Source organism: Bradyrhizobium sp. DOA1 (assembly GCF_001593325.1).
Lineage (GTDB): Bacteria > Pseudomonadota > Alphaproteobacteria > Rhizobiales > Xanthobacteraceae > Bradyrhizobium.
The window spans coordinates 6,815,417-6,910,823 of record NZ_JXJM01000001.1; the positions used below are offsets into that span (position 1 = coordinate 6,815,417).

90 protein-coding genes, 1 tRNA gene and 1 riboswitch are annotated in these 95,407 nt (G+C 64.5%); of the genes, 47 read left to right on the forward strand and 44 right to left on the reverse strand.

Annotated features, from left to right (window positions below; all coding sequences use genetic code 11):
* Positions 1-759 (forward strand): heparinase II/III family protein (locus tag SE91_RS31570; protein WP_197489547.1); only part of this gene is annotated, 759 nt, incomplete at its 5' end.
* 58 nt (positions 760-817) lie between these two features.
* Positions 818-899, forward strand: a riboswitch (ZMP/ZTP riboswitch).
* Between the two features lie 24 nt (positions 900-923).
* Entirely contained in the window at positions 924-2,516 is a 1,593-nt protein-coding gene (gene purH / locus SE91_RS31575) for a bifunctional phosphoribosylaminoimidazolecarboxamide formyltransferase/IMP cyclohydrolase (protein WP_061850435.1), read from the forward strand.
* Between the two features lie 98 nt (positions 2,517-2,614).
* Here purH and SE91_RS31580 read toward each other — a convergent pair whose 3' ends face one another.
* Positions 2,615-4,003, reverse strand: coding sequence for an MFS transporter (locus tag SE91_RS31580; protein ID WP_061850436.1), 1,389 nt, complete (start codon positions 4,001-4,003; stop codon positions 2,615-2,617).
* A gap of 116 nt (positions 4,004-4,119) precedes the next feature.
* Between SE91_RS31580 and ggt the strand changes: the two genes are divergently transcribed.
* Both ggt and SE91_RS31590 read left to right on the forward strand, forming a co-directional pair.
* Complete coding sequence (gene ggt, locus SE91_RS31585) at positions 4,120-5,868, forward strand: gamma-glutamyltransferase (protein WP_061850437.1); 1,749 nt, start codon at positions 4,120-4,122, stop codon at positions 5,866-5,868.
* 95 nt (positions 5,869-5,963) lie between these two features.
* On the forward strand, positions 5,964-7,259 hold the full coding sequence (locus SE91_RS31590; RefSeq protein WP_060734424.1) for an MFS transporter: 1,296 nt from the start codon (positions 5,964-5,966) through the stop codon (positions 7,257-7,259).
* A 1-nt stretch (position 7,260) separates the two neighbouring features.
* On the opposite strand, the gene SE91_RS31595 is transcribed toward SE91_RS31590, so the two are convergent.
* Complete coding sequence (locus SE91_RS31595; protein ID WP_008539478.1) at positions 7,261-7,926, reverse strand: glutathione S-transferase family protein; 666 nt, start codon at positions 7,924-7,926, stop codon at positions 7,261-7,263.
* Positions 7,927-8,070: 144 nt separating this feature from the next.
* On the opposite strand from SE91_RS31595, the gene SE91_RS31600 reads away from it, so the two are divergent.
* The 4 genes from SE91_RS31600 to panE all read left to right on the forward strand — a co-directional run bounded on the left by SE91_RS31600 (position 8,071) and on the right by panE (position 11,822).
* Entirely contained in the window at positions 8,071-8,667 is a 597-nt protein-coding gene (locus SE91_RS31600; RefSeq protein WP_156489876.1) for a DUF2239 family protein, read from the forward strand.
* An 84-nt stretch (positions 8,668-8,751) separates the two neighbouring features.
* Positions 8,752-10,101 (forward strand): MATE family efflux transporter, encoded by a 1,350-nt coding sequence (locus SE91_RS31605; RefSeq protein ID WP_061850439.1) that lies wholly within the window; start codon positions 8,752-8,754, stop codon positions 10,099-10,101.
* A gap of 90 nt (positions 10,102-10,191) precedes the next feature.
* A complete protein-coding gene (locus SE91_RS31610; protein ID WP_061850440.1) occupies positions 10,192-10,800 on the forward strand; it encodes a 2-hydroxychromene-2-carboxylate isomerase in 609 nt (202 codons plus the stop codon).
* Between the two features lie 98 nt (positions 10,801-10,898).
* Positions 10,899-11,822 carry a 2-dehydropantoate 2-reductase gene (gene panE / locus SE91_RS31615; RefSeq protein ID WP_061850441.1) on the forward strand — a complete coding sequence of 308 codons (924 nt, stop codon included), beginning with the start codon at positions 10,899-10,901 and terminating at the stop codon, positions 11,820-11,822.
* A 52-nt stretch (positions 11,823-11,874) separates the two neighbouring features.
* Here panE and SE91_RS31620 read toward each other — a convergent pair whose 3' ends face one another.
* The 4 genes from SE91_RS31620 to SE91_RS31635 form a co-directional block, all read right to left on the reverse strand.
* A complete protein-coding gene (locus SE91_RS31620) occupies positions 11,875-12,456 on the reverse strand; it encodes a c-type cytochrome (protein WP_008539487.1) in 582 nt (193 codons plus the stop codon).
* A gap of 223 nt (positions 12,457-12,679) precedes the next feature.
* Positions 12,680-13,960 carry a PQQ-dependent sugar dehydrogenase gene (locus SE91_RS31625; protein ID WP_061850442.1) on the reverse strand — a complete coding sequence of 427 codons (1,281 nt, stop codon included), beginning with the start codon at positions 13,958-13,960 and terminating at the stop codon, positions 12,680-12,682.
* A 374-nt stretch (positions 13,961-14,334) separates the two neighbouring features.
* The gene (locus tag SE91_RS31630; RefSeq protein WP_061850443.1) at positions 14,335-15,321 is read right to left on the reverse strand and encodes an NAD-dependent epimerase/dehydratase family protein; all 987 of its coding nucleotides are present in this window, start codon (positions 15,319-15,321) and stop codon (positions 14,335-14,337) included.
* Positions 15,322-15,411: 90 nt separating this feature from the next.
* Positions 15,412-15,486, reverse strand: a tRNA-Gly gene (locus SE91_RS31635).
* Positions 15,487-15,758: 272 nt separating this feature from the next.
* Here SE91_RS31635 and trxA point away from each other — a divergent pair.
* Together trxA and SE91_RS31645 are read left to right on the forward strand one after the other, a co-directional pair.
* Positions 15,759-16,682, forward strand: a complete 924-nt coding sequence (gene trxA, locus SE91_RS31640; protein WP_061850444.1) for a thioredoxin — start codon at positions 15,759-15,761, stop codon at positions 16,680-16,682.
* A gap of 85 nt (positions 16,683-16,767) precedes the next feature.
* A complete protein-coding gene (locus SE91_RS31645) occupies positions 16,768-17,445 on the forward strand; it encodes an LON peptidase substrate-binding domain-containing protein (RefSeq protein ID WP_008539506.1) in 678 nt (225 codons plus the stop codon).
* A 4-nt stretch (positions 17,446-17,449) separates the two neighbouring features.
* Here SE91_RS31645 and SE91_RS31650 read toward each other — a convergent pair whose 3' ends face one another.
* The 3 genes from SE91_RS31650 to SE91_RS31660 form a co-directional block, all read right to left on the reverse strand.
* Positions 17,450-19,951 carry an EAL domain-containing protein gene (locus SE91_RS31650; protein WP_061851426.1) on the reverse strand — a complete coding sequence of 834 codons (2,502 nt, stop codon included), beginning with the start codon at positions 19,949-19,951 and terminating at the stop codon, positions 17,450-17,452.
* A gap of 187 nt (positions 19,952-20,138) precedes the next feature.
* Positions 20,139-20,708 (reverse strand): cytochrome b/b6 domain-containing protein, encoded by a 570-nt coding sequence (locus SE91_RS31655; protein ID WP_061850445.1) that lies wholly within the window; start codon positions 20,706-20,708, stop codon positions 20,139-20,141.
* An 84-nt stretch (positions 20,709-20,792) separates the two neighbouring features.
* The gene (locus SE91_RS31660) at positions 20,793-21,071 is read right to left on the reverse strand and encodes a PepSY domain-containing protein (RefSeq protein ID WP_061851427.1); all 279 of its coding nucleotides are present in this window, start codon (positions 21,069-21,071) and stop codon (positions 20,793-20,795) included.
* A gap of 274 nt (positions 21,072-21,345) precedes the next feature.
* Between SE91_RS31660 and SE91_RS31665 the strand changes: the two genes are divergently transcribed.
* On the forward strand, positions 21,346-21,543 hold the full coding sequence (locus SE91_RS31665; RefSeq protein ID WP_007598651.1) for a Trm112 family protein: 198 nt from the start codon (positions 21,346-21,348) through the stop codon (positions 21,541-21,543).
* A gap of 68 nt (positions 21,544-21,611) precedes the next feature.
* Here the strand turns inward: SE91_RS31665 and SE91_RS31670 are convergent, their stop codons facing one another.
* Entirely contained in the window at positions 21,612-22,832 is a 1,221-nt protein-coding gene (locus SE91_RS31670) for a ubiquinone biosynthesis hydroxylase (RefSeq protein WP_061850446.1), read from the reverse strand.
* A gap of 120 nt (positions 22,833-22,952) precedes the next feature.
* Here SE91_RS31670 and tesB point away from each other — a divergent pair, with 120 nt between their 5' ends.
* On the forward strand, positions 22,953-23,816 hold the full coding sequence (gene tesB / locus SE91_RS31675; protein WP_008539513.1) for an acyl-CoA thioesterase II: 864 nt from the start codon (positions 22,953-22,955) through the stop codon (positions 23,814-23,816).
* Here tesB and SE91_RS31680 read toward each other — a convergent pair.
* Complete coding sequence (locus tag SE91_RS31680; RefSeq protein ID WP_061850448.1) at positions 23,813-24,676, reverse strand: DUF4339 domain-containing protein; 864 nt, start codon at positions 24,674-24,676, stop codon at positions 23,813-23,815. The genes tesB and SE91_RS31680 overlap by 4 nt on opposite strands.
* Positions 24,677-24,709: 33 nt before the next feature.
* Complete coding sequence (locus SE91_RS31685; protein ID WP_061850450.1) at positions 24,710-25,618, reverse strand: DUF4339 domain-containing protein; 909 nt, start codon at positions 25,616-25,618, stop codon at positions 24,710-24,712.
* Positions 25,619-25,865: 247 nt separating this feature from the next.
* Here SE91_RS31685 and SE91_RS31690 point away from each other — a divergent pair, with 247 nt between their 5' ends.
* From SE91_RS31690 to xth, 9 genes are all read left to right on the forward strand, one after another.
* Complete coding sequence (locus SE91_RS31690; protein WP_060734419.1) at positions 25,866-26,204, forward strand: P-II family nitrogen regulator; 339 nt, start codon at positions 25,866-25,868, stop codon at positions 26,202-26,204.
* A 73-nt stretch (positions 26,205-26,277) separates the two neighbouring features.
* A complete protein-coding gene (locus SE91_RS31695; RefSeq protein WP_061850452.1) occupies positions 26,278-27,579 on the forward strand; it encodes an ammonium transporter in 1,302 nt (433 codons plus the stop codon).
* A 308-nt stretch (positions 27,580-27,887) separates the two neighbouring features.
* Positions 27,888-28,226, forward strand: a complete 339-nt coding sequence (locus SE91_RS31700) for a P-II family nitrogen regulator (RefSeq protein WP_008539518.1) — start codon at positions 27,888-27,890, stop codon at positions 28,224-28,226.
* Between the two features lie 38 nt (positions 28,227-28,264).
* The gene (locus tag SE91_RS31705) at positions 28,265-29,713 is read left to right on the forward strand and encodes an ammonium transporter (protein WP_061850453.1); all 1,449 of its coding nucleotides are present in this window, start codon (positions 28,265-28,267) and stop codon (positions 29,711-29,713) included.
* A gap of 217 nt (positions 29,714-29,930) precedes the next feature.
* Entirely contained in the window at positions 29,931-31,529 is a 1,599-nt protein-coding gene (locus SE91_RS31710; RefSeq protein WP_061850454.1) for a caspase family protein, read from the forward strand.
* A 253-nt stretch (positions 31,530-31,782) separates the two neighbouring features.
* Positions 31,783-32,997, forward strand: a complete 1,215-nt coding sequence (locus SE91_RS31715) for an aminotransferase class I/II-fold pyridoxal phosphate-dependent enzyme (RefSeq protein WP_061850456.1) — start codon at positions 31,783-31,785, stop codon at positions 32,995-32,997.
* A gap of 9 nt (positions 32,998-33,006) precedes the next feature.
* Positions 33,007-35,487: a DNA translocase FtsK gene (locus SE91_RS31720; protein ID WP_061850457.1), complete on the forward strand. Its 2,481-nt coding sequence runs from the start codon at positions 33,007-33,009 to the stop codon at positions 35,485-35,487.
* Positions 35,488-35,638: 151 nt separating this feature from the next.
* Complete coding sequence (locus tag SE91_RS31725; RefSeq protein WP_061850459.1) at positions 35,639-36,394, forward strand: outer membrane lipoprotein carrier protein LolA; 756 nt, start codon at positions 35,639-35,641, stop codon at positions 36,392-36,394.
* A gap of 217 nt (positions 36,395-36,611) precedes the next feature.
* Positions 36,612-37,427, forward strand: coding sequence for an exodeoxyribonuclease III (gene xth, locus SE91_RS31730; protein WP_061850461.1), 816 nt, complete (start codon positions 36,612-36,614; stop codon positions 37,425-37,427).
* Between the two features lie 111 nt (positions 37,428-37,538).
* Here xth and SE91_RS31735 read toward each other — a convergent pair whose 3' ends face one another.
* A complete protein-coding gene (locus SE91_RS31735; protein WP_060734414.1) occupies positions 37,539-37,982 on the reverse strand; it encodes a cyclic nucleotide-binding domain-containing protein in 444 nt (147 codons plus the stop codon).
* 58 nt (positions 37,983-38,040) lie between these two features.
* A complete protein-coding gene (locus tag SE91_RS31740; protein ID WP_007598630.1) occupies positions 38,041-38,727 on the reverse strand; it encodes a response regulator transcription factor in 687 nt (228 codons plus the stop codon).
* Between the two features lie 202 nt (positions 38,728-38,929).
* Here SE91_RS31740 and SE91_RS31745 point away from each other — a divergent pair, with 202 nt between their 5' ends.
* Together SE91_RS31745 and SE91_RS31750 are read left to right on the forward strand one after the other, a co-directional pair.
* Entirely contained in the window at positions 38,930-39,499 is a 570-nt protein-coding gene (locus SE91_RS31745; protein ID WP_061850462.1) for a L,D-transpeptidase family protein, read from the forward strand.
* Positions 39,500-39,505: 6 nt separating this feature from the next.
* Complete coding sequence (locus tag SE91_RS31750) at positions 39,506-40,291, forward strand: 2-keto-4-pentenoate hydratase (RefSeq protein WP_061850463.1); 786 nt, start codon at positions 39,506-39,508, stop codon at positions 40,289-40,291.
* A 145-nt stretch (positions 40,292-40,436) separates the two neighbouring features.
* Here the strand turns inward: SE91_RS31750 and SE91_RS31755 are convergent, their stop codons facing one another.
* The gene (locus SE91_RS31755) at positions 40,437-41,126 is read right to left on the reverse strand and encodes a YggS family pyridoxal phosphate-dependent enzyme (RefSeq protein WP_061850464.1); all 690 of its coding nucleotides are present in this window, start codon (positions 41,124-41,126) and stop codon (positions 40,437-40,439) included.
* 108 nt (positions 41,127-41,234) lie between these two features.
* On the opposite strand from SE91_RS31755, the gene SE91_RS31760 reads away from it, so the two are divergent.
* Complete coding sequence (locus tag SE91_RS31760) at positions 41,235-42,935, forward strand: diguanylate cyclase domain-containing protein (RefSeq protein ID WP_061850465.1); 1,701 nt, start codon at positions 41,235-41,237, stop codon at positions 42,933-42,935.
* Between the two features lie 36 nt (positions 42,936-42,971).
* Here SE91_RS31760 and SE91_RS31765 read toward each other — a convergent pair whose 3' ends face one another.
* The gene (locus SE91_RS31765) at positions 42,972-44,018 is read right to left on the reverse strand and encodes a GGDEF domain-containing protein (protein WP_008539579.1); all 1,047 of its coding nucleotides are present in this window, start codon (positions 44,016-44,018) and stop codon (positions 42,972-42,974) included.
* A gap of 192 nt (positions 44,019-44,210) precedes the next feature.
* On the opposite strand from SE91_RS31765, the gene leuS reads away from it, so the two are divergent.
* The 3 genes from leuS (at position 44,211) to holA (ending at position 48,535) form a co-directional block, all read left to right on the forward strand.
* Entirely contained in the window at positions 44,211-46,835 is a 2,625-nt protein-coding gene (gene leuS / locus SE91_RS31770; protein WP_061850466.1) for a leucine--tRNA ligase, read from the forward strand.
* Positions 46,822-47,373: an LPS assembly lipoprotein LptE gene (gene lptE, locus SE91_RS31775; protein WP_008539593.1), complete on the forward strand. Its 552-nt coding sequence runs from the start codon at positions 46,822-46,824 to the stop codon at positions 47,371-47,373. The genes leuS and lptE overlap by 14 nt, the downstream gene beginning before the upstream one ends.
* Before the next feature lie 133 nt (positions 47,374-47,506).
* Complete coding sequence (gene holA, locus SE91_RS31780; protein ID WP_061850467.1) at positions 47,507-48,535, forward strand: DNA polymerase III subunit delta; 1,029 nt, start codon at positions 47,507-47,509, stop codon at positions 48,533-48,535.
* Positions 48,536-48,760: 225 nt separating this feature from the next.
* Here the strand turns inward: holA and SE91_RS31785 are convergent, their stop codons facing one another.
* From SE91_RS31785 to hemJ, 7 genes are all read right to left on the reverse strand, one after another.
* A complete protein-coding gene (locus SE91_RS31785; RefSeq protein WP_060734410.1) occupies positions 48,761-49,648 on the reverse strand; it encodes a ParB/RepB/Spo0J family partition protein in 888 nt (295 codons plus the stop codon).
* 147 nt (positions 49,649-49,795) lie between these two features.
* Positions 49,796-50,662 carry a ParA family protein gene (locus tag SE91_RS31790; RefSeq protein WP_061850468.1) on the reverse strand — a complete coding sequence of 289 codons (867 nt, stop codon included), beginning with the start codon at positions 50,660-50,662 and terminating at the stop codon, positions 49,796-49,798.
* 29 nt (positions 50,663-50,691) lie between these two features.
* Positions 50,692-51,321, reverse strand: coding sequence for a 16S rRNA (guanine(527)-N(7))-methyltransferase RsmG (gene rsmG, locus SE91_RS31795; protein ID WP_502687184.1), 630 nt, complete (start codon positions 51,319-51,321; stop codon positions 50,692-50,694).
* A gap of 150 nt (positions 51,322-51,471) precedes the next feature.
* A complete protein-coding gene (gene mnmG / locus SE91_RS31800) occupies positions 51,472-53,352 on the reverse strand; it encodes a tRNA uridine-5-carboxymethylaminomethyl(34) synthesis enzyme MnmG (protein ID WP_061850470.1) in 1,881 nt (626 codons plus the stop codon).
* A 387-nt stretch (positions 53,353-53,739) separates the two neighbouring features.
* Positions 53,740-55,053: a tRNA uridine-5-carboxymethylaminomethyl(34) synthesis GTPase MnmE gene (gene mnmE, locus SE91_RS31805; RefSeq protein WP_061850471.1), complete on the reverse strand. Its 1,314-nt coding sequence runs from the start codon at positions 55,051-55,053 to the stop codon at positions 53,740-53,742.
* A gap of 308 nt (positions 55,054-55,361) precedes the next feature.
* A complete protein-coding gene (rho, locus tag SE91_RS31810) occupies positions 55,362-56,627 on the reverse strand; it encodes a transcription termination factor Rho (protein WP_011083462.1) in 1,266 nt (421 codons plus the stop codon).
* 255 nt (positions 56,628-56,882) lie between these two features.
* Positions 56,883-57,317: a protoporphyrinogen oxidase HemJ gene (gene hemJ / locus SE91_RS31815; RefSeq protein ID WP_061850472.1), complete on the reverse strand. Its 435-nt coding sequence runs from the start codon at positions 57,315-57,317 to the stop codon at positions 56,883-56,885.
* Between the two features lie 455 nt (positions 57,318-57,772).
* Here hemJ and SE91_RS31820 point away from each other — a divergent pair, with 455 nt between their 5' ends.
* The 4 genes from SE91_RS31820 to dnaQ are packed head-to-tail and all read left to right on the forward strand — an operon-like array spanning position 57,773 to position 60,627.
* Positions 57,773-58,612 carry a pyruvate, water dikinase regulatory protein gene (locus SE91_RS31820; protein ID WP_061850473.1) on the forward strand — a complete coding sequence of 280 codons (840 nt, stop codon included), beginning with the start codon at positions 57,773-57,775 and terminating at the stop codon, positions 58,610-58,612.
* 8 nt (positions 58,613-58,620) lie between these two features.
* On the forward strand, positions 58,621-59,229 hold the full coding sequence (locus SE91_RS31825; RefSeq protein ID WP_061850474.1) for a Maf family nucleotide pyrophosphatase: 609 nt from the start codon (positions 58,621-58,623) through the stop codon (positions 59,227-59,229).
* Positions 59,230-59,252: 23 nt separating this feature from the next.
* Complete coding sequence (gene coaE, locus SE91_RS31830) at positions 59,253-59,852, forward strand: dephospho-CoA kinase (protein WP_061851428.1); 600 nt, start codon at positions 59,253-59,255, stop codon at positions 59,850-59,852.
* A gap of 46 nt (positions 59,853-59,898) precedes the next feature.
* Positions 59,899-60,627: a DNA polymerase III subunit epsilon gene (gene dnaQ, locus SE91_RS31835; RefSeq protein ID WP_061850475.1), complete on the forward strand. Its 729-nt coding sequence runs from the start codon at positions 59,899-59,901 to the stop codon at positions 60,625-60,627.
* Here the strand turns inward: dnaQ and secB are convergent.
* Complete coding sequence (gene secB, locus SE91_RS31840) at positions 60,618-61,103, reverse strand: protein-export chaperone SecB (protein WP_008539662.1); 486 nt, start codon at positions 61,101-61,103, stop codon at positions 60,618-60,620. The genes dnaQ and secB overlap by 10 nt on opposite strands.
* A 407-nt stretch (positions 61,104-61,510) precedes the next feature.
* On the opposite strand from secB, the gene SE91_RS31845 reads away from it, so the two are divergent.
* From SE91_RS31845 to SE91_RS31855, 3 genes are read left to right on the forward strand one after another with little or no spacing between them, the layout of a single operon-like run.
* The gene (locus SE91_RS31845) at positions 61,511-62,206 is read left to right on the forward strand and encodes a Tim44/TimA family putative adaptor protein (RefSeq protein WP_008539665.1); all 696 of its coding nucleotides are present in this window, start codon (positions 61,511-61,513) and stop codon (positions 62,204-62,206) included.
* Positions 62,184-63,770, forward strand: a complete 1,587-nt coding sequence (gene mltA / locus SE91_RS31850) for a murein transglycosylase A (RefSeq protein WP_061850476.1) — start codon at positions 62,184-62,186, stop codon at positions 63,768-63,770. The genes SE91_RS31845 and mltA overlap by 23 nt, the downstream gene beginning before the upstream one ends.
* Entirely contained in the window at positions 63,767-64,357 is a 591-nt protein-coding gene (locus SE91_RS31855; protein WP_061850477.1) for a Smr/MutS family protein, read from the forward strand. The genes mltA and SE91_RS31855 overlap by 4 nt, the downstream gene beginning before the upstream one ends.
* A 158-nt stretch (positions 64,358-64,515) precedes the next feature.
* On the opposite strand, the gene SE91_RS31860 is transcribed toward SE91_RS31855, so the two are convergent.
* The 5 genes from SE91_RS31860 to hslV form a co-directional block, all read right to left on the reverse strand.
* Positions 64,516-65,640 carry a hypothetical protein gene (locus tag SE91_RS31860; protein WP_061850478.1) on the reverse strand — a complete coding sequence of 375 codons (1,125 nt, stop codon included), beginning with the start codon at positions 65,638-65,640 and terminating at the stop codon, positions 64,516-64,518.
* A 201-nt stretch (positions 65,641-65,841) separates the two neighbouring features.
* Positions 65,842-67,146 carry an ATP-dependent protease ATPase subunit HslU gene (hslU, locus tag SE91_RS31865; RefSeq protein ID WP_061850479.1) on the reverse strand — a complete coding sequence of 435 codons (1,305 nt, stop codon included), beginning with the start codon at positions 67,144-67,146 and terminating at the stop codon, positions 65,842-65,844.
* Positions 67,147-67,195: 49 nt separating this feature from the next.
* Positions 67,196-67,813: a DUF2585 domain-containing protein gene (locus tag SE91_RS31870; protein WP_008539682.1), complete on the reverse strand. Its 618-nt coding sequence runs from the start codon at positions 67,811-67,813 to the stop codon at positions 67,196-67,198.
* A complete protein-coding gene (locus tag SE91_RS31875; protein WP_061850480.1) occupies positions 67,810-68,292 on the reverse strand; it encodes a GNAT family N-acetyltransferase in 483 nt (160 codons plus the stop codon). Before SE91_RS31875 ends, SE91_RS31870 begins: the two co-directional genes overlap by 4 nt.
* A gap of 3 nt (positions 68,293-68,295) precedes the next feature.
* Positions 68,296-68,856: an ATP-dependent protease subunit HslV gene (gene hslV, locus SE91_RS31880; protein WP_008539686.1), complete on the reverse strand. Its 561-nt coding sequence runs from the start codon at positions 68,854-68,856 to the stop codon at positions 68,296-68,298.
* Between the two features lie 181 nt (positions 68,857-69,037).
* On the opposite strand from hslV, the gene hisB reads away from it, so the two are divergent.
* The 8 genes from hisB to SE91_RS31920 all read left to right on the forward strand — a co-directional run bounded on the left by hisB (position 69,038) and on the right by SE91_RS31920 (position 74,109).
* Positions 69,038-69,631 (forward strand): imidazoleglycerol-phosphate dehydratase HisB, encoded by a 594-nt coding sequence (gene hisB / locus SE91_RS31885; protein WP_008539687.1) that lies wholly within the window; start codon positions 69,038-69,040, stop codon positions 69,629-69,631.
* Between the two features lie 63 nt (positions 69,632-69,694).
* Entirely contained in the window at positions 69,695-70,225 is a 531-nt protein-coding gene (locus tag SE91_RS31890) for a DUF2628 domain-containing protein (RefSeq protein WP_008539689.1), read from the forward strand.
* The gene (hisH, locus tag SE91_RS31895) at positions 70,222-70,872 is read left to right on the forward strand and encodes an imidazole glycerol phosphate synthase subunit HisH (protein WP_061850481.1); all 651 of its coding nucleotides are present in this window, start codon (positions 70,222-70,224) and stop codon (positions 70,870-70,872) included. The genes SE91_RS31890 and hisH overlap by 4 nt, the downstream gene beginning before the upstream one ends.
* Entirely contained in the window at positions 70,860-71,603 is a 744-nt protein-coding gene (hisA, locus tag SE91_RS31900) for a 1-(5-phosphoribosyl)-5-[(5-phosphoribosylamino)methylideneamino]imidazole-4-carboxamide isomerase (protein ID WP_061850482.1), read from the forward strand. Before hisH ends, hisA begins: the two co-directional genes overlap by 13 nt.
* Positions 71,604-71,613: 10 nt before the next feature.
* Positions 71,614-72,387, forward strand: coding sequence for an imidazole glycerol phosphate synthase subunit HisF (gene hisF / locus SE91_RS31905; RefSeq protein WP_018646048.1), 774 nt, complete (start codon positions 71,614-71,616; stop codon positions 72,385-72,387).
* 80 nt (positions 72,388-72,467) lie between these two features.
* Complete coding sequence (locus SE91_RS31910) at positions 72,468-72,794, forward strand: phosphoribosyl-ATP diphosphatase (protein ID WP_061850483.1); 327 nt, start codon at positions 72,468-72,470, stop codon at positions 72,792-72,794.
* 21 nt (positions 72,795-72,815) lie between these two features.
* Positions 72,816-73,772: a type I pantothenate kinase gene (coaA, locus tag SE91_RS31915; RefSeq protein ID WP_061850484.1), complete on the forward strand. Its 957-nt coding sequence runs from the start codon at positions 72,816-72,818 to the stop codon at positions 73,770-73,772.
* A 97-nt stretch (positions 73,773-73,869) separates the two neighbouring features.
* Complete coding sequence (locus SE91_RS31920; protein WP_060734399.1) at positions 73,870-74,109, forward strand: hypothetical protein; 240 nt, start codon at positions 73,870-73,872, stop codon at positions 74,107-74,109.
* A gap of 4 nt (positions 74,110-74,113) precedes the next feature.
* Here the strand turns inward: SE91_RS31920 and SE91_RS31925 are convergent, their stop codons facing one another.
* The 5 genes from SE91_RS31925 to SE91_RS31945 form a co-directional block, all read right to left on the reverse strand.
* Positions 74,114-75,172: an AI-2E family transporter gene (locus SE91_RS31925; protein ID WP_061850485.1), complete on the reverse strand. Its 1,059-nt coding sequence runs from the start codon at positions 75,170-75,172 to the stop codon at positions 74,114-74,116.
* Between the two features lie 220 nt (positions 75,173-75,392).
* Complete coding sequence (locus tag SE91_RS31930) at positions 75,393-76,022, reverse strand: histidine phosphatase family protein (RefSeq protein WP_061850486.1); 630 nt, start codon at positions 76,020-76,022, stop codon at positions 75,393-75,395.
* 108 nt (positions 76,023-76,130) lie between these two features.
* Positions 76,131-78,359: an ATP-binding protein gene (locus tag SE91_RS31935; RefSeq protein WP_061850487.1), complete on the reverse strand. Its 2,229-nt coding sequence runs from the start codon at positions 78,357-78,359 to the stop codon at positions 76,131-76,133.
* Positions 78,360-78,483: 124 nt separating this feature from the next.
* Complete coding sequence (locus SE91_RS31940) at positions 78,484-78,948, reverse strand: hypothetical protein (RefSeq protein ID WP_061850488.1); 465 nt, start codon at positions 78,946-78,948, stop codon at positions 78,484-78,486.
* 99 nt (positions 78,949-79,047) lie between these two features.
* On the reverse strand, positions 79,048-80,586 hold the full coding sequence (locus tag SE91_RS31945; protein WP_061850489.1) for a YifB family Mg chelatase-like AAA ATPase: 1,539 nt from the start codon (positions 80,584-80,586) through the stop codon (positions 79,048-79,050).
* Between the two features lie 227 nt (positions 80,587-80,813).
* On the opposite strand from SE91_RS31945, the gene SE91_RS31950 reads away from it, so the two are divergent.
* Both SE91_RS31950 and SE91_RS31955 read left to right on the forward strand, forming a co-directional pair.
* The gene (locus SE91_RS31950; RefSeq protein WP_060734395.1) at positions 80,814-81,059 is read left to right on the forward strand and encodes a PilZ domain-containing protein; all 246 of its coding nucleotides are present in this window, start codon (positions 80,814-80,816) and stop codon (positions 81,057-81,059) included.
* 81 nt (positions 81,060-81,140) lie between these two features.
* Positions 81,141-81,920, forward strand: a complete 780-nt coding sequence (locus SE91_RS31955) for a tetratricopeptide repeat protein (protein ID WP_061850490.1) — start codon at positions 81,141-81,143, stop codon at positions 81,918-81,920.
* Positions 81,921-81,941: 21 nt separating this feature from the next.
* On the opposite strand, the gene SE91_RS31960 is transcribed toward SE91_RS31955, so the two are convergent.
* The 7 genes from SE91_RS31960 to rsmI all read right to left on the reverse strand — a co-directional run bounded on the left by SE91_RS31960 (position 81,942) and on the right by rsmI (position 89,058).
* Positions 81,942-83,231 carry a CpaE/TadZ family protein gene (locus SE91_RS31960; protein ID WP_061850491.1) on the reverse strand — a complete coding sequence of 430 codons (1,290 nt, stop codon included), beginning with the start codon at positions 83,229-83,231 and terminating at the stop codon, positions 81,942-81,944.
* Entirely contained in the window at positions 83,228-83,962 is a 735-nt protein-coding gene (locus SE91_RS31965; RefSeq protein ID WP_061850492.1) for a CpaD family pilus assembly protein, read from the reverse strand. The genes SE91_RS31960 and SE91_RS31965 overlap by 4 nt, the downstream gene beginning before the upstream one ends.
* Before the next feature lie 57 nt (positions 83,963-84,019).
* The gene (locus SE91_RS31970; RefSeq protein ID WP_061850493.1) at positions 84,020-85,537 is read right to left on the reverse strand and encodes a type II and III secretion system protein family protein; all 1,518 of its coding nucleotides are present in this window, start codon (positions 85,535-85,537) and stop codon (positions 84,020-84,022) included.
* Positions 85,538-85,550: 13 nt separating this feature from the next.
* Complete coding sequence (gene cpaB, locus SE91_RS31975) at positions 85,551-86,360, reverse strand: Flp pilus assembly protein CpaB (RefSeq protein WP_061850494.1); 810 nt, start codon at positions 86,358-86,360, stop codon at positions 85,551-85,553.
* A gap of 404 nt (positions 86,361-86,764) precedes the next feature.
* Positions 86,765-87,709 (reverse strand): glutathione synthase, encoded by a 945-nt coding sequence (gene gshB / locus SE91_RS31980; RefSeq protein ID WP_061850495.1) that lies wholly within the window; start codon positions 87,707-87,709, stop codon positions 86,765-86,767.
* Positions 87,710-87,719: 10 nt separating this feature from the next.
* Positions 87,720-88,121 carry a YraN family protein gene (locus SE91_RS31985; protein WP_061850496.1) on the reverse strand — a complete coding sequence of 134 codons (402 nt, stop codon included), beginning with the start codon at positions 88,119-88,121 and terminating at the stop codon, positions 87,720-87,722.
* Positions 88,108-89,058 carry a 16S rRNA (cytidine(1402)-2'-O)-methyltransferase gene (gene rsmI / locus SE91_RS31990; RefSeq protein ID WP_061850497.1) on the reverse strand — a complete coding sequence of 317 codons (951 nt, stop codon included), beginning with the start codon at positions 89,056-89,058 and terminating at the stop codon, positions 88,108-88,110. Before rsmI ends, SE91_RS31985 begins: the two co-directional genes overlap by 14 nt.
* Before the next feature lie 338 nt (positions 89,059-89,396).
* Here rsmI and SE91_RS31995 point away from each other — a divergent pair, with 338 nt between their 5' ends.
* Positions 89,397-90,629 (forward strand): penicillin-binding protein activator, encoded by a 1,233-nt coding sequence (locus SE91_RS31995; protein ID WP_197489548.1) that lies wholly within the window; start codon positions 89,397-89,399, stop codon positions 90,627-90,629.
* 115 nt (positions 90,630-90,744) lie between these two features.
* Here the strand turns inward: SE91_RS31995 and hemW are convergent, their stop codons facing one another.
* Genes hemW through rph form a run of 3 tightly spaced genes read right to left on the reverse strand, consistent with a single transcriptional unit; the run spans position 90,745 to position 93,305 of the window.
* A complete protein-coding gene (hemW, locus tag SE91_RS32000; protein WP_061850498.1) occupies positions 90,745-91,929 on the reverse strand; it encodes a radical SAM family heme chaperone HemW in 1,185 nt (394 codons plus the stop codon).
* A 16-nt stretch (positions 91,930-91,945) separates the two neighbouring features.
* Positions 91,946-92,581 carry an RdgB/HAM1 family non-canonical purine NTP pyrophosphatase gene (gene rdgB, locus SE91_RS32005; RefSeq protein ID WP_061850499.1) on the reverse strand — a complete coding sequence of 212 codons (636 nt, stop codon included), beginning with the start codon at positions 92,579-92,581 and terminating at the stop codon, positions 91,946-91,948.
* Positions 92,582-92,591: 10 nt separating this feature from the next.
* Positions 92,592-93,305, reverse strand: coding sequence for a ribonuclease PH (rph, locus tag SE91_RS32010; protein WP_008539796.1), 714 nt, complete (start codon positions 93,303-93,305; stop codon positions 92,592-92,594).
* A gap of 170 nt (positions 93,306-93,475) precedes the next feature.
* On the opposite strand from rph, the gene hrcA reads away from it, so the two are divergent.
* Entirely contained in the window at positions 93,476-94,564 is a 1,089-nt protein-coding gene (gene hrcA / locus SE91_RS32015; protein WP_060734390.1) for a heat-inducible transcriptional repressor HrcA, read from the forward strand.
* Between the two features lie 94 nt (positions 94,565-94,658).
* Positions 94,659-95,276: a nucleotide exchange factor GrpE gene (grpE, locus tag SE91_RS32020; protein WP_061850500.1), complete on the forward strand. Its 618-nt coding sequence runs from the start codon at positions 94,659-94,661 to the stop codon at positions 95,274-95,276.
* Positions 95,277-95,407 lie beyond the last annotated feature (131 nt).

A 95,407-nucleotide genomic window follows, 5' to 3' on the forward strand; every position in this document is an offset into this window, starting at 1 on the left:
ATCGACACCGGCCCGCCGCCGCCGGCCGGCATCAGCCACGACGCGCATGCCGGCTGCCTGTCGTTCGAGCTGTCCTCCGGCATCAGCCGCATCGTCACCAATTGCGGCATGCCGACCACGGGCCGCGACAATTGGCGACCGTTCGCGCGCGGCACCGCGGCGCATTCGACGCTGACCTATCACGAGACCTCCTCGTGCCAGTTCGTGGAGATGTCGGCGATGAAGCGCTTGTTGCACGGCGCGCCCGTCACCAGCGGTCCCGTCGAGGTCGAGAGCTATCGCGAAATCGTGCAGAACGGCACGCTGCTGACGACCTCCCATGACGGCTATCTCTCGAAGTTCGGCGCGATCCATCGCCGCGTGCTGATGATCGCCAACGACGGCGCGCGCATCGACGGGGAGGATACGCTGTCGCCGCCGCAGGGCGGGCGCTTCAAGGGCGCGGATGCCGATTTCGCGCTGCGCTTCCATCTGCATCCGGCGGTGAAGGCGAGCCGGCTGTCGGATGCCCGCGGTGTCATGTTGGTGCTGCCGAACCGCGACGTCTGGACCTTCGAAGCCTTGGACGACAAGGTCGACCTCGAGGACAGCGTATTCCTGGCCGGCAATGACGGGCCGCGCCGCACCGCTCAGATCGTGATCCGGCAGGACGCGCGGCAGGCGCCCTCGATCCGCTGGAGCTTCGTGCGGTCCACGGCCTCACCGGCCGTCACCAATGCCCGGCGAAATGCGCGGCGGGAGCCGGAACTGCCGCTGTAAACGCACGTCCGCCAGTCCTGTCCGGCGTTGTGAAACCGGCCGAAAGCTGCTATCGAGCACGCGCTCGCGCGACTGGCGACCTTGGATGGAGCACCATCGGGAAGCGCGACACATATCCGCCGCGCGCCTGGGCATAGACACTCCCTTACCAGAGGATCTTGCTCATGACTGACCATCCCCGCCGCGTCACCCGCGCCCTGCTTTCCGTTTCCGACAAGACCGGCCTGATCGAGTTCGCCAAGGCACTGGCCGCACATGATGTCGAGCTGGTCTCGACCGGCGGCACTGCGAAAGCGATCGCTGCGGTGGGCCTCAAGGTGAAGGACGTCTCCGACCTCACCGGCTTCCCCGAGATGATGGACGGCCGCGTCAAGACGCTGCATCCCAAGGTGCATGGCGGGCTGCTCGCGATCCGCGACAACAAGGAGCATGCCGAGGCGATGAAGGCGCACGGCATCGCACCGATCGACCTGCTCGTCGTCAACCTCTATCCGTTCGAGGCGACCGTCGACAAAGGCGCCGGCTTCGAGGACTGCATCGAGAACATCGACATCGGCGGCCCCGCGATGATCCGCGCCGCCGCCAAGAACCATGACGACGTCGCTGTTGTGGTCGAGGCAAAGGATTACAAGGCCGTGCTCGACGAGCTCGCCGCCAACCAGGGCGCGACCACGCTGAAGCTACGCCGGCGGCTTGCTGCGAAGGCCTATGCGCGCACCGCGGCCTATGACGCCGCGATCTCGAACTGGTTCAACCGCCAACTCGAGATCGACGCGCCGGACTTCCGCGCCTTCGGCGGCCGACTGATCCAGTCGCTGCGGTACGGTGAGAACCCGCACCAGACCGCGGCGTTCTATGCGACGCCGGACAAGCGCCCGGGCGTCTCCACCGCGCGGCAGCTGCAGGGCAAGGAGCTTTCCTACAACAACATCAACGACACCGACGCGGCCTATGAATGCATCGGCGAGTTCGATGCCACGCGCACCGCAGCCTGCGTCATCGTCAAGCACGCGAATCCCTGCGGCGTGGCAGAGGGCGCAAACCTCGTCGACGCCTATCGCAAGGCGCTCGCCTGCGATTCCACCTCCGCCTTCGGCGGGATCATCGCGATGAACCGCCCGCTCGACGCCGACACCGCGCGCGAGATCACGAAGATCTTCACCGAGGTGATCATCGCACCGGACGCCAGCGAAGAGGCCATCTCCATCATCGGCGGCAAGAAGAACCTGCGCCTGCTGCTCGCCGGCAGCCTGCCCGATCCGCGCGCGCCCGGTTTCACCGCCAAGACCGTCGCCGGCGGCCTGCTGGTGCAGAGCCGCGACAATGCCGTGGTCGACGACATGACCTTCAAGGTCGTGACCAAGCGCTCGCCCACGGATGCCGAGATGCGCGACCTGAAGTTTGCGTTCCGGGTGGCCAAGCACGTCAAGTCCAACACCATCATCTACGCCAAGGATCTCGCCACGGTCGGCATCGGCGCGGGCCAGATGAGCCGGGTCGACTCAGCGCGTATCGCGGCGCGCAAGGCACAGGATGCGGCGGGTGAGCTGAAGCTCGCCGAGCCGCTGACCAAGGGCTCTGTCGTGGCGTCAGATGCGTTCTTCCCCTTTGCCGACGGCATGCTCGCCTGCATCGAGGCCGGCGCGACCGCCGTGGTCCAGCCCGGCGGCTCGATGCGCGATGATGAGGTGATCAAGGCTGCCGACGAGCACGGCATCGCCATGGTGTTCACCGGAACGCGGCACTTCAGGCATTAGAGCATGGTGCACTGAACTTTCAACGAGTCGTCCCGTCCGTCGCGCGCAATTGCGCGCTAGGCCGGGACGACGGCGGAGTTTGGCGCAACAGCGGAGGTCTATTCTCCCCGCACCCGCATCAACAGCCCCAATCCTGCGACGAAGAACACCACCAGCACGGCCATGCCGGCTTTCTGGCTCGCCGTTGCCGCAGTGATCATGCCGATCAGCAGCGGGCCGATGAAGGACGTCACCTTCCCGGTTAAGGCGAACAGGCCAAAGTACTGCGCGATGCGGTCCTTCGGTGCCAGACGGATCAACAGCGTGCGAGAGGCGGCTTGCAATGGGCCGCCGGCCGCGCCGATCAGGCAGCCCAGCACCAGATAGGCGCGCTCCGCGGCGCTCGAGAACAGGCCTGCACCCGGCTGCGGCGGCGCGACCTTGACGAACAGCACGCTGTCCTTGTCGACCAGCAGGATCGCCGCCACCGACAGCAGCAGGATCAGCAGGCTACCGGCGATCACACGCCGCGGCCCGAGACGGTCGTCGATCTTGCCGCCGAGCCAGGCGCCGAACGCGCCGGCGATCGCGAGCATGATGCCGAACGTGCCGATCTGGATCGTGTGCCAGCCGAACGTGCCGGCAGCATAGATGCCGCCGAAGGCAAACAGCGACACCAGCCCGTCGGTGTAGATCATGTTGGCGAGCAGGAACGCCGCAAGCGACTTCTGCTTCGGCAGGCTCCTGATCGATTGCTTCAGCTCGGCCAGCCCTTCGCGCAGGGCCTTGCCCAGCGGACGCTTGGCCGGATAGTCGGGCGTGAACAGGAACATCGGTGTCACGAAGATGATGAACCAGAGCGCGGTCAACGGCCCCGCGGCACGATCGCCCTGACGCGTGATGGGATCGAGCCCGAACAGCGGCGTGAAGCCGAGCAGCGTGCGGCCGGTCTCGGGATTGGCGGCGAGCAGGCCGAGCACGATGATCAGGCTGACGATGCCGCCGATGTAACCCGTGGCCCAGCCGGTACCGGAGAGACGGCCGATCCGTTCCGGCGGGACCAGGGTCGGCATCATCGCGTTGTTGAAGAGCGTGGCGAACTCCGCACCGACGCTGGCGAGCGCAACTGCGGTGAGCACCAGCGGAATGACGGCGGCATCGCCGGGCTTGCCGATCCACAGCGTGCATGACGCCAGCACCAGCACGGCGCCGAAACCCGCGATCCACGGTTTCCTGCGACCCGAAGCGTCCGCGATGGCGCCGAGCACAGGCGACAACAGAGCGATTGCAAGGCCCGCGGCCGCCATCGCAAAGCCCCACAAGGATTGACCGGTCGCGGGATTTGGCGCGATGGCTGTCGCGAAATAGGGCGCGAACACGAAGGTCGTGATCAGCGTGAAATATGGCTGCGCGGCCCAATCGAAGAAGATCCAGCTGACGACGGCGGCGCGCGGCGGATAGGTCCGCGCCACGCCGGCCATGCGCGCATCCGGGGCGATCGTCGTCATCACGCAGTCCTCATCACGAACAGTTTTGCCTCTCTCGGAGCAAACCGTATAGCATTGCCGTGACGGGTGTGAACTGCCCCAAGGGACTGCCTGAAAGGCACGGCGGAAATTTTGAAATGTCGTCATATTCGACACGGCGGACATTGTTGGCCGTCATCGCTACGCTGGCGCTCGCCCTCGTGCCCGCGACGGCCCAGGATGCACGGCGGGGCTATGTCCCGCCCGCGCGCGACGCAGTGCGTGCCGTCGCCGCCGAGCACGGCATGGTGGTGGCGCAGGAGAAGATTTCCGCGCAGGTCGGCGCCGACATCCTGCGGCGCGGCGGCAATGCCGTCGATGCTGCGGTCGCCACCGGCCTTGCGATGGCCGTGACCTATCCGCGAGCCGGCAATATCGGCGGCGGCGGCTTCATGGTGATCCATTCCGCCGATCGCAATGAAGACATCACGATCGACTATCGCGAGACCGCGCCGGCTGCGACCACGCCGCAAATTTTCCTCGGACCCGACGGCAAGCCTGACATGACGAAGTCGCGGGATTCCGCGCTCGGCATCGGCGTGCCCGGCACCGTCGCAGGTCTCGCGCTCGCACTGGAGAAATACGGATCGGGCCAGTTCACGCTGGCACAGCTGGTCGAGCCTGCGATCGCGCTCGCGCGCGACGGCTTCATCGTCAGCGACGACATGGCCGACACGCTGCCGAGCTGGCACCGGCGGCTGGCGCGCTGGCCGTCCTCGGCCAAAATCTTCTCACGCCCCGACGGCACGCCGTTTGGCCAAGGTGACAGGCTGGTGCAAGCCGATCTCGCCGCAACGCTGTCGGCCGTCGCCGCACAGGGGCCGCGCGGCTTCTACGAGGGACCGGTTGCGGAAAAGCTCGCCAAGGCCGTGACTGACGCCGGCGGCATCATGACCCCGGCCGACCTGAAATCCTATCAGGCGGTGATCCGTGCACCGGTGCGCGGCACCTATCGCGGCTACGACATCGTGTCGATGCCGCTGCCCTCGTCCGGCGGCGTGGTGCTGGTGGAGACGCTCAACATCCTCGAAGGCTTTCAGCTCGCCGATCTCAAGCAGGGATCGGCGGCCTCGCTACATCTTTTGATCGAGGCCATGAAGCGCGCCTATGCGGACCGCGCGCGCTATCTCGGCGATCCCGCCTTCGTCAATGCACCAATCGAGACGCTGACCGCGAAGAACTATGCCGCCAAGCTGCGCGCAGGCATCTCCACCGATCGCGCCACGCCGTCGAAGGAGCTCGTATCTGCCGCCACCACGCCGCGCGAAGGCAGCAACACCACGCATTTCTCCGTCGTCGACGGCCGCGGCAATGCCGTCAGCAACACCTACACATTGAACTTCAGCTATGGCGTCGGCCTCGTCGCGGACGGCACCGGCGTTCTGCTCAACAACGAGCTCGACGATTTCACAGCGGCGGTCGGCGCGTCCAACGCCTACGGCCTCGTCGGCTTCGAGGCCAACCTGCCCGGACCCGGAAAACGCCCGCTGTCCTCGATGTCGCCGACCATCGTGCTGCGGGACGGCAAGCCGGTGCTGGTGACGGGCTCGCCCGGTGGGAGCCGCATCATCTCGACCGTGCTGCAGGTGATCGTGAACGTCCTCGACTACAGGATGGACGTCGCCGCCGCCGTTACGACGCCGCGGCTGCATCACCAATGGCTACCGGACGAGGTGCGGGTCGAGAACGGTTTTCCCAGCGACGTGCTGGGTGAGCTGAAGGCGATGGGTCACATCATCGTCGAGCCGATGGGGCAGACCTCGGCCAATTCGATCCTCGTGACGTCTAACGGGCCGCTCGGCGCGGCCGATCCCCGGACGCGCGGCGCGGAGGCCGCGGGGCAATAGCCTCCTTAGTTTGCATGGCACGGGAGCGCGGGCACGCTAGCTCTCGCCGCCACGCGTGCTACCAACGCCCGCATAAGAAACTGCCGGAAAAACACATGACCACAGCCGACCCGAACCAGCGCATCGAGCGCGCGGAGATCGAGGACACCAGTCTTCTCGCATTCTATCGCGACATGAACATGCCGGAGCGCCGGACGTTCTGGGCCTGCGCGGCGGGCTGGGCGCTCGACGGCATGGATTTCATGATCTACCCGCTGGTGATCGGCACGATCATCGCGCTGTGGAAGGTCGATGCCGCCTCAGCCGGCCTCGCCGGCACCGTGACGCTGCTGGCCTCGGCAATCGGCGGCTGGCTCGGCGGCTATCTCTCCGACCATATCGGGCGGGTCCGGACGCTGCAGATCACCATCATCTGGTTCTCGTTCTTCTCGCTGGTCTGCGCAGTCGTGCAGAATTTCGACCAGCTCCTGATTGCGCGCGCCCTGCTCGGCCTCGGCTTTGGCGGCGAATGGGCTGCCGGCGCGGTCTTGATGGGCGAGGCGATCCGCCCGCAATATCGTGGGCGCGCCGTCGGCTCGGTGCAGTCGGGCTGGGCGGTCGGCTGGGGTCTCGCGGTGCTGTCGCAGGCGATCCTGTTCTCGGCCCTGCCGGCGGAATCGGCGTGGCGCTGGATGTTCGTGATCGGCGCATTGCCGGCATTGCTCGTATTCTACATCCGCCGCTCGGTCACCGAGCCGGAGATCTCCGCCCAGGCCCGCGCCAGGCAGGCCGCGAGCGGCGATCGTCCGGCGCTTTGGGAGATCTTCTCCGGCCCGATCCTGAAGACAACGATCCTGGCATCGCTGATGGCGACGGGCTGCCAGGGCGGCTATTACGCGGTCACGTTTTGGGTGCCGCAGTTCCTGACCAAGGAGCGGCACCTGTCGATCGTCGGCTCGACCGGCTATCTCGCGACGCTGATCATCGGCTCCTTCATCGGCTATCTCGTCGGCGCCTGGCTCGCCGACCGGATCGGCCGCCGCAATCTGTTCCTGATCTTCTCGATCGGCGCCATGGCGGTGGTGCTGCTGTACACGCAGCTGCCGCTCACCAACGAAATCCTTTGGGTGCTGGGCTTCCCGCTCGGCTTCTTCGCTTCGGGCTATTTCTCGGGGATCGGCGCCTTCCTGACCGAGCTCTATCCGACGCGGCTGCGCGGCTCGGGCCAGGGCTTCTGCTACAATTTCGGCCGCGGCATCGGCGCGCTGTTTCCGTTCCTGGTCGGCGCGCTGTCGGCGACGACGTCGCTCGCAAACGCCATCGCGATCTTCGCCGTGGTGGCTTACGCCGTGTTCTTCATCGCAGCCTTCGCCCTGCCAGAGACACGCGGACGCGTGCTGCACGCGGACTGACTCACCGTCCCACCTGATACGGCCCGCCCTTTTCGAGCGCTCTGGCATAGGCCGGGCGCGCGTGGATGCGCTCAAGAAATGCCATTGCCTTGGGATGGCCCTGCTCCAGCCCGCCGCGGGCCTGGGCTGCTTCCAGCGGAAAGCTCATCTGGATGTCGGCGGCGGTAAACTCGTTGCCGGCGAACCACGCGCTCTTCGCAAGCTCGCCTTCCCAATAGTCCATGTGCTGCTTGAGCTGCGGATTGACCAACGCCGTGAGAGCTTGGTTGCAGACCTTGCGCACCAGCGGCCGGAGCAGTGCGGGCGCCCGCTTCGGCATCAGTGTGAACAGCAGCTTGAGGAGCAGCGGCTGCATCGCCGAACCTTCCGCATAGTGCAGCCAATAGGTGTAGCGCAGCCGCTCCGGCGTGTTTTGCGGCGGGATCAGCCGGCCGTTGCCGTAGGTTGCGATGAGATATTCGATGATCGCGCCCGACTCGGCGATGGTGTTGCCGTTGTCGGTGATCACGGGCGACTTGCCGAGCGGGTGGATCGCGCGCAGCTCCCTCGGCGCGCGCATGTCCGCCTGGCGCTGATAGCGCACGATCTCATAGGGCACGCCCAACTCTTCGAGCAGCCACAGCACGCGCTGCGAGCGGGAATTGTTGAGGTGATGAACGGTCAGCATCGGTAGATCCCCAGATAGGCTTGGTCAGCCGCGCGTTGGTGCCAGCCCGGGAACGCAATGTCGAGCCGTCGGTGCGGATATTTTCACCCGGGTATATTGACGGGCAGAATTCATCCGGGTATTAATGACTTCCAGCATCAAAATATGGCAATGATTTCAATGCATAGAACATTCACCGCCTTCCAGGGACAGCGTCGGCTCGTGTCCGGGGCAGCCGGCGAAGTCGCACTGATCGTCAAGCGGGTGGCGCCACGATCGGACGAGGCCATCATCATCTTCGAGGACGCCACGGGTCGATCGATCGACTTCGATCTGCGCGGCGGCGATCGCGAGGTGCTGGCGCGCGTGGCTGCGCTTGTCCCGCCCCCGGTTGAAGAGAGCACGCTGCCGAGTGAGCCGCGCGGCCGCGGCCGGCCGAAGCTCGGCGTGGTCGCGCGTGAGGTGACCTTGCTGCCGCGGCATTGGGAGTGGCTCAACGCCCAGGCCGGCGGCGCCTCGGTGGCGCTGCGCAAGCTGGTCGATGAAGCCAGGCGCGCGAGCGGCGACAAGGACCGCGAGCGGCAGGCGCGCGATGCGGCCTATCACTTCATGTCGACCATGGCCGGCAATCTGCCGCAGTTCGAGGAAGCCTCGCGGGCGCTGTTCGCAGACGACAGGCGGCGCTTCACCGGACTGATCGCGGACTGGCCGACCGACATCCGCGATCACATCGTCAAGCTCGCCTACAGCGACCGCGCCTAGGCGCGTCTTCCAAATCTCCATCGACGGCCCAAGCCGCGCATTGCGCGGCAACGGCTTCGCACGCTCCGATGAAAGGCGAATCCCATGTCCCCCACGCCGCCACTCTGGACGACATTCCTCCGTTTCCTCGCACCGTTGATGCTGGGCAACGCGCTGCAATCGCTGTTCGGCACAGTCAGCAACGTCTATCTCGGGCAGATGATCGGCGTCGAGGCGCTCGCCGCGGTCTCGGCCTTCTTCCCGGTAATGTTCTTCTTGTTTGCCTTCGTCATCGGCCTTAGCACCGGCGCCACGGTGCTGATCGGCCAGGCTTTCGGTGCAGGTGAGCATGACAGGATCAAGCTCGTCGTCGGCACGACGGTGGCGATCGGCCTGGTGCTCTCGATTGCGATTGCACTGATCGGCGGCATCTTCAGCCACCCATTGATGATGGCGCTCGCGACGCCCGCCGACATCCTCGACCAGGCCAGCGCCTATGCGCGCATCATGCTGCTGACTATGCCGCTCGGCTTCGTCTTCCTGCTGATGACGGCGATGATCCGGGGCGTCGGCGACACCGTGACGCCGCTGCTGGCACTGGCATTGTCGACCGCGATCGGCCTGATCCTGACGCCGCTGCTGATCCGCGGCTCTTTCGGATTGCCGGCGGCTGGCATCACCAGCCCTGCCTGGGCAGCTGCGATCGCCAACGCCGTGACGTTGATCGTGCTGGCCCTCTACTTGCTGCGGAAAAGGCATGCATTGGCGCCTGACGCAGCACTGCTGCGTCAGCTGCGGCTCAATGGGACCGTGCTCGGAAAGATTCTCGGCATCGGGTTGCCGAGCGCCATCGGCATGGTGGTGATGGCGATTGCCGAACTGGTGCTGCTGGGGCTCGTCAACGGCTTCGGCTCGAACGCCACGGCCGCTTACGGCGCCGTCAATCAGGTGATGGGCTACACGCAGTTCACGGCGATGTCGATTTCAATCGCGGTCTCGATCCTTGGTGCGCAGGCGATCGGCGGTGGCGACCGGGCGCGGCTCGACGGCATCGTTCGCGCCGGCATCGCGTTCAACCTGGTGCTGACCGGCGGGCTGGTGGCGCTGATCTATCTGGCCCCTCGCGCCGTGCTCGGCATCTTCATCACCGACGGCACCGTGCTCGATCTAGCGAAGGACCTGCTTTACATCGCCTTGTGGAGCTCGGTGCCGTTCGGCCTCGCCACCGTGTTCTCTGGCGCCATGCGCGCCGCAGGCGTCGCCTTGACGCCGATGCTGCTGTCGATCGTCGCCATCGTCGCGATCGAGCTGCCGGCGGCGATATTCCTGAGCCGCACGGTCGGCCTGGAAGGTGTATGGGCGGCCTATCCGATCGTGTTCTGCGCCATGTTCGTTTTGCAGATGGGCTATTACCTCCTGGTGTGGCGCAAGCAGACGATCCGGCGCTTGATCTGACCGTCAGAGTATTATGACCGTCATTAAACGGTGGACCTATGACGCGCGCTGCGCCACAATAAGTGAAAAGCGCCGCAAGGGAGATCCAACTTGACCCGCACCGCCCCGCAATTCCTGTTCGATTTCGGCAGCCCGAATGCCTATCTCAGCCATCTGGCGATCCCGGCAATCGAGCAGCGCATCGGCGTCAAGTTCGACTATGTGCCGATCCTGCTCGGCGGCATCTTCAAATCCACCAACAACAAGTCGCCGGCCGAGTCGCTCGCCGGCATCAAGAACAAGCGCGAATTCCAGCAGATCGAGACCGAGCGCTTCATCAAACGCTTCAAGGTTCAGCCCTATGTCTGGAACCCGCACTTCCCGGTCAACACGCTGAACCTGATGCGCACGGCAGTCGCTGCGCAGCTCGAGGGCGTGTTCGAGACATACGTCGAGGCCGCCTTCCATCACATGTGGCGCGAGCCGAAGAAGATGAACGATCCCGAGATCGCGGCAAAGGCGCTGGCCTCCTCCGGACTCGATGCACAAAAGCTGTTCGCCCGCGCGCAGGAACCAGAGGTGAAGGGCAAGCTGATCAAGAACACAGAGGAGGCGGTGGCCCGCGGCGCCTTCGGCTCGCCGACCTTCTTCGTTGGCGACGAGATATTCTTCGGCAAGGAGCAATTGCGCGACGTCGAGGAAATGGTGTCGGGAAAGTGAAGCGCGCGAATGGCGGGTAACGAATAGCGAGTGGAAATCGGGCTTACTATTCGCTACTCCCAATTCGCCATTCGCCAAGAATAGAACGGAGTTCTTTCATGCGTATCCTCGTGGTCGGCGCCGGTGCCATCGGCGGCTATTTTGGTGGCAGGCTGTTGCAGGCCGGCCGCGACGTCACCTTCCTGGTCCGGCCGCGACGCGCCGGCGAGCTCGCGAGCGCCGGCCTCGTCATCAAAAGCCCGAACGGCGATGTGACCTTGAAGAATCCGCCGACGGTTCAGGCCGACGCGATCAAGGACAAGTTCGACGTCGTGCTGCTCAGCTGCAAGGCGTTCGACCTCGACGACGCCATCAAATCGTTCGCAGCCGCGGTCGGGCCAAACACCGCGATCATCCCGATGCTGAACGGCATGAAGCATCTCGATACGCTAGACGCCAAATTCGGCAAGGAGCGCGTGCTCGGCGGGCTCTGCGCCATCGCCGCGACACTGAACGAGCAGCGCGAGGTGGTGCAGCTGCAACCGATGCAGTCGATCAATTACGGCGAGCGCGACGGCAAGCTGTCGGACCGCGTCAAGGCCATCGACGAGGCCTTTAAGAGCGGGATCAATGGCGCCACCGCCAGCCAGAACATCATGCAGGACATGTGGGAGAAATGGGTCTTCCTGTCCTCGCTCGCGGCCAGCACCAGCCTGATGCGTACCTCGGTCGGCAACATCCTCGCGGCGCCCGGCGGTCGGGATTTCCTGCTCGGCATGCTGGACGAGACCAGCGCGGTCGCGGCTGCGTCGGGATATCCGCCAGGCGGGCCGTTCTTCGAGCGGGTGAAGGGCAATCTGACCGCCGAGGGCTCGCCGATGACGGCGTCGATGTTCCGCGACATCAAAGCGGGCCTACCGGTCGAAGCCGATCACGTCATCGGCGATCTCATCGCACGTGCGGACGCGGCCAAGGTGCCGGTGCCGAAGCTGCGCATCGCCTATACGCATCTGAAGGCGTATGAGAAGCAGCGGATGGGGTAGAGGCCAGCTACACTCTCAGCTGTCGTCCCGGGGCGCGCACAGCACGGCGCGCCTACTTCAGATGCGCGAGATAGTGCGAGACGGCGGTGATTTCCTCCTCGCTCATGTGATAGGCGACATCGGCCATCGCGGCGACGCCGCCGCCGACGCGCTGGCCGGCCTTGTAGTCGCGCAGCGCCTTGACAAGGTATTCCTCGCGCTGGCCCGCGAGCCGTGCAACCGCCTTGGTGCCGGCATAATTGTCCAAATGGCATGACGCGCATCGGCGGCCGGCGGCAACCTGCGCGCCTTTCTTCGACAGATCAGGATCGTTGTCCTCTGAACTCTTCGGCGGCGCCAACGAGGCGAAGTAGGCCCCGAAGCTGCGGATGTCGTCGTTGGTGATCCCTTCGACGATCGGCTGCATCTGGTCGTTCTTGCGCGAGCCGGCGCGAAAGAACACGAGCTGCCATTGCAGGAATTGATCGGGCTGGCCGGCCAGCGATGGAATGTTCTCGGTCTGCGAGACGCCGTTCTCGCCGTGACAGCCGGAGCAGACGGAAGCCTTTTCCTTGATCGCGGCATTGTCGGCGGCCGTAGCAGCCGGCGCAAGCAGGAGCACCGCAGACAGAATTCCAAACCGAACGACCCGCATGGCTCAATCTCTCCGACCGTCATCGCCGGCTTGACCCGCCTGCGAGGCCGAAGCCTCTTCGGCGGGGCGTCGGCCCGGCAATCCATCCATTTTACAAAAGAGTTTCTCGTTTGATGGATGCCCGGATCAAGTCCGGGCATGACGAACGTGTTCCATCGCAAGCCTGTCACAAGCAAAAGAGGCTGCGGCCGTCGCCCGGTCGCAGCCTCTTCGTTACGTCGTGTTACTTCTTGCTGTAGCTGATGCGATAGATCGCGCCGGCCCAGTCGTCGGCAACGAGGATCGATCCGTCCTTGTCGAGCAGGATGTCGTTGGGACGACCGAGATAACCTTGGTCGCCTTCGAGCCAGCCGGAGGCGAAGACCTCCCGCTTGGGATTTTTGCCGTCGGGCCCGACGATCACGCGCACGATGCGCGCGCCCTGGTACTTGTGACGATTCCAGGAGCCGTGCTCGGCGATCAGGATGTTGTTCTTGTAATCGGCGGGGAATTGGTTGCCGGTGTAGAACTTCATGCCGAGCGGAGCGACGTGCGCGCCGAGATTCAGCACTGGCGGCGTGAACTCGGAGCATTTGTGACCCATCGCGAACTTGTCGTCTGGCAGGTTGCCCTGATGGCAATAGGGATAGCCGAAATGCTCGCCGATTCGGTTGATCATGTTCAGCTTGTCCGAGGGCAGGTCATCGCTGATCCAGTCGCGGGCATTCTCGGTGAACCAGAGCTTGCCGGTGCGTGGATCGACGTCGCCACCGACCGAGTTTCGAACGCCGAGCGCCCAGATCTCGGCGTTGCCGGTCTTGGGATCGACGCGCCTGATCTGCGACACGCTGGTCGGCGGAATGCCGATGTTGAAGGGCGGTCCGAACGGCAGGAAGAACCAGCCTTCCTTGTCGACCGCGATGTACTTCCAGCCATGCGCGGCGTAGGACGGCATGTCGTCATAGACGACCTTGCCATCGCCGAGCTTGTCGAGATTGGCTTCGGCGTTGTCGTAGCGGATCAGCTTGTCGACGGCGATGACGTAGAGCGCGCCGTCCCTGAAGGCGAGACCGGTGGGCATGTTGAGGCCCTTGAGGACGGTCTTGACCTCTTTCTTTCCGTTGTTGTCCTTGATGGCATAGACGTTGCCGAGGCCGAACGAGCCCACGAACAACGTGCCCTTATCACCCCAGGCCATCTGCCGCGCGGCCAGCACGCCGGAGGCATAGACCTCGATCTTGAAGCCCGCCGGCAGCTTGATCTTCTTGACGATGTTGGCGAGCTCGGCGTCGGAAGCGCCGGTCGGCGGGCCCGAGGGCGGCGCCAGGCCCTTCTGCGCCTCGGTCTCGTCGCCGAGGAACCAGTCGTCCGGCGGATGGGTCCAGAACTCCTTGGTGCTGGAGTCGTACTTCTTCAGCGGCTTGCTCTTGTCCTGCTGTTGCGCATGGCTGACGCTGGTGCCTGCGAAAAGGGCTACGGCTGCAAGCGCCAGGGCCGATTGAAAGACGGATCGATGGAATTTCATCGCGTCACTCCCCTAAGGCAGCCGTCAGGGCTGCGATTTCTTTTATTTTGGTAGTCGAGAGGCGAAGTTGGATATCCGTCGGGACGACGGACGCAGAAAGGTTAGCACATCCGCGCACCGTGAGAAGCGCGCCGCGTCCGCCGAAATTGGGCTCAGTAAAAATTGAGACGGAATGTCAACGGGCGAACGCCGTCACCACCAGGCTCTCGCTGCAGCGCGGAATCAAATTCGCGCGTGAATCGGTTTGGACGGCATGGGGCTCCAAACCAAAATGCGAAAACAACCCCATGCACAGTAGAACGGCTCTGACCGGGTCGCGCGCGGCAACGCCGGGCAGGCATTTGATGCATTGAGCAAAATGACCGGAGTGGCGCTTAACGAGCGACGGGGTAGGGCCCGTCGTCGAATGTCGTGTCGTGATAGCCTTTGGAGCCGACCTCGCGCGCCAGGGTGCTGCGGAAATCACGGCCGCCGCGAAGGCAAGTCAGCACATGCGCGAAGTCGAATTCGGGGCGCCAGCCCAGCTCGCGCCGCGCCCGTTCATTGACATAGACACGGTCGAGCGCGGGGAAGAGGCGCCAGCCGTGCGCCGCATAGAGCTGCGCGCAATCCGGATAGAGCTCGCGGACGACGCCGGCGGCATCGCGCGCGAGCGCCGCCAGATGGCGCTGCTCGAACGGGCTCGTGGCCGAGACGATGTACCGGGCGAACCCGATTCCGGGCGCGCGCTCGGCGGCGAGCAGATGGGCGCTCACCGCGTCTGCGATGTCCAGCCGGCGATAGAGCAGCTCGTTGGCCTGCGCATTGTCCAGCGTGTAAGCGGACCGCATCACGGGATCATCGTCATCCTCGGGAAAGAAGCGCGAGGTCCGCAGCACGATGACCGGCAAGGCGCGCTCGCGAAAGAACAGCTCGCAGAGCGTCTCGGCCATCAGCTTGGTCGTGCCGTAAATGTTCTTCGGCACCGGCGGCAGCTCTTCGGTGACCCACACCGCGGCCTGTCCCGCCTCGGGACGAAGCTGCGAGCCGAACGCACTCGTCGTGCTGGTGAAAACGAAGCTCCTCACGCCGGCGGAAGCCGCAGCCTCGAGCAGATTGAGCGTCCCCGAAACGTTGGTGTCGACGAAATCCTGCTTGGTATGGGTCGCCACATGCGGCTTGTGCAGCGTCGCGGTGTGGATCACGGCCGTGACGCCCTCCATCTGGCGCCGCACGAAACCGGGATCGACGATCGAGCCGACGGCGTCGGTGAAGGGCGAGGCCTTCAGATCGACCCCGCGGACCGGCGACCCGCGACCACGCAGGGTGCGGATGATGGCTTCACCGAGATGGCCGGCGCTGCCGGTGACCAGGATTGTCATTGCAGACCCAGTAGAGAAGACGCGACCCAGCCGCCAGCGGCGTGGAAAACCACAGACCGACCCGGTTTGGCTGGATGCTCTGGGAAAAATTGGAGCGGGCGAAGGGGCTCGAACCCTCGACCCCGACCTTGGCAAGGTCGTGCTCTACCACTGAGCTACACCCGCATCCTGTGTCGGTCGCGTGACGCGCCGGCACCGGCTGTCGTATGCCAAAAGCGGGAGGGGAATGCAACAGCTACCGGCAGCATCAATTCGCATTCGGAGGCTCCATATAGACCCTGAATGCGACCAAATCGCCCGAAACGGCCCCGGAACAGGCGAATCGACCCTGATGGATTGAAATTCGGCCCATTCGGCCCAATTTAGGAGCCGATACCAAGCATAGGCGGCGGCGACGTGCTAAAGAGCCGCCATTCCAGACATGACGAGGGGATCCCGTGACGATCATCGACCAGGGTAACGGAGCAGCGGGCCCGGCCGCCGCCGATCTGATCAAGGACACCACCACCCAGTCCTTCATGAAGGACGTCATCGAGGAATCGAAGCGCCAGCCGGTGCTGATCGACTTCTGGGCGGAATGGTGCGGACCCTGCAAGCAGCTCACCCCGATCCTTGAAAAGGCGGTCAAGGCCGCCAAGGGCAAGGTCAAGCTGGTCAAGATGAACATCGACCAGCACCCGGCGATCCCGGGCCAGATGGGCATCCAGTCGATTCCCGCCGTGATCGCCTTCGTCAACGGCCAGCCGGCCGACGGCTTCATGGGCGCGGTGCCGGAGAGCCAGCTCAATGCATTCATCGAAAAGCTCACCAAGGGCGTGACCGCGCCGGGCGAGCCCAACCTCGCCGAGATCCTGCAAGAGGCCGAGGCGGTGCTCGCCGAGGGCGATCCGGCTGCGGCCGCGCAGATCTATGCCGAGGTGCTCCAGCACGATTCGACCAACATCGCGGCGCTGGCGGGCCTTGCGAAGTGCTATGCCGTCTCCGGCGCGATGGAGCAGGCCAAGAAGACGCTGGCCATGGTGCCGGAATCCAAGCGCAACGATCCCGCGGTGAAAGCCGTGCAGACCGCGATCGACCTCTCCGAGCAAGCGGAGGCGCTGGGACCGGTGGCCGAACTGGAACAGAAAGTCGCCGCAAACCCGCTCGATCATCAGGCCCGATTCGACCTTGCCACCGCGCTCAACGCGCAAGGCAACCGCGCCGCAGCCACCGAGCAGCTGCTCGAGATCGTCAAGCGCGACCGCAAGTGGAACGACGATGGCGCCCGCAAGCAGCTGGTGCAGTTCTTCGAAGCCTGGGGCGGCACCGATGATGCAACCGTCGAGGGCCGCAAGCGTTTGTCGACGATCCTGTTTTCGTAAGGCCCTCTTTTGAGCATGATCTGTTCGGAAGATCGCTTCAGACCTTTCGGGATCTTGCGCTAGCAAAGCCAGGGGGACCGGGCTGATGCCGATCAACATCGAATATCGCGGGCCCGCCGACCTGCCGGAGATCATTCCGGTGTTTCCGCTGCCGGGCGCGCTGCTGCTGCCCCGCGGCCAGATGCCGCTCAACATCTTCGAGCCGCGCTATCTGTCGATGGTCGACGATTCCTTCCGCGATGGCCATCGCCTGATCGGCATGATCCAGCCGGATGTGGCGCACTCGCCGAAGAATTCCGACAAGCCGGCGCTGTTCCGCGTCGGCTGCGTCGGCCGCATCACCCAGCTCGCCGAATCCGGCGACGGCCGCTACATCCTCGAGCTCACCGGCGTCTCGCGCTTCAAGGTGGTCGAGGAGCTCGAGGTCCTCACCGCTTACCGGCAATGCAAGGTGGATTTCTTCGCCTTTGTCGACGATTTCACTGCGCGCATGGGCGAAGACCAGGTCGACCGCGAGGCGCTGCTGGCGGTGCTGGCGGACTTCTTGAAAGCCAACAATCTCAAGGTCGACTGGGAGGGCGTCGAGAGTGCCCCCAACGAGGCGCTGGTCAACGCGCTGGCGATGATGTCGCCCTATGGTCCCGCCGAGAAGCAGGCCATGCTGGAAGCGCCCGACTTAAAGACCCGCGCCGAGATCCTGATCGCGGTCACCGAGATGGATCTCGCCAAGAAACGCACCAGCGGCGATCCGCCGCTGCAGTAAATGTTCAAGCAGCACACACTTCGGCTTCAGCCTTCCGCTGCGCGCGTTGCGCGATACTGGAGGCCTGCATGGGCCGACTGAAATAGTAGCCCTGCGCCTCGACGCAGCCCTCTTCGCGCAAAATGGCCAGCTGCTCGGCGGTTTCCACGCCTTCGGCGGTCGTTATCTTGCCGAGGCTGACGGCGAAGGCCACCACGGCACGGGCGATCCGACGCGCCTCTTCCTTTTTGCTGGCGAGCTCACTGACGAAGCTGCGGTCGATCTTGACCTTGTCGAACGGAAATTTCTGCAAGAAGCTCAGCGACGAATAGCCCGTGCCGAAATCGTCGAGGGCAATCCGCACACCGAGCTCGCGCAGCTGTCCGAGCGCTGCGAACACCGCTTCGCTGTCATGCATGATGACCGTCTCGGTGACCTCGAGTTCGAGCCTGTGCGGCTCGATCCCTGACGTCGCCAGGGCGCCGACAATGATGGAGACGAGGTCCTTGCTCCTGAATTGAGCGGGAGACAGGTTGATCGCGATGGTCAGATCGGACGGCCACTTGGCGGCCTCGGCGCATGCTGCCCTCAAGACCCATTCGCCGATGGGCAGGATCAAGCCGGTTTCCTCCGCGAGCGGAATGAACTCGCCGGGCAGGACCAGTCCGCGCTCGGGGTGGTGCCACCGCAATAGCGCCTCATAGCCGCCGGTTCGTCCGCCTTCGACACGAACGATCGGCTGGAAGTGAAGTTCGAATTCCCCTCGCGCCAGCGCTGTGCGCATATCCTTTTCCAGGTTGCGGCGGACATGCATGAGCTGGTCCAGCTCCGGCTCGAAGAAGCGGAATGCGCCGCGTCCGCCGCCCTTTGCCGCATAGAGGGCGAGATCGGCGGCCTTGAGGATGACGTCGGAATCGGCGCCATCGCGGGGCGCAATGGCAATGCCGATGCTGGCTCCCACCGTGACCTGGTGATCGCCGAGGTCGAAGGGCTCGCAGAGCGCAGCCTTGATCGTCTCGGCGAGCGACGCCGCTTCCGCGATCGGATCCGTCACGTAATCCACGACGGCGAACTCGTCGCCGCCCAAACGGGCCATCAAAGTCATGTCCCTGCCGCATTCGCGCAAGCGCAACGCGACCGCGCGCAGCAGCGCGTCGCCTGCTGGATGCCCAAGCGTGTCGTTGACCTCCTTGAAGCGATCGAGATCGAGCATGAGGACCGCCAGATGGAGAGCTCCATTGCGCGTATTGGCAAGGGCCTGATCCAGACGCGCCCTCAACAGCACGCGATTCGGCAGCTCCGTCAGCGCGTCGTGCTGTGCCATATAGTTGATCTTGGCTTCGGACCGGCGCTGCTCCGTGACGTCAAGATGCGTTGCCACCCAGCCGCCGCCAGCCATCGGCTGTCTCGTCACGCAGATCAGCCGACCATCGGCGAACTCGTCGATCCGGCTCGAAACCGCATCGACTGACAGGCCGTCCAGCTTCGCGATCAGCTGTTCGGCGGCCATGTCGCTGGTGTCGCCCTTGAGCGTTCCGCTTGTGACACGATGCCTGATGATCTCGCAGTGCGACGTGCCTGCGCGCAGCAGTTGCGGCGGCAAACGATACAGATTGGCGTAGCGCTCGTTGCATATGACGAGCCGCTTCTCGGCATCGAACATGCAAAGGCCCTCGACCATGTGGTTGATCGCCGTATCCAGCCGCAGCGTCTGCTCCTGCAATTCCTGCTGCGAACCTTCGAGCTGCCGCCTTGCATCCGAAAGCTGGCTGATGATCTCCTCGAACTTGGCGGTTCTGCTGGCCAGGCGGCGATCGGCCAGCACGCCGATCAGGCTCATCCCCAACACGGACAGCGCGACACCTGCGATCGCAAGCGCGAGCACGGCCGGAGACAGCGACAGCGCGCCCGTTGCATGGGTTGGGTCGGGCGTGATCTGCACCGCACCCATCGCCGTGAAGTGGTGCGACACGATGGCAAGCGTCAGCAGCACAGCCGCCGTCAGCGTTCCGCGATAGGTCCGGTGCTTGATCGCGACGGACAGGGCGGCATAGCCGAAGCACATGCCGAGAAGGATCGAGACCAGCACGAGATCCAGCGACCAGGCGACGCGGCCCGGCACTTCCAGCGCCCACATTCCGAGATAGTGCATGCTGGCGATGCCGCCGCCGATGATGACGCCGCCTGCGCCCGCGCGCCACCGGCCGTAATCGCCGACCGCAATGGCGAAGCCGCCCGACGTCAGAAGCATAGCCGTCGTGAGCGAAAGCGCCGTCAGCACGATATCGTAGCCGGTTGTCACGCCGGGCTCGTAGGCGAGCATGGCGACGAAATGCGTCGCCCAGATTCCATATCCGATGGCAGCGCCGGCAATCGCGATCCAGATCGACCGCGTCCTTGCGCGCGCCGCGATGGCGCGATGGAAGATGCTGACCGCGACAATACTCGCGACGAAGCAGACCAGGCCAGCGAGCGGCACGAGCCGCCAATCGTGCTCGACAGTAAGGCAGGAAAAAACGCGGAACATGCAATAAAGCTCCATCGTCAATGTGGTCGATCGTGGACAGGCCAAGCGTTCTTCGCGTTAATTTCGCGCAACGCCTGATTGCATGCTTACCGGCGCCTTAACGCCGCCTGCGCAATTCAATTTTGGGAACATTTGCAGTCGAGGTCGCGACGGTGGCGCGAACAACGTCTGCCGTGATCAGCAACGTCTAGGACCGATTGCGAATGTGCTTGCGTCCAGTGAACATCGCGCGGATCAGATTCTCGCGCTGGAGAATCCCCATCAGCAGCACGCCGAGTATGTGCAGCACGACCAGGATGATGACCGCATCCGACGAATAATGGTGCGTGTCCTCGACCCACCAGACGCCGAAGAACGTGGTGGTGACCGACATCGCACCAGTGATGGTCGACACCGCGAGGGAGACCAGCAACGCCACCAGCATCAAGGTGCCGGCGGGGTTGAGCCCGATATAGCGGCCGGTGATGCCCCGGCGCAGGTTCCAGAGATAGTGTGGCGCAGCGCGCAGCCTGACGCCAACCATGCGGAAGCGCGCATATCGGCTTCCCATGAAGCCCCAGACCAGGCGGAAGGCGAGGAGGCCGATGACCGTATAGCCGACGATACGGTGAAGTCCGTCGTAGGTGGGCGGCGTGAACCAGGCGATCAGAACTGAGATCGCGAGCAGCCAGTGCCACAGGCGTAGCGGGAGGTCCCAGACTGCGACGGTCCGCGAAACCTTAGGGTTCGCGGGGCTCCTGTCGGACGCCCCGCGCATTTGTCGCACTGCTTGTTCCATCAAGCCCGTTTCGCCTTGGCGCTCGCTCGCCGCAGCTTGGGTGCCGCAGTTACCTGGAGCGGTTTACTTGGCGATCGTGTGCTTCAGGCTGAGGTCTTCGGGGCTGTAGAACAGCTCGTAGAGCTTGCCTTCCTTGACGCCGTAGACCTCGTAGCACGAGACTTCGATCTTGGAGCGCCGCACCTCATAGCCAGCCGCCTTGGCCTTGGCTTCGGCTTCGCTGGCCGGCTTCCACGACGCCTTGTCGAGCTTAGTGCAGTTCTTGAAACCGTCGGCCAGGGCCGTCGATCCCATGCCAATCCCGATCGTCAGTGCCATGGCAACAACACGAATGACCTTCACGAACGTCTCCTCCTCTGTCGTGTGCGCTGTGTGCTCAGCGCAAAGCGCAGCCGAAGGAAGCAAAGGCGGGGGTTAAGTCAATCCGCTGTGGGGGCGACAATTTTTAGATTCGTTCTAAGAGGCGATAAGAAATCAGTGCTGCCGGTACGCAGCACAGATTTGGAGCGCGGCTGCAGCGCCTGAGAACCAGCTCCTGCGGATGCTCTCCGCTTGAACCTGCGATGGGCGCCCCCGATTTTCTATGCTAGAGGCAAGTCGATTGCCGGAGACCCCAATGAACGCGCCTACCGAACGTCCCGAAGCCAGCGTCGATCCCAAGCTGCTGGAGATTCTGGTCTGCCCGCTGACCAAAGGCCCGCTGGAGTTCGATTCCGCAAAGCAGGAGCTGATCTCGCGTAGCGCCAAGCTCGCTTATCCGATCCGCGACGGCATTCCGATCATGCTGCCGGAAGAGGCCCGCAAGATCGATTGATTCTGGCGAATAGGGAGCGGCGAATAGCGAATGGACAACACTCGCCATTCGCCACTCTCCACTCGCTCCTACAACGCCTCGCCCTTCAGCAGCCGCGGCACCTCGCCGGTCAATCCAGCCGCCTGGCGGATGAAGAGGTTCTTCAGCGGCGGGGCCCGGTCGACGAGGCCGAGGCCGATGTCGCGCACCGTGCGCAGCAGCGTCGATTCGTTGGAGAACAGGAAGTTCAGCGAGTTGGTGGCAACGCCCATCGCCATGGTGTCAAACCGGCGCCAGCGCTGGTAGCGTTCGAGCACGTCGGCGCCACCGAGATCCATGCCGAGCCGCGCGGCATCGACGACGACCTCGGCCAATGCGGCGACATCCTTCAGCCCCATGTTGAGACCCTGGCCCGCAATGGGGTGGATGACATGGGCGGAATCGCCGACCAGCGCGAGGCGCTCGGCAATGAACGAGCGTGCGACGAAATAGGACAGGGGAAACGCGCGCGGCTTGTCGAGCGCCCTGACCTCGCCGAGATGCAGGCCGAAGCGCCGCTCCAGCTCGCCGTGAAATTCCGCCTCGCTCAGCGCGATGATGCGCGTGGCCTCAGCTCGGTGCTCCGTCCACACCAGCGAAGAGCGCTTGCCCGAGAGCGGCAGGATCGCAAAGGGACCTGCGGGCAGAAAATGCTCTTCGGCGCGGCCCTCGTGATCGCGCTCGTGACCGACGGTGACGACGATGCCGGACTGGTCATATTCCCAGCCATGGGTGACAATGCCGGCACGTTCGCGCAGCTTCGACCTCGCGCCATCGGCAGCAACCAACAAGCTCGCGGCCACCACGCTGCCGTCGCCGAGCGTGACGTCGATGCCCTCGGGACGCGCGTCGTAGGACGACACGATGGTGGCGCGAAGATCGATGCCCTCGGCCTCCGCGCGCGCGACCAGCGCATCGATCAGGCGGCGGTTCTCGACCATATGCGCGAAGGGCTCACCCGGCGCGACATCGCCGGCAAAATTCAGGAACACCGGGCGCGTGGCGTCCTCCAGCCTGGAATCGGTGACGACCATGTCGAGGATCGGCTGCGTCTCGCCCCTGACGTCGTCCCAGGCGCCGATCGCCTCGAATAGGCGACGGCAGGCGGCCACGATCGCGGTGGCACGCGGGTCGCGGCTCGGACGCGTGCTGAGCGCGGGATCGGCGACGATGACGGGAATCTCGGGTCCGAGCCCCTGGCGCAGCGCGAGCGCCAGCGCCAGCCCCGCAAACGCGCCGCCACCGATGACAATGCTACCCTGTACCGACATACCCGACTTCCCGGCCAACGCTTCGCCTTTTCTTGGTCTTGCTAGCAGACTTGAGGTGGGCGAAACAGTGCGGTGAAACAAGGGCGGAACGGTTTCGTTCCGTCATGCGAAAGCACCATCATGTCCAAAAGCCTGATCGACCTCATTGCGATCCTCGACCTCGAGCAGCTCGAGGTGAACCTGTTCCGCGGCAACAGCCCGAAGACGAGCTGGCAGCGGGTCTTTGGCGGCCAGGTGATCGGGCAGGCGATGGTTGCGGCTTGCCGCACCGTCGAGGGCCGGCTGCCGCATTCGCTGCATTGCTATTTCATCCTGCCGGGCGACCCGCAGATCCCGATCATCTACCAGGTTGAGCGCCTGCGCGACGGCAAGAGCTATTCGACCCGTCGGGTCACCGCGATCCAGCACGGCAACGCGATCTTCTCGATCATGGTGTCGTTCCACACCGAGGAAGAGAGCGCGTTCGACCATCAGGACAAGATGCCCGACGTGCCGCCGCCGGAAAAGCTCACCGCGGAGGAGGTGGCGAAGCAGCCGATGTTCAAGGAGATGCCGGAGTTCATCCGCCGCTACTATGAATCAGACCGTCCGATCGAATTGCGCCCGGTCGAGCTCGGCCGTTATTTCGGGCAGAAGATCGACGACGGCCGCATCCATGTCTGGATCAAGACTGCGGCGACGCTGCCGGACGATCCGGCGCTGCACATGTGCGCGCTCGCCTACGCCTCGGACTTCTCGCTGCTGGATGCGATCATGGCGCGCTATGGCCGCACGCTGTTCGACAAGCGCATGATGCCGGCGAGCCTCGATCACGCGATGTGGTTTCACCGCCCGTTCCGCGCCGACGAATGGCTGCTCTATGCGCAGGATTCGCCGAGCGCACGCGGCGGCCGCGGCCTGACCCGCGGCTCGATCTTCAAGCCGGACGGCACCCTGGTCGCCTCCGTCGCGCAGGAAGGATCCGTGCGCGAGCGGAGGTCTTAGGCGCGTCCTGACGCGCTGCGCTCGATTAGGCCGAACTGCGACGTGGTCCATGCGAAGTACCAGCGCAGCAGCCACGGGATCGGAATGATCAGCAGACATCCCAGGCCGAAGGCCACGGTTCGCCACAGCAGCTGAAGGCCCGTGCCGACGAAGATCATCTCGCGTCGCGTGCCGCCGATGTTTCGGCAAATCCAGCGCATCCATGCGGCCATGACCCAGGCCCAGCCGATGATCGTGAACATGGAGACGAACATCAGCAGCTGCCAACCAATGAAGGCCCAGACGCTGCCATTGAACGCCATCGGAATCGGCTGACCATTCGAGCTGAGATTGGCGATCACCCAGCGCATGATCATCCAGGACAGGGCGGCCTGGAGCGGAATCGTCGCGAGCTGGAAGATATCGTCGATGAAACCCGCGTAGCCCGTCAGTCCCATTCCGACGAAGACGTACCAGATGTCGCCGGCCTGACCGGTGAAGGTGATGTTCGGCCGCTGAGGAACGTGAATGCGCGGGAAGAGCCAGCGATAGTAGCCTGTCGCCATCCAGGGCGCCGGGATCACCAGCAAATTGCCGATCACCAGCAGAATGCACCATCCCAGGAACGACCATAGCGGCAGGTCCACCGATAGCGGGCCTCCGCTGTAGCCGCTGCCATCGGACAGCAGGGACGGCGGCGCGGCGCCGCCGGCTATGAGTCCTGGCACCTCGCCGGCCTTCTGCCAGCCTGCCATCCCTTCCGTCCAGACCAGCGTATCGGCGCGCACCGTTGTCCTGGCGATCAGCTCACGGAATTGCGCCTCCGGAAACGGACCTTTCTGCTGGCCTTCGGATGCGTAGAACCAGATCCGATTCGCCATCTTGTTCGCTCGCGACCCGAGGTCAGCGGCCCGTCACATGGCCGCCTGCGACCCGCGCGGCGCGAGCTCGGTCTGCGACGCGAACCAGTTCATGATCCAGCGATACACCCATGGGATCGGGATGATGAGCGTGCACAGGATCGCAGCCACGATGCCGCGCCAGAGGATGTCGAGGCCGCTACCCCTGAACACGATCTCGCGCCGCGTGCCTTCGATGTTGCGGCAGAACCAGCGCATCTGCGCCGCGGCAACCCAGGCCCAACCAATGATGGTGATGATCGAGATCGCGAACAGCAGATTCCAGCCGATATAGGCCCACACCGAACCCGTGAAGCTCAGGCCAAGCGGCTGATCGTTGGAGGCGAGGTTCGCAATCATCCATTTGATCAGGAGCCAGTAGAGAACGATCTGCACGATGAAAAGCAGATTGCTCAGGATCTCGCTGCCGACAAAGCCGAGCGCGATCGCGAGGACGATGAAGCCGAAAAACCAGGGCACCAGCGTCATCGCGCTGCCGGTGAAGCTGAGATTGGGGCGCCCGGGGACCTTGAAGCAGGGCACGATCCATTTGGTGTACCAGACGAACAGCCATGGCACCGGGATGATGAAGCACGAGCCGATGATGAGGACGAGCGTGCGCCAGGTGAATTCGAGAATGCTGAAATCGACCGAGAGCGATCCGCCGCTTCCGGCCGCAGCATAACCGCCGGCGTTGCTATAACCACTTCCGCCCATCATCGGCGGGCCGCCCGCCGGAATCACCGGCGGCGCGCCGCCGCCGATCAGACCGGGGATTTCGGCGGCCTTTTGCCAGCCGGCCATGCCCTCGGTCCAGACCAGGGTATCCGGACGCACGACGCCTTGGGCGACGAGATCGCGAAATTGTCCCTCCGGAAAGGGCCCCTGCTGCTTGCCCTCGGATGCGTAGAACCAACTCGCCATGTAGCGCCCCCCTCAACATACTTTTGTACCGGCCGGGATGCCTGGGTTCACCGCATCCATGCCAAAAATGCATTGTGAAGGATGAACAGCTGCCCTGTACAGAGGCGGCCGTTCACATGGCCTCCCTTGGCCAAACGTTTTTCCGCTTCAATCTGCAAGTTTTTTGTGCCATTTGCCCGGAATGATGCCAGATTGACGCTGCGTCGGGGACATACGGCGCGGCGCATCCCGGGGAATAGGTCTGACCATGAAACTCGTCGTCGCGATCATCAAACCCTTCAAGCTCGATGAGGTCCGGCAAGCCCTGACGGCGATCGGCATCCACGGCATGACGGTGACCGAGGTGAAGGGCTATGGCCGTCAGAAGGGCCACACCGAGATCTATCGCGGCGCCGAATATGTCGTGAACTTCCTGCCGAAGCTGCGCATCGAGATCGCGGTCGCCTCCGACATCGCCGACAAGGCGGTCAGCGTGATCACCGCGACCGCGCGCACCGGCCAGATCGGCGACGGCAAGATCTTCGTCACGCCGATCGACCACGCACTGCGCATCCGCACCGGCGAGACCGACAGCGACGCGCTCTAAAAATACTTTCTTCGATCGCACCGGGCAACGACGCCACAGCGTGCGACGTAACTAACGTGCTGGGGGAAATGAGATGGCGGGATGTTTGCGCCGCGCAGCTGCCATGGCTGCGCCGATCGGATTTGCGTCGCTCATTGCTGCGCCGGCGCACGCCGCAGGCTCCGAGATCAACACCGCCGATACCGCCTGGATGATCGTCGCCACCGCGCTGGTGCTGATGATGACGATCCCGGGACTTGCGCTGTTCTACTCCGGCATGGTGCGCAAGAAGAACGTGCTGGCGACCATGGCGCAGAGCCTCGCCGCGGTGACGCTGATCTCGATCCTCTGGGTCGCGTTCGGCTATTCGCTGTGCTTCGTCGGCGACGGCCCCTGGATCGGCACGCTCGACCGCTGGTTCCTCGCCGGCATGACCATGGACAGCGTCAACCCGGCGGCCAAGACGATCCCCGAAGCGCTGTTCATGCTGTACCAGATGACGTTTGCGGTCATCACCGTGGCGCTGGTCGCGGGCGCGGTTGCCGACCGCATGCGGTTCTCAGCCTATCTCCTGTTCTCCGTCGGCTGGTTCATCTTCGTCTACATTCCGCTGGCGCATTGGGTGTGGGGCGGCGGCTTCCTCGCCAGCATGGGGGTCCTGGATTTCGCCGGCGGTCTCGTGGTGCATCTGTCGGCCGGCACCGCCGGCCTCGTCGCGGCCAAGGTGATGGGTAGCCGCCACGGCTACGGCAGCGAAAATCTCTCGCCGTTCGATCTATCGCTCGCGGTAATGGGCACCGGCCTGTTGTGGGTCGGCTGGTTCGGCTTCAACGGAGGCTCGGCCGGCGCGGCCAATTCGCGTGCGGTAATGGCGATCATCGCGACCCATCTCGCCGCCTGCGCCGGTGCGCTGACCTGGGCCGCGATCGAATGGTCGACGCGGCGCAAGCCCTCGGTGCTCGGCATGATCTCCGGCGCGGTCGCCGGCCTCGGCACCATCACACCGGCCTCCGGCTTCGTGGCGCCCTGGCACGGCATCGTCATCGGCATCATCGCCGGCGCGGTCTGCTATTGGGCCTGCACCTGGCTGAAGCACCGTTTCAAATATGACGATTCGCTCGACGTGTTCGGCGTCCACGGCATCGGCGGGCTGACCGGCACCCTGCTCGCCGGCGTGTTCGCCACCAGCGCGATTGGCGGCACCGCCGGCCTGATCGAGGGGCATCCGCAGCAGCTGCTGATCCAGCTCTATGGGATCGCCGTCACCTTCGTCTGGGCCGCAGGGGTGAGCTTCATTCTGCTGAAGCTGGTCGGCCTGTTCGTGCCTCTGCGCGTATCGCGTGAGCACGAGCTGGAAGGGTTGGATATTTCGCAGCATGGCGAAGCGCTGCAATAGGGCTAGCGCTACTTAATTACCTCCGGATTGCCCGACACATGAGCAACATTGTGTCGGCAGCCTGTCGTGCCTGCGTTTTGATCAGGCGTGACCATGTTTTGAGCGCGACGTATTAGCGCACTGCAGCGCAACACCCGTCAAACGCGAAAACACCCGTTTTCATAGTCCGTTAGGCAACACGCCCGATCTGGCACGGCATTTGATTCTACGGGTCCCGGCTGTGCCCGCGTAGTGAACTTCTCCCTCGTGGCGAACCAGTCGAGAACGCCCGGCCACGTCCGGACCGGGCCCAAGCGGGGATAGGACCCATGAAAATTGTTATGGCGATCATTAAGCCATTCAAGCTGGAAGAAGTCCGTGACGCCCTGACCGCCATCGGCGTTCACGGTCTCACGGTGACGGAAGTCAAGGGATATGGCCGCCAGAAGGGCCATACGGAAATCTACCGCGGCGCCGAATATGCCGTGAGCTTCCTGCCCAAGATCAAGATCGAAGTCGCTGTCGCCACCGACCAGGTCGACAAGACCATCGACGCCATCACGTCTGCCGCGAAGACCGGCCAGATTGGCGACGGCAAGATCTTCGTCATCAACCTCGACCATGCGGTGCGCATCCGCACCGGCGAGGCCGACGCCGCGGCCCTTTGATTTCGCGCTCAACCTTTATCCAATCAGGAGTGAATACAATGACGTTCAAGCGTCCCTATGGCGCGGGACTGGCGGCTCTCGCAGTCGGCCTGTTCGCTGCGACCGCAGCCTATGCCGAGCCAACGGTGAACAAGGGAGACAACGCCTGGATGATGACATCGACAGTGCTGGTGCTGTTGATGACGATCCCAGGCCTCGCGCTGTTCTACGGCGGTCTCGTTCGTTCCAAGAACATGCTCTCGGTCCTGATGCAGGTGTTCTACACCGTCTGCGTCGTCTGCGTGATCTGGGCCGTGTACGGCTACAGCCTCACCTTCACCGGCGGCTCCGACTTCATCGGCGGCTTCTCCAAGGCCTTCATGATGGGCGTCACCACCGACACGAAGGCCGCGACCTTCTCGGTCGACGCCAACATCTCGGAGCTGATCTATGTCTGCTTCCAGATGACCTTCGCGGCGATCACGCCCGCGCTCATCGTCGGCGCCTTCGCCGAACGCATGAAGTTCGCGGCGATCGCGCTGTTCGTTCCGCTCTGGGTCACGCTGGTCTATTTCCCGATCGCGCACATGGTCTGGTACTGGCAGGGTCCGGACCTGATCCAGGATGCGGCCAAGGCGCTCGCTGCTGCGACTGACGCGGCGGCAAAGACCGCGGCGCAGGCCAAGCTCGACGAGCTCAATGCCGACGCCGGCTGGATCTTCAAGATGGGCGCGATCGATTTCGCTGGCGGCACCGTGGTGCACATCAACGCCGGCATCGCGGGCCTCGTCGGCGCTCTCCTGATCGGCAAGCGCGTCGGCTACGGCAAGGAGCTGATGGCCCCGCACTCGCTGACCATGTCGATGATCGGCGCTTCGCTGCTCTGGGTCGGCTGGTTCGGCTTCAACGCCGGCTCCAACCTGGAGGCCAGCGGCGGCGCTGCGCTCGCCATGACCAACTCCTTCGTCGCCACCGCAGCCGCCGCGCTGTCGTGGATGTTCGCGGAGTGGATCATCAAGGGCCATCCGTCGGTGCTCGGCGTCATCTCCGGCGCTGTCGCGGGCCTCGTGGCCGTCACGCCTGCCGCCGGCTTCTCCGGCGTGATGGGTGCGATCGTCCTCGGCCTCGTCGTCGGCGTGGTCTGCCTGTTCTTCTGCACCGTCGTGAAGAACGCGCTCGGCTACGATGACTCCCTCGACGTGTTCGGCGTGCACTGCGTCGGCGGCATCGTCGGCGCCATCGGCACCGGCATTCTCGTCAACCCCGCCCTCGGCGGCGCCGGCATCGTCGACTACACCGCGATCCCGCCGAAGGTCGCCGACTACGACTTCGCCGTGCAGATGCTGGCCCAGATCAAGGCTGTCGCTACCACGCTGGTGTGGTCGGGCATCGGTTCGGCGATCCTCTACAAGGTCGCCGATGTGATCGTTGGTCTGCGTACCAATGTCGAGAGCGAGCGTGAAGGTCTCGACATCACCGAGCACACCGAGCGCGCCTACAACATGTAACCTCTCCTCCCGGCCGCGGTGTCTTCGGAGACCGCGTCCAGAACTACGGTTCGGGCACATACCCGGCAATGCCCCGACCGTTGAGGGGCTCCAGCGCAAGCTGGAGCCCCTTTCTTTTTGGCGCGCCGCATCGTCGCAGCGGCTGGGCCTGCATCAAGCCCAAATTGCATTGTCCCGAGACTGGTGAATATCATGCTCCCGTCCGGAGCACGGTTTCATGCGCCTGTTGCGTTACGTGACCTTGTGTTTGCTGTCGCTCGCCTTGTCTGCCCTCGACGCCAAGGCTGACAAGCGCGTCGCGCTGGTCATCGGCAACGGTGCCTACCGGAACGTTCCCACCCTCGCCAATCCGACCAATGATGCGGCCGACGTCGGCGCGGCCCTGAAGCGATCGGGATTCGAACCTCTGGTCGTGACCGATCTCGATCAGGCCGCCATGCAGGAAACCGTTCTTCGTTTTGCGCGCGCGGCTCGCGGCGCCGACGTGGCTCTGTTCTATTACAGCGGACACGCGCTTCAATTCGCAGGCGTCAACTATCTGGTGCCCATCGATGCTGTCGTGCGCGACGAGGTCGATCTGCGGCGCCTGGTGCGCGCCGACGAGATCCTGGCGGATCTGCAACAGGCCAAGAACCTGCGCATCCTCGTGCTCGACGCCTGCCGCGACAATCCATTTGCTGACGAGCTTCGGCGCAACATCGGACAGGGCCGCGGCGTGGCCGTCGGCCGCGGGCTGGCCAAGATGGAGAGCCCGGAAGGCACCATCATCTCCTATGCGACCCAGGCCGGTCGCACAGCCGACGACGGCAACGGCCGCAACAGTCCCTATACCGGTGGGTTCCTTGAGCACATCGGCGATAGGGACAACATCAACACGGTGTTCCAGACGATCGGCGCCGACGTCTATCAGCGCACCAGGGGATCACAGGTCCCGGAGCTGTCACTGTCGTTCTTCGGCGAGTTTTACCTCAATGGCAAAGCTGAAACCGCAGCGCTGACACCATCGTCACCCCGGACTAACCCTTGTACAGAGGCCGCCGACCATTGGCGCGGCGCGGACGCGCTCGGCACCGTCGCGGCATTCAGGGATCATCTGCTTCGCTTCCCGTCCTGTGCCTTCGCAGACCTCGCGAAATACCGCATCGAGCTGCTGTCGAGACCCATCGAAAGCGCGAAGCGCCCGACGACTTTCGACGGGGCCTGGATCGTCAACGAAAGTTGCGAAAGCAAGCCGCCTTTTCCGGAAGCGCATCGCCGATATGTGTTTCGCATCAAGGACGGAGTGTTGCACACCGTATTGGGGGACGCGGGCAAGCCCGGCTCTGTGATCTATGACGGCAAGATCGAACCGGACGGCAGCAGTACCATCTCCGTCAACGGTATCATTGGCGACAAGGATCCGCTGAACCGCACTCGCGGATCGTCCTATCAGTACAAGATCGTGATCGAACTGAAGGATTCCAAAGGGGCAGGGGTCAGCACTGAAACCTCTTGGCCGTGTCGCTACGACTTTTCGAAGGTATCAGCGCCGAGCGCAGAAGCCGATCGGAGGCAGCCCGATCCGAAGCGCGCCGCAAAGCGCAATGACAATGCGGCTGCTGCACCTTCCGATCGGCGCGAGGGCGGACAGGCTGCGCCGGGCGGCAACGTGATGAGTTGTTCCATCATGCGCAGAAATTGCGCGGTGGCTTGCGTCAGCTTTGGCGGTCATCCGAATTGCGGCTCAACATTTTGCGTGCAAAAGGAAGCGGAATGCATGAGCAATGGGTGCTGGAGAAGTCGAGCTTTCAACGGCTGCGGCCTCGCCAAGCGATAGGAGCACGGCAAAGCTGTCCGAAAAGTCGGCGCCATGGACGAGCCGCCCCAGTTCCAGCCACAGATGGCGATCTACGCCTGTGACACTTAGGAGTTCCATGCGATCCCGCGGCCATGAAGACATTTCCCGCTCTGGACGGGCCGGGCGGTCGATGGTTAATCGCGTCTTAACCTCGCCCTATCTATGGTGAACTGAACCGCTTCCCGCCGGTGCCTTCGCGCGACCGGCTGTTCCGAGAGTGCTGGCGCCCAGAATGGTCATGACCGCTTCATCCCGTGCGCCGCAAGCCAGTGGAAGCTCCAACAACGCGCGCTCGCCTTTCGTCCGGCTGAACGAGCTGCTGGCGCCGCATCAGCCCGGCAAGCCATTGATTTCGCTTGCGGTCGGCGAACCGCAGCATCCCGTGCCCGATTTCGTCGGCCCCGTGCTGGCCAAGCACATCGCCGATTTCGGCCGTTACCCGATGAACCAGGGCACCGACCCGTTCCGCCAGGCCGCGAGCGCCTGGCTGTCATCGCGCTTCAGCCTGCCGCGGCCGCTCGACCCCAAGAGCGAAATTCTCGTTCTCAATGGCAGCCGCGAGGGGCTGTTCCTCGCCGCGATCGCGGCCGCGCGCTATGTCGGTCCGCGCCCCGGCAAGCCCGCAATCCTGATGCCGAACCCGTTCTATCCGGTCTATGGCGCCGGTGCCCTCGCCGCAGCCTGCGAGCCGGTCTATCTGCCGACCACCGTCGAGAACGGCTTCCTGCCCGATCTCGACGCCATCGACGAGGCGACGCTGGCGCGCACCGTGGCGTTCTATCTGGCCTCGCCGGCCAATCCGCAGGGGTCGGTCGCCTCGCGCGACTACTTCACGCGCCTGAAGAGCCTCGCCGATCGCTACGGCTTCATGATCCTCAGCGACGAATGCTATTCGGAGATCTACACCCGCGAAGCACCGGGCAGTGCCCTCGAATGTGCGGGGGCGGATTTCACCCGCGTGGCCGCGTTCCAATCGTTGTCGAAGCGCTCGAACCTTCCGGGCCTGCGCGTCGGCTTCGCCGCCGGCGACAAGACGTTCATCGGCATGTTCCTGGAGCTGCGCAACATCGCAGCGCCGCAGGTGCCGGTGCCGCTCCAGCATGTCGCGACCTTCGCCTATGGCGATGAGGCGCATGTCGAGGAGAATCGCAGGCTCTACCGGATCAAGTTCGATCTCGCCGACCAGATCATCGGCAACCGCTACGGCTATCGCCGTCCCGACGCCGGCTTCTGCGTCTGGCTCAACACGTCCGAGATCGGCGACGACGTCTCGGTGACCTTGAAGCTCTTCAAGGAAGCCGGCGTGCGCGTGGTGCCCGGCAGCTTCCTGGCACGGCAGCAGCCTGACGGATTCAATCCCGGCGCGGGCTACATTCGCCTCGCGCTGGTGCAGGATAGCGAGACCACGGCGCAGGCGCTGCACCGGCTGGTCGAGACTCTGGGTTAGGCGGGGCCCATGAGCATGTCGGCAATCGAACGTGTCATTCCACTGGTCGGCCATCTGCCGCCCTCGATCCGCGAGGGACTGGCGCGCCGGATGCGCGAACTCACCGGGCTCGGTCTGATCGGGCTGTCGGGCGTCGCCACGGCGGGGCTGATGACCTGGTCGGTGCAGGATCCCAGCCTCAGCCACGCCACCTCGCGGCCGATCCGCAACATCCTCGGTTACGCCGGCGCGATCGGCGCCGACCTTGCGATGCAGATCCTCGGGCTCGGCGCGATCATGCTGGTCCTGACCGTCGCAGTCTGGGGCTGGCGCATGATGACGCATCGCCCGTTCGATCGCGAAGCGCTGCGGCTGGGCTCCTGGATTCTCTGCACGGTGATCGCGGCGGGCTTCGTCAGCTGCTTTCAGCATGGCGGCGCCTGGCCGTTGCCGACCGGCCTCGGCGGCGTGGTCGGCGATGCCCTGGTGCGCGCGCCTGCCGTCATCTTCGGGCCAGCCGGCACGATCTATCGCATCGTGCTCGGCACGATCCTGTTCGCCGCGATGGCTGCGACCTTCCTGATCGCCTGCGGTCTCGGCGCACGCGAGCACGATGAAGAACTCGCGGCCATCGAGGACGACGACAAGCCGCTCGACGAAGACGAGGAGGGCGATCGTGGTTCGGTGTCGCTGGGCTGGCTGTTCCATGCGCTGATGAGCACCAAGGCGCGGCTGGGTTGGCTGCTTGGCGCCGCCTACCGCTCGCTGGTCTCGAGCGGCCCCAAGACCAAGGCCGCCGCATTCAGCCGCCAGGAGCCGAATCTCGGCAGCGGCCGCACCGCGCCTCCGATCTCGCCGCAAGCGGAAGACGAGGACTACGAAGACGAGCACGAGGAAGAAGAGGCCGAGGAGCAAGAGGAAGAGGAGGAGCCGGCCGCGCGCGCGCCGCGCAAGAAGGCTGCGCCGAAAACTCCTGCCAAGAAATCCTCCGACAAGTTCGATCTTCCCTCCGTGTCGATGCTGGCCGCGCCGAAGGCCGGCGACCGCCAGCCGCTCAGCAAGGCCGAGCTGGAGACCAATTCGCGTTCGCTCGAGGGCGTGCTGCAGGATTTCGGCGTGCGCGGCGAGATCGTCAAAGCCAATCCGGGTCCGGTGGTCACGCTGTACGAGCTGGAGCCGGCGCCCGGCATCAAGTCCTCGCGCGTGATCGGACTTGCCGACGACATCGCCCGCTCGATGAGCGCGCTGTCGGCGCGCGTCGCGGTCGTGCCCGGCCGCAACGCGATCGGCATCGAATTGCCGAACGCGCATCGCGAGAAGGTTTATCTGCGCGAACTGCTGGTGGCGAAGGAAGCGACCGACACCGTCGCCAAGCTGCCGCTCTGCCTCGGCAAGACCATCGGCGGCGACCCCGTCATCATCGATCTCGCCCGCACGCCGCATATGCTGATCGCCGGTACAACCGGCTCGGGCAAATCGGTCGCCATCAACACCATGATCCTCAGCCTCGTCTACAGGCTGCGGCCGGATCAGTGCCGGCTGATCATGGTCGATCCAAAGATGCTCGAACTCTCCGTCTATGACGGCATTCCCCATCTGCTCACGCCCGTCGTGACCGATCCGAAGAAAGCGGTGGTCGCGCTGAAATGGGCCGTGCGCGAGATGGAAGAGCGCTACAAGAACATGGCCAAGCTCGGCGTACGCAACATCGACGGCTACAACACGCGCCTGCTGGAACTGAAAGCCAAGGGCGAGGAGCCGACGCGCACGGTGCATACCGGCTTTGACAAGGAGACTGGCAAGGCCATCTACGAGGAAGAGAAGCTCTCGCTAGATCCGCTGCCCTATATCGTCATCATCGTCGACGAAATGGCCGACCTGATGATGGTCGCCGGCAAGGACATCGAAGGCGCGGTGCAGCGCCTCGCGCAGATGGCGCGTGCCGCCGGCCTGCACGTGATCCTGGCGACGCAGCGCCCGTCGGTCGACGTCATCACCGGCACCATCAAGGCCAATTTCCCGACCCGCATCGCCTTCCAGGTGACGTCGAAGATCGACAGCCGCACCATCCTCGGCGAAATGGGCGCCGAACAGCTGCTCGGCCAGGGCGACATGCTCTACATGGCGGGCGGCGGCCGTATCAGCCGCGTGCACGGACCGTTCGCCTCCGACGAGGAGGTCGAGAAGGTGGTGCGCCACCTGAAGACGCAGGGGCAGCCGGAATATCTCGAAGCGGTCACCGCCGAAGAGCCGACCGAGGACGAGGATGGCGCGGTGTTCGACGCGACCGGCATGGGCGCCGACGGCGGCGGCGATCTGTTCGCGCAGGCCGTCGCGATCGTCAAACGCGACCGCAAGGCCTCGACCAGCTACATCCAGCGCCGCCTGCAGATCGGCTATAACCGCGCCGCATCGCTGATGGAGCGCATGGAACTGGAGGGCATCGTCGGCCCCGCCAACCACGCCGGCAAGCGCGAGATTCTGGTCGAAGAAGAAGACAGCCATATGTGAGGCAGGGGGCCTCCAAACATTATTTCACGCAGAATCGATATCTGCTTTTGCCCGAAATCACGCTAAAAGACGCCAGCCCCGTTAGGAAGACGCGTTGATCAGACAACCGGACATTCGATTCGCTGCCACCATCGCTGCGCGAAGCACGCGCGTGGCCGGCGTACTTCTCGTCACCGCCGCGATAGTGACCACTGCGTCGCTGGCGCAGAACGTGCCCGTGCCGAAGCCTGCGCCGAAGGGCCGCGAAGGCGGTCCGGCTCCCGGCGGGCCCACGATCACGGGCGCGACGCAGGCGCCGCCCAATCCAATCATTCCGGATCCGCGCCGCAACGTGCCGAGCAGCATTTTCCAGACCTTCGATGCCAACCAGAAGGCGCAGGCGGCCAAGGTCAGCGCCTATCTGTCGTCGCTGCAGACGCTGGTCGGGAACTTCGTTCAGGTCGGCCCCGACGGCAGCAAGACGCAGGGCGACTTCTACATCCAGAAGCCGGGCAAAGTGCGCTTCGAATACAACGCGCCGAGTCCGATCGACATTGTCGCCGACGGTTCGTCACTCGTGGTGCGCGACCGCAAGCTCGCGACCCAGGACGTCTATCCGCTTTCACAGACGCCGCTGCGCTTCCTGCTGTCCGACCGCATCGACCTGATGAAGGACACCAATGTCGTCAACGTCTCGGCCGACGACGTCTTCATCAGCGTCACCATCGAGGAGAAGCAGGCGCTGGTCGGCACCAGCCGTCTTCTCCTGATGTTCGGCGCCAAGGACGGCCAGCTGAAGCAATGGACCGTCACCGACCCGCAGGGCTACGACACCACGATCGCGGTCTACAATCTGGATTCGAGCAAGAAGCTCGATCCCAGCATGTTCAAGATCGATTTCACCAATTACGGCCCATCGCCGGGTTGAGCTCTCGTGTCCCGGACAAGCGCAGCGAAGCGGAGCGCAGAGCCGGGATCCAGAATGCCGCAACATGGGCCCCGGCTCTGCAGCGCGTCACTTCGTGCCGCGCAGCGTCCGGGGCACGCAACCGGTAACACCGCTCGCGCGCAAGCCTGAAAAGATGGTGGGCACTGTGCTCTGCGCCTTTGCCCGCCCTAATAGAGATTGCTAATACGCATTTCCCATGCGTTTTTCCCTGACAACCTGGAACATCAATTCGGTGCGGCTGCGCATCGATCTGGTCGCGAAATTCCTCAAGAGCGCGCGGCCGGACGTGCTGTGTCTGCAGGAAACCAAGTGCATCGACGACGCCTTTCCGCTGAAGCGCTTCAAGCGGCTCGGCTATGAGCATGTCGCGCTGAACGGGCAGAAGGGCTATCACGGCGTCGCCATCGTCTCGAAGATTCCGTTCGAATCGAAGGACATCCGAACCTTCTGCGACAAGGTGGATTCGCGCCATATCTCGGTGTCGTTTGGCGAGAAGGCGCAGATCGCAAAGCCGCTGGTGCTGCATAATTTCTACGTGCCGGCCGGCGGCGACATTCCCGATCCTGCGCTGAACGAGAAATTCGACCACAAGCTTCGCTTCCTCGACGAGATGAAAGCGTGCGAGCCGCTGCATCCGCGCGGTGATGACAGGCACATCCTGGTCGGCGACCTCAATGTCGCGCCGCACGAGAACGACGTGTGGTCGCACAAGCAGCTCTTGAAGGTGGTCTCGCACACGCCTGTCGAGACCGAGAAGCTGCAGGCCGCGCTCGAGGCCGGCGAATGGATCGATGTCGCACGCGACCGCATCCCGATGTCGGAGAAGGTTTATACGTGGTGGAGCTACCGCTCCGCCGACTGGACCGTCGGCGATCGCGGCCGCAGGCTCGACCACATCTGGGTCTCGCGCGCGCTGAAGGACGCGGTTCAGGATTTCAAGATTTTGCGCGATGCGCGGAGCTGGGAGCGGCCGTCGGACCATGTGCCTGTGACGGTGACATTGGACGTCTAATCTCGGAAAGTTCGTAGCCCGGATGGAGCGCAGCGAAATCCGGGACAATCTTTCCGTAGGCGCGATTCCCGGATTGCGCTTCGCTCCATCCGGGCTACCGGCTACGACCGCTCACGACGTCAGCTTCGCACCGGCCATCAAGATATCGCTGGCGAGCTGGCTGGAGCGCACCGCGAATTCGTCGCGCAGGCGCACCGCGGCGGCGGGATCGCTTTCGAGCACGCGCTGGAACAGGCTGCGTGCGACGCGGATGACGGAGGCGTGCTCCAGCGCGACCGCGCTTGAGGGCCGCTTCATCGGCACCACCAGCGCGAGCTCGCCGATCAGCGCGCCGGGACCGGCGATCATCTCCGCGCCGGCACCGTCCTCGACCCGGAAGGCGCCACGCTGGACCACGAAGCCGGCATCGGCATCGTCGCCGAGATTGAACAGAACATCGCCCCGGACGAAGTTGCGCTGCTCGGAGCCGATCGCCAGCATGCGCAACGAGGCGTCTCCCAACAGGCGCAATGTCGGGACACGCTCGAGAAGCGCTACATCATCGTCGATTGACATTCAGGTCCGAGGCTCGAGGGCACGCGATCTAAAACGATTCGCACGCCCTTCAAGCGTATCACGGCACCAGCTTGTAGCCACCGGCTTCCGTGACCAGGATTTCCGGGTTGGCGGCGTCCTTCTCGATCTTCTGGCGAAGGCGGTAGATGTGGGTTTCCAGCGTGTGGGTGGTGACACCGGAATTATAGCCCCAGACCTCCTGCAGCAGGGTCTCGCGCGAGACCGGCATCTGGCCGGCCCGGTAGAGGAAGCGGAGGATGGCGGTCTCCTTCTCGGTGAGGCGGACCTTGCGGGCATTCGCCGCCGTCAGCATCTTCGAGCCCGGGCGGAAGGAGTAGGGGCCGACCGAAAACACCGCGTCCTCGCTGGCCTCGTGCTGGCGCAGCTGGGCGCGGATGCGGGCGAGCAGCACGGCGAAGCGGAAGGGTTTTGCCACATAGTCGTTGGCGCCGGATTCCAGCCCCAAAATCGTGTCGGAATCGGTGTCGTGGCCGGTGAGCATGATGATCGGGGCCTTGAAGCCGCCCTTGCGCAGCGAGCGAACCACTTCGCGGCCATCGGTGTCGGGCAGGCCGACATCCATCAGAACAAGATCGGGGGCATTGGCCTTTGCGGCGCTCGCGCCCTTGGCGCCGGTATCGACGGCGGAGGCTTCAAATTCTTCGTGCAGCGATAATTGCTCCACCAACGTGTCGCGCAGATCGGTATCGTCATCCACGATCAGGATCTTGCGGGCATTGGCCATAGGGGATCATCCTTTTGGGTCCGGCTCGGCGCGCAACCATGCCGCACCCAGCCGCGAGGGGAAGTTCAGGGGTCGCCGTTATTATTGTTGTTCGTGTTGAAGTAGTGGGCTGTTACCGATTCACAAGCCAGAACCACTCTAACCCAAAATAGCAGGGCGTTTTGATGAATGTCCTGTAATGAATTCGACATCGCACGTTCACATGAAAAACAAAGCCGTGTCAGCTAGTTACGCCAAGAAGCAGAGTGCCAGGCCGCTGTCCGCGATCCGCGTTAAGCCTGCTGCCGGTAATCCGCGCCGGGGCTGGCTGACGGCCGGACCACTGGTCATACCGGTGGCGCTGGGGCGGGGAGGCATTCTCGCCAACAAGCGTGAGGGTGATGGCGGCACGCCGCGCGGCAGCTTTCGTCCCCGGCGCTTGTGGTGGCGGGGCGACCGGCATAGCCGCCCGCAGACGTTCCTGCCGGCCCGGATCATCACCGCCGCAGACGCCTGGTGCGAGGACCCCAAGGACCGCCATTACAATCAGGGCATCCGGCTCGCTGAAGGGCAGGGCGGTGACCGGCTCAAGCGGGCCGACCATCTCTACGATTTCATCATCGAGATCGACCACAACACCCGGCCGCGGATCGCCGGACGCGGCAGTGCGGTGTTCCTGCATCTGGCCCGCGACAATTTCAGCCCGACCGCTGGCTGCGTCTCCATGACCAAATCTGCGATGCTGCAATTGCTGCGACGACTGGGACCACGAACAAGAATCATCATCGGGTGAGGACGCATGCTCGACAAGGATCAGATCGCCGCCGCTTCACAAACCCTGGTGAGGCATTGGCGCGACGGCACCAAGCTCGACGCGCTGGACGCGCAATTGCGGCCGAACAGCCGCGCTGAGGGCTACGCGACACAGGCTGCTCTCGAGACCAACTCGCCTGGAAAACTATTCGGCTGGAAGATCGCGGCGACGAGCGAGGCCGGGCAGAAGCACATCAATGTCGCGGGACCGCTGGCCGGTCGCATCATGAGCGACACCGTGATTGCCGATGGCAGCACTGCGTCGATGAAGGGCAATGAGATGCGCGTCGGCGAGCCGGAATTCGCCTTCCGCATGGGGCGCGACCTGCCGCCGCGCGCGGCGCCATACGCTGCCGACGAAGTGCTCGCCGCCGTTGCGACCCTGCATCCCGCGATCGAGATCCCCGACTCGCGCTTTGTCGATTTCGTCAGTGCCGGCGAGGCGCAGCTGATCGCCGACAATGCCTGTGCCCATCTGTTCGTGCTGGGTGCGGCGGCGACTGCGGATTGGCGCGCGCTGGATCTCGTCGAGGAACGGCCGCAGATCACGCTGCGCGGCGAGCGCTATGTCGGTCACGGCAAAAACGTGCTCGGCGATCCCCGCGCGGCGCTGGCCTGGCTTGCCAACGAACTTCGCGGCCTCGGACTCACTTTAAGGGCAGGGGAGGTGGTGACGACAGGCACATGCCATCCGCCGCTGCCGATTCAGGCCGGCGATCATCTTGCCGCGGATTTCGGCACGCTGGGGAAGGTCTCGGTGGGATTTGTGTAGGCCCGATTTGCTCCGCCGTCATTGCGAGGAGCCCTTGGCGACGAAGCAATCCAGAATCCCTCGCGGAAAGATTCTGGATTGCTTCGCTTCGCTCGCAATGACGAAATCGATGGCGCTTGCCAGGCGCGTTCCTCGCTAACGGCAATCACCGATGCCCGAAGATCGCGCTGCCCACGCGGACATGGGTGGCGCCCAGCATGATCGCGGTGGCGAAATCTGCGCTCATGCCCATCGAGAGATTCTTCAGTCCGTTGCGCGCCGCGATCTTGGCGGTGAGCGCGAAATGCGCAGCCGGCGGTTCGTCCACCGGCGGGATGCACATCAGGCCGGAGATCGTCAGCCCATAGGTGTCGCGGCAGGCCGCGAGGAAGGCATCGGCCTCGCCGGGTGCGACGCCGGCCTTCTGCGGCTCCTCGCCAGTGTTGATCTGGACGAAGAGTTGCGGGTGCTTGTTCTGGGATTCGATTTCCTTGGCTAACGCCTGGCAAATGCTCGGGCGGTCGACCGAATGGATGGCGTCGAACAGCGCGACCGCCTCTTTCGCCTTGTTGGATTGCAGCGGCCCGATCAGATGCAGCGCGATATCGGGGTAGACAGACGTTAACGCCGGCCACTTGCCTTTGGCCTCCTGCACCCGATTCTCGCCGAATACACGCTGTCCGGCCTCGATCACGGGGGTAATCGCATCCGCGGCAAAGGTCTTGGACACCGCGATCAGCGTCACGGAGGCGCGATCGCGCTGCGCATCCTTGCAGGCGCGTGCAATCTCGGCCTCGACGGCAGCAAGGGCGTTTGGTGAATGGCCGGTTACCGGCGCGGCATTGGCGTCTGTCATGGCATCGATCGGCTGTGGTCGTACCGAGGTAGGTCCAATTTTACCGAGTTCAAGCAAGAGTTTTTGAACCCTTCGCTTTACCTTGGCTGATTGGGGTGGGTAGCGAAGATGGCAAGCGTCAGTCTCAACCGCAAACGGGCGAAACTCAAGCAGGTTCTCGGAATCCGGGCGCGGCTTGCGTTACTCGCGGTGATTCTGGTGGCTCCCTTGATGCTCGAGCGGATTCGCTCGTTCGAAGACACACGCGCGCGGCAGATCGCGCAGGCCGCGGCCGAATTCACCACCGTCGCGAGGCACAGCGCCGATGCGCAGCGCCAAGTGATCTCGTCGGTCGAGACCATCTTGAAGTCGGAGGCCTTCATCCGGGCGTCCGCCGGCGGCATCAGCAAGAGCTGCGACGTGCTGCGCGCGAGCCTGCCGTCGAGCCTGCCCTGGATCCGTACGCTTCTGATCGCCGGTCAGGACGGACGCATCCAGTGCGCCACCAACAACATGTATGTCGGTCTCGACCTCAGCGATCGGCCATACTTCCTGCAAGCGCAGCAGACCGGCCGCTTCGTGCTGAGCGACTTCATCCTGTCCCGGCCCGCGTCGACGCCGACCGTCATGGCGGTCTACCCGGTGTCGGCCTTCAGCGGTGTTCCCGATGCCGTCGTGCTCGCCACCGTCAATCTCGACTGGATGTCGAAGGTCATGAGCAATCTCGGCGGTCGCGTCGGCATCACGGCCGTGCTGGTCGACAGCGCCGGCACCGTGCTGGCTGCACCCGCCGACCAGCACAGCGCGGTCGGCCGCCCGCTCGACAACATGCCGCTGATGTCGGCCATCGCCGATCGCGCCCTGCGCTCGGACCAGGACGAAGGCTCGCTGTCGTTTCTTGCCGCCGACGGCTCGCGCCGCGCAGTGAGCTACATTCGTATCGCCGGCACCAACGCGCGCCTGATTGCCAGCATCGACGAGGACAAGGTGTCCGCTGCGGTCAACCGCGACATCCGCACCGCCTATCTCCAGCTCGCCTTCGTCGTCGTATTCGTCCTGCTCGGCGCGCTGATCGCCGCCGAGAAGCTGGTGATCAAGCCGATCGAGATGCTGGCCGACATGGCCAAGCGTCTTGGCGAAGGCGATCTGTCGGCGCGCGCGGCGCGCAGCCGACTGCCTGGCGAGTTCGTGCCGCTGGCCCGCGCCTTCAATGCGATGGCCGCGCAGCTCAGCCAGCGCGAGCGCGAGCTGATCGCGAGCAACGACCGCCTCACGGTGATGGCCTCCATCGACATGCTGTCGGGTCTAGCCAACCGTCGCGGCTTCCAGAGCCGGCTCGATTTCGAATGGATGCGCGCGCAGCAATATGGCAGCGACCTCGCGCTGCTGATGATCGACGTCGACCACTTCAAGCTCTTCAACGACACCTATGGCCATCTCGAAGGCGATTCCTGCCTGACCCGGCTCGGCGAATCGCTGTCCGGCATCGCCGCCGACACGATGGGTTTTGCCGCACGCTATGGCGGCGAGGAATTCTGCCTGCTCTTGCCGAACACGGACGTGAACCGCGCTGTCGAGATCGGCGAACTGGTGCGTGCGGCCGTGTTGAAATTGTGCCTTCCGCACATCACCTCGAACCACATGATCGTCACGGTCTCGATCGGCGTTGCCGCAGCCAAGCCCAACGAGGCCTTGCGTCCCGGCGATCTCATCGAAGCCGCCGACGCCGCGCTCTACGCCGCGAAACACCGCGGCCGCAACAACGTGGTCGAGCATGGCGTGCAGGCGATCGAGACCGGCGCGACGGAAATGATGCTGGCGGCAGGCTGAGCAAGCGCATCAAAAGATCCGCCGGAGGGGAATTCGCTAGCCGGCAGCTCCCGCACGATCGAGCTCAATCTCCGTCACCACGCGATTACGGCCGCCGCCCTTGGCGAGATAGAGCGCGCGGTCGCAGCGCTCGATGAGATCGGTGACCGCTTCACCCTGCCGGTACTGCGCGACGCCGATCGACACGCTGATATTGGGCAGGGTCTCGCCGGTCGAGCGGCGGGTGATCCTGGCGTCGGCGATCGCACGCCTGATCCGCTCGGCGATCTCGGCAGCGGCGGCAAGGTCGGCGTCCGGCAGCACCGCCATGAGCTCCTCGCCGCCATAGCGGGCCGGCAGATCCTGCGCGCGGACCTTTTCGCGCAACACTTTTGCCATCAACCGCAACACCTGGTCGCCGACGCCGTGGCCGAAATTGTCGTTGAAGAACTTGAAGTGGTCGATGTCGAGCAGGAGCACGCTGAGCGGCTCGCCCCATTCGGCGGTCGCGTGGGCCTTGCGCAGGAATTCATCGAGCGCCCGCCGGTTTGCAAGGCCCGTCAGCGTATCGGTCCGGGCGCGCTCCTCGGACTTGGAGAGCGAGTCGCGGATCACGTCGAGCTCGCGGGTCTTTTCCGCAAAGCCTGCCTCGAGCCGCGTCGTCCTGGTGGCAGCCCGCGCCAGCTCGTTCATGAGCTGGGCGACCAGCGCCTTCGGATCGACGCCGGCCTTGCCTTGGTCGGCGACTTCGCTGATCGCCTGCATCTGGGAGCGATTGTCGGCAATCGCGGTCGCCAGAAACTCCTTTGCCGCACCCATCAGGGTATGCAGCCGCTCGGAGGTATGAACGACGATGGCACTCACCTGGGGCGCGATATAGGTCTCGAACAGGTCCTGATTGGTTCTGGCATCGAAGGGGCGGTTATGGTCGATCAGGAGATCGATCGCATTGCGCAGATCGTCGTGGCCCCCTGCGAAATATTGGTACCAAACCGCGAAGTTGGTCGGGGTCGGCGCGATGCGCTGCTCGGCCATGGCCTGCATCGCCCGTCCGGCGATGGACGCGGCATAGTCGTAATCGGGATCATCGAAGCTGGAATTCATCGTGGTAATGCGGCCTTGTCGGCCGCAAATTGGCATCGACGCCTTAATCACACCCCAACGGCGGCCTCGGTAGTTATGCGGAGGACTCCCGGCTGGTTCCAGAATTGGGGCAACCCATTGACCCCTTGCGGACTTCTATGGCCTAGTCCGCCGTCTTTAGACGGCCGAACCCAAGAAAAACCAAACGATTCCATGACCTCCGAACGCTATAACGCCCGCGACGCCGAGCCGCGCTGGCAACGTCTCTGGGATGAGCAGGCGATCTTCGTCTCCAAGAACGACGATCCGCGGCCGAAATACTACGTCCTCGAGATGTTCCCCTACCCCTCCGGGCGCATCCATATCGGCCATGTCCGCAATTATACGCTCGGCGACGTGCTGGCCCGCTTCATGCGCGCCAAGGGATTCAACGTGCTGCATCCGATGGGCTGGGATGCGTTCGGCCTGCCGGCGGAGAACGCCGCGATCGAGCGCAAGGTGGCGCCGAAGGCCTGGACCTACGACAACATCGCCGCGATGAAGAAGCAGCTCCGCTCGATCGGGCTGTCGCTGGACTGGTCGCGGGAGATCGCGACCTGCGATCCCTCCTATTACAAGCACCAGCAGAAGATGTTTCTGGACTTCCTGCGCGAAGGCCTTGCCGAGCGCGAGAAGCGCAAGGTGAACTGGGATCCCATCGACATGACCGTGCTCGCCAACGAGCAGGTGATCGACGGCCGCGGCTGGCGTTCCGGCGCCGTCGTTGAGCAGCGCGAGATGAACCAGTGGGTCTTCAAGATCACGAAGTACTCGCAGGAGCTCTTGAGCGCGCTGGACGGGCTCGACCGCTGGCCCGACAAGGTGCGGCTGATGCAGCGCAACTGGATCGGGCGCTCGGAAGGCCTGCTGATCCGTTTCGCGCTGGACGCGGCGACGACGCCGGCCGGCGAGACCGAGCTGAAGATCTTCACGACACGCCCGGACACGTTGTTCGGCGCGAAGTTCATGGCGATCTCGGCGGATCATCCGCTGGCGCAGGCAGCGGCCGCGAAGAACCCTGAGCTTGCGGCATTCATCGGCGAGATCAAGAAGATCGGCACCGCGCAGGAGGTGATCGACACCGCGGAGAAGCAGGGTTTCGACACCGGCATCCGCGCGGTGCATCCGTTCGATCCGTCCTGGAAGCTGCCGGTCTATGTCGCCAATTTCGTGCTGATGGAATACGGCACCGGCGCGATCTTCGGCTGCCCCGCGCATGACCAGCGCGACCTCGACTTCGTCAACAAGTACAATCTCGGCAACACGCCGGTGGTCTGCCCCGAAGGGCAGGAACCGAACAGCTTCGTCATCACCGACACCGCCTATGACGGTGACGGCCGCATGATCAATTCGCGCTTCCTCGACGGCATGACCATCGATGCGGCGAAGGAAGAGGTCGCAAAACGGCTGGAAGGCGAACTGCGCGGCAACGCGCCGGTCGGCGAGCGTCAGGTCAATTTCCGCCTGCGTGACTGGGGTATCTCGCGCCAGCGCTATTGGGGCTGCCCGATTCCCGTCATCCACTGCCCGAAATGCGATGTCGTGCCGGTGCCGGATGCCGATCTGCCGGTGAAGCTGCCCGACGATGCGACGTTCGACAAGCCAGGCAACGCGCTCGACCATCACCCGACCTGGAAGCACGTCACCTGCCCGCAATGCGGCGGCAGCGCTAGCCGCGAAACCGACACCATGGACACCTTCGTGGATTCGTCCTGGTATTTTGCGCGCTTCACCGATCCCTGGAATGAGAACGCGCCGACGACGCCCGCTGTCGCCAATCGGATGCTGCCGGTCGACCAGTATATCGGCGGCGTCGAGCACGCGATCCTGCATCTGCTCTACAGCCGCTTCTTCACCCGCGCGATGAAGGCGACGGGGCACATTGCGCTGGACGAGCCGTTCGCCGGCATGTTCACGCAAGGCATGGTGGTGCACGAGACCTATCAGAAGGCCGACGGCACCTACGTGCAGCCGGTGGAGGTGAAGGTCGAGGTCGCCGGCAATGGGCGTCGCGCGACGCTGCTGGCCTCGGGTGAAGACATCCAGATCGGCCCGATCGAGAAGATGTCGAAGTCGAAGAAGAACACGGTCGATCCCGACGACATCATCGCGACCTACGGCGCCGACGTCGCCCGCTGGTTCATGCTGTCGGACTCCCCGCCCGAGCGCGACGTGATCTGGAGCGACGAACGCGTCCAGGGCGCCTCTCGCTTCGTGCAGCGGCTATGGCGGCTGGTGAACGACAGCGTCGAACTGAGCAAGACGGCGCCGGCCACCCGGCCGGCTTCGTTCGGCCCGGATGCCACCGCCTTGCGCAAGGCTGCCCACGGCGCCCTAGACAAGGTCACGACCGGCATCGAGCGGCTGCACTTCAACGTCTGCCTCGCCCATATCCGCGAATTCACCAATGCGCTGTCCGAGGTGCTTCAGCGGCCCGGCCAGCCCACCCCGGACCTTGCCTGGGCGATCCGGGAGGCCGGCCAGATCCTGGTCCAGCTGTTCTCGCCGATGATGCCGCATCTGGCTGAGGAGTGCTGGCAGGCCTTGGGGCAAAGTGGGCTGGTTTCGGAGGCCAATTGGCCCCAAATCGAACGCGATTTGCTGGTTGAAGACAGCGTGACCCTGGTTGTCCAGGTCAACGGCAAGAAGCGGGGTGAGGTCACAGTTGCAACACTGGCCCAGAATCCGGAAATCGAGGCTGCCGTTTTGGCCCTCGATGCGGTAAAGCTGGCCCTGGACGGCAAGCCCGTCCGCAAGGTGATCATCGTCCCCAAGAGGATCGTGAATGTTGTCGGCTAGGTTCCGCATCGCAGCCCGCTTGCTGGCGGTCGCCGCCCTGGCGGCGCTGACGGCCGGCTGCTTCCAGCCGATGTATGCCGAACGTGGCGACGGCACCCCCGGCCTGCGCGAGAAGCTGATGGGGGTCGAGCTCCCGCCGATCAACAAGCCCAACGCCTCCCGCGACGCGCGCATCGGGGTCGAGGTCCGCAATGCCCTCGCGTTCAAGCTTTACGGCACCGCGACCGGCATGCCGCCGACGCACCGCCTGGACATCCGCTTTAACTCCACCCGCTCGTCCCTGATCGTCGATCCCAACACCGGCCTGCCGAGCACCGAGAATTACGGCATCGACTGCCAATACAATCTGGTCGAGGTCGTCAGCGGCAAGTCGGTGATGACCGGCACCACGTTCGCGCGCGTGTCCTATGACATGCCGGGCTCCTACCAGCGTTTCTCCCGCAATCGAGCGCTGCGCGACGCGGAAGACCGCGCCGCCAACGAGATCGCCGAGAACATCAATACAAGGCTCGCGGCGTTCTTCACCGCCGGCACCTGACCCTCGCGGTCATTCCGGGACATGCGAAGCATGAACCCGGAATCCAGACATTGCGGATCGAGATTTTCATGTGCGCAATTGCGCACGTAGTTCGGCTGTTCGAGCCGCCCCGGAATGACGCCGTTGAGGCAACATGGTCGCGCTGCGCGGAAAAGAGATCGACGCCTTCCTCGCCCGCCCCGATGCGGGACGGCCGATCATCCTGCTCTACGGTCCTGACGCGGGCCTCGTGCGCGAGCGCGCCGAGGCACTGATCGCCTCCGCCGTCGACGATCCCAACGATCCGTTCGCACTGGTGAAGCTCGACGGCGACGAGCTCTCTGCCGAGCCGTCACGCCTCGTCGACGAAGCCATGACGGTGCCGCTGTTCGGCGGCCGTCGTGCCATCCGCATTCGCGCCGGTTCTCGCAGCTTTGCCAGCGGCGTCGACACTCTGGCCGAGATGAACGTGAAGGATTGCCGCATCGTGATCGAGGCCGGCGAGCTGCGCCCGGAATCACCGCTGCGCAAGGCCTGCGAGAAAGCCAAGACGGCGGTTGCGATCGGCTGCTATCCCGACACCGAACGCGACCTTGCCAAGCTGATGGACGACGAGCTCCGCATCGCCAATCTGCGCATCGCGCAGGACGCGCGCGCGGCGCTGATGTCGTTCCTCGGCGGCGACCGCCAGGCCTCCCGCAACGAGCTGCGCAAGCTCACGCTCTATGCGCACGGCAAAGGCGAGATCACGCTTGATGACGTGATGGCCGTCGTCGCCGATGCCTCCGAGCTGAAGCTCGATCCCATCGTCGATGGTGCTTTCGCTGGCCGGCCCGACATCGTCGAGACCGAGTTCGCCAAGGCCATGATTGCCGGCACCTATCCCGGCGTGATCATTTCTGCCGCGCAGCGCCAAGCCGCATGGCTGCACAAATCGGCGCTCGCGATCGCCGACGGCACGCCGGCTTCGGCCGTGCTCGACGGCGGCTATCCGCGCCTGCATTTTTCGCGAAAACCGGCGGTCGAGACCGCGCTGCGCAACTTCAGCCCGGCCCGGCTCGCTGCCATCATCGAGCAGCTCGCGACCGCCGCGCTCGACACCCGCAAGCAAGCAGCACTAGCTCCAGCTATCGCCCAGCGCACGCTGATGGCGATCGCGGCGAATGCAAAGCGGCGGGGGTAAGCCTCTCGACGTCATTGCGAGGAGCGTAAGCGACGAAGCAATCCAGAATCCCTCTGCGTAAAGATTCTGGATTGCTTCGCTGCGCTCGCAATGACGGTGGTAGAACCTCATCCTGAGGAGCGCGCTCTTGCGCGCGTCTCGAAGGATCAAAAGGCCCGGGCCCTCGCCCTTCGAGACGCCGCTTCGCGGCTCCTCAGGGTGAGGGTGACAGAATGCGAATGACGACTACAGCCCGCCCTTTGCCAGCCGCTTCATCACCTCATCGAGCTGATCGAGGTTGCTATAATTGATCTGCACGGAGCCGCCGGGGTCGCGGTGATTGACGGTGACCTTGAGCCCGAGCGCGTCGCTGACGCGCTTTTCGAGGTCGATGGTGTCGGGATCCTTTTCCTTAGCGCCGGTGCTGCGCGCCTTCTGCGGCTTGCGCTCCGGCACGCCCTCTTCATGCGCGAGCGCCTCGGCCTGGCGGACATTGAGGCCCTCCGCGACGATGCGCTTGGCGGCGCCGAGCGGATCGGGCACCCCGATCAGGGCGCGGGCGTGCCCGGCCGTCAGTTCGCCGGTTGCGATGAAGGCCTGCACCTCGGCCGGCAGCTTGGTCAGCCGCATCATGTTGGCGACATGGCTGCGGCTCTTGCCGACGACCTTTGCGATGTCGTCCTGGCTGCGTTTGAACTCGTTGGCGAGCGCGTGATAGCCCTGCGCCTCTTCCAGCGGGTTGAGGTCTTCGCGCTGCACGTTTTCCACGATCGCGAATTCCAGCGCATCGCTGTCGCTGATGTCGACCGGTACGATGGGCACGTCGTGCAGGCCGGCCATTTGCGAAGCGCGCCAGCGCCGTTCGCCGGCGATGATCTCGTACCGGTCCTGCGCGCCCTTCACTGGCCGCACCACGATCGGCTGGATCACGCCGTGCTGCTTGATGGACTCGGAGAGCTCCTTGAGCTCGGTGTCCGAAAAGGTGCGGCGCGGGTTACGCGGATTGGCCTTGATGAATTCGATCGGCACCTTGCGCTGCGCGCGCGGACGATCGACGTGCTGAGCCTCGCCGCCGACATCCCCGATCAGACTTGCAAGACCCCGGCCCAGTCGCGAACGCGCTTCGTCGGCCATCGCCAGCTCCCTTGGATTCACGGTGCAGCACTCCAGAACTAAATTTCAATCGTAGGGTGGGTTAGCGAAGCGTAACCCACCTCTTCTGTTTCCACAGAGATAGACAGTGGTGGGTTACGCCTTCGGCTAACCCATCCTACGGCAGCATCAATGCGTCGTGCGCAGCTCGCGCTCGCGCTGGATCACTTCGGTGGCGAGCCGCAGATACGCTTCGCTGCCGACGCATTTGAGATCGTAGACCAGCACCGGCTTGCCGTGGGACGGCGCTTCGGAGATGCGCACGTTGCGCGGGATCATGGTCTTGTAGACCTTCTCGCCCATGAACTGGCGGACGTCGGCGACGACCTGATTCGAGAGGTTGTTGCGCGAGTCGAACATGGTCAGCACGATGCCGTGGATCGACAAATTCGGATTGAGCGTCGAGCGCACCTGCTCCACCGTCTGCAGTAATTGCGACAGACCTTCGAGCGCGAAGAACTCACATTGCAGCGGCACCAGAATCGCATCGGACGCCGCCATCGCGTTCACCGTGAGCAGGTTGAGCGAGGGTGGACAGTCGATCAGCACATAGGTGTAGTCCGCATCGGGCGAGACGTTGTTGTTGAGCGCACCAATGGCATCGCGCAGCTTGAAGGCGCGGCCGGGCGTGGTGCCGAGCTCGAGCTCGAGGCCGGAGAGATCCATGGTCGAGGGCGCGATATGCAGCCGCGGCACTGCAGTCGAAACCACCGCTTCACGCAGAGGCGCTTCACCGATCAGGACGTCGTAGGTCGAGCAGGAGCGGCTGCGGCGATCGATGCCAAGGCCGGTCGAGGCGTTGCCCTGCGGATCGAGATCAACGATCAGGACGCGTTCGCCAATCGCAGCGAGCGCCGTGCCGAGGTTAATCGCTGTGGTTGTTTTTCCCACACCGCCCTTCTGATTCGCCAGCGCCAGGATGCGCGGGTGGCCATGCGGCACCTCGGGCTGCTCATGGCCGGATTGTTCTTGCTGCGGCTCGTCAATGACGCTCATCGCCAATTCCCCACTCAGGCCCTAATGCCTCACCCGCGCCGTTCGACGGACGTCAGTTCGACGATCCAGCCGTCCCCGGTACGGCTTCGATGGAGCTGAGGCTGAATATTCCAATATTTAGCGGCTTCGGTCAATTCTGCCTCTACATCTTGACCCTTCGGAAACAACGCTTTTGCGCCCAGGCGCATCAGCGGCTCCGCAAAGCCGATCAGTTGATGTAGCGGAGCCAGTGCACGCGCGGTGACGCAATCGACGGGGCCGGTGATTCTATCCACATTATCCCCGATCTCAGCGAGATGTACGACCCCCGGAGATGTGGTGACGCGGATCGCTTCACGCAAAAAAGCGGCCTTCTTGGCGATTCGTTCGACGAGATGGACGCTGGCGCCCGGTATGCCGGCCATCGCGCAGGCCAGGACCACTCCCGGAAAACCGCCGCCGCTGCCGAGATCAGCCCAGCGCTTGGCCGATGGCGCGAGGTCGACGAGCTGGAGCGAGTCGGCGATGTGCCGGGTCCAAAGCTGCGGCAAAGTCGAGGGCGCGACCAGATTGGTCTTGGCCTGCCACTCCCGGAGCAGCGCGATGTAGCGATCGAGCCGCTCCTCGATTTCACGTGAAACGGGAGCGAGCTGGAGCGCCTCGCGCTTGTCGGCGGCGATGGCGGCGTCGAGCGACTGATCGTTAGCGACAGTTTCCTCGATCTTCCGCTTGGCCGATGTCGGCTCCACTTGTCGACGGCCCTCACCCGCTCCGGGTCGTCGCGATAGCGGTTTGTCCCCGCCTAGTCCGCGCTGTTTCACGTGAAACGCCTATGCGATTGCCTTGGAAGTCTTCCGAGCTTCACGGCGGAGATAAGCCGCGAGGATGCCGAGCGCTGCCGGCGTCATGCCGTCGATCCGGCCGGCCTGGCCGACCGTGAAGGGCCGCGCCTTCTCCAGCTTGGCCCGTACTTCATTGGAGAGCCCGGGCACCAGCTGATAGTCCACGTCCGCCAGCACCAGTCCCTCGTCGCGCCGGAAGGCTTCAACGTCCGCGCTCTGGCGTTCCAGATAGACATCGTACTTGGCGTCGATCTCAAGAGGGGTTGCAATCACGGGATCGATGGCCGACAGCTCCGGCCAGATCGCGCGGACCTGGCTCCAGCCGATCTCCGGATACGCCATCAGCTCGAACGCCGAGCGGCGCTGGCCATCACGGTTCAGGGACAGGCCATGCTTGATCGCCTCGTTCGGCGTGATCGTCAGCGACTTCGAGAGCATCCGGGCGGCATTCAGGGCGTCCATCTTGGCGCGATGGTGCTGCGTGCGGGCATGCCCGACGCATCCCAGGACGATACCCTTCTCGGTCAGTCGTTGGTCCGCGTTATCGGCTCGGAGGGTCAGGCGGTACTCGGCCCTGGAGGTGAACATCCGATAGGGCTCGCTGATCCCACGGGTGACGAGGTCGTCGATCATCACGCCGAGATAGCCGTCGGCACGATCGAACACCGTCAAGGCCGCCCCGCTCGCGGCGAGCGCTGCATTCAACCCGGCCACGATGCCCTGCCCAGCGGCCTCTTCGTATCCAGTGGTGCCATTGATCTGGCCAGCCAGGAACAAGCCGCGCAGACGCTTGGTCTGCAAGGTCGGATCGAGCTCGCGGGGATCGATATGGTCGTATTCGATGGCATAGCCCGGACGGACCATCTTCACCCGCTCCAGGCCAGGAATGCTGGTGAGGATCGCGAGCTGGACCTCCTCCGGCAGCGAGGTCGAGATGCCGTTGGGATAGACGGTGGTATCGTCGAGCCCTTCCGGCTCCAGGAAGATCTGATGCCCGTCACGATCGCCGAAGCGGACGATCTTGTCCTCGATCGAGGGGCAATAGCGCGGTCCGGAGCTCTTGATCTGGCCGGAGTACATCGGGGAGCGATGGACATTGGCGCGGATCACCTCATGGGTCTCCGCGGTAGTGCGGGTAATCCCGCACTGGATCTGCGGGGTCGTGATCCGCTCGGTCATCACTGAGAACGGCTCCGGCGGCTCGTCTCCGGGCTGCATTTCGACGGCCGACCAGTCGATCGTGGTGCCGTCGAGACGCGGCGGGGTGCCGGTCTTCAGACGTCCGAGGGTGAAGCCGGCGCGCTCAAAGGAGGCCGAAAGACCCATCGCAGGGGCCTCGCCGACCCGGCCGGCAGGCCAGTTCTTCTCACCGAGATGGATCAGACCGCGCAAGAAGGTGCCGGTGGTGACCACCACAGCCCCTGCCCGAAGCTCCCGGCCATCCGCCAGGCGCAGGCCGGTCACCCTGCCTTCGACCACGATCAGCTCGTCGGCTTCACCCTCAACGACAAAGAGACCTGCCGTCTCACGGATAGCGGCCTGCATCGCCACCGCATAGAGCTTCCGGTCAGCCTGGGCCCGGGGACCACGGACAGCGGGGCCCTTGCGGCGATTGAGGACACGAAACTGGATGCCCCCGGCATCGCCGACCCGGCCCATCAGACCATCGAGGGCATCAACCTCACGGACCAGATGTCCCTTGCCGAGCCCCCCAATGGCGGGATTGCAGGACATAGCACCGACGGTGGAGAAACGGTGCGTCACCAAAGCGGTCGCCGCCCGCATGCGTGCAGCAGCGGCCGCGGCCTCACAGCCGGCGTGGCCACCACCGATAACGATGACGTCGAAACTCTCTCGCTCCGTTCGCATGGCCGGAGTTCTAGCTCAGAGGTATGAAAGCCGGAAGGGGAAACTCGGAGAGCCGGTGTTTCACGTGAAACAGCGAGGGGTGGAAGGGTTAGGCACCCCCATCCGCGAAAACAACCCCATGCACACTAGAGAGGATGTTGATGGGCTTACTGTTTCATGTGAAACATGACGCGCCGAACCGAGACCGATCGATAACTAGGTGAGCGCCGCGCCCGTCGTTGCGCGCGCGTAGCGAAGCAACCCAGAATCCCTCCTCCGAGACAGACTAGATTGCTTCGTCGCAAGAGCTCCTCACAATAACGTGGAGGGATGCAAGTGCTGTTTCGCTGCTGTTTCACGTGAAACAAGAAATGGAACGAGCGCTAGTTCTACAATGAAGAACTAATACTACTTTCCGATGCAGAACTTCTGAAAGATGGCCCCAAGGACGTCCTCGACGTCCACTCGGCCGAGCAGACGGCCCAAGGCAAAGGCCGAGGCGCGCAGCTCTTCGGCGGCGAGTTCTTCGCCCTCTTCTACGAGGTCCAGACTCCGGCGCAAGCTGTCGGACGCTCGGACCAACAGATCCCGTTGTCGGGCCCGGGTGATCACTGCGCCCTCGCTCATTCCAAAAAAATCGGCCACAAATCCTACGAGCGCTTCGACCAGCTCCGGGATGCCGTCGCCCCGGCTCGCGGAGATTCCGAACTCGCCGGGAGGCTGGCCGGCCCCGACACCGCCGAGATCGATCTTGTTCCGGACGATCCAGACCGTCCCGTCCGGCCGCTGTGTGGGCTGGCTCCCCTCGACCAGCCACAGCACCAGGTCGGCCTCCTCGGCCCGCGCCCGCGCCCGGCGCACGCCTTCCTGCTCGACCGGATCATCGGTTTCTCGGATGCCGGCAGTGTCGATCACGGTGACCGGATAGCCGTCGAGGTCGAGCTGCACCTCGATCACGTCGCGCGTGGTGCCGGCGTGCGGCGAGACGATCGCGACCTCGCGGCGCGCAAGTTGGTTGATCAGCGTCGATTTACCGACATTCGGCTCGCCAGCGATCGCAACCACCAGGCCATCGCGCAAGCGTTCGGAATGTCCCTGTGCCGCAAGGACTTCCGCAATTTCGTCGTGCAGGGCTTTGATCGCTTTGATCGCCGGCGCCATCAATTCTGCGGGCACGTCGCCTTCGTCGGAAAAATCGATGCCAGCCTCGATCAGCGCGGACGCTTCGATGATGCGCTCGCGCCAGTCGCGCGCGCGGTCGCCGAGCAGGCCCTGCAGCTGGCGCAGCGCCTGGCGGCGCTGACGGTCGGTGTCGGCGTGGATGAGATCGTCGAGGCCCTCGGCTTCGGTGAGGTCGAGCTTGCCGTTCTCAAATGCGCGCCGCGTGAACTCACCGGGATCGGCCGGCCGGGTATTCGGAATTAGCGAAATAGCTGAGAGCAGCGCGGTCAGCACCGCACGTCCGCCATGGACGTGGAATTCGGCAATGTCCTCGCCCGTCGCGCTGCCCGGTCCTGGAAACCAGAGCACGACGGCATCGTCGATCGGCTGGCCTGCGGTGTCGCGGAGCAGCCGACGGCTGGCCTGCCGAGGCGCAGGCAGCTTGCCGGCGAGGATCGTCAGAACTTGACCGGCTTGCGGGCCCGAGACGCGCACCACGGCGATCGCGCTCGGCGCCCGGCCGGACGACAGCGCAAAGATAGTCTGGTCGCGTGGATGCATGGCCTATTTGTCCGGCTCCCGATGAAAACGCAAACATCGTCGGTGGACCGACGAATTTGCTGCACGAATACACGCAGCAAGTGGCATTATTGCAGCGCAATATATCGGCAGTATTTTGCTGCAGGACTTCTTGACCAGCAGGGGGATTAGCTGCGCAAATCTCAAGGATTATTTCGAAATATCAACATATTAAGCCAAGAGTAGACAAAGGGCGGAAGCCATCCTTCATGCTGCATATTTGGCGCAGCAAAGCTGCACAAAAGAAAAGGGCGCCCGAAGGCGCCCTTGAATGAATTGCTGCAATGCACTCAGGTGTTCATCGAGTCGAAGAACTCCGAATTGCTCTTGGTCGAGCGCAGCTTGTCGAGCAGGAAGTCGATCGCGTCCATCGTGCCCATCGGATTGAGGATGCGGCGGAGCACGTACATCTTCTTGAGCACCTGCGGATCGGTGATGAGCTCCTCCTTGCGGGTACCGGAGCGGGAGATGTCGATCGCCGGGAAGGTGCGCTTGTCCGATACCTTGCGGTCCAGGATCAGTTCCGAGTTACCGGTGCCCTTGAACTCTTCGAAGATGACTTCGTCCATGCGGCTGCCGGTATCGACCAGGGCGGTCGCGATGATCGTCAGCGAGCCGCCCTCCTCGATATTGCGGGCGGCACCGAAGAAGCGCTTTGGGCGCTGCAGCGCGTTGGCGTCGACACCGCCGGTCAGCACCTTGCCGGATGACGGCACCACGGTGTTGTAGGCACGGCCGAGGCGCGTGATCGAATCGAGCAGGATCACGACGTCGCGGCCATGCTCGACCAGGCGCTTGGCCTTTTCGATCACCATCTCGGCGACCTGGACGTGGCGCACCGCCGGCTCGTCGAAGGTCGAGGACACGACCTCGCCCTTCACCGAACGCTGCATGTCCGTGACTTCTTCCGGACGCTCGTCGATCAACAGCACGATCAGATAGCATTCGGGATGATTGTGCGTGATCGAGTGTGCGATGTTCTGCATCAGCACGGTCTTACCGGTGCGCGGCGGCGCCACGATCAGCGCGCGCTGGCCCTTGCCGATGGGCGCGACGATGTCGATCACGCGTGCAGAAAGGTCTTTCCGCGTCGGATCGTCGATTTCCATACGGAAGCGCTGATTCGGAAACAGCGGCGTCAGGTTGTCGAAATTGACCTTGTGCTTGGCCTTTTCCGGGTCCTCGAAATTGAGCGTGTTGACCTTCAGCAGCGCGAAATAGCGCTCGCCCTCTTTCGGGCTGCGGATATGGCCTTCGATGGTATCGCCGGTGCGCAGGCCGAAGCGGCGGATCTGCGAGGGCGAAACGTAGATGTCGTCCGGGCCCGGCAGATAATTCGCATCGGGCGAGCGCAGGAAGCCGAAGCCGTCGGAGAGCACCTCGACGACGCCTTCGCCGACGATATCGGTCTCGGCCAGCGACAACTGCTTGAGGATGGCGAACAGCAGCTCCTGCTTGCGCATGGTGCTGGCATTCTCGACCCCGTTTTCTTCCGCGAACGAGACCAGCTCGGCCGGGGTTTTCGACTTGAGATCCTGAAGTTTAATTTCCCGCATTGGGGTGGTCCTGTGGGGTAACCTTGGAAGGGGGGTGCGAGGTGGCTCTGAAATGCGGACGCGAGCAGGTGCAGGTAAGGTCCGCAGGTCTGGCAAGGTTAAGTGCCGGAGAGGCTTCAAACCTGATGCGGTGTCCGGCTTTTAAAAAGCTCAGACACAACCACATCCGCCTGCGTTGGGTGGGATGGAGATAATATAGAAAATCGCTTGCCGCTCCGCAAGCCGAAGCGCTGAGCGGATGGTCGCAAGCCTTGCCTAGAACGGCTTCACGATCACCATGATGACGATGAAAATCATCAGGACGGTCGGCACCTCATTGATAATCCGATAGAATTTCTGGCTGCGCGGGCGCCGGTCGGCGGCGAAATCCTTCAGCCAGCGGGAAAAAAAGCCGTGGACCGCAGACATGGCTAGGACCAGTGCCAGTTTTACGTGCAGCCAGCCGAACGAGAACCAATGGCCGGCCCAGGCGAGATAAAGCCCGGCGAGCCAGGTGACGATCATGGCGGGGTTGATGATGGCCTTGAGCAGCCGCCGTTCCATGACCTTGAACGTCTCGGACTGTTTCGAGCCGATTTCGGCCTCCGAGTGATAAACGAACAGCCGCGGCAGATAGAGCATGCCGGCCATCCAGGAGATGACCGCGATCACGTGGACCGCCTTGATCCAGAGATAGACGTCTTCGAACATTTTCGGCGCCCGGAATTCATGCCGCGAGGGAACTGGGGATAGTAAGAACTCGTTAAGGTCTCACCGTGCACACATATCCGTCCGCAGTGCCTTCCTCAAATCTAGAATCTTAGATTCTTAAGGTTTGAGTCTGAGTGACCGTGGATTGGACTCACGCAATTCCGTCCGTGACTTCCCGCGCGCTTGTTCACATCCATCAACATGTCCTGCGTGGACCCCAGCCGTTCGGATAAGTCACCGAGCCTCAAGGGCTTGCGCTCACCTTTCGGCAGCTTATCAAGAGGCTTGTCCGCGCAATCCCGCTTCCGTGCCGGAGGGCGGGCAAACTTGTTCTGACGGGCAGCGGTGTGAAGAAAATTGGCAGTTGTCCCGTCCCTGGTGTCGCACATCCCTTTCCAAGGGGTTAAGCTCCACAGAAATCCACAATCTGCCCCGCTGCCATACAAAGAGTTTCTGTGCCGAGCTCGAACAATTACTTCCACCTGCACCTCGTTTCCGACTCCACCGGTGAAACGCTCATCACCGTGGCGCGGGCGGTCGCGGCCCAATACGCCAACGTGACCCCGGTCGAGCACGTCTATCCGCTGGTGCGCAGCCAGAAGCAGCTCGACCGCGTGCTCGACGAGATTGAGGAGGCGCCGGGAATCGTGCTGTTCACGCTGCTGGAGAAGGATCTGGTTTCCAGGCTCGAGAATAAGTGCAAGGAGATCAACGTCCCGAGCCTGTCGATCATCGGCCCGGTGATGCAGCTGTTCGAAGCTTATCTCGGTGCGGCAACTACGGGCCGCGTCGGCGCCCAGCACGTGCTCAATGCGGAATATTTCAAGCGCATCGATGCGCTGAACTATACGATGATCCACGACGACGGCCAGCATGTCGAAGGCCTCGACGAAGCCGATGTCGTGCTGGTGGGCGTGTCCCGCACGTCGAAGACACCGACGTCGATCTACCTCGCTAATCGCGGCATCCGCACTGCGAATGTGCCGCTGGTTCCGGGCATTCCGGTGCCCTCGCAATTGGAAACGTTGACGCGGCCGCTGGTCGTGAGCCTGCATGCGACGCCGGAACGGCTGATCCAGATACGGCAGAACCGCCTGCTCTCCATGGGCGCGGATTCCGGCCGCGACAGCTATATCGACAAGCAGTCGGTTACCGAGGAGGTCGCGTTCGCGCGCAAGCTGAGCGCCAAGCATGATTGGCCGCTGCTCGACGTCACGCGCCGCTCGATCGAGGAAACCGCGGCGGCGATCATGAAGCTCTACAGCGACCGCCAGCGCAACCGGCCCTCCGAGTAATTGCGGCGATGGGTCTCTGGCGCGGCAAGTTTCCGTTGATCCTGGCCTCGCAGAGCAGCGCGCGAAAGATGCTGCTGGCGAATGCCGGGCTCGAATTCAAGGCGATCACGGCCGACATCGACGAGCGCGGCATTCAGGCCGCATCGAAGCTCTCGAACCCGCGCGAGATCGGCTTGCTGCTGGCGCGTGAAAAAGCCAAAGCCGTCTCGGCGCATCATCCTGGCAGCTACGTGATCGGTGCCGACCAGACGCTGGCGCTTGGTGACCGCCTCCTCAACAAGCCTGCAGGCCGTGCGCAGGCAATGGCGCAGCTGCGCGATCTCGCCGGAAACAGCCACGAGCTGAATTCGGCGGTGGCGATCGCGCATGACGGCAAGATTGTCTTCGAAGATGTTTCGATCGCCCGTATGACCATGCGGCAGATGTCCGAAGCGGAGCTGTCGGCCTATCTCGACGCAGCGGGCGACGTGGTCACGACCAGTGTCGGCGCCTATCAGCTCGAGGGTCTCGGCATCCATTTGTTCGAACGCATCGAAGGCGATCATTTCACCGTTCTCGGCCTGCCGCTGCTGCCGCTGCTTGCATTCCTGCGCCGCGAGCGGCTAGTTGCGGTGTGAAGGACAGAGATGGCTGGGCTTTGATGCGGATCCTCGGACTGACCGGCTCGATCGGGATGGGCAAATCCACCACCGCGAAATTGTTCGCGGAGGCCGGCGTGCCCGTCTACGACGCCGATGCCTCCGTCCATCAATTGTATGAGGGTGAAGCGGCGCCGGCGATCGAGGCGGCGTTCCCCGGCACCACTGCGAACGGCAAGGTCGACCGGGCAAAGCTGTCGGCGCGCGTCGTGCACGATCAGGCCGCGATCAAGCAGCTCGAGCAGATCGTCCATCCGATGCTCGGCGCGTCCCGGCAAAAATTCTTCGCCGATGCGGAAGCCGCCAAGGCGCCGGTCGTGGTGCTGGATATTCCGCTGCTGTTCGAGACCGGCGGCGAGAAACGCGTCGATGCCGTGGTCGTGGTCTCGACGTCGCCGGAGCTTCAGCGTGAGCGGGTCTTGGCGCGCGGCACGATGGACCAGGCGAAGCTCGACGCCATCATCGCCAAGCAGATGCCGGACGCCGAAAAGCGCAAGCGGGCGGATTTCGTGGTGGATACCTCACACGGGCTCGAGCCGGTGCGTGCGCAAATCAAGCACATCCTAGCCGAGGTCGTTAAGATGCCGCAGCGGCGGGCCTGATTCGCCGCGTGCACACGGCTTCTGAGATCACACGGCTTCGTAGATCATGCGTGAAATCGTCCTCGACACCGAAACCACCGGCCTCGACCCGCTTCGCGGCGATCGCCTGGTCGAAATCGGCTGTGTCGAGATGTACAACCGCATGCCGACGGGTCAGACCTATCACGTCTATATCAACCCCGAGCGGGACATGCCGGCGGAGGCCTTTGCGGTGCACGGGCTGTCGGCCGAATTCCTGTCGACCAAGCCGCTGTTCCACGAGGTGGTCGACGCCTTCCTGGAATTCATCGGCGATGCGCCGCTGGTGATCCACAACGCCTCCTTCGACATCAGCTTCATCAATGCCGAGCTCGACCGCATCCAGCGCGCGGCGATCCCGCGCGAACGGCTGGTCGATACGCTGCTGCTGGCCCGGCGCAAGCATCCCGGCGTGTCGAACCGGCTCGACGATCTCTGCTCGCGCTATTCGATCGACAATTCACACCGCACCAAGCACGGTGCATTGCTCGATGCCGAGCTTCTGGCCGAGGTCTATGTCGATCTGGTCGGAGCGCGGCAGTCGCAGCTGCTGCTGGCCTCGGAAAACGAGGAGATTCGCGTCAATAGCGTCGGCGAAGCGCCGCGGCGGCAGCGCCTGGTGCCGCTCGCGCCGCGCATTTCCGATGCCGAGCGCGAGGCCCATCGCGCCTTCATTGCAACGCTCGGCGACAAGGCGATCTGGAACGAGTACCTTCCTGCTCCCGCTCCAGCTGCCGTGGCGGCCGGTCAGGCCTGACCGGCTTGGCCCTGAGCGGCCATTTGCCGCTCCATGTTCTGGCGATACAGACCAACGAAGTCGACGGGATCCAGCATCAGCGGCGGGAACCCGCCGTCGCGCACGGCGGTCGCGATGATTTCGCGGGCGAACGGGAACAGCAGGCGCGGGCACTCGATCATGACCAGCGGATGCAGATTCTCCTGCGGTACATTGGCAATCCGGAATACGCCGGCATAGGCAAGCTCGAACGAGAACATCACCTTGCCCGCGGCCTCGGCCTTGCCTTCGACCGACAACGTCACCTCGAACTCCTGTTCGCTGAGGTTGTTGGCGCTGACATTGATCTGGATGTTGATCTGGGGTGGCTGGCTCTGCTGCTGGAGCGAGCTCGGCGCGTTCGGATTTTCGAACGAGAGGTCCTTGGTATATTGCGCCAGCACGTTCAGCTGGGGAGCCTGGGCCGCCTCGGGAGGGGTGCCGTTACCGTTGGTCATGAAAGTCTCTCCTTACCCGATTTGGGCTGAATTTCGCGGCGGTTGGCTAACATAGGGCCGCCTCGTTCCACAAGGACGAACGGCTCCGGTAGCCCTATCCAGGCCGCGCCTGCAACTATGACGTTCAACCCGGCCTTTTGCCGAAATCGCGCCTTAAACGATTGAAGATGCGCGATTTCCGGGCAGGATCGGGTTTCCCCTTAAGCATAAAACGCGCTACACTCCGCGCTGTGCCAAAAGGCGCCATTGGCCGGGCGAGATTTCGTGCCTACATCCCACGGACCAGACGCGCGGACCTAAATGGTGATGTAGACTTGCCGTTCCCGTATGGAACGGTTGACTGGCCGGATTGATTTTCCCGGCAACGACCTGAAGACCCAGAGCAAAGACCAGAAAGCGAATTCGACGTGGACATCTACACTATCATCTTCCTGGCGCTGGCGGTCTTTATCTTTCTGCGGCTGCGCAGCGTGCTGGGGCAGCGCACAGGCAACGAGCGGCCGCCGTTCAACCGCGACGCCCTCCAGGGCGCCCAAGACAAGAACGTCGTGACCATGCCGGGCAAGGTGATTGACCAAGCCCCGCTGGCGCCGGCGGCTGAGCCGACCCCGCCCGCCGACCGCTGGAAGGGGCTAACCGAGCCTGGTACCCCGCTCGCGCAGGGTCTCGACGCCATCGTCGAGAAGGATTCCAGCTTCGACCCCCGTCATTTCATCTCGGGTGCTCGCGGCGCCTATGAGATGATCGTGCTTGCCTTCGCCAATGGCGATCGCCGCGCGCTGCGCGACCTGTTGTCGTCGGAGGTCTATGAGAGCTTCGACGCCGCGATCAAGGAGCGCGAGAAGAACGAGCAGAAGACCGAGACGCGTTTCGTCTCGATCGACAAGGCCGAGCTCGTCGGCGCCGAGCTGCGCGACCGCAACGCCCAGCTCACCGTGCGCTTCGTCTCGCAGATGATCTCGGCCACGCGGGACAAGGCCGGCAATATCGTCGACGGCAGCGCCGATACCGTCGCCGACATCACAGACATCTGGACTTTCGCCCGCGACATCTCCTCTCGCGATCCGAACTGGAAGCTGGTTGGCACCGGAAGCGCGAATTAAGACTGTCCTGAAGACCAGCGCGGCGGCGCTTTGCGCAGGTGTCGTCGCGCTGTCGTCGTTTTCGCTCGGAGCCGAGGCGGCGCGCCGCCATCATCGCAGCCACCACCATCATCTCCCGCATTTGCCCGCCGCCCCGGCGCGGGCCTTGCCCTATCCGCAGCTTCCCTTGCCGTTCGAGATTGCCGGCGCGCAATATCTGCCTGTGACCTGGGCGGACGTGAAGGGCTGGAGTGAGGACAATCATCTCGCCGCCTACAAGACCTTCCGCGCGAGCTGCCGGACGATCAACGCGCAGACCGGCATCTCCGAGCCGAAGGCTTTGGCAGGGTCGCTGAACGAGCCGTGCCGGCTCGCCAAAGCGCTCGAGCTCAGCGACGATGCCAAGGCCAAAAGCTTCTTCGAGCAGAATTTTGCGCCGCTGCGCATCTCCCGTCTCGGCGAGCCCGACGGTTTCGTCACCGGCTATTACGAGCCGGTGCTGGAGGGATCGCGCACGCAGACCGAAATCTACAACGTTCCGGTCTATCGCCGTCCGTCCAATCTGTTCGTGCGCGGCTACAAGCAGGACGCGCTCAGCTTGCCGAACAAGGGCCCGGTCTATCGCAAGATCGGTCGCCGCAAGCTGGTGCCCTATTACGACCGCGGCGAGATCGAGGACGGCAAGATCGCCGGCCGCGGGCTGGAGATCGCCTGGCTGAAGGACCCGACGGATCTGTTGTTCGCGCAGATCCAGGGTTCGGCGAAGATCAAGTTCGAGGACGGCAGCTCGGTCCGGCTCAACTATGACGCCTATAATGGTTATCCCTACACCGCCGTCGGTCGCATCCTGATCGAGCGCGGCATCATCCCGCGGGAGGAGATGTCGATGCAGAAGATCAGGGAGTGGATGACGCAGAATCCTGATGGCGCCAAGGAGCTGCGCCGCGCCAACCGCGCCTACATCTTCTTCCGCGAGGTCAACCTCTCCGACAAGGAGGAGGCGGTGGGTGCGCAGGGCATTCCGCTGACGGCCGGCCGTTCGATCGCGGTCGACAAATCGCTGCATGTCTACGGCACGCCCTTCTTCATCGAGGGCGAGCTGCCGATCGAGTCCGAGCGGGCCAAGACCCCATTTCGCCGGCTGATGATCGCGCAGGACACCGGCTCGGCCATCATCGGCCCTGCCCGCGCCGATCTCTTTTTCGGGGCTGGCACGGAGGCCGGCCGCGTCTCCGGGCGGCTGCGCCATCCCATGCAATTCGTGATGCTGGTGCCGAAGAGCCTCGATCCCGCAATCCGGGCTGCGCGACTACCGGTGCCGGATCCGCGGCCGTCGCAGAAGATCGCCAAGCTGTTTCCGCAAACCGAGTCCGCCAAGGATGCCGGCAAGGATCCGAAGAATGCAGCGGCCGCGGTGACGCCGGCTGAACCGAGCAAGGCTGGTGCGGGCCCGCCTGCCGCAGCACAAGACAAGGACGCCGCCGTCGCGGTGGCGAGCCCGGTGCCGCTGCCCGAGCCACGCCCCAGCATCAAGCCCGACCGCGAACAGCGCAAGCGCGTGAATCGTCGATCCGACCAGCAATGAAGCGATCGTCTCGTCCGCCCGTGCTGGAGCCTCGCCCCTCGCCGCGCCGCCGTGCGCTGAGCGAGGACGAGCGCGAGCTTTGGGAGCTCGTCGCAAAACAGGTCAAGCCGCTGCGGAAGCATCGCGTGGTGAAGGCGCAGGCGCTGCCGCGCAGCGAGCCCGCAACGATCGCTCCGGTCGCGCGGCCCGCGCCATCGCCGCGGCCGATGGCTGCCGCACCGGCGCCGCGTGCCACGAAGCCCGCGATGCCGCCATTGGCGCCGCTCGGCAAGCGCGAGCGGACAAAACTGTCGCGCGGGCGCAGCGAGATCGACGCGCGGCTTGATCTGCACGGCATGACCCAGATGCGCGCCCATCGCGCGCTGACCGGCTTCCTGCATCGGGCTCATCACGACGGCCTGACCTTCGTGCTCGTCATCACCGGCAAGGGCCGCAGCGGTGGCGATAGCGGTGTGCTCCGCCGCCAAGTGCCGGAATGGCTCAGCCTGCCGGAATTCCGCGCCTTTGTCGTCGGCTTCGAGGAAGCCGCGATCGGCCATGGCGGCGAGGGCGCGCTGTATGTGCGGATCAGGCGGGCGAGATTTTAGCGGCACGAGGCCTGCGGCTTCCCTTGCCTCTTCCGCTTGCGGGAGAGGCGACGCGCGCAGCGCGGTGGGTGAGGGTTCTCTCCTCTCAGGGGTTTTCGATCGCAGAGAAAGCCCTCTCCCCAACCCTCTCCCGCAAGCGGGAGAGGGGGCGCACCTTTCTAAAACGGCCGGATGATTCCGACGCGGGGGACCAGCGTGATGATCAGGCCGAAGATGTTCGTGTTGCGATCCTCCGCCGCAATCAGCGCAGCTTCCTGCTTTGCCGGCAGCATCTTCACCGCATGCAGGATCAGGAACATGCAGACCGCCCAGTTCGAGATCCAGCGCGAATAGTCGAATACCATCGCGAACATCACGAGATAGGCAAGGCTGATGCCGATCAGAGCTGCGATCACGAGACGTCGGTGCGCTTCATTCGCGAGCGCACCGATCAGGCGCGCAAGATAGCGCCACAGCGGCGTGTGCAGCCAGATCAGCAGGGCGAACACCGGCACGCCGAGGATGTTGTGCGGGAGGCGTCCCCAGGTATCAGCAATCTCCTTCGCCAGCGGCTGGTACCAGATGTAGCTGAATTGCAGCAGGTCGGTTCTCTCAGGATCAACCATCCGGGTCTTCAGATACGCGACGAAATCCGCCTCGGGGATCGGCATCGTCCCCAGGAACTGGGCCGCGAAGAACAGTGCGGAGACGGCGACGAGGGCGACAATGCCGAACGCAACGTTGATGCGGTTGCAGCCGCACGTCAGGTAATGCCTGATCACGACGATGGTGATGATGGTCGGCACATACATCAAGAGATGGATGTGGTGGATCAGCACCAGCATGATCGCGAACAGCGCCGCTGCTGCCACGAACAGCAGCGAGCCCGCCGGCATCAGCAGCAGCACGATCGCCAGCGCGCAGCCATAGATGTCGAAATGGCCGAGCGTGTGCATGAAGTTCTTCAGGAAGAACGGTGAGCCCGCGGTGAAGACGAACAGCGGCAGCGTCGCCGCGGTGAAGCCGAACGTCTTCCGAAACAGTTTTGCATAGAGCCCGAGCGTCACGAGCCATGTCGCGCCGCCCAGCGCGAACACCAGCCAGACTGGCACCTTGTTCGTGAACAGGGCGACGACCGCCCCGATCAGTGCGCGCTTGATGAAGCCGAAATGGTAGTCGACGACGAGGTGGATAAAGGGGACGTAAGGCGGCAGCTGGATCTTATGGACGAATACGCCGACGAGGACGGCGGCGTTGACCGCGAGCAGCAGGCGCCAGGGGTTTTGCCAGATATTAGCGGGCATATGGCTCCCGCGATTTCGCGGCTAACTCGGCCGTCGTCCCGGACAAGCGAGCACCGCGGGCGCCGATCCGGGACCCATAACCACAGGAGGTTATGTGAGGCAGAGCTGGAGCTACTATCTGTTTCAACAAAGACCGCTGTGGTTAATGGGTCCCCGCGTTCGCGGGGACGACAGCGGCATCAATAGCGCGGGCCTAGCGATTTACAAAATGAACCGGCTCAGATCCGCGTTCTTGGCGAGATCGCCGACGTGCTTTTGCACGAACTCGGCATCGACCCGGACGGTCTCGCCGTTGCGGTCGGGGGCGGTGAAGGAGATCTCGTCCAGCACCCGCTCCATCACGGTCTGCAGCCGCCGCGCGCCGATGTTCTCGACGGTGGAATTGACGGCGACCGCGACGTCGGCCAGCGCGTCGATGGCGCTGTCCGTGATGTCGAGCGTCACGCCCTCGGTCTGCATCAGCGCGACATATTGCTTGATCAGCGAAGCCTCTGGCTCAGTGAGGATGCGGCGCATGTCATCGCGGGTCAGCGCCTGCAGCTCGACGCGGATCGGCAGGCGGCCCTGCAATTCCGGCAAGAGGTCGGACGGTTTTGCGACGTGGAAGGCGCCGGAGGCGATGAACAGGATGTGGTCGGTCTTGACCGCCCCGTGCTTGGTCGAGACAGACGTGCCCTCGATCAGCGGCAACAGATCGCGCTGCACGCCCTCGCGGGAGACGTCGCCGCCGACGCGGCCGTCACGGGCGCAGATCTTGTCGATTTCGTCCAGGAAGACGATGCCGTTGTTCTCGACCGCGCTGATCGCCTCCAGCGTGAGCTGCTCGGTGTCGAGCAGCTTGTCGGATTCTTCGTTGACGAGGATCTCGTGCGAGCCCTCCACTGTCAGCCGCCGCGTCTTGCTGCGGCCGCCAAGTTTGCCGAAGATGTCACCGATCGAGATCGCGCCCATCTGCGCGCCCGGCATGCCCGGGATCTCGAACATCGGCATGCCGCCGCCGGACGATTGCGTCTCGATCTCGATCTCCTTGTCGTTGAGCTCGCCGGCGCGCAGCTTCTTGCGGAAGGATTCCCGCGTCGCGGACGAGGCATTGGCGCTGACCAGCGCATCGAGCACGCGCTCCTCGGCGGCGAGTTGCGCCCGCGCCTGCACATCCTTGCGCTTGCGCTCGCGCACTTGGGCGATCGCGACCTCGACGAGATCACGCACGATCTGCTCGACGTCGCGGCCGACATAGCCAACCTCTGTGAACTTGGTCGCTTCGACCTTCAGGAACGGTGCATTCGCAAGCTTGGCGAGCCGCCTCGCGATCTCGGTCTTGCCGACGCCGGTCGGGCCGATCATCAGAATGTTCTTCGGCAGCACCTCCTCGCGCAACGAGCCGGTGAGCTGCTGGCGCCGCCAGCGGTTGCGCAGCGCGATCGAGACGGCGCGCTTGGCATCGGCCTGGCCGACGATGAAACGGTCGAGTTCGGAGACGATTTCGCGGGGGGAGAAGTCTGTCATGTCTGCTTAGCTAGGGCGGGAGGCGGCCTAGGACAAGCCGCATTTTATCTCAGATGATCGGCGGGCCCGATTGCCATTGCTTCACGGCGTCGATCGGATGGATCAGCATCAGAATATTCAGCGTCAGATTGTCGCGAATGTGGAGCGCCAGTACGATCTCGAAGGCGAGCCCAAGCAGGACCGTCGCGCTGACGGGGAGCGCGCGTGCGGCAAGGAACCCCAGGATCATGGCCAGATTGTCGGAGACGGAATTGACGATGCTGTCGCCGTAATAGTCCAGCGAGATCGTTCCGGCGCGGTAGCGCTCGATGATGAACGGCGAATTTTCGACGATCTCCCAGGCGCCTTCGATCAGCATCGCGACGATCAGCCTTGCCGGCCAGGAGAGATGGAGGAATGGCAGGCGCACGAACAGCAGCCAGGTCAGGCCGTAGAACAGGAAGCCGTGCAACACGTGCGAGAACGTGTACCAGTCCGCGACGTGCTGGGAGTTCTCCGAGCTGTTCACCACACCGTGCCACAGCTTGATGGTGCCGCAGGTGCAGATCGGCACACGTCCCATCGCAAGCAGGATCGCGGCCTGCAGCGCCAGCAAAATCAGCGCGATGCCGGCCCAGCCGAGCGGCGGAAATGCGGTCTTGACGGTGGGAGTTGCGGCGAGCGTCATGAATCTCGGATCATCAGGAGTGCGGGGCCATCGGGCGTGACGATCTCGTGCTGCGGCTCGAATCCGGCCTTCTCATAGGCACGAATGGCGCGCGGATTGGCGGGGCTAGGGTCGATCACGATACGCGGCACGCCGCGGGCAAAGAGCTGGTCGATGAAGGCACGGATGAAAGCCGAGCCGTGGCCGCATCCGAGCATGTCGGCCTCGCCGATGAACTGATCGAGGCCGCGTGTGCCGGCCGGCTGCGGGCCGAAGCTGATATGCCAATCGCCGATCTGGTAGCACTGCAGATAGGCGAAGGATCGGCCGTCCAGGCTGACGATGAACTGCGCCAGATCCGGATGGTCGAGGTCGCCGCCGACGAACTCAAGCGTCTCCGGATCATGCCACCATTCGGCGACATGCGGCGCGTCCAGCCAGCGCCGGATCATCGGCATGTCGGCCGCGGTCATCGGGCGGAAGGTGTAGGCGGGCGCCATGGCCTATCCCGTCGCCAGGCTCTCGATCGTCAAATTCCGATTGGTGTAGACGCAGATGTCGGCGGCGATGTCGAGGGAGCGGCGGACGATGGTCTCGGCGTCCTTGTCGGTGTCGAGCAGGGCCCGGGCTGCCGCCAGCGCGTAATTGCCGCCGGAGCCGATCGCCATCACGCCGGCTTCGGGCTCGAGCACGTCGCCGGTGCCCGTCAGCACCAGGGAGACGTCCTTGTCGGCGACGATCATCATGGCCTCCAGCCGGCGCAGGTAGCGGTCGGTGCGCCAGTCCTTGGCGAGCTCCACCGCGGCCCGGGTCAGCTGCCCCGGATATTGCTCCAGCTTGGATTCCAGCCGCTCGAACAGCGTGAAGGCGTCGGCGGTGGCGCCGGCGAAGCCGCCGATGACGTCGCCCTTGCCGAGCTTGCGGACCTTCTTGGCGTTGGACTTGATCACGGTCTGGCCGATCGAGACCTGGCCGTCGCCGCCGACCACCACCTTGCCGGCCTTGCGGACCGTCAAAATCGTGGTGCCGTGCCAACCCGGTGAGCTGTTCTGGGAGTCCTGCATGAACGATCCTCGTTGTCGGCCTGATTTAGGCGGTCCGAGCGGGGCGCACAACGGGCCGCTCCGGGCCTAATTCGCTCACCATAGGCAGAAGTAGAGGCCCGCCCCCCGTTCCCGCAGTAGCGAAGGCGTCATTTGGCTGTTAAGAGACTGGCGTTTCAGGCCAAAACCAGCGAAAGCCTCCATGCGCACCGCGACGATCAAGCGCAAGACCAAGGAAACCGACATCGAGGTCTCCGTGAACCTCGATGGATCAGGCGTGGCCAATATCGCGACCGGCATCGGTTTTTTCGACCACATGCTCGATCTCCTCGCCCGCCATTCCCGTATCGACCTCACGGTCAAGGCGGTGGGCGATTTGCACATTGATCATCACCATACCACCGAAGACACCGGCATTGCGCTCGGCCAGGCGATCAAGCAGGCGCTCGGCAACATGGCGGGCATCACCCGCTATGCCGGCGTGCACATGCCCATGGACGAGACGCTGACGCGCGTGGTCATCGACATCTCCGGCCGCCCCTTCCTGGTGTTCAAGGCCGCGTTTCCCCGCGACAAGATCGGCGAGTTCGACACTGAGCTGGTGCGCGAGTGGTTCCAGGCCTTCGCCATCAATGCCGGCGTGACTCTCCACGTCGAGACCCTATATGGCGATAACAGCCATCATATCGCCGAGTCCTGCTTCAAGGGTCTGGCGCGGGCGCTGCGCACCGCCGTCGCGATCGATCCGAAGGCTGCGGGCGAGATCCCGTCCACCAAGGGCTCGCTCGGCGGCTGACATTCCGGCCGGCGGCGCGCGCCGCTTGCGGTATCACTGAATTCTTAGGAACGGGGCATCACCATGCCTGTCTACACAGTTCATGCTCCCTCTCCTGCCGGAGCCGATCTGCGCGCGACCGACAGATTCGTCTTCGTGCGCGACGGCTTTCATTTCTGGGCGATGATCTTCGGCCCGCTCTGGCTGCTGTGGAACCGGCTCTGGCTGGCGCTGCTCGGCTGGCTGGTTGTCGTGATTGCGTTCAATGTCGCCCTGTCCAGCCTTGGGGTCGGACGAAGCTCGATCTTCTACGCCAATGTCATCGTCGCGATCTTGATGGGCCTCGAGGCCTCCAGCCTGCGCCGCTGGACCTTGTCGCGCGGCAAGTGGCGGCAGCTCGACGTCGTGATCGCCGACAAGGAGGACGCGGCCGAGCACCGCTTCTTCGAGCGCTGGAGCCAGAAGCAGCACGGTATCGCTGGCGATCAATGGGCCGTCGATCGCGGCGGGCCGCCGCCGACCCGCAGTGTGCCGGGTCAGCAGTTCTCGAACCCGCCGCCAGTTCCGGCCGGCGGCATCATCGGGTTGTTTCCAGAACCGGGAGGGTCAAGATGAGCGTCGCCATCATCGATTACGGTTCCGGCAATCTGCATTCCGCCGCAAAGGCCTTCGAGCGCGCCGCACGCAGCCTGGAGAGCCCGCAAAAGGTCATTGTCACCAGCGATCCGGACCAGGCTTACGAGGCAGACCGTCTGGTGCTGCCGGGCGTCGGCGCCTTCGCTGATTGCCGGCGCGGCCTTGACGCCGTCAACGGCATGGTCGAGGCGATCACCGAAGCGGTGCGCGTCAAGGCGCGGCCGTTCTTCGGCATCTGCGTCGGCATGCAGCTGATGGCGAGCCGCGGCAAGGAGCACGTCACCACGGACGGCCTGAACTGGATCGGCGGCGATGTCGAGAAGATCACGCCGCGCGACGAGAGCCTGAAGATCCCGCACATGGGCTGGAATACGCTCGAGGTGCTGCGCGAGCATCCGGTGCTGAACAAGCTGCCGCTCGGTCCCAAGGGGCAGCACGCCTATTTCGTGCACTCCTATCACCTCAATCCCGCCAACGAGGCGGACGTGCTCGCGCGCGCCGATTACGGCGGCCCTGTCACCGCGATCGTGGCGAAGGACACCGCCATCGGCACGCAATTCCACCCCGAGAAGAGCCAGCGCTTCGGGCTGGCCCTGATCTCGAACTTTCTGCGATGGAAACCGTGATCCTCTTTCCCGCCATCGACCTCAAGAACGGCCAGTGCGTGCGCCTCGAGCAAGGCGACATGGCGCGCGCAACGGTGTTCAACCTCAATCCCGCCGCGCAGGCGCAGAGCTTTGTCGAGCAGGGTTTCGAGTATCTCCACGTCGTCGACCTCGACGGCGCCTTTGCCGGCAAGCCGGTGAATGCGCAGGCGGTCGAGGCGATGCTGAAGACGATCAGGATTCCGGTGCAGCTCGGCGGCGGCATTCGCGATCTCGCCACGGTGGAAGCCTGGCTCGACAAGGGCATCAGCCGCGTCATCATCGGCACCGCCGCGGTGCGCGATCCCGAACTAGTGAAGAGCGCCGCCAGGAAATTCCCCGGCCGCGTCGCGGTCGGGCTCGATGCGCGCGACGGCAAGGTTGCCGTCGAAGGCTGGGCCGAGACATCGCAGGTGACAGTGCTTGAGATCGCACAGCGGTTCGAGGATGCCGGCGTCGCCGCCATCATCTTCACCGACATCGCGCGCGACGGCCTGCTCAAGGGCCTGAACCTCGACGCGACCATTGCGCTCGCCGACGCCATTTCGATCCCTGTGATCGCCTCCGGCGGCCTGGCCTCGATCGAAGATGTGAAGGCGATGCTGACGCCACGTGCGAAAAAGCTCGCAGGCGCGATCGCCGGCCGCGCGCTCTATGACGGCCGGCTCGATCCCGCCGCCGCCCTCACCCTGATCCGCAACGCGCGCGCCTAGGAGCTGACAAATGTTCAAGGTGCGCGTGATCCCCTGCCTCGACGTCAAGGACGGCCGCGTCGTCAAGGGCGTCAACTTCGTCGATCTCCGCGACGCCGGCGATCCCGTCGAAGCCGCGATTGCCTATGACGCCGCCGGTGCCGACGAGCTCACCTTCCTCGACATCACTGCGACCCATGAGAACCGCGGCATCATGCTGGACGTCGTCCGGCGTACCGCAGAGGCTTGCTTCATGCCCGTCACGGTCGGCGGCGGCGTGCGGGAGGTCAACGATATCAAGACGCTGCTGCGGGCTGGCGCCGACAAGGTCTCGATCAACAGCGCCGCGGTGTCGCGGCGCGAGTTCGTCAAGGAAGCCGCCGAGAAATTCGGCGAGCAGTGCGTGGTGGTGGCGATCGACGCCAAGCGCGTCAAGCGCCCCGGCGGCGACCGCTGGGAGATATTCACCCATGGCGGGCGCAACTCGACCGGCATCGACGCCATCGAATATGCCCAGGAAGTGGTCTCGCTCGGCGCCGGCGAGATCCTGCTCACCTCGATGGACCGCGACGGCACCCGGCAAGGCTTCGACATCCCGCTGACGCGAGCGATCGCCGACAGCGTGCCCGTTCCCGTGATCGCCTCGGGCGGCGTCGGCAATCTCGATCATCTCGTTGACGGTATCCGCGACGGGCACGCCACGGCGGTGCTGGCTGCCTCGATCTTCCATTTCGGGGAATTCACCATCCGCGAAGCCAAGGAGCACATGGCCCGGCGCGGGCTACCTATGCGCCTGGATGCCTGACGACTCCGGTTCATAAAAATGCTACACGAGCTGGTGAGGACTGGCTCATGCAGCCAGGGCGCGTTTTTCGAGTATCTTGTATGCCGCGTTTTACGATCCACGATCTGGCCGAGACCATCGATGCCCGCGCGGCCTCCGGTGGGGAGGCCTCCTATACCCGTAAGCTTCTGGACAAGGGCGCCGAGCATTGCGCCAAGAAGTTCGGCGAGGAAGCAGTCGAAACCGTAATCGCAGCAGTCGAAAACGATCGCGCGCATCTGATCGCTGAGAGTGCCGACCTGCTCTACCATTTCCTTGTGTTGCTCAGGGCCCGCGGCGTAAAGCTGGAGGAGGTCGAGGCCGTGCTGGACAAACGGACGTCGATGTCAGGGTTGGAAGAAAAGGCGTCGCGCAAGAGCGGCAACTAGCCGAGGTGGAGAGGTTGCGTCATGGATATCCGCGCACCCGAGCAGCAGTATAATCCGTACCGCGTCTATACGCGCGAAGAGTGGTCGCGGCTGCGCGACGACACGCCGATGACGCTGGAGCCGGGCGAGTTCGACCGGCTGCGCTCGCTGCACGATCGCCTGGACTTGCAGGAGGTCGAGGACATCTATCTCCCCTTGTCGCGCCTTTTGTCGATCTATGTCGACGCCATGCAGCGCCTGTATTACGCCGAGCGTCAGTTCCTCAACATTCGCGACCGCAAGGTGCCCTACATCATCGGCGTCGCCGGCTCGGTTGCCGTCGGAAAATCCACCACGGCCCGTGTGCTCCAGGCATTGCTGGCGCGCTGGTCGCCGCGGCCGAAGGTCGAGCTGATCACGACCGACGGGTTTCTCTATCCCAATGCGGTGCTCGAGCGGCAGGGCATCATGCAGAAGAAGGGTTTCCCGGAGAGCTACGACCTGCCGCTGCTGCTCAGCTTCCTCTCCGACATCAAGTCCGGCCGCCGCAACGTGCGCGCGCCGGTCTATTCGCATCTGACCTACGATATCGTGCCCGGCCAGTGGGCCGAGGTCGACCAGCCCGACATCCTGATCGTCGAAGGCGTCAACGTGCTGCAAACCGGCAAGCTGCCGCGCGACGGCAAGGCGGTGCCCGTCGTCTCCGACTTCTTCGACTTCTCGGTCTATATCGACGCCGACGAGGCGGCGCTGCGGCAATGGTACATCAAGCGATTCCTGGCGCTGCGCGACACCGCGTTCACCAATCCAAAATCCTATTTCAACCGCTACGCGCTGCTCTCCGACGAAGAAGCCACCGCCACCGCGATCGCGATCTGGGAGCGCACCAACCTCGCCAATCTCGAGGACAACATTCTGCCGACCCGCCCCCGGGCGACGCTGATCCTGAAGAAGGGCGCCGATCACACGGTGGAGAGCGTGGCGCTCAGACGGCTCTGATCGCGCCGTGAACGCTGGCTGATTTGACTAAGTATCTTTTGTTGCAGACCGGCAGCTGGTAATCCGCTATTCCTTGGAAAACGGCGGGAAAGGCACCATGGTCGATCGTCTCAGAAGTGCGGCGGAGCAGCTCGAAGCGCCGATCTGCCCGGACTGTCACATCGAGATGAAGTGGTTCCGCTCGGAGCTGCTGGCAGATGAGCCGACCCCCATCATCGCGCACCTCTTCGTGTGTCCGCATTGCAAGCGCGCGTCTCGGGCAGAGACTGTCTTTAAGGGAGTCCAAGTGCCGCCTGACAAGCTCTCGGCGCCGCGCTTTATCGCCTATGCCGCATAAGAGGTCATTTCCGGACCTCCTGTTGCGCCTTCGAACCGACGTAGATCTGCCAAGTCGTCAGAAACATCGCGGCGACGAGTGGGCCGATGACGAAGCCGTTCGCACCAAACGCGGCAAGGCCGCCCAGGGTGGCAAGCAGCACGACATAGCTCGGCATCTGGATCGACTGGCCGACCAGGATCGGGCGGAGAAAATTGTCCGCAAGCCCGATCACGAACGTGCCGAAAGCGAGCAGGATGAGTCCCTTCGTGACCGAGCCTGCCACAAGCAGGTAGAGCGCGGCCGGAACCCAAACCAGGGCCGAGCCGAGCACGGGCAGCAGCGAGAGCAGCGCCATAATGGCGCCAGCGAGCAGCGGCGCAGTCAATCCGAGCAGCCAGAAGATCAGCCCACCCAGCGCTCCCTGAATCAGGGCAACGAGAATGATGCCTTTGATCGTCCCGCGAACCGCGAGGGTGAACGCATGGAGAATTTCGGCAGTGTGGCGCGGCCGTAGCGGAAGCGCGTCGCGGATGCGGAGATTGAGTTCGTCGCCGTCTCGCAGCAGAAAAAACAGCAGGTACAACATCACGAACAGGCTTGCGACGAACTCCAGCGTCACCTGACCGATATTGAGCGCATGCCCGGCCAGCTGCTGGCCGGCCGGGACGACCAGATTCGACAGGCGTTCTTTCACGTACGAAAGGTCGATGGCGCCCAGGCGATCCAACAAGGAGGTCGCCCAGGCGGGTAGCGCGAATTTCAGCTGCTGCAGGGGATGTGCGAAACTGATCTCCCCGCTCTGAACGCGCTGGTACAGCTCCCCGCCCTGATCGATGAGCGAGGCGATGACGATCGCCACGGGAATCAGGACCATGACGATCACGACGACGACCGTGAACAAGGCTGCAAGATTGTGCTTGCCCGGGAGGGCTTCCAGCGTGCGCCGATAGAGCGGTGCGAAGATGATCGCCAGCAATATGGCCCACAGCAATGCGCCGGAGAACGGCCAAAGCACCCAGGCGAACGCAAGCGAGATGACGGCAAGCAGGACGAGGAATGAGCGGTCTTCCGATGTCTTCACGTGTTCGCCAGCCTTTCAGTCGCCGATCCCAGACGTCGATATCACAGGATCGTGGCGCCGCAGCAAGTCAGGCCGGACCATGCGTTCGTGCACCTCTAAGGCCGGCCTTCCCAGGCAGACCGGCCTTAGGGTTATTCGTCAGAACGATGTTGCGCCGATCTGGATCCACAAAGTCCGGACTTTCCTTCGGGCCGGCAGTCCGGCGCGGATGCACGGTCTCTTACTTGCCCGCCTTCGCGCCCCAGTCGGCGAGCTTGATGCGGCCTGCAAAGGTTGCGGAGCCGGAGCTACTGGCCTTGTAGACGAAGGCTTCGCCCTCCTGCACGTCGCCGGCCTCCTTGCCGAAGGCGTCGGCGATGTTGGTTTTGTGGGTGACCAGGACGGTGTTGGTGCCTGCTTTCGGCGGCGCATCGACGAGCTGACGCACGGCTTGGCCCGCCTTCGTATTGGCACCCGTCGGGTTCGCCATTCCCGACGCACTGGCGTTGCTGCTGTCCGTCAGCGCATCGACCGGCTTGACCTCGCGTCCCGAGATCAGCTTGCCGGCTTCGACCGCGCGGTTCAGCCGGCTGGTGTAGATATCGCCGATCGGGATCGTGAGATCCCTGAGCGCCGCCCCGATCTGACGCGCCATGTCCCTGCCCTTCTCGCTGAGCTGGCGCTGCGCGCTCATGTCATCGAACTTGAAAGGAAAAACATCCTTTTGGCTGTCGTCAGTCGCGGTGTGACGGAAGATCAGCACGTAACCGCCCTGCTTGAGCGATGTGATGAGTTCCGGCGTATCGGCCGCGGCATGCCGGGAAATTCCGGCGAAGAGAACAATGATTGCGAGGCGGCAAAGCACGTTCATGCGCAAAGTCCTTCGTTGCAAAAAAACGCCCCCGAATATGGTGACGTGCAACGGGACCGATTTCAATTGTCGATTGGCCGCACGGCGGGGTTCCCTTGGGACTCTTGATTAGACGGCCAGGTCTCGGGACGCGGCGAGGCCGGCCAGTGCCTCGTCCAGTTTCTCCCGGTCGAGCGGCTTGATCAGGAAGCCGTTCATTCCCGCCTCGAAGCAGGCGTAGCGATCCTCGACCAGCGTATTGGCGGTGAGCGCCAGGATCGGCGCGCGCTGGCGGCCCGTCGCCGCCTCATGGGCGCGGATGCGCTTGGTCGTCTCGATGCCGTCGAGCTGCGGCATCTGGATGTCCATCAGCACGAGATCATAGGGCGCACCGGCCGATGACGCGGCGAGCCAGGATTCCAGCGCGGCCTCGCCGTGGATTGCGATGACGACGCGATGGCCGAGCTTCGTCAGCAGCGAGCGCATCAGAAGCGCATTGATCTCATTGTCTTCGGCGACGAGGATCGACAGGCCCTTTGCGGGCGCAGCATTCACCGTGGATCCGGCCGACGGCTCCGGCGCCAGATCGGGCGAGGCGACCTCCGGCGTCATCGACAGGCGTGCGGCGAGCGAGGCCGCGCGCAGCGGCTTCATCAGGAAGCCGGTGAAGGCCGGCGAAAACGTCTCGTGGCGCGAGCTCGACGTCAGCAGCACCAGGCGCTGTATCGCATGCGTGCGCGCCGCTTCGCTGAGATGGTCGGCGATGGCGGGACCGATCGCACGATCGATCAGCACCGCGTGCCATGCGCGTTCCGGCAGCAGCGCTTCGGCGACCGCGGCATCCGCAACCATGCAGGTCTGAGCGCCCCAACGCTCCAGGCGCCGGGCGATCAGCGAGGCTTCGATGCCGTCGGCAACGAGGAGGATCGGCTTGCCCAAGATATCGGGGCTTGGAAATGCCGCCTGCCCGCTCCCTGTTTGTGAAGGGGCAAGCGGCACCGCGACCTCGAAGGTCGAGCCTTTGCCCGGCTCGCTCTCCAGCGTAATCCGTCCGCCCATGCGCTTGACGATGCGCTCGCTGATGGACAGGCCGAGCCCGGTGCCCCCATAGGTGCGTGCGACGCGGTCGTCCGCCTGCTCGAATTCCTGGAAGATGCGCGACCGCGCTTCCGGCGCGATGCCGATGCCGGTGTCGTGGACCAGGACGCTGATCTCGTTCGGCCAGATCCCGGGCTCGACGATCAGCGCGACGCCGCCGCGAGCCGTGAACTTGATGGCGTTGCCGGCAAGATTGAGCAGCACCTGGCGGAGCCGCGCGGCATCGCCCACCACTTCGAGCGGCAGGCGTTCGTCGATATAGGATGCGATCTCGAGAGACTTGGCCTGCGCGCGCGGTGCCAGAAGCTCGGTGATTTCCTCGATCAGCGTGGACAAAGCGAAGGGACGCAGCTCGAGATCGAGCTTGCCGGCTTCGATCTTGGAATAGTCGAGCAGCTCCTCGATCAGCGCCATCAGCGCCTCGCCCGAGGTTTTCACCGCCTTGGCGTAGGTCGCCTGCTCCGGCGTCAGCGTGGTGTCGAGCAACAGGCCGCCCATGCCGAGAATGCCGTTGAGGGGCGTGCGGATTTCGTGCGAGGCCATGGCGAGGAAGCGCGACTTGGCGCGGTTGGCGGCATCGGCCTGGTCGCGCGCGTCGGCCAGCGCGCGTTCGGTCTCGGTGCGGTCCGTGACGTCGCGCCCGACGCTCTGGAGTTCGGCGGGCTGTCCGGCGTCGCGCCGGACATAGCCCTCGCGCCAGGCGATCCAACGCGCGCCGAGCTTGGTTGCGATCCTCTGGTCGTGAATGCGTGTGCCGTTGCTTTCGCGCGCGCTGTCGCCCTGCTCCAGCACGTCGAAATCAAAGCGCGTGCCGATCAGCGCGCTGCGCGCCTGTCCGGCCAGCGCGCAATAGGCGTCGTTGGCAAAGGTGATGCGGCCCTGGGCGTCGCGCAGCACGATCAGATCGCCCTGCTGCTCGAACAGGCTGCGGGCGCGCTCTTCGGCTTCCTTGAGCTCCCAATTGCGGTCTATCAGCGCCTCGTTATGGGCGGCCAGCGTCCGCAGCCGCTTGTTGACGATGCGCAGCCGCATGCTCAGCGTGGCAAGGCCGAGACAGGCGAGCGCGAAGAGGAAGCTCGCGCCGATCGCAAACGCATTCGGATCGTAGCCGGAATTCTCGGAACGGCTGCCGGAGACAAAACCATAGGCGGCGCCGAACGTCGCCATGAAGATCATGAAGGAGCGGAGCGCGAAGGCGATACGCGGATGCTGTCGCCTGAAGCGGCGCATGCGCACCTTGATCCGGAACGTCCGACCCATCACCACCGACCCCGACTCTTGTCCGAAACCCGCGCTCGCCCTCTGCGACGATGTCGTCCCGACCTTGCGAACAGCTTGAGGCTCTGGCGCCGCCTCCAAACAGGGTTGACGAGATGTTAAAGCTTCAGAGCGACGCGGCCTGGAAGTGGCCATGGCCGCCGCGGGCGCCGACGATGAGCGCCGCTGCCTCGCGCTGCGAGAACGTCTTCGAGCGGACATAGATGCGGTAATCGGCCGGCCCGTCGGTGGAGAGATAGATCACCTGGCCGCCGTCGACGGGCTGCGCGGCGATCGAGATCAGGCGTCTCGACGGACCGGCCTGGCAGCTGTCAGTTTCCGAACCGGGGTCGTCGACGAGAACGAAGTCCGCAGCGTCCGCATTGTCGGTGACCTGAACCCGCACCGTGGCCTGCGCGGGATCCTCGGTGAAGGCGACATGCGTGCCGGCGGTCCAGAACAGGGAGGTGAGCTCGACCGAGGTGTCGCCGAAGGCGATGCAGGGATGCGAGACCGATCCGATCTCGGCGCGGGCGAACACGGCTGCCGCCAACAGGGGAACAACGGAGGCCAGGATCTTGAAACGCAACATGACACTCTACTCGCCGGGCCCGGTACGGGAACTGATGGGCCTTATGGTTTGCAGAGCGTAAAGGAAACTCGTTACCGCCGGGTTGATGCGCGCAAATGTTCACGCCAGCTGCCGCACATCCTCCGCGAGTGCGCGGTAGGACAAAGCCTCGGCGAGATGCAGCCGGCCGATCTTGTCGGATTTGTCGAGATCGGCCAGCGTGCGCGCCACCCTCAGCACGCGGTGATAGCCGCGCGCCGACAGCCGCATGGTCTCGGCGGCATCGCGCAACAGTTTGGCGCCCTGCGCATCGGGCTTGGCGATCTCTTCCAGCACCGAGGCCGGCGCCTCGGCATTAGTGCGGATTTTGGGCAGGCCGGCGGCGGCATAGCGCGCGAGCTGGATGTCGCGCGCCGCCGCCACGCGCGCGGCGACCTCGGCCGAGCCTTCCGCCGGCGGCGGCAGGATCAGGTCGGCCGCGGTCACCGCCGGCACCTCGATGCGCAGGTCGATGCGGTCCATCAGGGGACCTGAGATGCGCGCCTGGTAATCGCCGGTGCAGCGGTCGATGCGGCCACGCTTGCAGGCATAGCCGGGCTCGAAGGCGTTGCCGCAGCGGCAGGGGTTCATCGCCGCGACCAGCATGAAGCGGGCAGGGTAGGTGACGCGGTGATTGGCGCGCGACACCGCGACCTCGCCGTTCTCCAGCGGCTGGCGCAGCGAGTCCAGCACGCGCGGATCGAACTCCGGCAATTCGTCGAGAAACAGCACGCCTTGATGCGCCAGCGAGATCTCGCCGGGCTTGGCGCGCATGCCGCCGCCGGTGAGCGCGGCCATGCTGGCGGAATGATGCGGCGAGCGGAACGGCCGCCGCGCCGTCAGCGCGCCGCCCTCGATCTCGCCGGCCACCGATGCGATCATGGAGACTTCGAGCAGTTCTGCGGGCGACAGCGGCGGCAGGATCGAGGGCAGGCGCGCGGCCAACATCGACTTGCCGGCACCGGGCGCGCCGACCATCAACAGGTGATGCCCGCCGGCAGCTGCGATCTCCAGCGCCCGCTTGGCGCTCTCATGGCCCTTGATGTCGCGCAGGTCGAGCGAGGAGGCGGCGGCCTCGTGCACCTTCGGCGAGGGCCGCGACAGCACCTGGGTGCCCTTGAAATGATTGGCGATCTGGATCAGCGAGCTCGCTGCGATGATCTGGATGTCCGGGCTCGCCCAGGCCGCTTCCGAACCGCAGGCAGCAGGGCAGATCAGGCCCTCCTCGCGCGCATTGGCGCCGATCGCGGCGGGCAGGACACCTGCGACCGGCGCGATCGAGCCATCGAGGCCGAGCTCGCCGAGCACGGTGAAACCGGTCAGCGCATCCGGCGGGATCGCGCCGATCGCCGCCATCAGCCCGAGCGCGATCGGAAGGTCGTAATGGCTGCCTTCCTTGGGCAGGTCGGCCGGCGCCAGATTGACGATGATCCGCCGCGCCGGCAGCGCCAGTCCTGATGCGATCAGGGCCGAGCGGACCCGCTCGCGCGCCTCCGACACCGCCTTGTCCGGCAGGCCGACAATGGCGAAGGCCGGCAGGCCAGGAGCGACCTGCACCTGCACGTCGACCGCGCGGGCCTCGATCCCCTCGAAGGCGACGGTAGAAACCCGCTGAACCATGCTCGAACCAGCCTGCCCTTTGCTCAATCGAGGGTAGCAGGGCGCGCGGCGCTTCGCAAGAACAATACGGGAACGTCCCCGAGGGCCAGGCCAACACTTAACCAATCGTAAACGCGACGCGGACACTACGCTTCGAATGCGAGCTTCCGCCCTCAGCACATTCCAACGAATGTCCGCTACTCCTAGGCCTGCGGGATGGGCCGTGGTCTAACGGGTGAAGAGTTCAAATGCTTGCAAATCGCCGGAGAAGCGAACGCCGGGTGTGCAGCCGGCTTGCCAAGATTCATTTGGGAGCGGGCTCGCTGCCGCGCGATTGCACCATCACGGATATTTCGGACGGCGGCGTGAAAGTGGTGGCGGAATTTTTGGAAGTGCCGCCGCAATTCACCATCATCTTTGCACCCGATTATTCCCGCCAATGCCGTCTGCGCTGGCGCATCGGCTGCGAGTTCGGCGCCGAGTTCGTCGATTGAGGCCGGATCGGCCCGCCTCCTTAACCGGGCTTTAGCGTTAATCGGTCAGCATCTCTGATCAGTCGCCCGAGTGATCAGAGTATGTTCAAGCGTTCGTCTCCCGCCTTTGCTCCGGCGAAGTTCCTTCTTTCTGCATTCGTGGTCCTCACCCTTGGCGGCTGCCAGACCAATGGCGTCGAGGACGTGACCGGCGCGCTCGGCGCCAGAGCCGAAGCGAAGGCCGAGGCCAAGCCGGACGCTAGGCCGGACCTGGACGCCCTGCGCGAGCGCTACCGCGCCAAGCCCGGCGATCCCGCAATTGCGCTCGCCTATGGCAAGGCGCTGCGCGACACCGGTCAGCGCGCGCAGGCGGTCGCGGTGCTGGAGCAGGCCGTGCTCAACTCTCCCCAAAACAAGGCGCTGCTCGCCGGCTATGGCCGCGCGCTCGCCGACAACGGCAATTTCCAGCAGGCCTTCGACGTTCTCGGCCGCGCACATTCGCCCGAGGATCCGGACTGGCGCATCCTGTCGGCGCAGGGCGCCGCGCTTGATCAACTCGGCCGCAACGAGGAGGCGCAGCAATATTATGCGAGCGCTCTGAAGATCGTGCCCGACGAGCCGCAGGTTCTGTCCAATCTCGGCCTGTCCTACATGCTCCAGAACAATCTGCCGCGGGCCGAACAGGTGCTCGGCCGCGCCCATCAGCGCAATCAGAACGATGTGCGGATCCGTGCCAATCTCGCACTCGTGCTGGGATTGCAGGGCCGCCAGGCCGAGGCCGAAATCCTCGTCAAGGCGGATTTGCCGCCGGACCAGGCCGCGGCCAAGGTCGCGGCGCTGCGGGAGCTGCTGGCCAAGAAGCAGCAGCGGGCGGAGAGGTAGTCCGCCTCTTCTGGTGGAAGCTTACGACGCCTTCCGATGCGGAGCGGAGCTGCGGCCCGACTTGCCTTTCAGCTTCTTCAGCAGCGGTCCGAGCAGCGAACGCTTCGGCTGCTTCACCTCGCCGCGGCCGGCGAGGCGGTTTGCCATGGTCTGGAACAGCGCGGTGGTGCGGTGGTTCTTGGAGACCTCCGCGATCATCTGGCCGTTGTTGGCGGCGGTCGAGAACAGTTTCGAATCGAACGGGATCACCGCGAGCGGCTGGCTTTCCATCGTCTTGGCGAAGGCTTTGACCTCGATCTCGGCGCGCTTGTGCATGCCGACCTGGTTGAGGCAGTACAGCGGCGGCCGGTCGTTCGGCCGCGCCGCCTTCAGCACGCTCAGCATGTTCTTGGTGTTGCGTAAGTTGGCGAGGTCGGGCTCGGCCACGATCACGATGTCATCGGCATTGACCAGCGCGCGCCGCGTCCATGCCGACCATTGGTGGGGAACGTCGAGCACGATGCAGGGCGTGGTCATGCGTAGCGTGTCGAACACGGCGTCAAAGGCTTCGGCCCCGAAATCATAGACGCGGTCGAGCGTCGCGGGCGCCGCCAACAGGCTGAGCCGATCGGTGCATTTGGCGAGCAGGCGCTCCAGCAGCGCGGTGTCCGGCCGGTCCTGCGACAGCACCGCGTTGGCGATGCCCTGCACCGGGTCCTGATTGTAGTCGAGGCTCGCGGTGCCGAAGGCGAGGTCGAGATCGATCACGACGGAATCGAGCGCGAGGTCGCGGGCGATGGTCCAGGCGACGTTATGCGCGACGGTGGACGCGCCGACGCCGCCCTTGGCGCCGACCACAGCAATGACGCGGCCGGTGATGATGGCTTCGGACGCCGAGAACAGGCTGCAGATCGAGCGGACCACGTCGAGGGTTTCGACCGGGCCGACCACGTAATCGTTGACGCCGCGGCGGACCAGCTCGCGATAGGGCGCGGTGTCGTTGGGATTGCCGATCACGACGACGCGGGTGCCGGGATCGCAGACGCCGGCGAGGTCGTCGAGCCCTTCCAGGATGTCGCGCGTGCCGTCGGATTCGATCACGATCACGTTCGGCGTCGGCATGGTTTCATAGACTTCGATCGCCGCGGCGAGACCGCCGTCTTTGGCGGTGAGATGTGCCTTGGCGAGACGCCGATCCTGTCCCGCCGCGGTCACCGCGGCGAGCGTCTGCTCAGTCTCGCAGAAGGCCTGTACCGAGATGCGGGGAACCGGCGCGATGTGTTCGTCCGGGTGGCGCGGCTCGTCCGCGTCTTCGTCGTGGATGCCTGTCATTTGCCGGTATCGCTGAGTTTGGCCTTGTCGGCCTCGGGATAGGTCGTCGTGGTCGTCGTGCCCTTGCGATAGCGTTCGAAGGCGATGTCGCGCCGCGCGGTGTAGGCGGGCGTCTCGGCCCGCGGTTGCTCGAGGTCGGCGGGGTTGTCGATCATCGCCGCGAGATTGCGCTGACTGGCGCAGCCGAGATTGAAGTACGGCCGGTTCTCGTTGTAGCCGGGATCGAGGATGTTCGGACCGACGTCTTCCGGCCACAGCCCGCAGGGGCCGGCCGTCGCGGTGATCTTTGAATAGCTCAGCCGGATCGTCGGCAGCAGGCCGGGATCCTTGGGGCGATAGGGATGCTGGACGATGGCACGCGACGGCACGCCGCCGGACGCGAGCACCGCACGGATTTCCCGATAGGTTGCTGCGGCAGCGCGCGAATTCGCGGTATCGGCGGGGACGTCGACGACGACGGAGCCGGTGCCTTCGCGCATCCAGTCCCGGGCGATGCCGGCGACATCGGCGTGCTGCTCGGCCGAGAGGCCGCCGCGCGCCGTGCCGACGAAGATCACGATCGATTTCTTGCCTTCCTGCACCGCGATCGGATGGCGCTGGCGATAATCGGTCGGCACCGTCTGGGTGACGATCTCGCCGGCGGTGTTGCACGCGCCCAGCATGACGGAGAGCGCCGTCAGCGCCAGCGCGATGCTCAAATTGCGACGTCGATCGGTCATCGTCTTCGTCATCGCTTCTTCCCCTCGCCCCGAATTCCCGTCCCGCTTCCCAAACCCGTCCGTTCGTCTTCAATCGATGATGAAGCCGAAATCGCCGGGCGCGCCGTTGATCGGATCGACCCGCCGCGTGACGCCATAGAGGCGGTTCATACGGCCGAGCAGTGCGGTCTGCGCATCGGAGGCCGGCGCAAAGCCGTCATCGGGGCGCGACAACTCCTTCTGGGCGACCGCGCGCACCACATAGGGCGTCACGATCACCATCAGTTCGGTCTCGTTGTTGACGAAGTCCTGGCTGCGGAACAGCGCGCCGATGATCGGGATCTGGTCGACGCCGGGCAGGCCGTTGATCGCCTGCTTGGTCCTTTGCTGGATCAGGCCGGCCATCGCCATCGAGCCGCCGGAGGGAATTTCCAGCGTGGTTTCGGCGCGGCGGGTCTGGATCGACGGGATGGTGATCGAATTGTTCGTTGTCGCGGACACCGCCTGCGTCAGCGTGATCGAGTTCGTGTTCGACAGCTCCGAGACCTCCGTCATCACGCGCAGGCTGATGCGTCCCTCGCTGAGCACGACCGGGGTGAAGTTCAGGGAGATGCCGAACTTCTTGTAGGTGACTTGGGTGGCACAGGACCGGGTGACCGGATCGCAGGTATAGCCTGCGGGGATCGGGAATTCGCCGCCGGCGATGAAGGTGGCGGATTCGCCCGAGATCGCGGTCAGGCTCGGCTCGGCGAGCGTGCGCATGACGCCGGCGCTTTCCATGGCGCGCATCGTGGCGCTGACGGTGGCGACGCCCTTGGCGAGGCCGGCGACGCCGAGCCCGTTGCTGCCGACGATCGGTCCACCCGAGACCGAGAACGGATTGGAATTGTTGAAATTCACGACTGCGGTGCCGGCGTTGAGGCTGGCGCTGAGATCGACGCCGAGCTGCTTGACGATGTCGCGGCGCACTTCGCCGACGACCACCTTGAGCATCACCTGGTCGCGGCCGCGCACGACGATGTTGTTGACAACCTTGTCCGCGCCGCCGACGAGCTTGGCGGCGACCTCGCCGGCCTGCTGCGCCTCGACCGGGCTCGACACCGAGCCGGTCAGCATTACGCTGTCGCCGACGCCTTCGATCTGCACGCCGGGCAGCGACTGCCGCAGCGCGGTGCGCATGCCATTGAGGTCGCGCTTCACCGCGATGTCGTAGGCGGCGACCTGCTGGCCGTCGGCGGAGAAGAACACCACGTTGGTCTGGCCGACCTGGCCGCCGATGATATAGGCGCGCTGGGACGAGCGGATCACCGCGTTGGCGATCTTGGGATCGGCCACCAGCACGTCCTTGACCTCGCGCGGCAGGTCGATGACGACGGACTTGCCGATGCCGAGCGCCAGAAAGCGTGTTCGCGCCGACGCGATCGACGAAACCGGCGACAGGCCCAGATCGGGCGCCTGCATCGGCGCCTGGTCGCCGACCGGCATCTCCCCGGCGCTGACCGGGTCTGGGGCTGCAAGCAGCCCCAGCATCAGCATCGTCCCCTTCCAGACCGAGCGCGCGCGCTTCCCCCGAATGCGCAGGCCCGTCCGATCACCCCCAAACTTCATGCTATCCCCATCATCACTTCTGTGACGTCAGTTGCCGCGCCTGCACCCCGTAGCGGATCACGTTGACGCCGTCGGAACGCTTGGCCGCCTGGTCTTCGATCGGATCGTCGACGGCCTTGGCATCGACGATGCTCCGCAGCGCGAGCTGGAGCGTGCCGCCCTGGCGTGCGGCCGACAGCGTGGCGACCTGTTCGGGCTTGAGCTCGAGCGTGACGGTCTTGCCGACGACGGCGGTCTGGCCGTCCTTCTCCTTGGGCGCCTGGTCGATCGCGAGCACGCGGATGTTGGTCAGGATGACCTCGGACAAGATGAGATCGTTGCCGGTCGTGCCGTTGGGGTCGGGATTCTTCAGGCGGCGGGTCAGCACGATGTCGACGCGGTCGTTCGGCAGTATGAACCCGCCGGCGCCGGTCTCGGCTGAAATTTCGGTGGAGACGGCCCGCATGCCGGAGGGCAGGATCGCGGCCATGAAGCCGGAGCCTTCGGCCCTGACCAGCTTCTGCTCGCGGATCGGCTCGCCCTGCATCAACGGCACGCGCGCGATCGAGCCGGCGATCTGCATCTGCGCGTCGGGCCTGCCGTCGCGGCGGATGAAGGCGCTGCTCGCAGTCGCCGCCGGCCAGACCTGCCATTGCAGGTCCTCGGGCTTCACGGCCTGGCCGAGCCCGATGTCGTTCTTGGCGACCAGGACATCGACCGTCGGCAGCTTCTCGGCGACGGGCAGAACGGGAGCGGGTTCATTCTGATAGCCGCTCGCCAGATACGCAGCGACGCCGCCGGCGCCGAGCGCGATGACGAGAACGACAATGCGTGCGGTATTCATACGCTTCTACTCTTACGCGGGGCACTCGGACCGCACCTGGCGGGTTCCCCATGTCGATGAGTAGGGAGTAAAAGTATAAGGGGTGTTGCGAGGCCGAATGTGATGGCCGGTCACAGCGCTGGTTTTCCGCGAATGGTGAACGCGGCGTTATTCGCTCGGCCAGCGGCCCCGTAGTTTCACGCAGAGCAGGCGCATCCGCCCGCATGATAGCGGCGGCGTCATGGTGAATAGGTGGTTAGGGGGAGTGATGTCAGGGCGCGCGACGTTGTCATCGCCCGCGAAGGCGGGCGATCCAGTATCCCAGAAGCAGAAGTGATTGAACCGAAAGGCCGCGGCGTACTGGATGCCCCGCCTTCGCGGGGCATGACAGCGGAACTGGGGGCAGCTCCCTCCGCATTACGAAGCTACTTCTTCCGCTTCGCTTCGATCGCGTCCCAGATCTTCGCCGCGACATCCGGCCCGCCGAGCCGCGCGATGGCGCGGATGCCGGTCGGTGAGGTCACGTTGATCTCGGTGAGGTTGCCGTTGATGACGTCGATGCCGACGAACAGCAGGCCGCGCTCGCGCAGCGCCGGGCCGACGGTGGCGCAGATCTCGCGCTCGCGCGGGGTGAGCTCGGTCTCCTGCGCGGCGCCGCCGCGCACCATGTTGGAGCGGAGATCGTCCGCGGCGGGGACGCGGTTCACGGCGCCGGCGAACTCGCCGTTGACGAGGATGATGCGCTTGTCGCCGTGCTTCACCTCGGGGATGAATTGCTGGATCACCCACGGCTCCTTGAAAGTGACGGAGAACATGTCGAACAGCGAACCAAAATTCATGTCCTGCGGCATCACGCGGAACACCGCGGCGCCGCCATGGCCGTGCAGCGGCTTCATCACGACGGCACCATGCTTGTCGCGGAAGGCGTTGATCTCGTCGAGGTCGCGCGAGATCAGGGTCGGCGGCATCAGTTGCGGAAAGTTCATCACGAACAGCTTCTCGGGCGCGTTGCGCACCGAGGCGGGGTCGTTGACGACCAGCGTCTTCGGATGAATGCGCTCGAGGAAATGCGTCGAGGTGATGTAGGCGAGGTCGAACGGCGGGTCCTGGCGGAGCAGCACCACGTCGAAACCGTTGAGCGCCTCGCGCCGGGGCTCGCCGAGGGTGAAATGGTCGCCGGGCTCGTCGCGCACGGTCAGCAGCTGAACCGGCGCGACGATCTCGTCGCCGACCATCGAGAGCTTGTCGGGCGTGTAATAGGACAGGCCGTGGCCGCGCTTCTGCGCCTCCAGGAGCAGCGCGAAGGTGGAATCGCCCTTGATGTTGATGCGGGCGATGGGGTCCATCTGGACGGCGACGTTGAGTTTCATGGTCTGCCTTTCAGGTCGAGGCGTCGAATGCCGCCAACACATGGCGCGGAAGTGACCGCGGCGCAATCAGCATGGCGTCGAATCGCAATTCGAATTCGGCATGCTCGGGATGCGCCATGAGCCATCCCTGCGCCGCGTTGACGATGCGCTGCTGCTGACGCGGCGTCACGGCGAAGGCGGCGTCATCCAGCGTGGCGCGTGCCTTGACCTCGACGAAGGCGATCAGATTGCGGCGCCGCGCGACGATGTCGATCTCGCCATGCGGGGTGCGGTAACGCTTGGCGAGGATACGATAGCCCTTGGCCATGAGATAGGCGGCGGCGCGGCTCTCCGCCGAGATGCCGGTGCGGAACGCGGCGACGCGCTCGGGCGAGGCGACTTTCGGTTCCGCAGGGACCTCAGGCTTCGCCATCGCCGCCTCGCAGGTCTTTCGCAAGCTCGAGTGCGCGGGCATAGACCTCGCGGCGGGGCCGGCCCGACAATGCTACCGCATGCGCTACTGCATCCTTGACGCTGTGCACGGCGAGCTGGTCGCGCAAGAGATCATCGAGCGCATCCGGTGTCAGCACCTCGGCGTTGGCTGCCGGCGGGGCGATCACCAGCACGAATTCGCCGCGCGTCTCCAGCGCGTCCGCGTCGCGCGCCAATTCGGCCAGCGTCGCTCGCGAAATCTCCTCGTGCAGCTTCGTCAGCTCGCGGCAGATCGCGGCCTCGCGTGGTCCCATGATCTCGGCGAGCTCGACCAGCGTGTCCTGCACGCGGTTGCCGGAGTCGAACATCACCAGCGTCGCATCGATGCGGGCGAGCTCGGCGAGGCGGGCACGGCGCGCAGCCGATTTTGCCGGCAAGAAGCCCTCGAAGAAGAAGCGGTCGGTCGGCAGCGCCGCGACCGACAGCGCAGCCAGCACCGAGGACGGGCCGGGCAGCGCGTAGACCGCATGGCCGGCGGCGCAGACCTCGCGCACCAGCTTGAAGCCGGGATCGGAGATCAGCGGTGTTCCGGCGTCGGAGACCAGCGCGACCGAGCCGCCTGCCGCAAGCGCCTCGAGAATCTTCGGGCGCGCCGCTTCGGCGTTGTGCTCGTGATATGGCTTGAGCTGCGCGGTAATGGCGTAGCGCTCGGTCAGGCGCCGCGTGATGCGCGTGTCCTCGCAGGCGATGACGTCCACGCCGGCAAGCGTCTGCAGCGCGCGGACCGTGATGTCGCCGAGATTGCCGATCGGGGTTGCGACCAGATGGAGGCCAGGCGCGGCCTTCGGCGCCGCAAGCCGATGGGCATCGATGGAGAATCCGCGCGGGGCGGCCTTTGTGTCTTCAGGCGTATTTATCGGGGCCGGCTTTGCGCGCATAATGAAGTCAACTTAGGCACGATCCGCAGAGCAGGGAACCGGCTCTTCGAAAAAGATCGCGCCGCGGTGAGGGGCGAGGAAGACTGGAATCTGATCCGGCAAGCATCACATTCCCAGGGAATGAAGTACCAGCGTCATATTCAGGGCGGAAACGCCACCTTGATGCTGGGTATGGACGGGTGGACAGCTAGCCAAAACTTCAGGATACGGCCGCGTTAAGCGATCATTATCCTTTTGTTTTAGTTAACTGTTTGCCGACAATATGCCTGAATCCCGCGGCTTGTGTCGCGGAACGAGTTGTAACCGGCTGGCAACGGCTGGTCGGAAGAGAAACTGCCATGGTGGCGCCGCAACATCCAAAGTCTTCCGTTTCGGGACCCCCGATCTCAGGGGCGACCCGGCGGAGTGCGCTTGGCCTGTTGCTCGGCACGCCCCTGCTCTCGGCTTGTGCCGGCGTGCAGCAGAGTCTCAGCCAGTTCTCCAACCCGTTTTCCAGCTCTTCACCTCCGGCGCAGCCGGCAGGTCCCCCGCAGCAGGCCACCACCGCGGGCACCGGCGGCGTCAAGGTCGCCGTCATCCTGCCGCTCTCGGCCGCCGGCAATGCCGGCCTCGCCGCGCAATCCATGCGCAACGCCGCCGAGATGGCGCTGGCCGAGTTCCAGAACCCGAACATCCAGCTCCTGATCAAGGATGACAATGGCAGCCCGCAAGGCGCGCAAGCCGGCGCGCAGCAGGCGGTCGACGAGGGCGCCGAGATCATCCTGGGACCCCTGTTCGCGCAATCGGTGCCGGCGGTGGCGCAGGTCGCGCGCACGCGGGGCATCTCCGTGATCGCGTTCTCGACCGATTCCAGCATCGCCGGACGCGGCGTCTATCTGCTCAGTTTCCTGCCGGAATCCGACGTCAACCGCATCGTCGAATATTCCGCCAGCATCGGTAAGCGCTCGGTCGCCGTACTCGTGCCCGACAATGCCTATGGCAATGTCGTCGAGGCCGCCGTGAAGGCAGCGGTGCCGCGGCGTGGCGGGCGCATCGTTGCGTTCGAGAGATACGGCGCCGATCGTGCCACCCCGGCGCGGACCGTGGCGCAGCAGCTCGGCAGCGCGGACGCGCTGTTCATTGCCGATGACGGCGATGCCGTCGTGTCGGTGGCCGATGCGATGACGGCGGCGGGCGCGAATTTGCGCAACATCCAGATGCTCGGCACCGGGCTGTGGGACAATCCGCGCGTCTATGCCAGCGCCGCGCTGCAGGGTGGCCTCTATGCCGCACCGGATCCGGCGGGCTTTCGCGCGTTCTCCGGCCGCTACCGCACCAAATACGGCGCTGAACCGATCCGCACCGCGACGCTCGCCTATGATGCCGTCGCGCTCGTCGCCGCGCTTGCACGCACGCAGGGCGGCCAGCGCTTCTCCTCTGATGTACTCACCAACCCCTCCGGCTTTGCCGGCATCGACGGCCTGTTCCGCTTCCGCGCTGATGGCACGAACGAGCGTGGGCTCGCGGTGATGAAGGTGACGCAAGGCGGCGGCGCTGCAGTCGCGGGCTCACCGAAGAGCTTTGGGGCGTAGTCGGACGATGGTGCCGTAGGGAGGATTAGCCGAAGGCGTAATCCACCAACTTCGTTCCGCGAGCGTGAAAGAATGGTGGGTTACGCCTTCCGCTAACCCACCCTACGAGAGCTCGCTATGCCGCCAAATCCGCGACTACCGCATCCAGCACCGGGAATCCGCTGCTGGTCACGCGCAGGCGTCCCGTCGCATCGACCGTAATCGCGCCTTCCTCGCGCAAGAGCGCGATGCGTTTGGGATCGAGCGGGCGGCCGGAGAGCGCCTTGTAGCGCTCGGGGTCGATGCCTTCGGCAAGACGCAGTCCCATCAGCAAAAATTCGTCGGCGCGTTCCTCGCTGTTGAGGAGCTCGTCGGTGACGACGCCATGGCCATTGGTCTCGACCCGCATCAGCCAGGCTTCGGGGCGCTTTTCGGTGGCGGTGGCATGGCGCACGCCGTCGATGTCGAGACGGCCATGCGCGCCGGGGCCGATGCCGGCATATTCCTCGCCGCGCCAGTAGACCAGATTGTGCCGGCACTCGGCGCCGCGCCGCGCGTGATTGGAGATTTCGTAGGCGGGCAGGCCGAGCTTATCGCAGGTCTCCTGCGTGACGTCGTAGAGCGCGCGCGCGACCGCCTCGTCCGGTGTCTTCAATTTGCCGGCCTGGTGCAGGCCGAAGAACGGCGTGCCTTCCTCGATCGTCAATTGATAGAGCGACAGATGCTCGGCGGCTTCCTCGATCGCGAGACGCAGCTCATCGGCCCACACCGCCGGCGTCTGGTCGGGACGGGCATAGATCAGGTCGAATGAGTAACGATCGAACGAGCGGCGCGCGATGGCAACGGCATCGAGCGCTTCGCGGGCGCTGTGCATGCGGCCGAGCGCCTTCAGCGAGGCATCGTCGAGCGCCTGCACGCCGAGCGAGACGCGGTTGACCCCGGCGCTGCGATAGCCGGCGAAGCGCGTGGCCTCGACGCTGGTGGGGTTGGCCTCCAGCGTTACCTCGACATCACCTGCGACGGACCAGTGCTTGCCGATCGCGTCGAGCACGGCACCGACGGTTGCGGGCTGCATCAGCGACGGCGTGCCGCCGCCGAGGAAGATCGAGGTGACCTCACGCCCGGGCGCGCGCTCTGCGGTCGAAGCGATTTCACGCGCAAAGGCCGAAGCGAAGCGCCTCTCGTCGATCGCGGCGTGGCGGACGTGGCTGTTGAAGTCGCAATAGGGACACTTCGACAGGCAGAACGGCCAGTGCACGTAGACGCCAAAAGCTTGGCATTCTTGTTTTGACGCGTTTTCCTGGCGCGAACCGGTATCCACTTCGCTCGAAAACGCTCTATCGCGGCTCAAGGCAGATCTCCGCCAGTTTCACGAAGGCGCGGGCGCGGTGCGACAGGCCGAGGCCGTGCGGCGGCAGGCCGTGTTTCTCGATGCTGGTCATCTCGCCGAAGGTGCGGTCGTGGCCGTCGGGCAGGAACATCGGATCGTAGCCGAAACCGGCGGTGCCGCGCGGGGGCCAGACCAGCGTGCCGTCGACGCGGGCCTCGACCTCTTCGAGATGATCGTCGGGCCAGGCAACGCAGAGCGCGGAGACGAAATGCGCTTTTCGGCGGTCCGGCGTCGTGGCGCCGCGCTCCTGCAACAGGCGCTCGATCTGCGCCATCGCCGCGTTGAAGTCCTTGGACGGACCGGCCCAGCGCGCGCTGTAGATGCCGGGGGCGCCGTCGAGCGCGTCGACCACGATGCCGGAATCATCGGCGAAGGAGGGAAGTTTCGTCGCTCGTGCTGCCGCGATCGCCTTGATCGCGGCATTGCTGCGGAAGTCGTTGCCGGTCTCTTCGGGTTCGGGCAGGCCGAGCTCACCGGCCGACACCGCCTCGATGCCGTAAGGCGCGAGCAGCTCCTTCATCTCGGCGAGCTTGCCGGGATTATGGGTCGCGATGACGAGCTTTCCGGTGATTCGGCGATGCATGGCCTATTGACTACGCTACAGCCAGTTTCTGCAAGTCCACCAGACGCGCGATGCCCTTCTGCGCCAGCGCGATCAGCTTCAGGAACTCGTCCTGCGTGAACGGCTCGCGTTCCGCGGTGCCCTGCACCTCGATGATGCGGCCATCGCCGGTCATGACGAAATTGGCGTCGGTCTCGGCTTCCGAATCCTCGGCATAGTCGAGGTCGAGCACGGGCGTGCCGTTATAGATGCCGCAGGAGATCGCGGCGACGTTGTCGCGCATCACGTTGGCCTTGACCATGTTGCGCGCCTTCATCCAGCCGATGCAATCGGCAAGCGCAACCCAGGCACCGGTGATCGAGGCCGTGCGCGTGCCGCCGTCGGCCTGGAGGACGTCGCAATCGACCGTGATCTGGCGCTCGCCGAGCGCTTCGAGATCGACGATGGTGCGAAGCGAGCGGCCGATCAGACGCTGAATCTCGACGGTGCGGCCGCTTTGCTTGCCCGCCGAGGCCTCACGGCGGGTCCGCTCGGAGGTGGCGCGCGGCAGCATGCCGTATTCGGCGGTGACCCAGCCGCGGCCCTGGCCCTTCAGCCACGGCGGCAGGCGGTCTTCCAGCGTGGCGGTGACCAGCACGTGGGTGTCGCCGAATTTCACGAGACAGGAGCCTTCCGCATATTTGACGACGCCGCGCTCCAGCGTCACGGGGCGCAATTCGTCGGGCGCACGGCGGCTTGGCCGCATGGGAAATCCTCCAAAACTCGCAGGGGGTAGGGCTGTTCGCGGTGCTTGTAGGGGGGGTGAGGGTGGGCGGCAAGGTTTTTTCACCCCCTGATAAGGAGCTCGCCAACGCCACGCTTGTCAGATGCGTCCGGGATGGACAAATTATCAGTATCTGAGAGGAGTTACCGTCTGTGGCCCATCACGATCCGATCAATCTGATCGCGCCGCGCGCAGGCCTTGCCCAGCTCAACGAGCGTTCCCGCGACATCTTTCGTCAAATTGTCGAAAGCTATCTCGCGACCGGTGAGCCGGTCGGCTCGCGAAACATTTCCCGCCTGATCGCCATGCCGCTGTCGCCGGCCTCGGTCCGTAACGTCATGGCCGATCTGGAACAGCTCGGCCTGATCTATGCGCCCCATACCTCCGCCGGCCGGCTGCCGACGGAACTCGGCTTACGCTTCTTCGTCGACGCCTTGATGCAGGTCGGCGACCTCAACGAAGCCGAACGCGCCGCGATCCAGAGCCAGCTGTCCTCCGTCGGCGAGGCGCAGTCGGTCGAGGCGGCGCTGGACCAGGCGCTGATGCGGCTGTCGGGCCTGACCCGCGCCGCCGCCGTCGTGCTGACGCCGAAATCCAATGCGCGATTGAAGCACATCGAGTTCGTCCGCCTGGAACCGGAGAAGGCGCTGGTGATCCTGGTCGGCGAGGACGGCCAGGTGGAAAACCGCGTGTTGACGCTGCCGCCCGGAGTTCCCTCCTCGGCGATCACCGAGGCCGGCAATTTCCTCAATGCGCGCATCCGTGGCCGCACGCTGGCCGAGGCGCGGCTCGAGCTCGAGACCGCGCTCGCCGAAGCCCGTGCCGAGCTCGATCAGCTGACGCAGAAGGTGATCTCGGCCGGTATCGCGAGCTGGTCCGGCGGCGAGAACGAGGACCGCCAGCTCATCGTGCGCGGCCACGCCAATCTGCTGGAAGATCTGCACGCGCTGGAGGATCTGGAGCGCGTTCGCCTGTTGTTCGACGATCTCGAGACCAAGCGCGGTGTCATCGACCTGCTTGGCCGGGCCGAGACCGCCGAGGGCGTGCGCATCTTCATCGGCTCGGAGAACAAGCTGTTCTCCCTGTCGGGCTCCTCGACGATTATCTCGCCCTACCGGGATGCCGCCGGCCACATCGTCGGCGTCCTCGGCGTGATCGGTCCGACGCGGCTGAATTATGCCCGTGTGATCCCGACCGTGGACTACGCCGCCCGCATCGTCAGCCGCCTTCTGGGGGGCTGACCGGCGTTTCCGCCGATCACGGGCGCTTGATTTTCGTAAGCTAAGGCACGATATCCGGGCCAACATCCCTGAAACGAGTTCGAGATTAGAGCCGATGACCGAGCAAGACCGGCAACCTCAAGACACGACTGCAGCGACCGGCGAGCCCGTGGTGTCGAAACCCTACATCATGCCCGATGATCCGGAGCCGGGTTCGGTCGAAACGTTGCAGAAGGAAGCCGCCGAAGCGCGTGACCGCATGCTGCGGACGCTGGCCGAGATGGAGAATCTGCGCAAGCGCACCACCAAGGAAGTCGCCGACGCCCGCCTCTACGGCATCACCGGCTTTGCCCGTGACGTGCTCGACATCGCCGATAATCTCCAGCGGGCGCTCGATGCCGTACCGGCCGAGACGCGTGCTGCGGCCGATCCCGGCCTCATCTCGCTGATCGAAGGCGTCGAGCTCACCGAGCGTTCGCTGCTCAACGCGCTGGAAAAGCACGGCGTGAAGAAGTTCGATCCGCAGGGCCAGAAGTTCGACCCGAACTTCCAGCAGGCGATGTTCGAGGTGCCTGATGCGTCGGTGCCGTCGGGCACCGTGGTCCAGGTCGTGCAGGCCGGCTACACCATCGGCGAGCGCGTGCTGCGTCCTGCGCTGGTCGGCGTCGCCAAGGGCGGCGCGAAGGCCGCACCTGCGGCCAACAACAACGAGTCGAGCGGCGCGGCCAATTGATCCGTTAAGCCGAGGAGTCATTCCGGGTTCGGCTCTCCGAGCCGCCCCGCAATGACTCCGCAAGATCCTTACGCGCTCACCGCGATATCTGCAGACTGAATCCGCTTCACGCCGGCCTTGGCCATATCGGC

What these genes read in the sequence shown, in the direction of transcription:
- purH (WP_061850435.1), top strand. Translation starts at nt 924, where the DNA reads ATGACTGACCATCCCCGCCGCGTCACCCGCGCCCTGCTTTCCGTTTCC.
- SE91_RS31580 (WP_061850436.1), bottom strand. Translation starts at nt 4,003, where the DNA reads ATGACGACGATCGCCCCGGATGCGCGCATGGCCGGCGTGGCGCGGACC.
- ggt (WP_061850437.1), top strand. Translation starts at nt 4,120, where the DNA reads ATGTCGTCATATTCGACACGGCGGACATTGTTGGCCGTCATCGCTACG.
- SE91_RS31590 (WP_060734424.1), top strand. Translation starts at nt 5,964, where the DNA reads ATGACCACAGCCGACCCGAACCAGCGCATCGAGCGCGCGGAGATCGAG.
- SE91_RS31595 (WP_008539478.1), bottom strand. Translation starts at nt 7,926, where the DNA reads ATGCTGACCGTTCATCACCTCAACAATTCCCGCTCGCAGCGCGTGCTG.
- SE91_RS31600 (WP_156489876.1), top strand. Translation starts at nt 8,071, where the DNA reads ATGGCAATGATTTCAATGCATAGAACATTCACCGCCTTCCAGGGACAG.
- SE91_RS31605 (WP_061850439.1), top strand. Translation starts at nt 8,752, where the DNA reads ATGTCCCCCACGCCGCCACTCTGGACGACATTCCTCCGTTTCCTCGCA.
- panE (WP_061850441.1), top strand. Translation starts at nt 10,899, where the DNA reads ATGCGTATCCTCGTGGTCGGCGCCGGTGCCATCGGCGGCTATTTTGGT.
- SE91_RS31620 (WP_008539487.1), bottom strand. Translation starts at nt 12,456, where the DNA reads ATGCGGGTCGTTCGGTTTGGAATTCTGTCTGCGGTGCTCCTGCTTGCG.
- SE91_RS31625 (WP_061850442.1), bottom strand. Translation starts at nt 13,960, where the DNA reads ATGAAATTCCATCGATCCGTCTTTCAATCGGCCCTGGCGCTTGCAGCC.
- SE91_RS31630 (WP_061850443.1), bottom strand. Translation starts at nt 15,321, where the DNA reads ATGACAATCCTGGTCACCGGCAGCGCCGGCCATCTCGGTGAAGCCATC.
- SE91_RS31645 (WP_008539506.1), top strand. Translation starts at nt 16,768, where the DNA reads ATGCCGATCAACATCGAATATCGCGGGCCCGCCGACCTGCCGGAGATC.
- SE91_RS31650 (WP_061851426.1), bottom strand. Translation starts at nt 19,951, where the DNA reads ATGTTCCGCGTTTTTTCCTGCCTTACTGTCGAGCACGATTGGCGGCTC.
- SE91_RS31655 (WP_061850445.1), bottom strand. Translation starts at nt 20,708, where the DNA reads ATGCGCGGGGCGTCCGACAGGAGCCCCGCGAACCCTAAGGTTTCGCGG.
- SE91_RS31665 (WP_007598651.1), top strand. Translation starts at nt 21,346, where the DNA reads ATGAACGCGCCTACCGAACGTCCCGAAGCCAGCGTCGATCCCAAGCTG.
- SE91_RS31670 (WP_061850446.1), bottom strand. Translation starts at nt 22,832, where the DNA reads ATGTCGGTACAGGGTAGCATTGTCATCGGTGGCGGCGCGTTTGCGGGG.
- tesB (WP_008539513.1), top strand. Translation starts at nt 22,953, where the DNA reads ATGTCCAAAAGCCTGATCGACCTCATTGCGATCCTCGACCTCGAGCAG.
- SE91_RS31680 (WP_061850448.1), bottom strand. Translation starts at nt 24,676, where the DNA reads ATGGCGAATCGGATCTGGTTCTACGCATCCGAAGGCCAGCAGAAAGGT.
- SE91_RS31685 (WP_061850450.1), bottom strand. Translation starts at nt 25,618, where the DNA reads ATGGCGAGTTGGTTCTACGCATCCGAGGGCAAGCAGCAGGGGCCCTTT.
- SE91_RS31690 (WP_060734419.1), top strand. Translation starts at nt 25,866, where the DNA reads ATGAAACTCGTCGTCGCGATCATCAAACCCTTCAAGCTCGATGAGGTC.
- SE91_RS31695 (WP_061850452.1), top strand. Translation starts at nt 26,278, where the DNA reads ATGGCGGGATGTTTGCGCCGCGCAGCTGCCATGGCTGCGCCGATCGGA.
- SE91_RS31700 (WP_008539518.1), top strand. Translation starts at nt 27,888, where the DNA reads ATGAAAATTGTTATGGCGATCATTAAGCCATTCAAGCTGGAAGAAGTC.
- SE91_RS31705 (WP_061850453.1), top strand. Translation starts at nt 28,265, where the DNA reads ATGACGTTCAAGCGTCCCTATGGCGCGGGACTGGCGGCTCTCGCAGTC.
- SE91_RS31710 (WP_061850454.1), top strand. Translation starts at nt 29,931, where the DNA reads ATGCGCCTGTTGCGTTACGTGACCTTGTGTTTGCTGTCGCTCGCCTTG.
- SE91_RS31715 (WP_061850456.1), top strand. Translation starts at nt 31,783, where the DNA reads ATGGTCATGACCGCTTCATCCCGTGCGCCGCAAGCCAGTGGAAGCTCC.
- SE91_RS31720 (WP_061850457.1), top strand. Translation starts at nt 33,007, where the DNA reads ATGAGCATGTCGGCAATCGAACGTGTCATTCCACTGGTCGGCCATCTG.
- xth (WP_061850461.1), top strand. Translation starts at nt 36,612, where the DNA reads ATGCGTTTTTCCCTGACAACCTGGAACATCAATTCGGTGCGGCTGCGC.
- SE91_RS31735 (WP_060734414.1), bottom strand. Translation starts at nt 37,982, where the DNA reads ATGTCAATCGACGATGATGTAGCGCTTCTCGAGCGTGTCCCGACATTG.
- SE91_RS31740 (WP_007598630.1), bottom strand. Translation starts at nt 38,727, where the DNA reads ATGGCCAATGCCCGCAAGATCCTGATCGTGGATGACGATACCGATCTG.
- SE91_RS31745 (WP_061850462.1), top strand. Translation starts at nt 38,930, where the DNA reads ATGAAAAACAAAGCCGTGTCAGCTAGTTACGCCAAGAAGCAGAGTGCC.
- SE91_RS31750 (WP_061850463.1), top strand. Translation starts at nt 39,506, where the DNA reads ATGCTCGACAAGGATCAGATCGCCGCCGCTTCACAAACCCTGGTGAGG.
- SE91_RS31755 (WP_061850464.1), bottom strand. Translation starts at nt 41,126, where the DNA reads ATGACAGACGCCAATGCCGCGCCGGTAACCGGCCATTCACCAAACGCC.
- SE91_RS31760 (WP_061850465.1), top strand. Translation starts at nt 41,235, where the DNA reads ATGGCAAGCGTCAGTCTCAACCGCAAACGGGCGAAACTCAAGCAGGTT.
- SE91_RS31765 (WP_008539579.1), bottom strand. Translation starts at nt 44,018, where the DNA reads ATGAATTCCAGCTTCGATGATCCCGATTACGACTATGCCGCGTCCATC.
- leuS (WP_061850466.1), top strand. Translation starts at nt 44,211, where the DNA reads ATGACCTCCGAACGCTATAACGCCCGCGACGCCGAGCCGCGCTGGCAA.
- lptE (WP_008539593.1), top strand. Translation starts at nt 46,822, where the DNA reads ATGTTGTCGGCTAGGTTCCGCATCGCAGCCCGCTTGCTGGCGGTCGCC.
- holA (WP_061850467.1), top strand. Translation starts at nt 47,507, where the DNA reads ATGGTCGCGCTGCGCGGAAAAGAGATCGACGCCTTCCTCGCCCGCCCC.
- SE91_RS31785 (WP_060734410.1), bottom strand. Translation starts at nt 49,648, where the DNA reads ATGGCCGACGAAGCGCGTTCGCGACTGGGCCGGGGTCTTGCAAGTCTG.
- SE91_RS31790 (WP_061850468.1), bottom strand. Translation starts at nt 50,662, where the DNA reads ATGAGCGTCATTGACGAGCCGCAGCAAGAACAATCCGGCCATGAGCAG.
- mnmG (WP_061850470.1), bottom strand. Translation starts at nt 53,352, where the DNA reads ATGCGAACGGAGCGAGAGAGTTTCGACGTCATCGTTATCGGTGGTGGC.
- mnmE (WP_061850471.1), bottom strand. Translation starts at nt 55,053, where the DNA reads ATGCATCCACGCGACCAGACTATCTTTGCGCTGTCGTCCGGCCGGGCG.
- rho (WP_011083462.1), bottom strand. Translation starts at nt 56,627, where the DNA reads ATGCGGGAAATTAAACTTCAGGATCTCAAGTCGAAAACCCCGGCCGAG.
- hemJ (WP_061850472.1), bottom strand. Translation starts at nt 57,317, where the DNA reads ATGTTCGAAGACGTCTATCTCTGGATCAAGGCGGTCCACGTGATCGCG.
- SE91_RS31825 (WP_061850474.1), top strand. Translation starts at nt 58,621, where the DNA reads ATGGGTCTCTGGCGCGGCAAGTTTCCGTTGATCCTGGCCTCGCAGAGC.
- coaE (WP_061851428.1), top strand. Translation starts at nt 59,253, where the DNA reads ATGCGGATCCTCGGACTGACCGGCTCGATCGGGATGGGCAAATCCACC.
- dnaQ (WP_061850475.1), top strand. Translation starts at nt 59,899, where the DNA reads ATGCGTGAAATCGTCCTCGACACCGAAACCACCGGCCTCGACCCGCTT.
- secB (WP_008539662.1), bottom strand. Translation starts at nt 61,103, where the DNA reads ATGACCAACGGTAACGGCACCCCTCCCGAGGCGGCCCAGGCTCCCCAG.
- SE91_RS31855 (WP_061850477.1), top strand. Translation starts at nt 63,767, where the DNA reads ATGAAGCGATCGTCTCGTCCGCCCGTGCTGGAGCCTCGCCCCTCGCCG.
- SE91_RS31860 (WP_061850478.1), bottom strand. Translation starts at nt 65,640, where the DNA reads ATGCCCGCTAATATCTGGCAAAACCCCTGGCGCCTGCTGCTCGCGGTC.
- hslU (WP_061850479.1), bottom strand. Translation starts at nt 67,146, where the DNA reads ATGACAGACTTCTCCCCCCGCGAAATCGTCTCCGAACTCGACCGTTTC.
- SE91_RS31870 (WP_008539682.1), bottom strand. Translation starts at nt 67,813, where the DNA reads ATGACGCTCGCCGCAACTCCCACCGTCAAGACCGCATTTCCGCCGCTC.
- SE91_RS31875 (WP_061850480.1), bottom strand. Translation starts at nt 68,292, where the DNA reads ATGGCGCCCGCCTACACCTTCCGCCCGATGACCGCGGCCGACATGCCG.
- hslV (WP_008539686.1), bottom strand. Translation starts at nt 68,856, where the DNA reads ATGCAGGACTCCCAGAACAGCTCACCGGGTTGGCACGGCACCACGATT.
- hisB (WP_008539687.1), top strand. Translation starts at nt 69,038, where the DNA reads ATGCGCACCGCGACGATCAAGCGCAAGACCAAGGAAACCGACATCGAG.
- SE91_RS31890 (WP_008539689.1), top strand. Translation starts at nt 69,695, where the DNA reads ATGCCTGTCTACACAGTTCATGCTCCCTCTCCTGCCGGAGCCGATCTG.
- hisH (WP_061850481.1), top strand. Translation starts at nt 70,222, where the DNA reads ATGAGCGTCGCCATCATCGATTACGGTTCCGGCAATCTGCATTCCGCC.
- hisA (WP_061850482.1), top strand. Translation starts at nt 70,860, where the DNA reads ATGGAAACCGTGATCCTCTTTCCCGCCATCGACCTCAAGAACGGCCAG.
- hisF (WP_018646048.1), top strand. Translation starts at nt 71,614, where the DNA reads ATGTTCAAGGTGCGCGTGATCCCCTGCCTCGACGTCAAGGACGGCCGC.
- SE91_RS31910 (WP_061850483.1), top strand. Translation starts at nt 72,468, where the DNA reads ATGCCGCGTTTTACGATCCACGATCTGGCCGAGACCATCGATGCCCGC.
- coaA (WP_061850484.1), top strand. Translation starts at nt 72,816, where the DNA reads ATGGATATCCGCGCACCCGAGCAGCAGTATAATCCGTACCGCGTCTAT.
- SE91_RS31920 (WP_060734399.1), top strand. Translation starts at nt 73,870, where the DNA reads ATGGTCGATCGTCTCAGAAGTGCGGCGGAGCAGCTCGAAGCGCCGATC.
- SE91_RS31930 (WP_061850486.1), bottom strand. Translation starts at nt 76,022, where the DNA reads ATGAACGTGCTTTGCCGCCTCGCAATCATTGTTCTCTTCGCCGGAATT.
- SE91_RS31935 (WP_061850487.1), bottom strand. Translation starts at nt 78,359, where the DNA reads ATGGGTCGGACGTTCCGGATCAAGGTGCGCATGCGCCGCTTCAGGCGA.
- SE91_RS31940 (WP_061850488.1), bottom strand. Translation starts at nt 78,948, where the DNA reads ATGTTGCGTTTCAAGATCCTGGCCTCCGTTGTTCCCCTGTTGGCGGCA.
- SE91_RS31945 (WP_061850489.1), bottom strand. Translation starts at nt 80,586, where the DNA reads ATGGTTCAGCGGGTTTCTACCGTCGCCTTCGAGGGGATCGAGGCCCGC.
- SE91_RS31950 (WP_060734395.1), top strand. Translation starts at nt 80,814, where the DNA reads ATGCTTGCAAATCGCCGGAGAAGCGAACGCCGGGTGTGCAGCCGGCTT.
- SE91_RS31955 (WP_061850490.1), top strand. Translation starts at nt 81,141, where the DNA reads ATGTTCAAGCGTTCGTCTCCCGCCTTTGCTCCGGCGAAGTTCCTTCTT.
- SE91_RS31960 (WP_061850491.1), bottom strand. Translation starts at nt 83,231, where the DNA reads ATGACAGGCATCCACGACGAAGACGCGGACGAGCCGCGCCACCCGGAC.
- SE91_RS31965 (WP_061850492.1), bottom strand. Translation starts at nt 83,962, where the DNA reads ATGACGAAGACGATGACCGATCGACGTCGCAATTTGAGCATCGCGCTG.
- SE91_RS31970 (WP_061850493.1), bottom strand. Translation starts at nt 85,537, where the DNA reads ATGAAGTTTGGGGGTGATCGGACGGGCCTGCGCATTCGGGGGAAGCGC.
- cpaB (WP_061850494.1), bottom strand. Translation starts at nt 86,360, where the DNA reads ATGAATACCGCACGCATTGTCGTTCTCGTCATCGCGCTCGGCGCCGGC.
- gshB (WP_061850495.1), bottom strand. Translation starts at nt 87,709, where the DNA reads ATGAAACTCAACGTCGCCGTCCAGATGGACCCCATCGCCCGCATCAAC.
- SE91_RS31985 (WP_061850496.1), bottom strand. Translation starts at nt 88,121, where the DNA reads ATGGCGAAGCCTGAGGTCCCTGCGGAACCGAAAGTCGCCTCGCCCGAG.
- rsmI (WP_061850497.1), bottom strand. Translation starts at nt 89,058, where the DNA reads ATGCGCGCAAAGCCGGCCCCGATAAATACGCCTGAAGACACAAAGGCC.
- SE91_RS31995 (WP_197489548.1), top strand. Translation starts at nt 89,397, where the DNA reads ATGGTGGCGCCGCAACATCCAAAGTCTTCCGTTTCGGGACCCCCGATC.
- rdgB (WP_061850499.1), bottom strand. Translation starts at nt 92,581, where the DNA reads ATGCATCGCCGAATCACCGGAAAGCTCGTCATCGCGACCCATAATCCC.
- rph (WP_008539796.1), bottom strand. Translation starts at nt 93,305, where the DNA reads ATGCGGCCAAGCCGCCGTGCGCCCGACGAATTGCGCCCCGTGACGCTG.
- grpE (WP_061850500.1), top strand. Translation starts at nt 94,659, where the DNA reads ATGACCGAGCAAGACCGGCAACCTCAAGACACGACTGCAGCGACCGGC.